The sequence below is a fragment of the Streptomyces sp. Y7 genome (assembly GCF_043195415.1).
GTDB lineage: Bacteria > Actinomycetota > Actinomycetes > Streptomycetales > Streptomycetaceae > Streptomyces.
Map to the genome: position 1 here is coordinate 1 of NZ_JBIDDQ010000034.1, position 88,046 is coordinate 88,046.

At 71.1% G+C, this 88,046-nt stretch carries 77 protein-coding genes, 1 tRNA gene, 1 pseudogene and 1 riboswitch; of the genes and pseudogenes, 25 read left to right on the top strand and 54 right to left on the bottom strand.

The annotated features are described in order from the left end of the window. Positions 1-191: 191 nt before the first annotated feature. From ACGFW6_RS40735 to ACGFW6_RS40745, 3 genes are all read right to left on the bottom strand, one after another. Positions 192-563 (bottom strand): YybH family protein, encoded by a 372-nt coding sequence (locus ACGFW6_RS40735; RefSeq protein ID WP_393521664.1) that lies wholly within the window; start codon positions 561-563, stop codon positions 192-194. A 65-nt stretch (positions 564-628) separates the two neighbouring features. Next, on the bottom strand, positions 629-1,345 hold the full coding sequence (locus tag ACGFW6_RS40740) for an SDR family NAD(P)-dependent oxidoreductase (RefSeq protein WP_393521666.1): 717 nt from the start codon (positions 1,343-1,345) through the stop codon (positions 629-631). 150 nt (positions 1,346-1,495) lie between these two features. Further along, complete coding sequence (locus ACGFW6_RS40745; protein WP_393521668.1) at positions 1,496-2,425, bottom strand: LysR family transcriptional regulator; 930 nt, start codon at positions 2,423-2,425, stop codon at positions 1,496-1,498. Positions 2,426-2,557: 132 nt separating this feature from the next. Here ACGFW6_RS40745 and ACGFW6_RS40750 point away from each other — a divergent pair, with 132 nt between their 5' ends. The 3 genes from ACGFW6_RS40750 (at position 2,558) to ACGFW6_RS40760 (ending at position 3,757) form a co-directional block, all read left to right on the top strand. Continuing rightward, positions 2,558-2,860: a muconolactone Delta-isomerase family protein gene (locus tag ACGFW6_RS40750; protein ID WP_393521670.1), complete on the top strand. Its 303-nt coding sequence runs from the start codon at positions 2,558-2,560 to the stop codon at positions 2,858-2,860. After that, a complete protein-coding gene (locus ACGFW6_RS40755; RefSeq protein WP_393521672.1) occupies positions 2,857-3,084 on the top strand; it encodes a hypothetical protein in 228 nt (75 codons plus the stop codon). The genes ACGFW6_RS40750 and ACGFW6_RS40755 overlap by 4 nt, the downstream gene beginning before the upstream one ends. 67 nt (positions 3,085-3,151) lie before the next feature. Next, the gene (locus tag ACGFW6_RS40760; RefSeq protein ID WP_393521674.1) at positions 3,152-3,757 is read left to right on the top strand and encodes a GPP34 family phosphoprotein; all 606 of its coding nucleotides are present in this window, start codon (positions 3,152-3,154) and stop codon (positions 3,755-3,757) included. A 20-nt stretch (positions 3,758-3,777) separates the two neighbouring features. Here ACGFW6_RS40760 and ACGFW6_RS40765 read toward each other — a convergent pair whose 3' ends face one another. The 7 genes from ACGFW6_RS40765 to ACGFW6_RS40795 all read right to left on the bottom strand — a co-directional run bounded on the left by ACGFW6_RS40765 (position 3,778) and on the right by ACGFW6_RS40795 (position 10,833). Beyond that, positions 3,778-4,371 carry a TetR/AcrR family transcriptional regulator gene (locus ACGFW6_RS40765; protein WP_393521676.1) on the bottom strand — a complete coding sequence of 198 codons (594 nt, stop codon included), beginning with the start codon at positions 4,369-4,371 and terminating at the stop codon, positions 3,778-3,780. Positions 4,372-4,489: 118 nt separating this feature from the next. Then, positions 4,490-5,068: a GAF domain-containing protein gene (locus ACGFW6_RS40770; RefSeq protein ID WP_393521678.1), complete on the bottom strand. Its 579-nt coding sequence runs from the start codon at positions 5,066-5,068 to the stop codon at positions 4,490-4,492. A gap of 61 nt (positions 5,069-5,129) precedes the next feature. Continuing rightward, on the bottom strand, positions 5,130-5,729 hold the full coding sequence (locus ACGFW6_RS40775; RefSeq protein ID WP_030956515.1) for an ATP/GTP-binding protein: 600 nt from the start codon (positions 5,727-5,729) through the stop codon (positions 5,130-5,132). Continuing rightward, positions 5,707-6,078 (bottom strand): DUF742 domain-containing protein, encoded by a 372-nt coding sequence (locus tag ACGFW6_RS40780; RefSeq protein ID WP_194049910.1) that lies wholly within the window; start codon positions 6,076-6,078, stop codon positions 5,707-5,709. The genes ACGFW6_RS40775 and ACGFW6_RS40780 overlap by 23 nt, the downstream gene beginning before the upstream one ends. 2 nt (positions 6,079-6,080) lie before the next feature. Then, positions 6,081-6,515 (bottom strand): roadblock/LC7 domain-containing protein, encoded by a 435-nt coding sequence (locus tag ACGFW6_RS40785; RefSeq protein WP_393521680.1) that lies wholly within the window; start codon positions 6,513-6,515, stop codon positions 6,081-6,083. Positions 6,516-6,607: 92 nt separating this feature from the next. After that, positions 6,608-9,106: an ATP-binding protein gene (locus ACGFW6_RS40790; protein WP_393521682.1), complete on the bottom strand. Its 2,499-nt coding sequence runs from the start codon at positions 9,104-9,106 to the stop codon at positions 6,608-6,610. 551 nt (positions 9,107-9,657) lie between these two features. Next, complete coding sequence (locus ACGFW6_RS40795; RefSeq protein WP_393521684.1) at positions 9,658-10,833, bottom strand: MBL fold metallo-hydrolase; 1,176 nt, start codon at positions 10,831-10,833, stop codon at positions 9,658-9,660. 282 nt (positions 10,834-11,115) lie between these two features. Here ACGFW6_RS40795 and ACGFW6_RS40800 point away from each other — a divergent pair, with 282 nt between their 5' ends. Together ACGFW6_RS40800 and ACGFW6_RS40805 are read left to right on the top strand one after the other, a co-directional pair. Next, positions 11,116-12,312 carry a Glu/Leu/Phe/Val dehydrogenase dimerization domain-containing protein gene (locus ACGFW6_RS40800; protein ID WP_393521686.1) on the top strand — a complete coding sequence of 399 codons (1,197 nt, stop codon included), beginning with the start codon at positions 11,116-11,118 and terminating at the stop codon, positions 12,310-12,312. Positions 12,313-12,382: 70 nt separating this feature from the next. After that, positions 12,383-13,003 (top strand): TetR/AcrR family transcriptional regulator, encoded by a 621-nt coding sequence (locus ACGFW6_RS40805; RefSeq protein WP_393521687.1) that lies wholly within the window; start codon positions 12,383-12,385, stop codon positions 13,001-13,003. A 291-nt stretch (positions 13,004-13,294) separates the two neighbouring features. Here ACGFW6_RS40805 and ACGFW6_RS40810 read toward each other — a convergent pair whose 3' ends face one another. From ACGFW6_RS40810 to ACGFW6_RS40820, 3 genes are all read right to left on the bottom strand, one after another. Beyond that, a complete protein-coding gene (locus tag ACGFW6_RS40810; RefSeq protein WP_393521799.1) occupies positions 13,295-14,080 on the bottom strand; it encodes an SGNH/GDSL hydrolase family protein in 786 nt (261 codons plus the stop codon). Between the two features lie 245 nt (positions 14,081-14,325). Continuing rightward, positions 14,326-15,264 carry a LysM peptidoglycan-binding domain-containing M23 family metallopeptidase gene (locus ACGFW6_RS40815; RefSeq protein ID WP_393521689.1) on the bottom strand — a complete coding sequence of 313 codons (939 nt, stop codon included), beginning with the start codon at positions 15,262-15,264 and terminating at the stop codon, positions 14,326-14,328. Between the two features lie 4 nt (positions 15,265-15,268). After that, positions 15,269-15,434, bottom strand: a riboswitch (cyclic di-AMP (ydaO/yuaA leader). Between the two features lie 299 nt (positions 15,435-15,733). Continuing rightward, positions 15,734-17,803 (bottom strand): alpha-galactosidase, encoded by a 2,070-nt coding sequence (locus tag ACGFW6_RS40820; RefSeq protein WP_393521691.1) that lies wholly within the window; start codon positions 17,801-17,803, stop codon positions 15,734-15,736. Positions 17,804-17,983: 180 nt separating this feature from the next. On the opposite strand from ACGFW6_RS40820, the gene ACGFW6_RS40825 reads away from it, so the two are divergent. Further along, positions 17,984-18,781, top strand: a complete 798-nt coding sequence (locus tag ACGFW6_RS40825; protein WP_393521693.1) for a tyrosine-protein phosphatase — start codon at positions 17,984-17,986, stop codon at positions 18,779-18,781. A gap of 114 nt (positions 18,782-18,895) precedes the next feature. On the opposite strand, the gene ACGFW6_RS40830 is transcribed toward ACGFW6_RS40825, so the two are convergent. The 20 genes from ACGFW6_RS40830 to ACGFW6_RS40925 all read right to left on the bottom strand — a co-directional run bounded on the left by ACGFW6_RS40830 (position 18,896) and on the right by ACGFW6_RS40925 (position 40,189). Continuing rightward, entirely contained in the window at positions 18,896-19,015 is a 120-nt protein-coding gene (locus ACGFW6_RS40830; RefSeq protein WP_393521695.1) for a DUF6126 family protein, read from the bottom strand. Continuing rightward, positions 19,008-19,634 (bottom strand): helix-turn-helix domain-containing protein, encoded by a 627-nt coding sequence (locus ACGFW6_RS40835; RefSeq protein WP_393521697.1) that lies wholly within the window; start codon positions 19,632-19,634, stop codon positions 19,008-19,010. The genes ACGFW6_RS40830 and ACGFW6_RS40835 overlap by 8 nt, the downstream gene beginning before the upstream one ends. Positions 19,635-19,802: 168 nt before the next feature. Next, complete coding sequence (locus ACGFW6_RS40840; protein ID WP_393521699.1) at positions 19,803-21,188, bottom strand: aspartate aminotransferase family protein; 1,386 nt, start codon at positions 21,186-21,188, stop codon at positions 19,803-19,805. Next, positions 21,185-23,128 (bottom strand): 1-deoxy-D-xylulose-5-phosphate synthase, encoded by a 1,944-nt coding sequence (gene dxs, locus ACGFW6_RS40845; RefSeq protein WP_393521701.1) that lies wholly within the window; start codon positions 23,126-23,128, stop codon positions 21,185-21,187. Before dxs ends, ACGFW6_RS40840 begins: the two co-directional genes overlap by 4 nt. A 31-nt stretch (positions 23,129-23,159) precedes the next feature. Next, complete coding sequence (gene ispG, locus ACGFW6_RS40850; protein ID WP_393521703.1) at positions 23,160-24,335, bottom strand: flavodoxin-dependent (E)-4-hydroxy-3-methylbut-2-enyl-diphosphate synthase; 1,176 nt, start codon at positions 24,333-24,335, stop codon at positions 23,160-23,162. A 4-nt stretch (positions 24,336-24,339) separates the two neighbouring features. Continuing rightward, positions 24,340-25,362 carry an adenosyl-hopene transferase HpnH gene (gene hpnH / locus ACGFW6_RS40855; RefSeq protein ID WP_393521705.1) on the bottom strand — a complete coding sequence of 341 codons (1,023 nt, stop codon included), beginning with the start codon at positions 25,360-25,362 and terminating at the stop codon, positions 24,340-24,342. Positions 25,363-25,367: 5 nt separating this feature from the next. Then, a complete protein-coding gene (locus tag ACGFW6_RS40860) occupies positions 25,368-26,009 on the bottom strand; it encodes a 1-hydroxy-2-methyl-2-butenyl 4-diphosphate reductase (RefSeq protein WP_393521707.1) in 642 nt (213 codons plus the stop codon). Continuing rightward, positions 26,009-28,033 (bottom strand): squalene--hopene cyclase, encoded by a 2,025-nt coding sequence (gene shc / locus ACGFW6_RS40865; RefSeq protein ID WP_393521709.1) that lies wholly within the window; start codon positions 28,031-28,033, stop codon positions 26,009-26,011. Before shc ends, ACGFW6_RS40860 begins: the two co-directional genes overlap by 1 nt. Positions 28,034-28,176: 143 nt before the next feature. Then, positions 28,177-29,313, bottom strand: coding sequence for a polyprenyl synthetase family protein (locus ACGFW6_RS40870; protein ID WP_393521711.1), 1,137 nt, complete (start codon positions 29,311-29,313; stop codon positions 28,177-28,179). Then, a complete protein-coding gene (gene hpnE / locus ACGFW6_RS40875) occupies positions 29,313-30,740 on the bottom strand; it encodes a hydroxysqualene dehydroxylase HpnE (RefSeq protein ID WP_393521713.1) in 1,428 nt (475 codons plus the stop codon). The genes ACGFW6_RS40870 and hpnE overlap by 1 nt, the downstream gene beginning before the upstream one ends. Beyond that, a complete protein-coding gene (locus tag ACGFW6_RS40880) occupies positions 30,737-30,880 on the bottom strand; it encodes a DUF6380 family protein (protein WP_393521715.1) in 144 nt (47 codons plus the stop codon). The genes hpnE and ACGFW6_RS40880 overlap by 4 nt, the downstream gene beginning before the upstream one ends. After that, positions 30,880-31,827, bottom strand: coding sequence for a presqualene diphosphate synthase HpnD (gene hpnD, locus ACGFW6_RS40885; protein ID WP_393521717.1), 948 nt, complete (start codon positions 31,825-31,827; stop codon positions 30,880-30,882). Before hpnD ends, ACGFW6_RS40880 begins: the two co-directional genes overlap by 1 nt. Continuing rightward, positions 31,824-32,723 (bottom strand): squalene synthase HpnC, encoded by a 900-nt coding sequence (gene hpnC / locus ACGFW6_RS40890; RefSeq protein WP_393521719.1) that lies wholly within the window; start codon positions 32,721-32,723, stop codon positions 31,824-31,826. Before hpnC ends, hpnD begins: the two co-directional genes overlap by 4 nt. Positions 32,724-33,113: 390 nt before the next feature. Then, positions 33,114-33,893 carry an ABC transporter ATP-binding protein gene (locus tag ACGFW6_RS40895; RefSeq protein ID WP_393521721.1) on the bottom strand — a complete coding sequence of 260 codons (780 nt, stop codon included), beginning with the start codon at positions 33,891-33,893 and terminating at the stop codon, positions 33,114-33,116. Continuing rightward, positions 33,886-34,815 carry an ABC transporter permease gene (locus ACGFW6_RS40900; RefSeq protein ID WP_393521723.1) on the bottom strand — a complete coding sequence of 310 codons (930 nt, stop codon included), beginning with the start codon at positions 34,813-34,815 and terminating at the stop codon, positions 33,886-33,888. Before ACGFW6_RS40900 ends, ACGFW6_RS40895 begins: the two co-directional genes overlap by 8 nt. A gap of 93 nt (positions 34,816-34,908) precedes the next feature. After that, on the bottom strand, positions 34,909-35,781 hold the full coding sequence (locus ACGFW6_RS40905) for a glycosyltransferase family 2 protein (protein ID WP_393521801.1): 873 nt from the start codon (positions 35,779-35,781) through the stop codon (positions 34,909-34,911). A gap of 8 nt (positions 35,782-35,789) precedes the next feature. Next, a complete protein-coding gene (locus tag ACGFW6_RS40910) occupies positions 35,790-36,569 on the bottom strand; it encodes a CDP-alcohol phosphatidyltransferase family protein (protein WP_393521725.1) in 780 nt (259 codons plus the stop codon). After that, a complete protein-coding gene (locus tag ACGFW6_RS40915) occupies positions 36,547-37,608 on the bottom strand; it encodes an iron-containing alcohol dehydrogenase family protein (protein WP_393521727.1) in 1,062 nt (353 codons plus the stop codon). The genes ACGFW6_RS40910 and ACGFW6_RS40915 overlap by 23 nt, the downstream gene beginning before the upstream one ends. Then, positions 37,596-38,348 (bottom strand): sugar phosphate nucleotidyltransferase, encoded by a 753-nt coding sequence (locus tag ACGFW6_RS40920; RefSeq protein WP_393521729.1) that lies wholly within the window; start codon positions 38,346-38,348, stop codon positions 37,596-37,598. The genes ACGFW6_RS40915 and ACGFW6_RS40920 overlap by 13 nt, the downstream gene beginning before the upstream one ends. Beyond that, the gene (locus ACGFW6_RS40925; protein ID WP_393521731.1) at positions 38,345-40,189 is read right to left on the bottom strand and encodes a DUF5941 domain-containing protein; all 1,845 of its coding nucleotides are present in this window, start codon (positions 40,187-40,189) and stop codon (positions 38,345-38,347) included. The genes ACGFW6_RS40920 and ACGFW6_RS40925 overlap by 4 nt, the downstream gene beginning before the upstream one ends. Positions 40,190-40,469: 280 nt before the next feature. Here ACGFW6_RS40925 and galE point away from each other — a divergent pair, with 280 nt between their 5' ends. From galE to idi, 3 genes are all read left to right on the top strand, one after another. Continuing rightward, the gene (gene galE / locus ACGFW6_RS40930; protein ID WP_393521733.1) at positions 40,470-41,441 is read left to right on the top strand and encodes a UDP-glucose 4-epimerase GalE; all 972 of its coding nucleotides are present in this window, start codon (positions 40,470-40,472) and stop codon (positions 41,439-41,441) included. 157 nt (positions 41,442-41,598) lie between these two features. Then, on the top strand, positions 41,599-42,534 hold the full coding sequence (locus tag ACGFW6_RS40935; protein ID WP_393521735.1) for a cation diffusion facilitator family transporter: 936 nt from the start codon (positions 41,599-41,601) through the stop codon (positions 42,532-42,534). A 213-nt stretch (positions 42,535-42,747) separates the two neighbouring features. After that, positions 42,748-43,341 (top strand): isopentenyl-diphosphate Delta-isomerase, encoded by a 594-nt coding sequence (gene idi / locus ACGFW6_RS40940; protein WP_393521737.1) that lies wholly within the window; start codon positions 42,748-42,750, stop codon positions 43,339-43,341. A gap of 48 nt (positions 43,342-43,389) precedes the next feature. Here the strand turns inward: idi and ACGFW6_RS40945 are convergent, their stop codons facing one another. Together ACGFW6_RS40945 and ACGFW6_RS40950 are read right to left on the bottom strand one after the other, a co-directional pair. Then, complete coding sequence (locus tag ACGFW6_RS40945) at positions 43,390-43,899, bottom strand: ATP-binding protein (protein ID WP_393521803.1); 510 nt, start codon at positions 43,897-43,899, stop codon at positions 43,390-43,392. Between the two features lie 174 nt (positions 43,900-44,073). Then, positions 44,074-44,709: an HdeD family acid-resistance protein gene (locus ACGFW6_RS40950; RefSeq protein WP_393521739.1), complete on the bottom strand. Its 636-nt coding sequence runs from the start codon at positions 44,707-44,709 to the stop codon at positions 44,074-44,076. Positions 44,710-44,821: 112 nt separating this feature from the next. Between ACGFW6_RS40950 and ACGFW6_RS40955 the strand changes: the two genes are divergently transcribed. Next, positions 44,822-45,577, top strand: coding sequence for an enoyl-CoA hydratase/isomerase family protein (locus ACGFW6_RS40955; RefSeq protein WP_393521741.1), 756 nt, complete (start codon positions 44,822-44,824; stop codon positions 45,575-45,577). On the opposite strand, the gene ACGFW6_RS40960 is transcribed toward ACGFW6_RS40955, so the two are convergent. Both ACGFW6_RS40960 and ACGFW6_RS40965 read right to left on the bottom strand, forming a co-directional pair. Further along, positions 45,564-46,199, bottom strand: coding sequence for a DJ-1/PfpI family protein (locus ACGFW6_RS40960; protein ID WP_393521743.1), 636 nt, complete (start codon positions 46,197-46,199; stop codon positions 45,564-45,566). The genes ACGFW6_RS40955 and ACGFW6_RS40960 overlap by 14 nt on opposite strands. Positions 46,200-46,238: 39 nt before the next feature. Beyond that, positions 46,239-47,198: a GlxA family transcriptional regulator gene (locus ACGFW6_RS40965; protein ID WP_393521745.1), complete on the bottom strand. Its 960-nt coding sequence runs from the start codon at positions 47,196-47,198 to the stop codon at positions 46,239-46,241. A gap of 113 nt (positions 47,199-47,311) precedes the next feature. Between ACGFW6_RS40965 and ACGFW6_RS40970 the strand changes: the two genes are divergently transcribed. The 3 genes from ACGFW6_RS40970 to ACGFW6_RS40980 all read left to right on the top strand — a co-directional run bounded on the left by ACGFW6_RS40970 (position 47,312) and on the right by ACGFW6_RS40980 (position 50,916). Further along, entirely contained in the window at positions 47,312-48,181 is an 870-nt protein-coding gene (locus ACGFW6_RS40970) for a hypothetical protein (protein ID WP_393521747.1), read from the top strand. A gap of 107 nt (positions 48,182-48,288) precedes the next feature. Further along, positions 48,289-48,420 (top strand): LPFR motif small protein, encoded by a 132-nt coding sequence (locus tag ACGFW6_RS40975; protein ID WP_010042827.1) that lies wholly within the window; start codon positions 48,289-48,291, stop codon positions 48,418-48,420. 105 nt (positions 48,421-48,525) lie between these two features. Then, entirely contained in the window at positions 48,526-50,916 is a 2,391-nt protein-coding gene (locus ACGFW6_RS40980; protein WP_393521749.1) for a Tex family protein, read from the top strand. Between the two features lie 195 nt (positions 50,917-51,111). On the opposite strand, the gene ACGFW6_RS40985 is transcribed toward ACGFW6_RS40980, so the two are convergent. The 5 genes from ACGFW6_RS40985 to ACGFW6_RS41005 all read right to left on the bottom strand — a co-directional run bounded on the left by ACGFW6_RS40985 (position 51,112) and on the right by ACGFW6_RS41005 (position 59,776). Further along, positions 51,112-52,752 carry an ABC-F family ATP-binding cassette domain-containing protein gene (locus ACGFW6_RS40985; RefSeq protein ID WP_393521751.1) on the bottom strand — a complete coding sequence of 547 codons (1,641 nt, stop codon included), beginning with the start codon at positions 52,750-52,752 and terminating at the stop codon, positions 51,112-51,114. Between the two features lie 812 nt (positions 52,753-53,564). Next, complete coding sequence (locus tag ACGFW6_RS40990; protein ID WP_393521753.1) at positions 53,565-54,587, bottom strand: oxidoreductase; 1,023 nt, start codon at positions 54,585-54,587, stop codon at positions 53,565-53,567. A gap of 167 nt (positions 54,588-54,754) precedes the next feature. Then, positions 54,755-56,458, bottom strand: coding sequence for a BCCT family transporter (locus ACGFW6_RS40995; protein ID WP_346181244.1), 1,704 nt, complete (start codon positions 56,456-56,458; stop codon positions 54,755-54,757). Positions 56,459-56,546: 88 nt separating this feature from the next. Continuing rightward, on the bottom strand, positions 56,547-57,806 hold the full coding sequence (locus ACGFW6_RS41000) for a M14 family metallocarboxypeptidase (RefSeq protein ID WP_393521756.1): 1,260 nt from the start codon (positions 57,804-57,806) through the stop codon (positions 56,547-56,549). Continuing rightward, positions 57,803-59,776 (bottom strand): Xaa-Pro dipeptidyl-peptidase, encoded by a 1,974-nt coding sequence (locus tag ACGFW6_RS41005; protein ID WP_393521758.1) that lies wholly within the window; start codon positions 59,774-59,776, stop codon positions 57,803-57,805. The genes ACGFW6_RS41000 and ACGFW6_RS41005 overlap by 4 nt, the downstream gene beginning before the upstream one ends. Before the next feature lie 207 nt (positions 59,777-59,983). Between ACGFW6_RS41005 and ACGFW6_RS41010 the strand changes: the two genes are divergently transcribed. Further along, positions 59,984-61,471 carry a M1 family metallopeptidase gene (locus ACGFW6_RS41010; protein WP_393521759.1) on the top strand — a complete coding sequence of 496 codons (1,488 nt, stop codon included), beginning with the start codon at positions 59,984-59,986 and terminating at the stop codon, positions 61,469-61,471. 79 nt (positions 61,472-61,550) lie between these two features. On the opposite strand, the gene ACGFW6_RS41015 is transcribed toward ACGFW6_RS41010, so the two are convergent. Beyond that, on the bottom strand, positions 61,551-62,453 hold the full coding sequence (locus tag ACGFW6_RS41015) for a PfkB family carbohydrate kinase (protein ID WP_393521761.1): 903 nt from the start codon (positions 62,451-62,453) through the stop codon (positions 61,551-61,553). A 288-nt stretch (positions 62,454-62,741) separates the two neighbouring features. Beyond that, on the bottom strand, positions 62,742-64,208 hold the full coding sequence (locus ACGFW6_RS41020) for an amino acid permease (RefSeq protein WP_393521763.1): 1,467 nt from the start codon (positions 64,206-64,208) through the stop codon (positions 62,742-62,744). A 221-nt stretch (positions 64,209-64,429) separates the two neighbouring features. Here ACGFW6_RS41020 and ACGFW6_RS41025 point away from each other — a divergent pair, with 221 nt between their 5' ends. After that, positions 64,430-65,161 (top strand): MerR family transcriptional regulator, encoded by a 732-nt coding sequence (locus ACGFW6_RS41025; RefSeq protein WP_393521765.1) that lies wholly within the window; start codon positions 64,430-64,432, stop codon positions 65,159-65,161. Between the two features lie 316 nt (positions 65,162-65,477). Here the strand turns inward: ACGFW6_RS41025 and ACGFW6_RS41030 are convergent, their stop codons facing one another. The 5 genes from ACGFW6_RS41030 to ACGFW6_RS41050 form a co-directional block, all read right to left on the bottom strand. Beyond that, entirely contained in the window at positions 65,478-67,652 is a 2,175-nt protein-coding gene (locus ACGFW6_RS41030) for a 3-hydroxyacyl-CoA dehydrogenase NAD-binding domain-containing protein (protein ID WP_393521767.1), read from the bottom strand. Between the two features lie 34 nt (positions 67,653-67,686). Continuing rightward, entirely contained in the window at positions 67,687-68,901 is a 1,215-nt protein-coding gene (locus ACGFW6_RS41035; RefSeq protein ID WP_393521769.1) for an acetyl-CoA C-acetyltransferase, read from the bottom strand. A gap of 21 nt (positions 68,902-68,922) precedes the next feature. Then, entirely contained in the window at positions 68,923-70,065 is a 1,143-nt protein-coding gene (locus ACGFW6_RS41040) for an acyl-CoA dehydrogenase family protein (protein ID WP_393521771.1), read from the bottom strand. Next, positions 70,062-71,210, bottom strand: coding sequence for a CaiB/BaiF CoA transferase family protein (locus ACGFW6_RS41045; RefSeq protein WP_393521773.1), 1,149 nt, complete (start codon positions 71,208-71,210; stop codon positions 70,062-70,064). The genes ACGFW6_RS41040 and ACGFW6_RS41045 overlap by 4 nt, the downstream gene beginning before the upstream one ends. Positions 71,211-71,338: 128 nt before the next feature. Continuing rightward, positions 71,339-71,719 (bottom strand): MmcQ/YjbR family DNA-binding protein, encoded by a 381-nt coding sequence (locus ACGFW6_RS41050; protein WP_393521775.1) that lies wholly within the window; start codon positions 71,717-71,719, stop codon positions 71,339-71,341. 91 nt (positions 71,720-71,810) lie between these two features. Here ACGFW6_RS41050 and ACGFW6_RS41055 point away from each other — a divergent pair, with 91 nt between their 5' ends. Beyond that, a complete protein-coding gene (locus ACGFW6_RS41055) occupies positions 71,811-72,989 on the top strand; it encodes a saccharopine dehydrogenase family protein (protein ID WP_393521777.1) in 1,179 nt (392 codons plus the stop codon). Positions 72,990-72,995: 6 nt separating this feature from the next. Here ACGFW6_RS41055 and mmpA read toward each other — a convergent pair whose 3' ends face one another. Both mmpA and ACGFW6_RS41065 read right to left on the bottom strand, forming a co-directional pair. Continuing rightward, positions 72,996-73,142, bottom strand: coding sequence for a morphogenic membrane protein MmpA (mmpA, locus tag ACGFW6_RS41060; protein WP_164905106.1), 147 nt, complete (start codon positions 73,140-73,142; stop codon positions 72,996-72,998). A gap of 545 nt (positions 73,143-73,687) precedes the next feature. Continuing rightward, a pseudogene (locus ACGFW6_RS41065) lies at positions 73,688-74,371 on the bottom strand (endonuclease V); the annotation flags it as partial. A 132-nt stretch (positions 74,372-74,503) separates the two neighbouring features. Between ACGFW6_RS41065 and ACGFW6_RS41070 the strand changes: the two are divergent. Next, positions 74,504-74,800, top strand: a complete 297-nt coding sequence (locus ACGFW6_RS41070; RefSeq protein WP_393521779.1) for a YciI family protein — start codon at positions 74,504-74,506, stop codon at positions 74,798-74,800. A gap of 3 nt (positions 74,801-74,803) precedes the next feature. Here ACGFW6_RS41070 and ACGFW6_RS41075 read toward each other — a convergent pair whose 3' ends face one another. Beyond that, entirely contained in the window at positions 74,804-75,127 is a 324-nt protein-coding gene (locus ACGFW6_RS41075; protein WP_393521781.1) for a plasmid stabilization protein, read from the bottom strand. A 45-nt stretch (positions 75,128-75,172) separates the two neighbouring features. Beyond that, positions 75,173-76,228 carry a WD40/YVTN/BNR-like repeat-containing protein gene (locus tag ACGFW6_RS41080; RefSeq protein WP_393521783.1) on the bottom strand — a complete coding sequence of 352 codons (1,056 nt, stop codon included), beginning with the start codon at positions 76,226-76,228 and terminating at the stop codon, positions 75,173-75,175. 271 nt (positions 76,229-76,499) lie between these two features. Between ACGFW6_RS41080 and ACGFW6_RS41085 the strand changes: the two genes are divergently transcribed. The 6 genes from ACGFW6_RS41085 to ACGFW6_RS41110 all read left to right on the top strand — a co-directional run bounded on the left by ACGFW6_RS41085 (position 76,500) and on the right by ACGFW6_RS41110 (position 84,195). Then, a complete protein-coding gene (locus tag ACGFW6_RS41085) occupies positions 76,500-76,916 on the top strand; it encodes an SsgA family sporulation/cell division regulator (protein ID WP_393521785.1) in 417 nt (138 codons plus the stop codon). A 314-nt stretch (positions 76,917-77,230) separates the two neighbouring features. Continuing rightward, positions 77,231-78,856, top strand: a complete 1,626-nt coding sequence (locus ACGFW6_RS41090; protein ID WP_393521787.1) for an ABC-F family ATP-binding cassette domain-containing protein — start codon at positions 77,231-77,233, stop codon at positions 78,854-78,856. 10 nt (positions 78,857-78,866) lie between these two features. Continuing rightward, entirely contained in the window at positions 78,867-81,185 is a 2,319-nt protein-coding gene (locus ACGFW6_RS41095; protein ID WP_393521789.1) for an ATP-binding cassette domain-containing protein, read from the top strand. Positions 81,186-81,286: 101 nt separating this feature from the next. Continuing rightward, on the top strand, positions 81,287-82,063 hold the full coding sequence (gene ddaH, locus ACGFW6_RS41100) for a dimethylargininase (protein ID WP_393521791.1): 777 nt from the start codon (positions 81,287-81,289) through the stop codon (positions 82,061-82,063). 217 nt (positions 82,064-82,280) lie between these two features. Continuing rightward, on the top strand, positions 82,281-83,255 hold the full coding sequence (locus tag ACGFW6_RS41105; RefSeq protein ID WP_393521793.1) for an acyl-ACP desaturase: 975 nt from the start codon (positions 82,281-82,283) through the stop codon (positions 83,253-83,255). 100 nt (positions 83,256-83,355) lie between these two features. Continuing rightward, a complete protein-coding gene (locus ACGFW6_RS41110; protein ID WP_393521795.1) occupies positions 83,356-84,195 on the top strand; it encodes a hypothetical protein in 840 nt (279 codons plus the stop codon). 85 nt (positions 84,196-84,280) lie between these two features. Here ACGFW6_RS41110 and ACGFW6_RS41115 read toward each other — a convergent pair. Continuing rightward, positions 84,281-84,356, bottom strand: a tRNA-Trp gene (locus ACGFW6_RS41115). Positions 84,357-84,446: 90 nt separating this feature from the next. Here ACGFW6_RS41115 and ACGFW6_RS41120 point away from each other — a divergent pair. Together ACGFW6_RS41120 and ACGFW6_RS41125 are read left to right on the top strand one after the other, a co-directional pair. Then, positions 84,447-85,850 carry a hypothetical protein gene (locus ACGFW6_RS41120; RefSeq protein WP_393521797.1) on the top strand — a complete coding sequence of 468 codons (1,404 nt, stop codon included), beginning with the start codon at positions 84,447-84,449 and terminating at the stop codon, positions 85,848-85,850. Between the two features lie 102 nt (positions 85,851-85,952). Continuing rightward, positions 85,953-87,689 carry an AAA family ATPase gene (locus tag ACGFW6_RS41125; RefSeq protein ID WP_393521805.1) on the top strand — a complete coding sequence of 579 codons (1,737 nt, stop codon included), beginning with the start codon at positions 85,953-85,955 and terminating at the stop codon, positions 87,687-87,689. The last annotated feature ends 357 nt before the right edge of the window (positions 87,690-88,046 follow it).

The following is an 88,046-nucleotide window of genomic DNA, read 5'->3' on the forward strand; positions in this document are numbered from 1 at the left end:
CCGGCGTTGGTGCCCCGGCAGACGGAGCCGGGGGCCCCCCCCCCCCGGGGAGGGGGGTGGAATCGCGTAGCAATCTGCCGTACGGCGGCGCCCTGGGTCCATCGAGGATTTCTTAAGCGCCGCCACAGCTTTCCTTCACGCCCTGCCCGGGTGTCCGCCGGCGGCCTCCGAGGTGCGCGATCGGCGCGGGCCTAGTCGAGGCGGGAGACCTGGTAGTGGCTGATGTACCAGTCGTCGCCGACGCGGGTCACGAGAACCGCGAGCTTGACGTCCAGCGCGGGCCGGTCCGTGAAGGAGAACCGGACGTCCAGGTACCCGAGGACCAGACCGTCGGCAGGCTGCCTGGTCTCCAGGACGGTGTAGTCGGCCCGCAGGCCGAGCGGCTGCGAGGCGTAGTACTCGGCCACACCCGCTCGGCCGACCGTGTAGGGGTGCAGCCCCTGGAAGACGGCGTCCTCGGTGAACAGGGCCGCGACACTGTCGGGCCGGTGCCCGTCGACACCGTCCTTCCACTGGTCGAGGACACCGCTCAGGATCGCCTTCGCGTCCTTGGTGGTGGTCATGTCCGCTCCTTGGCTCTTTCCTCGGTCGATCTCACGGCGTTCGATGTCGTTGTTCTGACGGGTTGTCAGTGTCCGGCGCTCATGCCGCCGTCGACGTGCAGGATCTCGCCGGTGACGAAGGGGGCCGTCTCCAGGTAGAGCACGGCGTCGACGATGTCGGAGACCTCTCCCATCCGCCCGACCGGGTGCAGGGCGGCGAGGAAGTCGTGGGTCTCCTCCGCGTGCATCGGTGTCTTGATGGTGCCGGGCGACACCGCGTTGACGCGGATGCCACGCGTGGCGTACTCGACGGCGAGGGACTTGGTGGCGGCCTGCACACCGCCCTTCGTCAACGACGCGAGGACGGACGGCACCCTGGCGTCCGCGTTGTCGACCAGGCTGGTGGTGACCGACACCATGTGGCCGCCGCCCTGGGCGAGGAGGTGCGGCACGGCCTGCCGGGTGAGGTGGAAGACGCCGGTCAGGTTGATCCCGGTCACGGCGGCGTAGTCCTCGTCCGTGTACTCGGTGAACGGCTTGGCCACGAAGATGCCCGCGTTGTTGACCACCGTGTCGATCCGGCCGAACCGCTCGACGGCGGCGGCCACCACCCGCTCGGCGGTGGCGGGATCGGCGATGTCGCCCCGCACGGTCAGGACGTCGGTGTCGTCGACGGGGTCGATGGTGCGCGAAGTGGCGACGACGGCGTACCCGAGCTTGCGGTACCCCTCGACGAGGGCGGCGCCGATGCCCTGCGAGGCGCCGGTGACGATCGCGACCTTCTGCTGCCCAGTGCTGCTCATGATGACCTTCTCCGAAGCTGATGACCGGTCACTAGCCGACCGGTCGACTATGTGGAAGGTAGGTCGGCCGCACGGCAACGTCAAAGGTCAGAGGCGGTTCGCGCGGGACCCGTTTCCTCCCGGGTGGGAGGCACAGGCTCCCAGCACAGGTCAGCGCCGAAGTGCGTGCGGATCGCCCGCCGGCAGCCAAGAGTCGGGGGTGTGGATGCCGAGGTCACCGACGCCGTCGCACAGGGCGTCGGCGACGGCCAGGACGCCGGCACGCGACTCGCTCGCACGCCACACCAGGGACCAGGTCCACCACACCTGTGGCCCGACGACCTCCCGACGGACCAGGTCGGACGGCAGCGCGGCGGTCTGCCCCTTGGGCGAGTTGAGGACGGGCCGGGTGCAGCGGCGGACGTGATCGAAGAAGGCGGGCCCGGTGACGGCCCCGTCGGAGATACGCACGGCCCGGGAGCCGGTGTCCCGCGTCAGCTCTTCGGCGTACGCGTTCCAGGACGCCCAGGAGGTGACGTCGTCGTCGATCAGGACGTCGGTGTCGCCGGCCGCCACGTCGCGGGTCTCCGTGCCCTTGGCCACGGCGTAGAGCCGGTCGGCGCCGATGAGCCGGGCCCGCAGACCGAGCCGCTCCAGGTCCTCGGTCCGCACCCAGCACACGGCGAGGTCCAGGCTGCCGTCCGCGACCCGGGCGGCCTGGGTGTGGGAGGGCGCGACCCACGCGTCCACGTGCACCCGGGCCACCGAGGCGGTCCGCGAAGTCAGGTCCGCGGGAAGCCAGTTGACGTATCCCAGCCGCACGGACTCCGAGCCCGCCAGCCGGCCGGCGCGCCGCTTGAGGTCGTCGGCGCGCTCCAGCAGGGACCGGGTGTGCGGGAGCAGCGCGGCGCCGGCCGGGGTGAGGGAGACCGAGCGGCGGTCGCGGTCGAACAGCCGCACGCCCAGGTCACGTTCGAGCGCCTTGATCTGCTGGGAGAGCGAGGGTCCCGCGATGAGCAACCGCTCGGCGGCCCGGCCGAAGTTCAGTTCCTCGGCGACGGCGACGAAGTACCGCAACTGACGCAGCTCCACGGCGGTCATGCTACGCGCGCCGGGAGGCTGCGCCTCTCAGCACGGAGAAAGCGGATCGTGGCATCCGCGCAGGTGACGTGCGCACCATGGGACCAGTCCGGCCGCCGTCGGCGCACCGCGGCCCGCCCCGGAGGAGAGATCATGCGCGAGTTCCTGGTCGAGATCACCACCACCGTCCCCGAAGGCACCGATCCGAAGGAGGTCGACCGACGGCGGGCCGCCGAGGCGGTCCGCGCCGCGGACCTGGCCGCCACCGGGAATCTCGCCCGGCTGTGGCGCCCCGTGGGCGAACTGCGCAGCATCGGCGTGTGGCGGGCCACCGACGAGGCGGAACTCCACGAGAAGGTCCTCGGCTCACTGCCGCTGCGGCCCTGGATGACCATGAAGGTCACACCGCTGGAGTCCCACCCCAACGACCCGGCCCGGGTCGACGGCTCCCGGTGACCGCCCCCGGCGTCGTCCGCCCCGTCCCGCCCTGGCCCCATGTGGCACGGCCCGCCGCCGGGCTCGCGGCGGGCATGGACGTCGGCCGCTTCGCCCACCCGCCGATCCTGCCCCTGATGCACGCCCTCGTGGTCCGCACCGCCGCCGTGCTGAGAATCGGGTTCCCGCACCACATGGTGGTAGTACGGCACACGGCGCCCGAAGGACAGCGAGAATCGGCGTAGGACGTCCGGATCGCCGAGGAACAGCGTCGTTGCGCGCCACGCTCGGCCGACTGACCAGGAGCCGCTCATGAACACCGCAAGGGATCTCGCCATAGTCACTCTGGACATGGCGCCGGACCACACAGTGGAACAAGGCGATCTGTCCCTCGCGCTCGCGGCGGCGGAGGTGTTCGACCTCCTCGACGCCCGCGCCCTCGTCCTGGACGGTGACCTGATCACCCCCAGCGCGCAGGCGCCGACGGGCGACCGTCTGCTGGACGAGGCCGCATCGGCACTCGTACGACTGGAGCCGTACGAGTCGGTCGAGGACTGGCTGTGGCGCCGTGGCCGGGGCCTTTCCACGGCCTACCTCGACGATCTGGAGCGCGTGGGACTGACGACCCGGGCACGGGGTCCCCGGTTCGCGCTGCGGGCCGCTCCGACGGTGCCGGTCGACTCGGCGGCCCGGCGTCAGGCCGAGGAACGCTGGACCTCGGGCGAACCGGTGCTCGCCGCCCTCGGTACCGCTGCCGGAATCCGTGAGGAGTCGGACGACGTCGACGACAAGCTCACCGACGAGACGGTCACGACCGTCCTGGCCGCCCTCGGCAACGCCGTGATGGAACTGGAGGCCGTACGGCAGCGGCGGGCCATCGAGGACGCCGCGTTCGACAACGTGTGGCGGGGCTACTGACGGCCGGGCGGGGCCGGCGGTCAGCGGGCTCCCAGCAACGCCCGGCAGTTGTTCCACAGTGGGGTCAGGCGTTCCGTGCTGTTGTACAGCTTCGCGAACATCACCTGGCCCTCCAGCTGTGCCACCACCGCCCGCGCCGCCTCGCGCGTGTCCGCCACGGTGACGTCGCCGCGCTCCCGGGCCTCCTCCACGACCCTCTCGACCATGTCGGCCTGCGCGTCGAAGATCTCCTGCAGCCGTGCGCGGACCGCCTCCGTCTGGTTGCTCAACTCCAGCGTCAGATTCCCGAACAGGCAGCCCGACACGGTCCCGCAGCCCTCCTGGACGGCACGCTGGCCGGCCTGGGTCTCCTCGAACAGTCGCCGAAGCCGCTGCAGCGGCTCCCCGTCGCCGTCCAGGACCCGCGCCCAGTCACGCCGCTGCGCAGCCCAGTGCTCGTCGACGACCGCGAGCGCGAGGGACTCCTTGGACTCGAAGAAGTAGTAGAAGCTGCCCTTCGGCACCCCTGCCGCCTTGCAGATCTCGGCCACTCCCAGCGCGGAGTAACCACGTCCCTCGATCAGCGAGCGCGCGGCGGCGAGGATCTTCTGCTTGGCATCACTGGTGCGTCCCACGCGGCAAGTGTACGTAGTACTGGACCGGTCGACTAGAAGTCGGGGCCACGCCAAGCCGGAGCGTCGGCGTCACCGCCGGTCGACGCCACGGACGCCACGGACGCCGAGGGTGCCCACGTCAGAGCAGCGGCAGCCCGTCGGCCTCCCGTCGCTCCAGCCGGGCCATCAGGTCCACCGCGGACGCCTTGATGGTGTCCAGGCCCGCCCTCCCCCACGGCCGCGGCTCCACGTCCACGACGCACACGGTGCCCAGAGCCATCCCGGTGCTGTCGATGAGCGGCGCGCCCATGTAGGAGCGGATCCCGAACTCGTCGACGACCGGATTCCCGGCGAACCGCGGATAGTCGCAGACGTCCTCCAGGACCAGCGCCTTGCGTCGCACGACCACATGGGGGCAGAACCCATGGTCGCGCTCCATATGGCGCCCGAGCTCCGGCTTGGCGTCGTCGGCCCGCGTGAGGGTCACCCGGTGCCGTGCGTGCAGGCCCGCGAAGAACTGCCGGTTCTCGTCGATGAAGTTGACCATGGCGTACGGCGCCCCGGTGAGCTCGGCGAGATGGTCCGCGAAGACATCGAGGGCCGGGTCGGCATGGTCCCCCAGTCCCAGCCGGAGCAACCGCTGGGCGCGGGCGGGGGCCTCCTTGTCCTCAGGGGTCAGCAGCAGTCGAGCAACCGGGTGGGGTGGGCCGTAGCTCATGGGCGGATTCCGTCCCTGTGGGCGTACGTCATATGCGGCTCCGTGCGGGTGTGTGCGGCTGTCACATGTGGGCGCCATGGCTTGGCGCGGGTGCCGGCGTGTGGGCGATGAGGTGCCGCACCAGGGTCAGCAGGGTCTGCACGCCGGAGCTGGAGATCCGGGCGTCGCAGCGGACGATCGGGATCTCCGGGTCGAGGTCGATGGCGGCGCGGACCTCCTCCGGGTCGTACCGGTAGCCGCCGTCGAACTCGTTGATCGCGACGATGAAGCCGAGGCCCCGCTGCTCGAAGAAGTCGACGGCGGCGAAGCAGTCCTCCAGGCGCCGGGTGTCGGCGAGGATCACCGCGCCGAGCGCGCCCTCGGAGAGTTCGTCCCACATGAACCAGAACCGTTCCTGGCCGGGGGTGCCGAACAGGTACAGGACGTGTTCCGGATCGAGTGTGATGCGGCCGAAGTCCATGGCCACCGTCGTCTCGACCTTGTTCTCGACCCCTTCGAGGCTGTCGGTCGCCGCGCTGACCGTGGTGAGCAGTTCCTCCGTGCTGAGCGGCGCGATCTCGCTGACCGCGCCCACGAAGGTCGTCTTGCCTACCCCGAACCCTCCCGCCACCAAGATCTTCAGTGCGGTGGGGAAGGGATCAGAGCTGTCGTCGTAGTCCATCGAGCACTGCCTCCAGAAGGGCCCGGTCTGTCGGGTTGTGGTGGAACTCGGGGGGCTTGGTGGTGAGCGCCCCGCAGTCGACGAGGTCCGACAGCAGCACCTTGGTGACCGCCGCCGGCAGCTTCAGGTGCGCGGCCACCTCGGCGACCGAGACGGGGGCGCGGCACAGGTCGAGCGCCAGCTCGTGCTCGGGGCCGAGATAGCCGAGGGGGGTCGCCCCGGTGGCCATCACCTGCGACATGAGGTCGAGCGCGACGGTGGGCCTGGTCCGGCCGTTGCTGACCGTGAAAGGGCGCACCAGCCGACCGGCCGCGTCGTCGAGCCAGGGCCCGTCGCCGGCCGCCGTCATGTTCAAGGCCTCAACGCCGAGGGGTCGACCGAGTGCTGCCGGGGTGCGGTGACCAGGTACGGGCGGACGCTCTTGACCAGCATCGCCATCTCGTAGCCCAGCACCGCCGCGTCGGCCTCGCGGCCCGCGAGCACGGCGAGACACGTGCCGGACCCGGCCGTGGTCACGAAGAGCAGGGTCGAGTCGAGTTCCACGACGACCTGGCGCACCTCTCCCCCCTCGCCGAACCGGACGCCGGCGCTGCGGCCGAGGGAGTACAGGCCGGACGCCAGGGCGGCCATGTGGTCGGCGCTGTCCGGGTCGAGGCCGTGGACCGACTTCACGAGCCCGTCGCAGGAGAGGAGCACCGCGCTGGTCGTGTGCGGTACGCGCTGGACGAGGCCGCTCATCAGCCAGTCGAGATCGGAGACATGGGCGGTCGGCGCTTCGCTCGCCATGGTGGATCGACTCCTTGAGGTACGAAGGTCTGCGGGAGCGCCGGGGTTGGGGGTGGTCAACCAGGCGGACTTCGAACTGGTCACGGTCGTGGTCATCCGGCTGGTGCGCTCCCGTCAGGCCAAGTGGTGTGGTCGGTACCGGGCATGGGCCCGGGGTGCGGCTCGGTCATATGGGCCGGGTCCATGGGCGAGGCGTCCATGGAGGGCCGGGTCGTCATAGGGGTCACGTCCATATGGAGTGCATCCAGGGACGTCGGGCCCAGGCGTGTGGGCTGCGAGCCAGCCCTGTCCGGGCTCGTCGGCTCCGGACGGCCGGGCGCCGGGCGTACGGACTCCAGACGGGTGGGCTGGGAGACCAGGGGGCCGGGGTGGGTCGACTCCGGCGTGGGTGACGTGGTCTCGGACGTCATGTGGAGTGAAGAGGTGTGGGCGGGAGTGATCCCGTGCGTGGTGGAGGTGTGCGCCGAGTCCATGTAGCCGACGCCCATGTGGCCCGTACTCATGTGCCTCGTGCCCGTTTGACCCGTGGCTGTCTGACCCGTGGCTGTCTGACTCGTGGCTGTAGGGCTCGCGCCGGTGTGGCTGGTGCCGGTGCTGGTGTGGCCCGAGGTGGTGTGGCCCGTACTCGTGTGATGCGTGCCCGAGCCCGAATCCGTGTGGTCAAGGCTCGTGTGGTCGGAGACCACACGGTCGGTCTCCATGTAGGCGCTGCCCCTGTATTCCGCATCCACATGCTCGGCGTCCTCTTGCGCCGACTCCATGTGCTGCTGCGTCTCGGCCAGTCCGATCCCCCGCTGGAAGGCAGCCATCAACCCCGGGTCGTGCCCGGCCAGTTGGTCGGACTCCTGCCGTGGTGCGGGACCACCACGGAGCTGGGGTGCGATGTGCTCCTGGGCGCGGCGACGCGGGAGCTGCGGTTTGCCCATGGTGCCGCGGACGGTGCTGACGCGCGGGGTGGGCGGTGTGCCGGCGTTCTCCTCGACGCGTCGGCGTTCGTCGGGCCTGATGCCGGGCACGGCTTCGGCCGGGTTGGCGCGTTCCCCCTGGGCGCCGCGCACGGGCAGCGGCGCCGGCCCCGTGCCGTTCGCCCTCGGCGCCGCGCCGCGGGCCCCGGCCTGCGGCTCTGGCCGGCGCGGTGTGCCGTGTGACGCCGCCGGCGGTTGGGACGCCCCTGCCGCGCCCCGCTGCGGACCATTCTCCGCCTCGAGCGACGCGGCCGCGGCGTTCGACCCGGCCGAGGAGGCGTGCCGACGCTGCTGAGGCGGCACCGGCGCCTGCTGCTGACGTGTCTGCGGCGGGGACGGCGCCGGAGTCTGCGGCGGCAGGGCCGTACCGGCCACGCCCTGCGGCTCCTGTCCCCGGCCCGCCCCTGCCCGGCCTCCCGGTTCGTTCCCCAACAGCCCCTGCGGCACGACCAGTACGGCCTGCACACCGCCGTAGATGTTGGTCTGGAGGCGGACGTGGATGCCATGGCGCTTCGCGAGCTGCGACACGACGAACAGGCCGATGCGCCCGTCCGCCAGCAGGCTGGCGACGTTGACCTGGTCGGGGTCGGTGAGCAGGGCGTTCATGCGGTTCTGCTCTCCGACGGGCATGCCGAGTCCGCGGTCCTCGACCTCCACGGCGAGCCCCGAGGTCACGAGGTTGGCCCGGAGGAGCACCTGGGTGTGCGGCGCGGAGAACACCGTGGCGTTCTCGACCAGTTCGGCCAGCAGGTGGATGACGTCGGCGACGGCGTGCCCGCGCAGGGTGCCGTCGATGGGCGGTACGAGCTTCACCCGCGAGTACTGCTCGACCTCGGCGATGGCCGAGCGCAGCACCTCGGTCATGGAGACCGGGTTGCTCCATTGCCGGCGGGAGACAGCACCGCCGAGGACGGCGAGGTTCTCCGAGTGGCGGCGGATGCGGGTGGAGAGGTGGTCGACGTGGAAGAGGCCCTTGAGCAGGTCGGGGTCCTCGATCTCGTTCTCCAGCTCGTCGAGGATGGAGATCTCCCGGTGCACCAGCGACTGCAGGCGCCGGGCGAGATTGACGAAGACCTCCAGCTTCTGTTCGCTGCCGGCCTGGGTGGAGAGCTGGGCTGCCTGGACGACGGCGGTGACGGCGCCGTCGTGGGCGCGGGCCAGGTCGGCTGCGAGCAGTTCGAAGTCGTCGGCGCCGTCGGGTGGGCCGCTGCGGGACCTGCGCTTGGGCGGTGCTTCGCCGCGTCGCATGGTGTCGACCAGGGTTCGCAGTTCGGCCTCGCCGCGTGCGCTGCTGCGGCGCAGTGCGCGGATGCGGTCGCTCACGGATCTGGCGGTGCGGTTGGCGGCCACGGCGGCGATCAGGATGCCCGCGAGGATGACCGAGACCGCGCCGGCGAGCACGGCCCACAGGGCGAGGCTCGGCCGGGTGCCCGTGGAGCGGACCATGAACAGCACGGCCGCACTGGCGCTGAGGGTCACCGCGATGGGTGGCAGCAGGGCCAGCCGCAGCAGTTGGGGCCGTATATGGGTCTCGGGCAGCGCGGTTGCGGTGCGGGCGGCCGGGCGCCCGTGCCGCCCGCCCTCACGGCGGTCTGCGCGTGCGGCCGGGGCGCGTAGATGAGACATCGGGGTCCTCGTACTGGTCCGTCGGTCGGGGGCCTGGGGATGCGCGCGGTCTGCGCGGCCCGGGCGTGCGCCATCGCGATGTCGGTCGACAGAGCCGACGAATTCGGCTCCGCGTCGCCCGACGGACACTGACAGTAGTCGCCTTCGCATCAAGTGCGGTGGGCAGTTGACAAACTCCCGCAGGCGGCGTCCCGCTCTGGTATGAGGCCTCGTACGGCCGAGCGATAACCCGTCACACCGTTCGCCCACAAGGAGCAATCGAACGATCGGACCTGGTCAGAATTGGTCACGAGGAAAGGTCGAGGGGCGGGGCACTTTCCGTGCCCCGCCCCTCGATCACGTCCCGTTTCCCGGCCCCCGACCGCCCCGGTGGGGACGTTTCAGCACCTGGACGGCCGGACACCGCCACCCCCAGAACATCACGGACAGTAGCGGCGCGCGGTGCCGGGCAGGCACCCGTACGCACTCCCACGCGCCCCGCGTGAAACACCGCTCGGGGGCGCCAAAGGCGAACCTCGCGCCCCTTCGGGCCGTCCCCGACGGTGGTCGCGTCAGGAGACGGTCGTGCCGTCCGGCGCCGGCGCCACCGGCGGCCACGCCGGCCAGCCCTCGGCGGGCGCCTGGGCGACCTCTCGCCACCACGGCGTCACGGGCGTCAGGGAAGCCGGTTCGAAGGGCTCGCCGCAGCGCGGCGCCGCCATGGTGACCCCGGCCTTGTGGGTGGCGCGCATCATCCACTCGCCCGGCTCCGCCCACGGGTGCGGCGCCAGGTTGAAGGTCCCCCAGTGGATCGGCAGCATGGCGCCCGCCGTCGGATCGCCGCCCTGAAGGTCGAGATGGGCACGGACGCCCTCGTCCGGCGTCATGTGGATGTCGGGCCAGAAGTCCGAGTAGGCGCCGACCTGGATCATCGTGGCGTCGAACGGGCCGTACTCGGCGCCGATGTCCTTGAAGCCCTCGAAGTAGCCGGTGTCCCCGCTGTGGTAGATCCGGTGCTCGTCGGAGGCGACGGTCCAGGACGCCCAGAGGGTGTGCTGGGTGTTGCGCAGGCCGCGACCGCAGAAGTGGCGGGCCGGGGTGGCCGTCAGGGTGAGCCCGCCGACCTTGGTCGCCTCGTGCCAGTCCAGCTCGCGCAGCCGGTCGGCGGACACGCCCCAGTGTTCGAGGTGGCCGCCGACGCCGAGCGGTACGGCGAAGAGCGTGTCGGTGCCGGCCAGCGCCTTGATCGTGGGCATGTCGAGGTGGTCGTAGTGGTCGTGCGAGATGACGACGACGTCGACAGGGCCGAGCGCGGCGAGCGGCAGCGGCGCCGGGTGCAGCCGTTTCGGCCCGGCGAAGGGGAACGGGGAGCAGCGCTCGCCCCACACGGGATCGAACAGGACCCGGTGGCCGTCGATCTCCGCGAGGATGCTGGAGTGCCCCATCCAGGTAAGGCGCAGCCCTGTGGCGGGCGGCTTGGCCAGTTCCGCGTAGGTGGTGGGGTGCACCGGCACGGTGCCGTTCGGGGTTCGGCGGGGCCGGGAGTCCTTGTCGAAGAAGACCTTGGCGAACTCCAGCATCGACCCGGACGGCCTGGTCCGGGCCTCACCCCCGGGATTCTGGAAGACCCCGTCCTTGAAGTGCGGTGATCTGCGGATACGCGCCATGCGCTCACCGCTCGGATCCACGCCGAAGGCCTCGGGCCGCAGGGCACGCAGCCCAGCGCTCGGAAGACGGAAACCGGCCACGGTACCTCCAGCGGGATTCGGTGAGGAGTTCCATTATGAGCGGCCCCACCGACACCCTCGGATCACCCCTGGTCGAGAAGGGCCTCATGCCCGATCCACCTTGCCCCGCACCCTCGGGTCCACAAAGATCCATCCACCACATTGACATGTCCCCACCCCCCTTCGATACTGACTCATCGTTCAGTAGCCATCGGCCCGCGACCTCGCGCCAGGCCCCGTCCCAGGGCCCCCACCTCAGGCCCCTCGCCCCGGGAGGCCGGCCTCCCCTACCCCGGAGATCCCATGACCGCCCCTCCCCGCCCGGCCACCCCGCTGCTGTCCCTCACCTGGACCGACCACATCACCGGCCGTCAGGGTTTCCTGGTCGTCGACCGGCTGGTGCGCGGGGTTGCCAGCGGCGGGCTGCGGATGCGGCCGGGGTGCACGTTGGAGGAGGTCACCGGACTCGCTCAGGGCATGAGCATGAAGGAGGCCCTGCACTACGACCCGGAGGCACGGTACGTCCCTCTGGGCGGGGCCAAGGGCGGCATCGACTGTGACCCCCGGGACCCGGAGGCGTACCCGATCCTGGTGCGGTACCTGCGGAGCATGCGGCCGTACATCGAGAGCTTCTGGGCCACGGGCGAGGACCTCGGCCTCGCCCAGGACGTGGTCGACCGGGCGGCGGCCGAGGCGGGGCTGGTCTCGTCCGTCCAGGCCGTGTACCCGCTGCTCGACGACGAGGTGGGTGCCCGCCGGCGGCTCGCGGAGGCGTTCGCGGTCGAGGTCGACGGCATCGGGCTCGACGAGCTGGCCGGCGGCTGCGGGGTCGCGGAGTCGGTGCTGACCGCGCTGGACCGGGCCGAGGTGCCGTACTGGCGGACGCGAGTCGCGGTGCAGGGCCTGGGAACGATGGGAGGAGCGACGGCTCGCTTCCTCACGCGCGCGGGGCTGACGGTCGTGGCCGTCGCCGACATCAAGGGCACGATCGCGAACCCGGCCGGGCTCGACATCGAGAGCCTGCTGGCCGCCCGCGACGCGTACGGCACCGTCGACCGGTCCGCGCTGCGCCCCGGGGACCGCGAACTGCCGGGCGACGCCTGGCTGTCGACCGAGGCGGAGGTACTGGTGCCGGCCGCCGTGTCGTACGTGATCGACGGAGCGAACCAGGGCCGTGTCACCGCGCGTTGGATCGCCGAGGCGGCCAACATGCCCGTACGACCCGACGCGGAGGAACTGCTGGCCGCGCGGGGCGTCACCGTGCTGCCGGACGTCGTCGTCAACTCGGGCACGAACGCCTGGTGGTGGTGGACGCTGTTCGGGGACATCGGCCCGGACGCGGACGAGGCGTTCGCCCACACGCGTCGCTCGATGCGCGCCCTGACCGACCTCACGCTGGCCCGCGCCGAGGCCGACGGAACGGCGCCGCGGGCCGCCGCGCACGCCATCGCGGCGGACCGGCTGCCGTTGATCACCGAACGGTTCGGCTGGCACCGGTGACGGCCGCCGCCGGGACCAGGCCGGACCGGGCGCCCGGGACCGGACGGTGACGAGGCTTTAGGGTGACGACGTGGCAAGAGTGCGGTTGAGCGTGGCGGAGCGGCGTGAGGAGTTGCTGCGTGCCGCCGTCGAGCAGATAGAGGCGCGGGGCGTGGCGGCGGTCAGGATCGCCGACGTGGCCTCGGTGCTCGGCGTGAGCAACGCTCTGGTGCTGTATCACTTCGACACCAAGGAAAAGCTCGTCGCGGCCGCGTTCACCCATGCGGCCGAAGGCGACCTGGCCCATCTGCGCCGCCTCCTCGGGCGCCGCACGACGGCACTGCGGCGGCTGCGGGCCGCCGTGCGCTGGTACGCGCCGACCGGCCAGGCCAAGGGCTGGCGGCTGTGGATCGAGGGCTGGGCGGCGGCGCTGCGCGAACCCGCGCTGCAGGAGGTCACCCGGGACCTCGACCGGCAGTGGAAGGGGGCCATCACCGAGGTGATCGCCGAGGGCGTCGCCGCCGGGGAGTTCCAGTGCCCCGACCCCAACGGCACGGCCCTGCGCCTGACGGCCCTCCTCGACGGGCTCGCCGTACAGCTCACGTCGTACCCGGGCGCGATCTCACGCGTGCGGGCCCAGGAGTGGGTGGACGAGGCGCTCGCCCGGGAACTCGGCTTGGAGCGGAAGGCGTTGACGGCTTCTCACCGGTGAGGGTGTGTGCCGTGGGGACATGTGCCGTCACGACATGTGCCGGGACGCCATGTGTTGGCGCGCCATGTGCCGGGACGCAGTGTGCGGCGACGCCATGTACGGCTTCGCGGTGTGTGGCGACGCCATGTACGGCTTCGCGATGTGCGGTGACGCCATAGGGCGCCACTCGACACACCCCTCCACCCGTCCGTGGGTCCGCACTGTGCGCGACGACCGCATGCGTCCGGGCCGCACCGATCAGCCATCGGTACGGCCCGGACGCATCGGCCACTCGCAGTCCGCGATCCGCTCTCAAGCCACCGATCGGATCCGCATCTTGATGTCGTCCGGGGACAGCGCGCCCTTGGCGGTCACATGGTCCCCCGACGATTCACCGCGCAGTCGCCGGCCGATCCACGGCACCAGGTACTCCCGCGCCCAGTGGACGTCGTCCCGGCGCACCTCGAGGGTGCCGCGGGGCGGGAGCGGCGGCCACGGCTGGTCCGGGTCGGCGGGGATCTCCAGACCGAGGACCTGGCCCGCGCGGAGCGCCACACGTGTGTGGCCCTCGGGAGACAGGTGGAGCCGGTCGCCATCCCAGGCGCGGCGATCCTGAACGGTCTTCAGGGACCACAGGTCGAGCACCGGGCAGCCGTACCGGTCGGCGATGGCCCGCACATGCCCGTTGTACGTGGCGATCTTGCCGCGCAGGTGCCTCAGCACGGGCACGCCACGGGTGTCGAAGCCGGTCGTCACCATGACGGTGCCGACGGCCGAGGTGAGCCGGACGATCGCCCGTTCGAAGCGCTCGGCCACCTCATCGGGGTCGGTTCCGGGTCGGATGATGTCGTTGCCGCCCGCACAGAACGAGACCAGGTCCGGGGCCAGTTCGGCGGCCCTGGGAAGCTGGTGCTCGACGATCTGGTCGAGCAGTTTGCCGCGCACGGCGAGGTTCGTGTAGTTGAAGTCGCCCTCGGGGCGCCGGTCCGCGAGGAGAACCGCGAAACGGTCGGCCCAGCCGACGAAGGCCCCGTCGGGGCCAGGGTCGCCGACGCCCTCGGTGAAGCTGTCCCCCACCGCAACGTACGACCCGATCACTGCACTGCTGTCACTCTTCGAATCGTCTGCCACATCGGCACATGATTCACCTTTGAATGTGACCTACGCGACCGTAGGAAAGGGTTGACGAGCGGTGAGATAAGCCACTCCTAAAGTGTTCGCCAAACGTGGAATAACCCTTTCAACAGGGGTGTTGTGGGCGCAACATGCCGAAGGCCGGACCCGGGGATCGGGGTCCGGCCTTCGGCCGCGTGTCAGGCAGGTGGTTCTCGCGTGGACGCGCGTCAGCCGATGGCGACGCCCTTGCCACGCAGGTAGGCGACCGGGTCCACGTCCGAGCCGTAGTCCGGCGTGGTGCGGATCTCGAAGTGCAGGTGCGGGCCGGTGACGTTGCCGGTCGCGCCGGAGAGGCCGATCTGCTGGCCCGCGGTCACCGTCTGGCCGCTGGAGACCGAGAGCGAGGACAGGTGGGCGTACTGGGCGTAGTAGCCGTCGGCGAGCTGGATGACGACCTGGTTGCCGTACGCGCCGCCCCAGCCGGCCGAGACGACGGTGCCCGCGCCGACCGCCTTGAGCGGGGTGCCGGTCGCGGCGGCGAAGTCGACGCCGGTGTGGTAGCCGCTGGACCACATGCTGCCCGCGACCTTGTAGCCGGTGCCGAGGGAGGCGCCGGACAGCGGAGCGGAGAAGCCGTTGACCGTGCTGGTGGTCTCGGCGGCCGTGGTCGCCTTCTGGGCCTTCTTCGGCGTGGAGGACTTCGTGGTGGGCGCGTCCTTCTTGGACGACTCGGACGCCGAAGAGGGCTTGGAGGGCGACGACTTGGGGGCGGTCGTCGCGGCCTTCTTGCCGCCGAGGGCGAGCTTGAGACCCGGGTGAATCAGCGACGGGTCGGAGCCGACGGCGTCACGGTTGTCGGCGTAGAGCTTCTTCCAGCCACCGCTGACGTTCTGCTCGTCGGCGATCTTCGAAAGGTAATCGCCGACCTTCACCGAATAAGTCCGTACGCCCGACTTCTTCTGGGCGGCCTTCTTCTCGACGGCCTTCTGGCCGGCGACCGGAAGGGACTGAACGGCCTTTTCCGAAACGGACTGCGACGGAGCGGCGTGGGCGCCGGCGGCTCCCATCAGGGGCAGAGCGAGGGCGGCGCCACCGGTTCCGGCGACGGCGATGGAGCGCGTGAAGCGCAGGGACTTCGGACGGCGATGCTTACCCTTCGCGGGCATGACGAATTCCTCTCCGGCGCCTGCGAGGTGAGCTGTCGGGTGCGGGCTGGAGATGCCCGGCCGCGCCATGGCGCGACTTGACCCCTAGCCGTTCCGGAGACCGGAACAGGCGGTTCTACCTGTGGGTCCCCCGCTCCTGCCGTGCACGGGTGAGTTTGCGCGGAATCCGAGCGGCGGCAGGATTGGGCGTCCGTCCGGATTGGTCGTGAACGTAAGCGAGGAAGACGCATGGGAACAAGTGAGGGGTTCCGTCCGAATGCGTTCCTCTTGATCCCTTGTGGGAATTAGCCGTCACCGTGCGTGAAATACGGGAGTACCGCCCGACTCAAAGCCCCTTGAAAAGTGCATGAATTACGTGAACATGACGGGCGACGCACCGTCACGGATATGACGCTCCTCACGTGACGCCGCTCCAGCTTTCTTTATTGCAGGCCGAGTTGGAAGGAAGGCGCCAATTCGGACAGAACACCTAGATGCGACGGAGTCGAATAACTGCCGCATCAAGGTCACCGTGCAGACCGGTCCGCAGTCCGTGATGTACCAGTACGGCACCTCGGTGAATTTCGCCCGTTTCAAGGCATTCGTAGGTCGATGCCGGATCCAGACCTTGCAGTCGCAGCGCCGGAAGAGGCTCCCCGAAACGCTGCGCCTGAAGCCAGGCGAGGACCACCGTCTCGCCCCCGAGCACGTACTGCACCGCACTGAGCCCACCCCGCGGAGGCCGCAGCCGATAGAGGTCACCGCGCTGGACCAAGGACCGGATCTTCTTGTAGAGGGCCACCCACTCCCCGGCCTCGGCGAGCTCCTCCTCGGTCCATTGCGTGAGGTCACCGCCGACCCCGAGCACCCCCGCCATCGCGCTCACGAACCGGAAGCGCAACGAGCTCGCGCGGTGGTTGAGCATGGCGTTCGGACTGTCGGTGACCCAGGCGGCCATGGCGCGGGCGGGATGGATCTGACTGAAGCCGTGCTGGATGGCGAGCCGGTCGAGGGGGTCGGTGTTGTCCGAGGTCCACACCTGGTCCGTGCGGCCGAGCACGCCGAGATCGACCCGTCCGCCGCCGCCCGAGCAGGACTCGAAGGCGACGCCGGGGTGAGCGGCGCGCAGCCGGTCCAGCAGGCCGTACAAGGCTCGCACATGGTCGACCCACAGACGCTGCGGATACGCCTCACCGGGCCAGCCGGCGTCGCTGAAGCAGCGGTTGAAGTCCCACTTCACATAGTCGATCGGGGCACTGGAGAGGAGCCCGTCGAGCTGCGCCCACAGGTACTCCTGAACGTCGTCGCGGGCGAGGTTCAGCACCAGTTGATTACGGAATTCCGTCCGCTTTCGTCCTGATTGATACTGAACCCACTCGGGATGTCCCCGATACAGGTCGCTGTCCGGATTGACCATTTCCGGCTCGACCCAGATGCCGAACTGCATGCCGAGCGTGTGCACGTACTCGGCGAGCGGCCGGAGGCCGGAGGGGAAGCGGTCGGGGTTCGGCGTCCAGTCGCCGAGCCCGGCGCGATCGCTGGTGCGCGTCCCGAACCAGCCGTCGTCCACGACGAACAGCTCGACGCCGATGGCCGCGGCCCGGCGCGCGAGGAGACTCTGCTGCTCCTCGGAGATGTCGAACTCCGTCGCCTCCCAGGAGTTGAACAGCACCGGCCGGTCCCGGTCGGCGTCCGGGATCACATACGCGCGCTGGTACGCGTGCCAGGCCCGGCTCGCCCCGCCGAAGCCGCCGTCGCTCCACAGACCCGCGAACACGGGAGAGGTGAAGGACTCCCCCGCCGCCAGCCGCAGCAGGCCCGAGTCGTCGTACCCGGCGCCTCCGGAGATCTGCACGCGCGCGTCCGGGAGCTGGGCCACGGCGATACGCCAGGACCCGGACCAGCCGAGCGCGCAGCCGTAGACCTCGCCGCGCTCCTCGGTGGCGTCCGTGTCGAGCGCGACCCAGGGCAGGTGCTGGTGGCCGGTGTGTCCCCGGCGGCTGCCGATGACCTTCTCGCCATGGGTGAGCGGGGCCTGCGCGAGCCGTGACTCGGCGCCCCAGCGGCCGTGCAGCTGGGAGAGCCGCCAGCCCTCCCGGTCGGGCAGCGTCCACGTGGCGGAGTCGGCGCGCAGCAGCTCCAGGCCGTCCCCCTCGTTGTCCAGGGTCACCCAGCGCTCGACGACGTCCTCGCGCATCCGGTAGTGCAGCGTCACGTTCAGCCCGCCGTCACGAAAGCGCAACCGCAGTTCGTCACCCTCGGACTCGTACCGCTCGAAGCTCCACTCGGTGCCGCGCCGCTCGTCGGTGCGCACGGACAGGGCGGGCCGTACGAAGCGGGGGCCGCCCTCGACCGGGTACTCCTCACGTCCGTCGAGCGGGGACTCGAAGGGCCAGTACTGCGGCAGCGGGCGGACGGCGAGGGCCTCGGCGTCGGCGAGTGCGATCCGCGGGCCCCAGTGGAGGTGCAGCAGTTCGTCGCCGTCGGTCAGGTGGACGGCGTAGCTGCTGCTCGGCCCTGAGAGGAGCCAAGTGCGGCCGTGGTTGGAGATCTCCAGCATCAAGCCCCCACAGAGACGAACAGGTGCGATCAAGTACCAACATCATCAAGGGCCGTGCGGCCCCGGGGCAACGCCTGTGGACAACTCATTGCCCCAGGAATCCATGTCGTATGGTCGAGAGCGCACCCCGACGGCCGCATCGCCGAGCCGCGCCGCCGGGGACGACTGGGAGGAGCCCCCGTGACGCAGCAGATCCCGTCGACCGAGCCCGAACTGGCCGGGGTTCGCAACTTCCGTGATGTGGGCGGCCTGCCCACCGTGGACGGACGACGGGTGCGGCACGGCGTGCTGTTCCGCAGCGGCCACCTCGCCCACGCGACCGCCGAGGACGCCGACTTCCTCGGTTCGCTGGGGCTGCACACGATCTTCGACTTCCGCAACGCGGCCGACCAGAAACTCGAAGGACCCGACATCGAGCTGCCGGGCGTGCGCAACGTCAACCTGCCACTGTCCGACCCCGCGGACGGCGCGGAGTTCTGGAAGATGGTCCGGGACGGCGATCTCGACCAGCTGCGCGGCATACTGGCCGACGGCAAGGGCGCGAACCGGATGATCGTCTCCTACCGCTCGATCATCAAGGAACGCACCGGCGAACACTCCCAGGTGCTGCACTCGCTCGCCGAGGACAGCGTTCCGGCGCTGATGCACTGCGCGGCCGGCAAGGACCGCGCGGGCCTGTCCATCGCCGTGACACTGCTGGCTCTCGGCGTCGAGCGCGACGCGATCGTCGCCGACTACCTGGAGTCCAACGCCAAGCACCGCCGCTACAAGGTGCGCCGCAGCGGCAGCGACGCCTCCGCGTACTCGCCGGAGGTCATGGAGCTGCTCAGCCCGCTGTTCGACGCGCGGCCCGAGTATCTGACCGCGGCGTTCGAGACGATCGAGGAGACGTGGGGCGGCGTCGACACCTACCTGGAGCAGGGCCTGCGGCTGACCCCCGAGGCCCGGGAGCTCCTGCGGGATCGGCTGCTCGACTGACGGTCCGCCCACGCGGGCAGGGACCCGACTACTCGGCCGGTGCCGGTGCCGGCACCGGTACCGATGCAGACGCCGACACCGGTACTGACGCCGAACGCCGCCGCGTGCCGCCTGCTACTGCGCGCCCGCCTCGAACAGGAGGTAGATGAAGGCGGCGAAGACGTGCCCCACCGCGATGTAGATGATGAGCCGCACCCACAGGGCACGCGGGAACTTCTCCTCCATGTCAGCCATGACTCTCTCCAGGGGTGGGGCCCAGGCACAGGGTGGCCGTGGGGCTCTGCAACAGGGTGTGGACGAACAAGAGCTCGACCCCGCCCGGGTCCAGGGCGGCGATGCGGTGCGGGGTGAGCGAGTCGAAGTGCGCGCTGTCTCCGGGCGCGAGCCGGTGCGTGGTGTCCCCGAGGCGCAGCCGCAGCCGCCCTTCGAGGACGTAGAGCCACTCCTCGCCGGGATGGACCCGCACGATGTCGCCCTGCGAACCGTGCGGCACGTGGACCCGCAGGGCCTGCATCCCGCGCCCGGGCGCGCCCGCCTGCCAGTACGTCCAGCCGCCCGCGGCGGTGGGTTCCATGTCGGCGGCCCGTACGACGGCGTCCCGGTCCGCGACCGACTCGCCGAGCAGGTCGGAGACCGTCGTACCGTAGGTACGTGCGAGCGCGAGCAGCATCGGCAGCGAGGGCTGGCGCTGCCCGGTCTCCAGCCGGGAGAGGTGGGCCGGCGACAGCCCGGCGGAACGGGCCGCGGCCTCCAGGGTGAGGGAGGCACGGCGGCGCAGCGCGCGAAGCTGGGGGGCGACGGCGGGCAGGATGTCGTCCGGCCCGTCCGGCGGCTCGGTCTCGGGAGAGCTCATGACTCCCATTGAGCCCTCGTCTTGCCTGGCAGGCAAATTCTTTGCCTCACAGGCAAAACAGCTGGCCGGCGCTTCGCCCTGTGGCCGGGGCTCGCGGCGGATCTCTGGCCGGCCCGGCGTCCCAGCGGTTGGCAACCTCCCGCTGGATCAACCTCCCGGCCCGATGTCCTACCGGTTGGCGACCGCCTGCTTGATCAGCGTCTTGCCGAAGTCCCACATCAGCCCGCCCCCGCTGTGTGCGTCGTCCATCACATCGGTGAAGGCCTCGACGAACCGGTCCACCTCCCGCTCGCCGATGATCAGCGGCGGGATGAGCTTGATCACCTCCAGGTGGTCGCCGGAGACCTGGGTGAGGATCCGGTGCCGCCGCAGCAGTGGGACGACGACCATCTGCGCGAACAGTCCCTTGCGCGCGGCCTGGAGCATGGTCCACCGGCCACGCAGCTTCAGCGAGTCGGGCCGGCCGAACTCGATGCCGATCATCAGGCCCCGGCCGCGGACGTCGGCGAGCAGTTCGTATTTGTCGATCAGCGCGGCGAGCCGGGACCTGAGCTGTTCCCCGGTGGCCCGGGCGTTGGCGACGATCTGCTCGTTCTCCATGACGGACAGCACGGCGAGCCCGGCCGCCATGGCCTGCGCGTTGGAGCCGAAGCTCGCCGAGTGGACCAGTACGCGGTCCATGGACGAGTAGACCTTCTTGAAGATCCAGTCCTTGCCGAGCGTGGCCCCCACCGGCACATAGCCGCCGGAGAGTGCCTTGGCCACGCACACCAGGTCCGGCTCGACGCCCTCCTCGTGCTGGTAGGCGTAGAAGTCGCCGGTCCGGCCGAGCCCTGTCTGCACCTCGTCGGCGATGAGCAGCGCCTTGTGCCGGTGCAGCAGTTCCTGGGCGGCCCGCAGATAGCCGGGCGGCGCCTCGTGCACGCCCTTGCCCTGGATCGGTTCGACGATCAGGGCGGCGACGTCGCCCTTCTTCAGCTCCCGGGCCAGGGCGTCGAGATCGCCGAGGGGCACCGCCGTGTCCGGCAGCAGCGGGGCGAAGCCGTCCCGGAAGCCGGACTCGCCGTTGACGGACAGGGAGCCCGTGGTCAGCCCGTGGAAGGCGTGGTCGCAGTAGAGCACCCTCGGCTTCCCGGTGACGAACCGTGCGAACTTCAGCGCGGTCTCCACCGCCTCCGTCCCGCTGTTGCCGAAGAACACCCGGTCCAGGTGCGGGCTGTGCGTCAGGAGCCGTTCCGCGAGCAGCCCGGGCAGCGGCTGGCAGTCGAAGCGGGTGAGGTCGGCGAGCTGGGCGTCGAGGACGTCGTGCAGCGCCTTGCGGACGACGGGGTGGTGGCGCCCGAGCCCCATCACCCCGAACCCGGCGAGCATGTCCAGGTAGTCGTCGCCGTCCGCGTCCCAGAAGTAGGCGCCCTCGGCCCGCTCGTAGACCTTGTCGAAGCCGATGGTGTGCAGCATGCGCGGGAGCTGGTGGTTCAGGTGCTTCGTGTGCAGCTCGTAGCGCTCGGCTCCGCGCTCGGCGATGAGTCTGCCGAGGTCGAACTCCGTGGTCATTCGGCCTTCTCCTTGACTGACACGACGGTACGACCGTCCTGGACACCGTCGGCCGGGCCGCCCTCGGCCTCCTTGAGAGCCAGGCTGGCGCTGATCCGTCCGGCGACCTCGACGGGCGTGAGCCCGATGTCCGCCAGCACCTCGCCCCGCTTGGCGTGCGCGAGGAACTGCTCCGGGATGCCGAACCGCCGCACCGGCACGTCGACATCGGCGTCGCCCAGCGCGAGAGCCACCGCGGAGCCGACCCCGGACGAGCGGCTGTTGTCCTCGACGACGGCCACCAGCCGGTGCTGCGCGGCGAGCGGTGCGAGCGCGGGGTCGACGGGTTTCACCCACCGCGGGTCGACGACGGTGCAGTTGACGCCGCGGGCCCGCAGTAGCTCGGCCGCCTGGAGGCAGACCGGGGCCATCACGCCGACGGCGACGAGCAGGACGTCCGGCTCACCGGCGTCCCGGTGCAGCACGTCCAGTCCGCCCACCCGGTCGAGCGCCGGAATCGACGGCCCGACGGACTCCTTCGGGAACCGTACGAGTGTCGGCGCGTCGTCGCAGGCCACGGCCTCGCGCAGCTGCGCCCGCAGCTGGTCGGCGTCGCGTGGCGCGGCGATCCGCAGGCCGGGGACGACCTGGAGGATCGACATGTCCCACATGCCGTTGTGGGAGGCACCGTCGGCGCCCGTGACGCCGGCCCGGTCCAGCACGAACGTCACTCCGCAGCGGTGCAGCGCGACGTCCATGAGGAGCTGGTCGAAGGCGCGGTTGAGGAAGGTGGCGTAGATGGCGACGACCGGGTGCAGTCCGCCCGTGGCGAGGCCCGCCGCCGACACGGCCGCGTGCTGTTCGGCGATCCCGACGTCCCAGACCCGGTCGGGGAACCGTTCGGCGAACTTGCCCAGCCCGACGGGGTGCAGCATGGCCGCCGTGATCGCCACGACGTCCTCCCGTTCCTCGCCGATCCGCACGATCTCCTCGCCGAACACCGACGTCCAGGACGGCCCGCCCGACGGCGCGAGCGGCTCGCAGGTCAGTGGGTCCATCACGCCGACGGTGTGGAAGTGGTCCTCCTCGTGGGCGAGGGCGGGTTCGTAGCCGCGTCCCTTCTCCGTGAGGCAGTGGATCAGTACCGGCCCGTGGAAGCGTTTCGCCCGCCGCAGCGCGGACTCGACGGCGCCGATGTCGTGCCCGTCGATCGGGCCGACGTACTTCAGTCCCAGGTCCTCGAAGAGCCCCTGCGGCGCGAACGCGTCCTTGAAGCCCTTCTTCGCGCCGTGCAGGGCCTCGTAGACGGTGGTGCCGACGACGGGCGTGCGCTGGAGCACGTCCTTGCCCCAGGCCAGGACCCGCTCGTAGCTGTCGGTGGTGCGCAGGGTGGCCAGGTGGTTGGCGAGGCCCCCGATGGTCGGCGCGTACGACCGTTCGTTGTCGTTGACGACGATGATCAGCGGACGGTCCTTGGCCGCCGCGATGTTGTTCAGCGCCTCCCAGGCCATGCCGCCGGTCAGCGCCCCGTCGCCGATCACCGCGACGACGTGGCCCTTCTCCCCCTGCACCCGGTGGGCCTTGGCGAGCCCGTCGGCCCAGCCGAGGGCGGTGGAGGCGTGACTGTTCTCGACGATGTCATGCTCGGACTCCTCGCGCGAGGGGTAGCCGGACAGGCCGCCCTTGCCGCGCAGCTTGGAGAAGTCCTGGCGCCCCGTCAGCAGCTTGTGCACATAGCTCTGGTGGCCGGTGTCCCAGACGATGCGGTCGACCGGTGACTCGAAGACCCGGTGGAGCGCGATGGACAGTTCCACCACTCCCAGGTTGGGCCCGAGATGTCCGCCGGTCCTGGCGACCGCGTGCACCAGGAACTCCCTGATCTCGTCGGACAGTTCGCCGAGTTCCGCCTCGGACAGCGCCTTCAGGTCACGTGGTCCCCGGATGCTCTCCAGAATCGTCACGCTCGGGCCCCCTCTCGGTCCGTGCCTCGCTTCAACTCACGGTCACTGCCGGTTTCCCCGTGACCGTGGGGGCGCCCGATGCGGCCCCGTCCTGTTCCATCTGCTCGGCGATCTTCATCGCCTCTTCGATCAGCGTCTCGACGATCTTGGACTCGGGGACGGTCTTGATGACCTCGCCCTTGACGAAGATCTGCCCCTTGCCGTTGCCGGAGGCGACCCCCAGGTCCGCCTCCCGTGCCTCGCCGGGGCCGTTGACGACACAGCCCATCACGGCTACCCGCAACGGCACTTCCATGCCTTCCAGGCCGGCGGTGACCTCGTCCGCGAGCTTGTAGACGTCGACCTGCGCACGCCCGCACGAGGGACAGGAGACGATCTCCAGCCGCCGCTGCCTGAGGTTCAGGGACTCCAGGATCTGGATGCCGACCTTGACCTCCTCGGCGGGCGGGGCGCTCAGCGAGACCCGGATGGTGTCGCCGATGCCCCGCGACAGCAGCGCGCCGAAGGCGACCGCCGACTTGATGGTGCCCTGGAACGCGGGCCCGGCCTCGGTGACCCCGAGGTGCAGCGGGTAGTCGCACTGCGCCGCGAGCTGCGCGTACGCCTCGATCATCACGACCGGGTCGTTGTGCTTCACCGAGATCTTGATGTCCCGGAAGCCGTGCTCCTCGAACAGCGAGGCTTCCCACAGCGCGCTCTCCACGAGCGCCTCCGGAGTGGCCTTGCCGTACTTCTGGAGCAGCCGCCGGTCCAGCGATCCGGCGTTGACGCCGATGCGGATCGGGGTGCCGTGGTCCTTGGCGGCCCGCGCGATCTCCTTGACCTTGTCGTCGAACTGCTTGATGTTGCCGGGATTGACCCGGACGGCCGCACAGCCGGCCTCGATCGCGGCGAACACGTACTTGGGCTGGAAGTGGATGTCCGCGATCACCGGGATCTGCGACTTGCGGGCGATGGTCGCCAGCGCGTCCGCGTCGTCCTGTGTCGGACAGGCGACGCGCACGATCTGGCACCCGGAAGCCGTCAGCTCGGCGATCTGCTGCAAGGTGGCGCCGATGTCCGACGTACGCGTCGTCGTCATCGACTGCACCGACACCGGGGCACCGCCCCCGACCGCCACCGGACCGACCTGGATCTGCCGCGACACGCGTCGCTCGGCGACCGGCCGGACCGGTACCTCGGGGACGCCCAAGGAGATGGCGGTCATGGCGTCACTCCCGGTTTCCGGAGACCGTCTCGCGCATGGCGCGCAGCGACTCCTTCAGCGAGCCCATGGTGGCGAGGACGGCGGTGGGCTCGTAGCCGCAGTGCGCCATGCAGTTGGCGCAGCGCGGGTCCTTGCCTCGGCCGTACTTGTCCCAGTCGGTCTCCTCGATCAGCTCCCGGTACGTCGGGACGTAGCCGTCGCTCATCAGGTAGCAGGGGCGCTGCCAGCCGAACAGGGAGTAGTTCGGGATCGCCCAGGCGGTGCACGGGAAGTCGACCTTGCCCTCGAGGAAGTCGAGGAACAGCGGCGAGTGGTTCAGCCGCCACTTCCTGCGGTTGCCGCCCGCGAAAGCCTTCTTGAACAGCTCGCGGGTCTGCTCGACGCCGAGGAAGTGCTCCTGGTCGGGGGCCTTCTCGTAGGCGTACGCGGGCGAGATCATCATCTCGTCGACCTTGAGGTCGTCGTTGAGGAAGTTGAGCACCTCGATGATGGTCTGCGGGGTGTCGGTGTTGAAGAAGGTCGAGTTGGTGGTGACCCGGAAGCCGCGCCGCTTGGCCTCCTTGATCGCCTCCACCGCCTCGTCGAACACGCCCTCCTTGGCCACCGACTCGTCGTGCCGCTCGCGCAGGCCGTCGATGTGCACGGCGAAGGCGAAGTAGGGCGAGGGCGTGAACTTGTCCATCTTCTTGCGCATCAGCAGGGCGTTGGTGCACAGGAAGACGTACTTCCGCTTGGCCACCAGCTGACGCACGATCTCGTCGATCTGCGGGTGCATCAGCGGCTCGCCGCCGGCGATGGACACCATGGGGGCGCCGGATTCGAGCACCGCTCCCACGGCCTGGGCCACCGGCATGCGCTGCTTGAGGACGCCGGCCGGATGCTGGATCTTGCCGCAGCCCTCGCACTTGAGGTTGCAGGCGAACAGCGGCTCGAGCTCGACGATCAGCGGGAACTTGTCACGCCTGCGGAGCTTCTGTTCGGCCAAGTAAGTAGCGACCTTGATGGACTGACGCAGCGGCATGGCCATCTGGCTCACCTCCTGGGGAGCAGCAAAGAACGGTGCCATTCATAGAATGCGGGTAGAACGGTACGAAGGACGCGGAAAGCTGATATTCCACCGCGCAACGTGCCGATCCGGACGAGTTCATGTTCTGGAGCGTCCACGACCACCCGGACGGCCGCAACCGGGCGCTCGCCCGTGCGGACGGCGCTCAGGAGCGTGGCCGCCGACTCCATGTCGACCGCGATTGCGCCGGTCGTGCGCAGATCCGACCGTTCCTGACCTCGGACGACATGATCCGAGCCGGTGAGCGGCCCGGTGTGGACGGTGCGGCCCGGGACGGTCCGCACGAGTTCCTTGACGAGTAGGTCGGTCCCCACGCACGGAACGGTTCCCGCCGGATCCCGGGTCTCCTCGGCGACCACCAGATCGCCGGGGTGCATCCCGGGGGCGAGCCCCGCGCAGAAGCCGGTGGCGAGGACGGCTGCCCCGGTGAGGGCCGGGTCGGCCAGCATCCGGGTGACGGAGCGTTCGGCCGACCGGGGGCCCATGCCCGTGCGCAGCACGGTGACCGGCCCGCCGGCCCCGCCGCGCTCGCCCGCGCGCAGGGCGAACTGCTCGATGCCGAGCGCGCAGGCGATCAGCAGCGGGACCGGGGCGGGCTGTGGGCTCATCAGCTCCCCTTGGCCTCGGCGAGCGACCTGCTGGGCCTCTCGCTCCGCTCGGCGAAGGGCTCCCCGTGCACGTACCGGCCGAGCGCGGTCAGCGGGAAGACCTGCCGGTAGAGGTGATAGTTGATCGAGAAGTCCCAGGGGAACCCGGTGCCGGTGAAGTACGGCTCGTCCCAGGAGCCGTCCGCCAGCTGGGTGGCCGCGAGCCACTCGATGCCGCGCTCGACCGCCTTGGAGTCCCTCTCCCCCGCGGCCAGCAGGGCCATCAGTGCCCACGCGGTCTGCGAGGCCGTCGAGGCACCTCTGCCGCTCCACTCCTTGACGTATTTGTAGGAGCGCAGGTCCTCGCCCCAGCCGCCGTCGTCGTTCTGGACGGACTCCAGCCAGGTGACGGCGCGCCGGATCGCGGGGTGCGAGCCCGGCATGCCGGCGGCCACCAGGGCCGGTACGACGGATCCGGTGCCGTAGACGTAGTTCACGCCCCAGCGGCCGAACCACGAGCCGTCCGGCTCCTGCTCGGCGAGCAGCCACCGGATGCCGCGCCGGGTGCGCGGGTCGTGGGCGAGGCCCTCGACCGCGAGCATCTCCACGACATGCGCGGTGACGTCCGCCGACGGCGGGTCGATGACCTCGCCGAAGTCGCAGAACGGCAGCCGGTTCGGGAACGGGCTCGTGTTGTCGACGTCGAAGGCGCCCCACGCCCCGTTGCGCGACTGCATCCCGAGGTTCCAGCGCACCCCGCGGCCGATCGCCCGCTCCAGCCGCTCCGGGTCGTGGTGCCGGACCCGGCGCAGCGCGAGGACCACCTCGGCGGTGTCGTCGATGTCGGGGTAGTTGTCGTTGTGGAACTCGAACGCCCAGCCGCCCGGCGGCAGTTCGGGGCGCTTGACGGCCCAGTCGCCGGGCCGGACGATCTCCTCGCCCAGCATCCAGTCGGCGGCCCTGACCAGTTGCGGGTGATCGGCGGGCACGCCGGCGTCCACCAGGGCGATGGTGGCGAGGCAGGTGTCCCAGACCGGTGACTGGCAGGCCTCGATCATGCGGGCCCCGTCCTCGCGCCAGATGGCGAAACGGTCCAGCGAGGCGAGGCCCTCGCGCATCACGGGATGCTCGAGGTCGTAGCCGAGCAGGTGCAGCGCGATGATCGAGTACACCGCCGGGGGCTGGATGCCGCCCCAGCAGCCGTCGTTCTCCTGGCGCTCGATGATCCAGCGTGCGGCGCTGTTCATGGCGGCTCGGCGCAGCTTGCGCGGGGCGACCTTGCGCAGCTGGTGCAGGGCCTTGTCGAGCCGCTGGAAGGCGCCGTCCCAACTCGCGACCGGAGCAAGGGGCTTGGGCGGGTTGGGGTTCGCCGGGTCGGCGTGCAGTTCGTCGAGGGGGAAGGGCGCGGGCCGCACCGGGCGCTTCGCGGAGACGATCGTCAGCGGGACGATGGTCTGCCGGGCCCAGCAGCCGAAGTCGTAGATGTTGAGCGGGACCCACTTGGGGAAGTAGATGAGCTCCGGCGGGAGTTCGGGCAGGTCCTCCCACTTCCACCAGCCGAACAGGGCCAGCCAGATCCGCGTGAAGACCCGGGCCGCGGCGATGCCGCCCTGCTCACGGATCCAGGCAGAGGCCCGCGCCATGTGCGGTGCGTCCGGCGCGTCGCCCGCCAGGCGCAGGGCGACGTACGCCTCGATGGTGGCGGAGAGCTCGCCGGGCGCGCCGTAGAAGGTGCCCCAGGTGCCGTCCTCGCGCTGCTCTCCGCGGATGAAGAGCGCGGCGGCCTGGGTGGTCTTCTCGTCCCGGATACCCAGGAACTGACGGAGCAGAAGGTCCTCGGCGTCCATGGTGACGTTCGTCTCGAGGTCGCCCTTCCACCAGCCCTGGGCGTCCTGCTTCGCCAGCAGGAACTCGGTGGCGCGCCGGACCGCACCCACGGCGGCTTCGTGCACCCCGGCCGCCACGGGGTTCTCGCTGTCGGTGTCGCTGGCCGCGGCTGCCCGGGGCGGCCGCGCCCCGGTGCTTCCGTCGGTCGTCGCTGTCATGGCTTCCCCTTCGTGCAGTGCTACAGGTAGTGCGTCTGCTGTGGGTCCGCCGTCGGCCGGTGCGCTTCATCCAGCGACACCGGCCGGCGACTACGCGAGGGCTATTCGACCGATACTGATCATCTCTTTTCGCCCGGTGGTGATCATCTCTTTCGTACGACGACGAAGTCGGCGAGCGCCGTGAACTGCGCCCGCACCCGATCGGGCATGTCGACGGCGTCCAGGGCCTCGACGGCGATCGCGTGCTGGCGGCGCGCTTCCCCGGCCGTCCACTCGCGGCCGCCCGCCTCCTCGATCAGGGCGGCGCGGGCGGCGAACTCCTCCTCGGAGAAGTTCTCGAAGTCGCTGCTCTTGGCGTCGGCGGCGAGGATCTCGCCGAGCCGCTCGGAGGCCGGGCCGCCCGCCGCGAGCGCGGCCACGACCGGCAGGGACTTCTTGCGCTGGCGCAGGTCGCTCCAGGTCTGCTTGCCGGTGGAGACCGGGTCGCCCCAGATGCCGAGGAGGTCGTCGACGGCCTGGAAGGCGAGGCCCAGGTGGTAGCCGTACTTCTCCAGGGCGTCGGCGGTGCGGTCGTCCGCGCCGGCGAGCACCGCGCCGATGGAGCTGGCGGCGGCGATCAGGGCGCCGGTCTTGTTGCCCTCCATCTCCAGGCACTCCTCGACGCTGACGCGGTCGCGGTGCTCGTAGGAGATGTCCTGGGCCTGGCCGTCGATCAGGGCGCGGGTGGCGGTGGCCAGGCGGCGGGTGGCACGGCCGGCCTCGACGGTGCCGAGCTCCAGCAGCACCTCGTTGGCCAGCGCGAACATGGCGTCGCCGACGAGGATGGCCTGGGCGGGACCGTGCACCTTCCAGACCGTGTCGCGGTGGCGGCGCTGCTCGTCGCCGTCCATCAGGTCGTCGTGCAGCAGCGAGAAGTTGTGGACCAGTTCGACGGCGACGGCTCCGGGGACGCCGGTCTCGGGCGCGGCGCCGGTGACCTCGGCGGAGAGTAGCGCGAGGGCGGGGCGTACGGCCTTGCCGCCGTCGCCGGCCGTGGGCCTGCCGTCGGCGTCGATCCAGCCGAAGTGGTAGGCGGAAACGGTGTCCATCGGAGGAGCCAGGCGGTCGACGGCCGCCCGCAGGACCGGTGTGGTCAGGGTCCTACCGCGCTCCAGGAGCGCGGTCACGTCCACCGCTGTCTCTCGATCGGCCTTCTCGGCCGGGGGCACAGTGGGCACGTTCTCTCCTCTTGTTGCGCTACGGGGGGTGCGGGGGCCTGCCGCCGGCTGCTCGTTCAGCATCACGCCGCCTCCTCGACGTCGAAGAGGTGGCTGGGGCGAGGCCGGCCCAGAGCGCTCAGCGCGGCTTCGGCCGCACTCACGCCACTGCGGACCGCACTCTCCATGGTCGCGGGCCACCCTGTGGCGGTCCACGCTCCGGCCAGGTACAGGCCGGTTGCCTTGGTGCGGGCGCCGGGCCGCAGCCGCCCGACGCCGGGGGTGGGCGCGAACGTCGCCGTACGCTCCCTGGTCACGAAGAAGTCCAGCACCCGGGCGCCGCGTGCCCTGGGCAACAGCCGCTCCAGCTCCGGCAGATACCGCTCGCGCAGGCTGGCCACGGGTGCGTCGATCTCGTCCTGCGCGGCCGACTGGGAGACGGCGAGGTACTGGCCGTCCTTGAGCCCGGAGGCGTCGGTGCGGTCGAACACCCACTGGACCGGGGTGCCCAGAGCCGTCAGGAACGGCGTGCTCAGCACCTTGCGGTCGTAGACGACGTGGACGTTGAGGATCGGGGCGGTGCCGATCTCCAGGAGCTGTTCGGGGGCGTCGAGGGCACCGCCGGGCAGCAGGTCGTACGCCTCGCGCTGGGCCACGGCGAGCACGACCGCGTCCGCGTGGAGCGTCTCGCCGGGAACCTCGACGCTCCAACGTCCGTTCTCCTCAGTGGAGATGGAGGTGACGCGTGTACGGACCTCGGTACGCACGCCCGCGGAGTCGAGCGCCTTGCGGGCCAGCCGGTCATGCAGTTCGCCCAGCGGGACGCGCGCCCATCCGATGTCGGCCGCGCCCGGGTCGGACAGCAGACCGGTCTTGAACACCATCGCGGCGAGCCCCAGCGAGGCGTCGCCCGCGACCGCGTTGAGAGTGGCGACCCCGACCAGGTCCCACAGGGCCTCGACGGCACGCGCCGACTGACCGTGCGCGGTCAGCCAGCTGCCGAAGTCCTGGGTGTCCAGGGTCGGATCGGCCAGGTCGAGCCCCTTGAGCGCGAGCGCGGCACGACCGACCCTGGCGCGTTCGGCGAGGGAGAGATGCGGATACGTCGCAAGGCTCCGGCCCAGGTGCAGGGGCACGGGCAGCGCGTCGCGCCGCAGCCTGCCGAGCCGTCGGCCCTCGGGCTTGTGGAGGTCGATGACGGGCACGTCGAGACGATCCTGCAGCGGTGCCAGCGCCGTCCCCTCGATCCGGTCGAGGAACCAGCGGTAGGCGGTGCAGCAGCGCAGGTAGACGTGCTGTCCGTTGTCGACGGTCAGGTCGCCGCGCTGGAAGGAGAAGGCCAGGCCGCCCAGCCTCGGCCTGCCCTCGATCAGGGTGACGCGGACGCCCGCGTCGGCGAGCGCGAGCGCGGCGGTGATGCCGGCGAGCCCGCCGCCGATCACGACGGCGTCCCTCCCGGCGCCCCCCGGGATGTCCGCGAGCGACCCGTCCGGCCGCGTGCCGTCGGTCATCGTGCACCCTCCCCTGCGCGGCCGCCGTGCCGATGGTTCAACGGTGCACGGCCGGTCGTCTCAGTCAGGGACGCCGCATGACGGCGGAGGGTTGCCTGCCGCTTTTCCCCGGTGGCATCACCTTGGGCCGAAATGTCCATCAGGCGCGCCTCCTGACGGTTCGGGTGACATGCCGGGCGTCCAGACCGGACAGACCGCGCACGGCGACGTACGCCTTCTCGCGCCCGGGCAGGGAGACCCGGCCGCGCAGCACGGCCTCCGGGTCGCGCTCGATGCGGTCCAGCAGCCGGCGGTAGATGCCGGCCATGGCGGCGACACAGGCGCCGCTGCGCCGGTCGAGCATGGGGAGCAGCCGGTAGCCCTCGGCGAAAAGGGCGCGGGCCCGTCGCACTTCGAAGTGGACGAGGCCCGCGAAGTCGGAGCCCTCCGGTGGTGTCGGCCCGCTGAAGCCGGCCGAGCAGCCGAATTTGGCGAGGTCGTCGGAGGGCAGATAGGTGCGCCCGCCCTCGGCGTCCTCACGGACGTCACGCAGGATGTTGGTCAGTTGCAGCGCCAGGCCGAGCGTGTCCGCGTACTCGGACGCGCGTTCGGCGCCGCGGGCCCCTCGTTCGGTGCCGAACACGCCGAGCGACAGACGCCCGATGGCGCCCGCCACACAGCGGCAGTAGACCTTCAGGTCGTCCCAGGTCTCGTAGGTCTCGCCGCGCACGTCCATCAGGACGCCGTCGATCAGCTCGTCCAGTCCGCCGAGCGGGATCGGGAAGGCGTCGGCGGCGTGCGCGAGGGCGACGGCCACCGGATCGGTGTCGTCCTCGTCGACGGCGTGGTCGCGGATCCGGGCCAGCAGCTTCCCGGTGTCCTCGAGCCTGGCGATCTTGACGTCGCCGCTCAGGGCGCCGTCGCCGATGTCGTCGACGCGGCGCGAGAACGCGTACAACGCCGACATCGCCCGGCGCTTGGGCGTGGGCAGCAGTCTGATGCCGTAGGCGAAGTTCCGTGCCTGCTGTCCGGTGACGGCCTCGCAGTAGCTGTAGGCGGCGAGTACCGGTGCGGACGCGTGTGGTGCAGACTCCACGGTCCGGATCACCCCTCTCCTCGCAGAGTCACGCCCACCTCGCGCAGCAGCCGAAGCCTGCTGGCCTTGGGCGGGCCGGGCAGTACGTCGTATTCGGCGGCGGCGATCGCGTCGACCGCCGCCCTTCCCCCCGCCACGAAACCCGCGAGCAGCAGCTTGAGCCTGCCGTGGACGCTACCCACCAGGGGGGTGCCTTCATTCAGGAGGTTCCGGGCACGTTCGGCTTCGTATGCAACCAGTGCGCGCACCGATGCGCCCGCCGTTTTCGCCCCGAGATCGGTTTCGTCGACGTGAAAGCGTTTCATGTCCGCCGCGGGCAGATAGATCCGGTCACGGCGGAGGTCCTCAGCGACGTCCTGGAGATGCTCGACGATCTGGAGCGCCGTGCACACCGCGTCGGAGCGGCGGATCCGCTCGGGCGTCGCCGTGCCGGTGACGGCGAGGACGAGACGGCCGACGGGGTTGGCGGACAGTTCGCAGTAGGCAAGGAGATCGTCGAAGGTCTCGTAGCGCCCGACGAGCTGGTCCTGGCGGTTGGCGGCGATCAGACCGAGGAACGGCTCGGGCGTCAGCGCACGGCGGCGGACCGTCGGCTGGAGGCGGCGCAGCAGGGGGTGGCCGGGGGTGCCGTCGAAGACACGGTGCAGGTCGGCCTCGAAGGCGTCGAGCAGCACCAGGCGGTCCTCGGCCCACTCGGGTGACACGCCGAGCAGACGGGCGTCGGCGCCACCGGGGGCGAGGTCGCCGTCGCCGATGTCGTCGACGAGGCGGGCGAAGCCGTAGACGGCCATCAGATCGGTGCGCCAGGCCCTGGGCAGGAAGAACGGCGCCACGGGGAAGTTCTCCGCGGCGGCCTTGTCGAGCGTGCCGCGCGCCGGATCGACCGGGCGCGCGCCGGTTCCCGTCACCGTGGACTGCCCGGGGCGGGGACGGCACAGGCGGATGCGTTGAGCTGGGGAGTTTCCGTAGCCATTGCCGTCACATCTCCCGTTCTACACCGCCGACCCAATGCACACTATTTCGGACACGCCGCCCGGCTGTCCGCGCCGCAGCCCGGAGAGAGGGGTGTCGCGCCTTATCGCCCCACTTGCCGTGTTTCGGTACCGGTACAGCTTACGTTGTACAACGCAGCGTGGCCCGTGGGGGTGTCCTGCACATCACAACAACACACCGATTGACGTCAAGATTCCTCAAACCAGCCGGAGTTGACGTTTCCTTTGCAGACGCGGGCCCCGCCGGTGCAGTTCCGGCGGGGCCCCGGGAAGCTTGCTGGGCCGCACGGCCCATGTCCGGGTGGACTACTTGCCCGTGAACTTCTCGTACTCCTTGAGGACCTCGTCCGTCGGTCCGTCCATACGCAGCTCGCCGCGTTCCAGCCACAGCACGCGGTTGCAGGTGTCGCGGATGGACTTGTTGTTGTGGCTGACCAGGAACACCGTGCCGGCTTCCTTGCGCAGCTCACGGATACGGTCCTCGGAGCGCTTCTGGAACTTCCGGTCGCCGGTGGCCAGCGCCTCGTCGATCATGAGGACGTCGTGGTCCTTGGCCGCGGCGATGGAGAAGCGCAGGCGGGCCGCCATACCGGACGAGTAGGTGCGCATGGGCAGGGTAATGAAGTCGCCCTTCTCGTTGATGCCGGAGAAGTCGACGATGTCCTGGTAGCGCTCCTTGATCTGCTCGCGGGACATGCCCATCGCAAGCCCGCCCAATATGACGTTGCGCTCGCCCGTGAGGTCGTTCATCAGGGCCGCGTTCACACCGAGCAGGGAGGGCTGGCCGTCGGTGTAGACCTTGCCCGTCTCCGGCGGGAGCAGGCCGGCGATGGCACGCAGCAGGGTGGACTTGCCGGAGCCGTTGGAGCCGATCAGGCCGATGGCCTCGCCGCGGTAGGCGACGAAGGAGACACCGCGTACGGCGTGCACCTTGCGCACGCCTCGCTCCTCGCCGCGCTTCAGTATGCGGCTGAGGGCGGCCGTGGCGCTGCCCTTGCCGGACTTGGCGCCGTTGACGCGGTAGACGATGTGCAGCTCGTCCGCGATGACGGTGGGAATGTGGGCGTCCGCCCTCTGCTCAGCCACGGCCGTACCTCTCCTCCGCCTTCCAGAAGTACACGAAGCCGCCGACCGCGAACAGCGCCGCCCAGCCGGCCGCCGCCGCCCAGACGTGGTCGGGCAGGTTCGAGGAGCCGTAGCCGTCGATCATGGCGAAGCGCATCAGGTCCATGTAGACCGCGGCCGGGTTCCACTGCAGGACGGTGGCGATCCACTCCGGCTTGTCCTTCAGCATGACCGGGATGGAGAACATCACGCCGGACGCGTACATCCAGGTACGCATCACGAACGGCATCAGCTGGGCCAGGTCCGGGGTCCTCGAGCCGGCCCGGGCCATGATCAGGGCGAGGCCGGTGTTGAACAGGAACTGGAGGACCAGCACGGGCAGGATCAGCACCCAGCTGAGCTTCGGGTAGCTGCCGAAGCCGATCGCCACGACGAACAGCACGATCATCGAGTACAGCAGCTGCTGGAGCTGCTGCAGCGCGAAGGAGATGGGGAGCGAGGCGCGCGGGAAGTGCAGGGCGCGCACCAGGCCAAGGTTGCCCGAGATCGCGCGGACGCCCGCCATCACCGAGCTCTGGGTGAAGGTGAACACGAAGACGCCCGTGACCAGGAACGGGATGTACACCTCGCGGGGCATGCCCCGGTCGGCCTCGAGGATCACGCCGAAGATGAAGAAGTACACGGCGGCGTTCAGCAGCGGGGTGGCCACCTGCCAGAGCTGTCCGAGCTTCGCCTGGCTGTACTGGGCGGTCAGCTTCGCCCGCGAGAACGCGAGGATGAAGTGCCGCCGGTCCCAGAGCTGCCGGACGTACTCGAACAGCGAGGGGCGGGCGCCGCTGACAGCGAGCCCGTACTTGGCGGCCAGCTCGGACGCCGTGAGTCCCTCGTCGGGCGACGGCGGCGCGCTCACCGCGACCGAGCCGTCGTGCGTTGTCTCACTCACCAGTTGAAACTTTCGTCTTCGAGATGCGCAGACTGTGCGGGCCTGGCATGAACCTGGGGCCGTCGGGCCCGGTCGCTCTCAGGGTCGAGCCTGTCAGATGACAGGAGGTCGGCCCAGTCGAGTCAGCCGCCACACCGTACGCCACTTCATGGGCCGGCGGGGACCGCACGGAGTGGTCCAGCCTTCCCGGAATCCGCCGAACCATGCACGCAGCGCCGGGCGGGAGGGGCGCCGGGCCAGGGTGAGGAGCATCCAGACGCCCAGATAGACCGGGACAAGGGGGGCGGGGAGGTTGCGGCGGGCGAGCCAGACGCGGTTGCGGGCGACCATGCGGTGGTAGACCGCGTGCCGCGAGGGCGCGGTCGTGGGGTGGTACAGCACCATGTCGGACCGGTAGTCGATCATCCAGCCCGCGTCGAGGGCCCGCCATGCCAGGTCGGTTTCCTCGTGGGCGTAGAAGAACTCGTCCGGAAGTCCACCGACTTCCGCGAAGACCTGGGTGCGTACGGCGTTGGCGCCGCCGAGGAAGGTGGTGACCCGGGAGGAGCGCATCGGGTCGGAGGCGCGCAGCCGGGGGACGTGGCGGCGCTGGGTGACCCCGGTCCCGGGGTCGGCGATGCGGAAGCTGACGATGCCGAGCTTCGGGTCGGCCGAGAAGGCATCGCGGCACAGCTCGGCGGTGTCGTGGTGGGCGAGGAGGCCGTCGTCGTCGAGGAAGAGCAATATGTCGACGTCGCGGCCGCTCGGGCCGAAGGCCTCGATACCGACGTTGCGGCCGCCGGGGATGCCGAGGTTCTCGGACAGCTCGATGGTGCGCACGCCCTCGGGGACGTCCGGCACCGGGGAGCCGTTGCCGACCACGACGACCTCGACACGGTCGCCGTCCTGCTTGGCGACCGAGTCGAGGAGGGCGCGCAGCTCGTCGGGGCGGTTGCCCATGGTGATGATGACCGCGCCGACCTTCATGGGCGCGCTCACTTCAGCCTGCTCGACGCGAGGATCGACACCAAGTGCAGCAGGGTCTGGAGCAGGGCGATGCCGGCGAGCACGGCGACGCCGAGCCGGGTGAAGAACAGGTCGCCGCGGATCTGGTCGGCGATCGCCAGCACCAGGATCAGCAGCGAGGCCTCGATGCCGAGGATGAGGCGGTGGAACTTGAGCAGGGCGGCGGCCCTGCGGGCCATGGCCATGCCGGAGGAGCGCATCTCGGACGCGGCCTCCTGCACCGGAGGCTTGCCGGCCTGGTGGCGGGCGACGCCGACGAGGTCGGTCTCGGCCTTGATCAGGATGGCGCCGAGCGCGGCCAGCGTGCCGAGGAAGGCCCACAGCCAGTCGATACGGCCGCTGCCCCACAGGTCGGCGGCGCGCAGGCCGAAGCCGACGAGCACGGCGGCGTCGGTGAGGTAGGCGCCGACGCGGTCGAGGTAGACGCCGTTGAGGGAGTACTGCTTCTTCCAGCGCGCGATCTCGCCGTCGACGCAGTCGAGGAGCAGATACATCTGGACGCACACCACGCCCAGCACGGCACCCGGGATCCCCGGCACGAGAAGCGCCGGGGCCGCGAGCACACCGAAGACGGTCATCAGGTACGTGAGCTGGTTGGGCGTGACCCTGGTGTTCACCAGGTAGCGGTCGACCCGCAGGGACACCTCTCGCATGTAGAGGCGTCCCATCCAGTGCTCACCGCTGCGCCGGTCCTTCACCCCCGCGGGGTGAACGACGGGGCGGAGTTCAGCTACCGATGGCCTTGACATAGTCGGCGTAGATGTCCTTGATCTGGTCGGTGGTCAGGTCGAGGTGTTCGAGGATCGTGTAACGGCCGGGCCGGGTCTGCGGAGCGAACTCCACCGCGCGGACGAACTCGTCGTCCGTGAAGCCGATCTCCTCCGGCAGTACCGGCAGACCGTGCCGGCGCAGCACCTCGGCCATGTAGGCCGACTCCTCATGGGCTCCGCGCAGGTACATCGCGAAGGCCGCGCCGAGCCCGCACTGCTCGCCGTGGGCGGCGGCGCGCCTCGGGAACAGCAGGTCGAAGGCGTGGTTGATCTCGTGGCAGGCGCCGGAGGACGGACGGGAGTCGCCCGACACCGACATGGCGATGCCGCTGAGCACCAGCGCCTCGGCCAGCACCTGAAGGAAGTCGGTGTCCCCGATGCCGCCGGGGTGGCGCAGCACCGCCTCACCGGCCTGCCGGGCGATGGCGGCGGCGAGACCGTCGATCTTCTCGCCCTTGACCCGGTTGGCGAGCTCCCAGTCCGCGATGGCGGAGATGTTGGAGACGGCGTCACCGATGCCGGCCCGGACGAAGCGCACGGGGGCCTCGCGGATGACATCGAGGTCGATGACGACGGCGATCGGGTTCGGCACACCGTAGGAGCCGCGCCCGGCGTCGTTGTCGAGGGTGGCGACGGGCGAGCACAGGCCGTCGTGCGCGAGGTTCGTCGGTACGGCGACCAGCGGCAGGCCGACGCGCGCCGCGGCGAACTTGGCGCAGTCGATGATCTTGCCGCCGCCGAGCCCGACGACGGCGTCGAAGTGGCCGGCCCTTATGTCACCGGCCAGCCGGACCGCGTCGTCGAGGGTGCCGCCGCCGACCTCGTACCAGGTGGCGCCGGGCAGCGCGGGAGCGAGCCGCTCCTTGAGCCGGGCGCCGGATCCGCCGCTGACGGCGACGGCGAGCTTGCCGGAGTGCGAGATGCGCTCGTCGGCGAGCACACAGGCCAGGTCGTCGAGGGCGCCGGGGCGGATGTCGACGACGACCGGCGAGGGGATCAGCCGGGTCAGTACTGGCATGCGATCTCCCGTCCACGGGCGAGATCGTCGTGGTTGTCGATCTCCACCCACTTGACGTCGCCGATGGGCGCCACGTCGATGCGGAAGCCGCGGTTCACGAGCTCCTGGTAGCCGTGCTCGTAGAACTGCTGCGGGTCGGTCTCCCACACGGCCTTGAGGGCGTCGGCCAGCTCGGGGGCCGCGTCGCCCTCGATCAGGGTGACGCCGATGTACTCACCGGTGGCCTCGGTGGGGTCCATGAGCTTGGTGATCTTCGTCATGCCCTTGGCGGGGTCGACGACGACCTTCATCTCCTCGTCGGCGAGGCTCTTCACCGTGTCCAGGGCGAGGATGATCTTCTTGCCGTCGCCGCGGGCGGCGAGCAGCGTCTTCTCGACGGAGACCGGGTGGACGGTGTCGCCGTTGGCGAGGATCACGCCGTCCTTGAGGGCGTCACGACCGCACCACAGGGAGTAGGCGTTGTTCCACTCCTCGGCCTTGTCGTTGTCGATGAGGGTGAGCTTGAGGCCGTACTTCGCCTCCAGCGCGGCCTTGCGCTCGTACACCGCTTCCTTGCGGTAGCCGACGATGATCGCGACCTCGGTGAGACCGATCTCGGCGAAGTTCGCCAGAGTCAGGTCGAGAACCGTGGGTTCGCCCTCTATGCCCGCGGGCCCCACCGGCACCAGAGCCTTGGGAAGGCTGTCGGTGTAGGGGCGCAGACGCCGTCCGGCGCCGGCCGCCAGCACGAGGCCGATCATGCGGGTTCTCCTTCATCGTGTACGGCGGGCGCCCCTGCGGACACCCAGAAGCGGATGCTCTCGACGAGCACCACCAGGGCCACGGCCACGGCGAGGACCGTGAGCGCGACCGTGAACTGCGAGGCGGAGAGCACCGCGGCGAGGACGGTGACGAGCAGCGTCCGTCCTTCGTGCCCCCCGATGGCGCGCACCAGCCAGGCCGGGGGCGCTCCGGCGTTGCCGCGGATGCGGTACACCGTGTCGTAGTGATGGTAGGCGACGGCGGCCACCAGGCCGAAAGCTGCCGGAAGGGCTCCGTTCACCTCCGCTTTGACCGCGAGCGCGAGGACGGTGGCGTATTCGGCGGCCCGGAAGAAGGGCGGCACCAGCCAGTCGAGGGCGCCCTTGAGCGGCCGGGCGACGGCGACGGCCGAGGTCACGGCGTACACCAGCGCGGCCACCGACGGCCACGGTCCGCCGACGTCGGTGAGCGCGGCCGTGGCGACCACCGCGGCGCCGCCGAGCAGGGCCACGGCGGGGGCGGCGAAGCCGGGCAGGTGCCGCGCCCGGTTCCGCAGTGCCTGTGCGATGCCCTGGGCGAGCGGGCCGCAGTCCGCGAGGTCGGCGAGCGCCTGGGCGGCCCGGTCGGTACGGCGGGCCTTGCGGGTCAGCGAGCGCAGCACCCGGCCGGCCGTGGTGTACGTCGCCGCGAAGGCGCAGCCGATGAGCAGCGCGTAGAAGGTGATGCGCGGTGTCGTGGCCGCCGTCAGGATCGCGATCATCGCCCAGCGCTCGCCGATCGGCAGGACGATCATCCGGCGCACCCAGACCGTCCAGCCGACGCTGTCGAGCTTGTCGGAGAGGGCGGCGGTGGGGCTGGTGTTGGCGGTGGCGTCGTGGTTGGCCTCGTTGAAGGAGAAGTCCACGACGTGCCGGCAGGTCTGCAGGACCATCGCGCCGAGGGCGAGGGCCCACACGTCGTCGCCGCCCCGGGCCGCGCCGAGGGCGAGGCCGGCGTAGTAGGCGTACTCCTTGGCCCGGTCGAAGGTGGCGTCGAGCCAGGCGCCGAGCGTGGAGTACTGCAGGGAGTAGCGGGCGAGCTGGCCGTCGGTGCAGTCCAGCACGAAGGAGAAGATCAGCAGCAGGCCCGCCGCGATGAACCCGGGCCGGGTGCCGGTGGCCGCGCAGCCCGCCGCGATCAGCGCGGTGATCAGGGAGGCGGTGGTGACCTGGTTGGGGGTCAGGCCCCGGCGGGCGCACCAGCGCGCGAGGTAGCGGGAGTAGGGGCTGATGCAGTAGGTGGTGAAGAAGCCGTCTCGGGCCTTCACGGCGGACTTCAGACGTATGGCCTCGTCGTCGACGGCCGCCACCGCCTGGCGTGCCTCGTTGCGGCCCTGCGGGTCGGCCGGGACGGCGGCGACCAGGCTGCCGAGCTCGGGGCGGTGCACGTCGGCGCCGTCGTCGTCGAGGGCGACGACGATGCGGTCGGCGAGGCTGTCCACGGCCACGGTGGCGGCGCCCGCCTGCTCGGGCGAGGCCGAGAACTCCGACGAGCCGCCCGAGGAGTTCTCGCGGGCCATCGCGCGGGTCAGGGCCTGCCGGCCGGCGGCCTGCGCGGTCATGGCGCCCGGGATCGCGGCGAGCGGGAAGCGCGGGTCGGTCAGGCCGAGGCGCAGCGCGTGCTGATGGCCGACGAAGCGGGCGTCGACGAGGGCGACGCGTTGGTCACCGGGTACCTGGGCGAGGAGCGTCTCGGTCTCGGCCGCGTCGGCGGCGACCCGCACGTCGTAGCCGAGTGACCGCAGATCGCCCTCGATCGACGATCCGGGGACCGGCTGACCGGTGAGGATGGCGGTCGACAACCGAACTCACTCCCTGGGTGCCGGCATGTCCGCGCCGGTCGTGTACGTGGGTGGCAGCGCCTGTCGGCGGTGCGGCCGGGCGGTGTGTCGGCAGAGGCTATCGGATGATTGGAAGCCAACGTTCACCGGCCGTTTGACGAAGCGATCAACGTGGTTTGCCCGGACCTCCGCCGCGATCATCATCACGGATCCCCGGGCTCACCCACAAACCCGAGCGCACAGAACGGGGCATCAGCGACATTGCGTAGCGCGCGAAAGGCTGCGCATAGGGTGGGCGACCATGACATGGCTGATCACAGGCGGAGCCGGCTACATCGGGGCACATGTGGCGCGGGCCATGACCGGTGCCGGGGAACGCGTGCTCGTACTGGACGACCTCTCGGCCGGGCACCCCGTGCGGCTTCCGCAGGACGTGCCGCTGGTCGAGGGCTCGTCTCTCGACGGTGACCTGCTGAAAAGGGTGTTCGCCGAGCACTCCGTGACGGGTGTGGTGCATCTCGCGGCCCGTAAGCAGGTCGGTGAGTCCGTGGCGCAGCCCACGCGCTACTACCGCGAGAACGTGGGCGGTCTCACCACGCTCCTGGAGGCGGTCGCGGAGGCGGGCATCAAGCGCTTCGTGTTCTCGTCGTCCGCCGCGGTCTACGGCAACCCGGATGTGGATCTCATCACGGAGGACACCCCCTGCGCGCCCGTGAACCCCTACGGCGAGACCAAGCTCGCCGGTGAGTGGCTGGTGCGCGCGGCCGGCCGGGCACACGGGATCTCCACCGTATGTCTCCGCTATTTCAACGTCGCGGGCTCCGCCGCGCCCGAGCTGGCCGACACGGGCGTGTTCAACATCGTCCCCATGGTCTTCGACCGGCTCACCCGCGGCGAGGCCCCGCGGATCTTCGGCGACGACTATCCGACGCCGGACGGCACCTGTGTCCGTGACTACATTCACGTCGCCGATCTCGCCGAGGCGCACCTGGCGGCGGCCCGGTGGCTCGGCGAACCGGACGCGAGCGGCGACCTGACGGTCAACATCGGCAGCGGCGAGGGCGTCTCCGTGCGCGAGCTGATCACCGTCATCGGCGAGGTGAGCGGCGACCGGCGTCCCGCCGTCGTCGAGCCCCGGCGCCCCGGGGACGCCCCGCGCGCGGTCGCCTCGGCCGCGCTCGCCGCCGAGCAGCTCGGCTGGACCGCCCGGCGCGGGGTACGCGAGATGGTCGAGTCGGCGTGGGCGGGCTGGCGGTTGCACCACGGCCGCTGATCAGGCGCACCACCCTGACCTGCGGATCGTTTCCGCAGGTCAGGGCACATGACAACGGTGTTCAGTGCCGCGTTGCCCGATACCCCCCACCCGTAGTTCACTGTGATCCCGGGACGGGAATTCCGCTCGTCCGACGGACGCTGAAGGGCGGCTTTTCATGGGGGCTGGGCACGACCACGGGCATACGCACGGGCCCACGACCGGCACCGCGGCGGCCGCGTACCGCGGGAGGCTGCGCGTCGCGCTGGCGATCACGCTCGGCGTCATGGTGGTCCAGATCGTCGGCGGTGTGCTCGCGGACTCCCTCGCCCTGATCGCGGACGCGGCGCACATGGCGACGGACGCGCTGGGACTGGGCATGGCCCTGCTCGCGATCCACTTCGCGAACCTCCCGGCCAGCACCAACCGCACCTTCGGCTACGCCCGCGCGGAGATCCTCGCCGCTCTCGCCAACTGTCTACTGCTGCTGGGCGTCGGCGGTTACGTCCTGTTCGAGGCGATCCAGCGGTTCTTCACGCCCGCCGAGACCGAGGGCGGCCTGATGATCGTGTTCGGCGCGATCGGCCTGGTCGCGAACATGATCTCGCTCACGCTGCTGATGCGGGGCCAGAAGGAGAGCCTGAACGTGCGCGGCGCGTTCCTGGAGGTCGCCGCCGACACCCTGGGCTCGCTCACGGTGCTGATCTCCGCCACGGTGATCCTGACCACCGGCTGGCAGGCCGCCGACCCGATCGCCTCACTGGTCATCGGCCTGATGATCGTGCCCCGCACCCTGAAGCTGCTGCGCGAGACCCTCGACGTGCTGCTGGAGTCGGCACCCAAGGACGTCGACATGGCCCAGGTGCGGTCGCACATACTCGCTCTGGACGGTGTCGAGGACGTGCACGACCTGCACGCCTGGACGATCACGTCCGGCATGCCGGTGCTGTCGGCCCATGTGGTGGTGCGCTCCGACGTCCTGAACGCGATCGGCCACGAGAAGATGCTGCACGAACTCCAGGGCTGCCTCGGGGACCACTTCGACGTGGAGCACTGCACCTTCCAGCTGGAGCCGGTCGGGCACGCCGAGCACGAGGCCCGGCTCTGCCACTGACGCACCGGCATCACCGTCACCACTAAAACAACCGTACGGGCCTATAAGACGTCAGTACGGGCGGAATGCAGCGATCCGGCGGTCCGTCGCGTCCTCATGCTCACAGCCCCTCCACGGACGGTTCCGCGCCCGCCGCGCCGGGCACGATCAACTGCCGGGAGTGCCGTGCTCGTACGGCACACTTGGGGCGCAAGACCGATGTGAAGGATGGGTATGCCGATCACACCTGCCACCACGACGCACAGTCCGTCGAACGGGGCCGCTGACGCGATTTTGCTGGAACTCGTCGACGAGAACGGTGTGACGATCGGCACCGCGGAGAAGCTCGCCGCGCATCAGCCACCGGGACAGCTGCACCGCGCCTTCTCGGTGTTCCTCTTCGACGAGCAGGGCCGGCTGCTGCTCCAGCGGCGCGCGCTCGGCAAGTACCACTCCCCCGGCGTGTGGTCCAACACCTGCTGCGGCCACCCCTACCCCGGCGAGGCACCGTTCGCGGCGGCGGCCCGGCGGACGTTCGAGGAACTCGGCGTCTCCCCGTCGCTGCTCGCCGAGGCGGGCACGGTCCGCTACAACCACCCGGACCCGGCCTCGGGCCTGGTGGAGCAGGAGTACAACCACCTCTTCGTCGGGATGGTGCAGTCCGCGCTGCGCCCGGACCCGGAGGAGGTCGAGGAGACGGCGTTCGTGACCCCGGCCGAACTGGCCGAGCGTCATGCGAAGGACACCTTCTCGGCGTGGTTCATGACCGTGCTGGACACGGCCCGCCCCGCGATGCGCGAGCTGACGGGCCCGTCGGCCGGCTGGTGACCGTCCCCGGGGTGTCCTGCGGCCGCGGGACGAGCCGGAGGGCACCCCTCAGGGCACGTGCACGGGCTTGAGCGGCACGGCGGCCCAGATCACCTTGCCGCCGCTCGCCGTGTGCTCGACGTCGCACACACCGCCCGCCTCCCGGGTCACCTCGCGCACCAGGAGCAGCCCCCGGCCGCCCGTCTGGCCGTGATCGGCCTCCAGGGCGGTCGGACGGTAGGGGTGGTTGTCCTCCACGGACACCCGCAGCCACTCCGCGCCGACGGCGACCTCCACGGCGAGCGTCGGGGACAGCAGCGCCGCGTGCCGGACGGCGTTCGTGACCAGCTCCGAGACGATCAGCAGCAGGCCCTGGACGAGGTCGTCCGAGACCGGCACGCCCTGGCGGTACAGCAGGTCCCGGACGGCGTGCCGGGCCTGCGGCACCGAGGCGTCCACGGCGGGGGCGGTGAACCGCCATACGCCCTCGTAAGGCAGGGAATTCGGCGGCCGCGGATCGACGGGCTCGTTCGCGCCGCCTGCTGGGCGTGGGCCGGACCCGCGCCCGTGGTTCTCCATCGTCCGGTCGCCACCCTCGCGCTCGATTGTCACCACGACTCGAGTGTTGGTAACGCGCAGGTCCGGGCCATTGAACTGAACAGAAGTCAGCAGGTATCGAGCGTTTCTGACCGGCTGCGTATGACACGGTCAGTTGTGGGACCGCTCCTGTGCCGCTCCTGCCGACTTGGGGAACTATTCGGGTTGTACGGGTTTGCCGTCGCCCTTGCCCCGGCCGTGCCCGGTGCCTCCTTCGCCCGCGACGCGTTCGGAGACCATACCGACGATCCGCCGGCCGCCGAAGCCGGTCGCGAGCAGGCCGAGCCCGTCGAAGAGCAGGGCGAGCGAGAAGAGCGTGCCCATCACATATCTGCTGCTGGGCCAGGCGCTCAGCACCAGGATGCCGAGGAACAGGTCGAAGGCGCCCTGGAGCAGGGTCCAGCCCATCTGCGGGCCGCGCACCACCAGGCTGCCGACCAGCCGGAACAGCCCGCCCGTCAGGAACAGCAGAGCGGCGAACATGGCCAGCGCCTCGGCCGCCGCCTCCGGTCTGCGGATCACCACCACGCCGGCGGCGATGTTCAGCGCCGCGACCACCACGCCGAGCCAGAAGAAGTTGGTGCCGCGCGCCTGGACCGCGTGCAGCAGGCCGACGCACCCGCCGATCAGCAGCAGCCAGCCGAACAGCAGCATCGTCGTCAGGGTCGCGAAGGCGGTGTAGAGCAGCCCGATCAGGCCGCCGATGACGAGCAGCACACCGAGGGCCGCGAGCCAGCCGAAGCCGCGCTGCATTTTCGCGGCCTCGCCCTTCGGCTTGGTGGACCTGGCCATCGGCGCCTCCCGGACCGTTCTTCTCCTTCTGCCCTCTCAGAACCCTGGCCGGTGATCGGGCGAGGGGCCCTTCGTGATCGGCCGTTCGGCGCAAGCGGATAGCATCCGCCGCATGGAGCCCCAGCTGCTGCACGACGTCACCGACTCGGTCGCCACGGTCGTCGTCCACCATCCGGCCAAGCGCAACGCGATGACGGCCGCGATGTGGCGCGCGCTGCCGCCGCTGCTGGAGACGCTGGCCGCCGACCCGGCCGTACGGGTGCTGGTGCTGACCGGTGAGGGCGGCACGTTCTGCGCGGGCGCCGACATCTCCACCCTGAAGGGGTCGCCGCAGGAGGCGCAGGAACTGGCGGTGGCCGCCGAGGAGGCGCTGGCCGCGTTCCCGAAGCCGACGCTGGCCGCGGTCCGGGGGCACTGTGTGGGCGGCGGGTCGCAGCTGGCGGCCGCCTGTGATCTGCGCTTCGCCGAGGAGGGGTCGCTGTTCGGGGTGACGCCGGCGAAGCTCGGGATCGTGTACCCGGCGTCCTCCACCCGTCGGCTGGTGTCCCTGGTGGGGCCGGCCGCCGCCAAGTACCTGCTGTTCTCGGGCGAGTTGATCGATGCGGCCCGGGCGCTGCGCACGGGCCTGGTGGACGAGGTGCTGCCGGAGGGGGAACTCGGCAAGCGGGTGGCCGACTTCACCCGGATCCTGGCGTCGCGCTCGCAGCTGACGCAGGCCGCGGCGAAGGAGTTCGCGAACGGGCGCACCGACCGTGACGCCCACTGGGCGGGCCAGGCGCGCGGAAGCGGCGACACCGCGGAGGGGGTCGCCGCGTTCCTGGAGCGCAGGCAGCCTCACTTCACCTGGAACGTTCCTACGCCAGGATGAACCTGCTGTTCGTGCGGAACTCCTCGACGAGGTGCGCGGGCGCCTTCTGCGGCGAGCCGGCGTCGTAGGGCGGCTGCGGGTCGTACTCGGTCAGCAGCTGTACGGCCTGGGCGTGCTCGTCGCCGGCGATCCTCCCGACCAGGGTCAGGGCCATGTCGATGCCTGAGGAGACGCCGGCGGCGGTGACGTACTTGCCGTCGGACACGACCCGCTCGCCCGTGGGTTCGGCACCGTACTGCGGCAGGAAGTCGAGCGTGAGCCAGTGGGTGGTGGCACGGCGGCCCTCCAGCAGGCCCGCCGCGGCGAGGAGCAGCGAGCCGGTGCAGACGGACGTCGTCCAGGTGCTGGTGCTGTCGGCGGTCCTCAGCCAGTCCAGGAGGGCCTCGTTCTCGATCTGGTCCAGGGTGCCGGGGCCGCCCGGCACCACGACGATGTCGGGATCCGGTACGTCGGTGAGTGCCCGGTCGGCCGTGATGGCGAGGAATCCGGTGTCGGCGCGCACCGGTCCCGCGGTCTCGGCGACGAAGACCACCTGCGCGTCCGGGAGCCGGCTCAGTGCCTCGTAGGGCCCGACGATGTCGAGGGCGGTGAAGCGGTCGTAGAGGACCATCGCGATCTGCATGGGTCTGCCTTTCGGTGGGGTTCCGGTCGGTCGGCGGGTTCAGCGGGCCGGTGCCGGGCGGAAGCGGCGGCGGTACTCGGCCGGGGCCGCGCCCAGGGCCTTGACGAAGGCGCGTCGCATGGCTTCCGGGGTGCCGTAGCCGCTGGCCCGGGAGATCTCCTCGATGCCGTCGGCGGTGTCCTCCAGGAGCCGGCGGGCGTGTTCGAGGCGGACCCGGTCGACGTACCGGCCGGGGGTCGTACCGGTCTCGGTCTGGAAGGCGCGGGCGAAGTGACGCGGCGAGAGGCTCGCGCGGGCGGCGAGCGACTCGACGGTGAGGTCGGCGTCGGGGTGTTCGGTGATCCAGCGCTGGACCTCCCGCAGCGGCTCGCGCCGGGCGGTCTGGGCGGCGAGCTGGGCGCTGAACTGGGCCTGGTTCCCGGGCCGGCGCAGGAAGACGACCAGGTGGCGGGCGATGCCGAGGGCGACCTCCCGCCCCAGGTCCTCCTCGACCAGGGCGAGGGCGAGGTCGATGCCCGACGTCACACCGGCGGAGGTGGCGACATGTCCGTCGCGCACATAGATGGGGTCCGGGTCCACCTCGACGCCCGGGTGATCGCGCGCGAGCTTGTCGCAGTACGCCCAGTGGGTCGTGGCGCGACGGCCCTCCAGGAGGCCGGCCGCGGCGAGCAGGATCGCGCCGGTGCAGACGGAGACCAGCCGCTCGGCGCTGGGGCCGTGCTCGCGCAGCCAGCCGACCAGGGCGGGTTCCGGGCTGCGGGTGCCCTGGCCGCCGGGGACGACGAGGGTGTGCGCGTCGAGCCGGTCGTCGAGGGCCCGGTCCGGTACGAGGGTCAGGCCGCTGGAGGTGCGGACGGCGGCGCCGTCCAGGGAGGCCGTGCGGATGCGGTACGTGCCCGGGCGGTGCTGCTCGGCCCCCATGAAGACCTCCAGCGGCCCGGTGACGTCGAGGCTCTGCACCGCGTCGAAGAGGACGAAGAGAACGGTTCGCTGCGCCATGCCTTCGATTCTTCGGAGTCGGCCCGGTGTCCGCAATGACGGGCTCCCCACCTTTCCTGCCATCGTGCCCTCGGGCCGGAACTACGTACCAAGCGGTTGGTAACCTGCCGGGCATGACTACTGCCGCCCTTGAGCCCCGTGCCGGCCGCCGCTGCCACACCATGCTCAACTCCCTGCACGCGACGTCGTACTTCGCACCCGAGCTGGGCGGCGAACTGGCCGCTCTCGGCATCACCCACCCGAGGGCCGTCAACTTCGCGGTACGGGCCGCGGCGCTGGGCCCGGTCGGGGCGGGCGCGGTGACGGCGACGTTCTACAACTACAAGCACGAGCTGGTGGCCCGGCACGTCCCCGCCGTCTGGGCGATCGCCTCCCCCGAGGACGTGCTCGCGGCACGCGTGCGTGCGGTCGACACCGCGCTGCGGCGGCTGCTCGGCGAGGAGGTTCTGGCGTCCGCGGAGATGGCGGAGGCCGCGCGGCTCGCGCTGCGGGCGACCGAGGCGTGTTCACGCAGCGCCCGGCCGCTGTACTCGGCGCACGCCGACCTGCCGGTGCCCGAGGAGCCGCATCTGGCCTACTTCCACGCCACGACGCTGCTGCGTGAGCACCGCGGCGACGGACATCTCGGCGTGCTGATGTCGGCCGGGCTCGACGGCCTGGAGGCCGTGGTGACGCACACGGCGACCGGCAAGGGCATGACGCCGAAGTGGGTGTTCTCCACGCGCGGCTGGACCCAGGAGGACTGGGACGCGGCGTCGGAGCGGCTGCGCGGGCGCGGTCTGCTGGAGGCCGACGGGGAGCTGACCGCTCAGGGCGTCGCCCTGCGCAAGGAGATCGAGTCCGAGACGGACCGCCTGGACCGTGCGCCCTACGAGCACCTCGGGGCGCAGGGGGTCGCGCGACTGACCGAGCTGGGTGCCGGGTTCGCGGGGGCCGCGGTGACGGCGGGGGCGTTCCCGGCGGACCTGCTCGGCAAGGCGTGAGCCGAGCGGCCACCGGCATATGTGGGGCCCGTGCTGCATGAGGTGCGCCGGTTGCGGTACCCGGTCCTCCGCCGGCCGACGTGGCCGGGAGAGGAAAGGAGCGCCACGTGTTTCGCGCCATCGCAGACGTACTGCGCCAGATCGGCGGGGCCATAGCCACCGTCGTGACGCTGCCGTTCCGGGCTCTGGCCCGGTTGTTCGGCGGTGCCTCGAGCAGCACCCGCAGTCGCCGGGTCTGATTCCGCCCCGGCCGCGACGGGCCGGGGTTGCCGCCCTGATCCCCGGTTGTCGGTGTCACCTGCCACAATTGCCGCGCAACCTCAGTGAGAAGGCGGGACGGGATCGTGACGACACCCCTCGTAGGGTCCATCGAAGGCAGGATCGCCGCGGAGCTCGGCGTACGGGAGCGGCAGGTGAAGGCTGCCGTGGAGCTGCTCGACGGCGGTTCGACGGTGCCTTTCATCGCCCGCTACCGCAAGGAAGCGACCGAGATGCTCGACGACGCGCAACTGCGTACGCTCGAGGAGCGGCTGCGCTATCTGCGTGAGCTGGAGGAGCGGCGAACGGCGATCCTCGACTCGGTGCGCGAGCAGGGCAAGCTGACCGAGGAACTGGAGGCCCGGATCCTCGCCGCCGAGACCAAGGCGCGGCTCGAGGACATCTATCTGCCGTACAAGCCCAAGCGGCGGACCAAGGCGCAGATCGCCCGTGAGGCCGGCCTTGAGCCGCTGGCGGACGGGCTGCTCGGGGACGCGACGGTCGAGCCGCTGGCCGCCGCCGCCGCGTTCGTGGACGCCGACAAGGGCGTCGCCGACGCACAGGCCGCGCTGGACGGTGCCCGGGCCATCCTCACGGAGCGGTTCTCGGAGGACGCCGACCTGATCGGCGAACTGCGTGAGCGCATGTGGGTGCGGGGGCGGCTGGCCGCCAAGGTGCGTGAGGGCAAGGAGGAGGCCGGCGCGAAGTTCGCCGACTACTTCGACTTCGCCGAGCCCTTCACCGAGCTGCCCTCGCACCGCATCCTGGCGATGCTGCGCGGCGAGAAGGAGGAGGTCCTCGACCTCGTCCTGGAGCCCGAGGAGCCGACCGACGGCCCGTCGTCGTACGAAGGGATCGTCGCGCACAAGTTCCAGATCGCCGACCGTGGGCGTCCGGCCGACAAGTGGCTGACGGACACGGTCCGCTGGGCCTGGCGGACCCGGATCCTGGTGCACCTCGGCATCGACCTCAGGCTGCGGCTGCGCACCGCCGCCGAGGACGAGGCGGTCGACGTGTTCGCGAAGAACCTCCGCGACCTGCTGCTCGCCGCCCCGGCCGGCACGCGCGCGACGCTCGGTCTGGACCCCGGCTTCCGCACGGGCGTCAAGGTCGCCGTCGTCGACGCCACCGGCAAGGTCGTCGCGACGGACGTCATCTACCCGCACGTCCCGGCGAACAAGTGGGACGAGGCGATCGCCAAGCTGGCGCGCCTGGCGAAGGAGCACGCGGTCGAGCTGGTCGCGATCGGCAACGGCACGGCGTCCCGCGAGACCGACAAGCTCGCCGGTGAACTGATCACCAAGCACCCCGAGTTGAAGCTCACCAAGGTCATGGTGTCCGAGGCCGGCGCCTCGGTGTACTCGGCGTCCGCCTTCGCCTCCCAGGAACTGCCCGACATGGACGTGTCGCTGCGCGGCGCCGTGTCGATCGCCCGCCGGCTCCAGGACCCGCTGGCCGAGCTGGTGAAGATCGACCCGAAGTCGATCGGCGTCGGCCAGTACCAGCACGACCTGTCCGAGGTGAAGCTGTCGCGCTCGCTGGACGCGGTGGTGGAGGACTGTGTGAACGGCGTCGGTGTCGACGTCAACACCGCTTCCGCGCCGCTGCTCTCCCGCGTCTCCGGCATCACCTCCGGGCTCGCCGAGAACATCGTGTCCCACCGGGACTCCAACGGCCCGTTCACGTCCCGCTCGCAGTTGAAGGGCGTGGCGCGGCTCGGCCCGAAGGCGTACGAGCAGTGCGCGGGCTTCCTGCGTATCCGCGGCGGCGACGACCCGCTGGACGCCTCCAGCGTGCACCCGGAGGCCTATCCGGTCGTGCGGCGCATGGTGAAGACGTCGGGCCAGGAAGTGGCCGCGCTCATCGGCAACACGGGCGTGCTGCGGTCGCTGAAGCCGACCGAGTTCGTGGACGAGACGTTCGGTCTGCCGACCGTCACGGACATCCTCAAGGAGCTGGAGAAGCCCGGGCGCGACCCGCGTCCCGCCTTCAAGACGGCCACCTTCAAGGAGGGCGTGGAGAAGATCTCCGACCTGGTGTCCGGGATGGTCCTGGAGGGCGTCGTGACGAACGTGGCGGCGTTCGGGGCGTTCATCGACGTCGGTGTCCACCAGGACGGTCTCGCGCACGTCTCCGCGCTCTCGAAGACGTACGTCAAGGACCCGCGGGACGTGGTGAAGCCCGGTGACATCGTCAAGGTGAAGGTCCTCGACGTCGACATCCCGCGCAAGCGGATCTCCCTGACGCTGCGGCTCGACGACGAGGCGGCGGCGCAGGGCCAGCAGGGCGGGGGCGGCGGCGAGCGCCGGCAGCGCGGCGGGCGACCGCCGCAGCAGCGGCAGGGCCGCGGCTCGGGCGGCGGCGGTTCCCGTCAGGGCGGTGGCGGTTCGCGCCAGGCGCCGCCGCCGGCCAACAGCGCCATGGCGGACGCACTGCGCCGCGCGGGTCTGCTCGACCCGAAGAAGGGCAAGCGCTGACCGACCCCCGAAAGGGGCCGACGCCGATGCGACACAGGGGCCCGGGCCCTCCGGTACGACTCGGAGGGCCCGGGCCCTTTCGCGTCGGTCGCCGTCCTGCCCGCTCCCCACGGCATCGGCCCGGGGCGTCCTGGGGGCGGGCGTCGCCGACGGCCAGGGTGTCGGTGCCGAGCGCCCCGGGCCGAGGGGGGCGTCCTAGCGTTCCGTCACCTTGCCGTCGGCGACCTCCAGGCGGCGGGTGACGTGGACCGCGTCGAGCATGCGCCGGTCGTGGGTGACCAGGAGCAGCGTGCCCTCGTAGGCGTCCAGGGCCGACTCCAGCTGTTCGATGGCCGGCAGGTCGAGATGGTTGGTCGGCTCGTCCAGGACCAGGAGGTTGACGCCCCTGCCCTGGAGAAGCGCGAGGGCGGCCCGGGTCCGCTCGCCCGGGGAGAGGGTGGCGGCGGAACGCAGGACGTGGTCCCTCTTCAGGCCGAACTTGGCCAGGAGGGTGCGGACTTCGACCGGTTCGGTGTCGGGGACGGCCGCGCAGAAGGCGTCCAGCAGGGACTCCTCGCCGTGGAACAGTTTGCGGGCCTGGTCGACCTCGCCGATCAGCACACCGGAGCCGAGCGACGCCTGGCCCGCGGTCAGCGGGACGCGGCCCAGCAGGGCGCCCAGCAGCGTGGACTTGCCAGCGCCGTTGGCGCCGGTGACGGCCACGCGGTCCGCCCAGTCGATCTGCAGGGACACCGGGCCGAGGGTGAAGCCGTCGCGTCGTACCTCGGCGTCCCGCAGGGTCGCGACCACGGCGCCCGAGCGGGGTGCCGAGGCGATCTCCATGCGCAGTTCCCACTCCTTGCGCGGTTCCTCGACGACCTCCAGGCGCTCGATCATGCGCTGGGTCTGGCGGGCCTTGGCGGCCTGCTTCTCGCTGGCCTCGCTGCGGAACTTGCGGCCGATCTTGTCGTTGTCGTTGCCGGCCTTGCGCCGGGCGTTCTTGACGCCCTTGTCCATCCAGGAACGCTGTGTCTGCGCCCGGTCCTGGAGGGCGGCCTTCTTGTCGGCGTACTCCTCGTAGTCGTCGCGGGCGTGCCGGCGGGCCACGTCGCGCTCTTCGAGGTACGCCTCGTAGCCGCCGCCGTAGAGGTTGATCTGCTGCTGGGCCAGGTCGAGTTCGAGGACCTTGGTGACCGTGCGGGTGAGGAACTCGCGGTCGTGGCTGACGACGACCGTGCCGGCGCGCAGGCCGGAGACGAACGCCTCCAGGCGTTCCAGGCCGTCGAGGTCGAGGTCGTTGGTCGGCTCGTCCAGCAGGAAGACGTCGTAGCGGGACAGGAGCAGCGAGGCCAGTCCGGCGCGGGCCGCCTGGCCGCCGGACAGGGAGGTCATCGGCTGGTCCAGGTCCACGGCCAGGCCCAGCGAGTCGGCGGTCTCCTCCGCCCGTTCGTCGAGGTCGGCGCCGCCGAGGTCCAGCCAGCGCTCCAGGCTCTCCGCGTACGCGTCGTCCGCGCCGGGCGCCCCGTCGACGAGCGCCTGGGTCGCCTCGTCCATGGTCCGCTGGGCGTCGGCGACTCCGGTGCGGCGGGCCAGGAACTGCCGTACGGTCTCGCCGGGGCGCCGCTCCGGCTCCTGCGGGAGGTGACCGACGGTCGCGGTCGGCGGGGACAGGCGCAGCTCGCCCTCCTCCGGCGCGGTCAGCCCGGCGAGCAGACGCAGCAGCGTGGACTTGCCCGCGCCGTTGGCCCCGACCAGGCCGATCACGTCTCCGGGCGCGACGACGAGGTCGAGCCCGCTGAACAGGGAGCGGTCACCGTGGCCGGCGGCGAGGTTCTTGGCGACGAGGGTGGCGGTCACAGAGGGCGATCCTAGTGGGAGCCGGGGGGTGTGCGTCTGACGGGTGGGTGGGGGGTGCTGCACGGCGGGGCGAGGGCTGTGCGTCTGAGGGGTGGGGGGCGTGGCGCGGCACGGCGGGTGCGGGGTCGTGGGGGCTGGTCGCGCCGTTCCCCGCGCCCCTGGGTTGGCCGGTGCTCAGGCTGTCCCAACGGGACCGTGAGTGGGCTATGCGCCTGCCGGTGAGTGGCGCTGCACTGCGGGTGCGGGCTCGTGGGGGCTGGTCGCGCCGTTCCCCGCGCCCCTGGGTTGGCTGGTGCTCGGGTAGTCCCAGCAGGGCCGCGAGGGGGCTGTGCGCCTGAGGGGTGGGTGGCATGGTGCTGCACTGCGGGCGCGGGCTCGTGGGGGCCGGTCGCGCCGTTCCCCGCGCCCCTGGGTCGGCTGGTGCTCGGGTAGTCCCAGCAGGGCCGTGACGGGGCTGTGCGCCTGAGGGGTGGGGGGCGTGGCGCTGCACTGCGGGCGCGGGCTCGTGGGGGCCGGTCGCGCCGTTCCCCGCGCCCCCCGGTTGGCTGGTGCTCAGGCTGTCCCAACGGGACCGTGAGTGGGCTATGCGCCTGCCGGTGAGTGGCGCTGCACTGCGGGCGCGGGCTCGTGGGGGCTGGTCGCGCCGTTCCCCGCGCCCCTGGGTTGGCTGGTGCTCGGGCTGTTCCAGCGGGGCCGTGGCCTTTGGCCGGCCGGCACCGTGACGTGCTCAGGGGCGCGGGGAACTGCGCGATCGGCCCCCACCGACCCGCGGACGACCGACGGCGTCCAGCGGCAGCCGCCTTCGCGGAAGGTCAGCGGGCCATCGCCTCCACCAGCACGCTGCCCGACGTCCGCGCCACCACGAACGACTCCCCCTTCACCGCCTTCGCCTCCAGCGCGATGCGGTGCCGGCCCGCCTCCAGGATGCCGTCGAAGACCTCGTGGGTGTGGGTGCGGTAGAGGCGGTCGAGACGGTACGCGGTCAGGCGCACCCGGCAGGGCGAGGTGACCTCGACACCCGCCTCACCGTCGGCCGCCACGAGCCGGGTCAGGCGGCGCTGCTCGACCGGGCTGCGGTCCAGGGCGTGTTCGATCTGCGCGACCAGCAGCGGCACGATCGGCGCGAGGCCGTCGACGTACGCCACCTCCACCCCGGCGCCGGTGAAGGCGCGGCGCACGGCGGCGCGCTGTTCCGCGCCGATCCCGCGGCCGAAGGCGACGGCACCGTAGGCGCGCAGTTCGTCGGCGGGCACGCCGCCGAGGTCGTGGGTGATGTCGGCGCCGATGCCGATGGTGCGCAGGGCGGCGGCGAGCTTGGCGAGGAGGGCGACGCGGGCGCCGATGAGGAGTACACGGCGGCGGGGTGCCTCCGCGCTCTGGTCGAGCAGGGCGCCCAGGGCGGCGCGGTACTCGGCGCCCTGGAAGCGGAAGGGGCCGATGCCGTGGTAGCCGTTGAGCTCCAGGTCGGCGTGTGCGTCGGTCTGCCAGGCGAAATCCTGCCAGATGTAGTCGTCGTCCTCCTTGTCGATCACCGCGGTGACGGCGCCGCAGGCGAGGTCCGCGCATTCGGGGCAGCCGTAGATGACGTACCGCCCGCCCGGGAGCGGGGGTTCCGCCTCCAGCAGCAGGCTGCGGACCTGTGCGGTGAAGATGGCGGGCGGGACGTCGGAGGCGAGCGGGGAGACGGCGTCGAGGTCGGAGAGCTGGAACAGCAGCGGGCGTCCGTCGACGATGAAGTCCACGAAGTCCCGGTGCACCTGGTAGTCACCGTTGGCGAGGACGCCACCGGCACGCATCGCCGGTGCCAGGCCGAAGGTCGCGTACTCGGCAGACATGCTGTGAGTATCCCCAGAGCGAGACCGATATGAGCGCGGCATGACATATTCCGCTACGTCCGGCATGAGAAAGAACAGGTGGCCGAGGTTGTTCCCGGTCAACAGGGGGCGTGCGGGCGCACGGGGCGGAGGCGTTCCGGCTCGCCTCCGCCCCGTGTGCGCGTCCTTCACACGTGGTCGTGCCCCAGCGGATCGCCCTCCGCCTCGGTACCCGCGCCCGGGCCGATCTTGATCTCGAACTCGCCGTCGTACTCCTTGTGCCCCGCGATCACGGCGAGTTCGACGGCCTCGGAGCCCATCTCGCCGCGCACGATGATCGGGTCCCGGCGCAGATCGCGCATGAGGGCGAAGCACATGCCGATCATCACGAGGACGAACGGCGCGGCAGCCAGGATGGTGAGGTTCTGCAGGCCCGTGAGCGCGTCGCCCTGACCGCTGCCGACGAGCAGCATGATGGCGGCGACGGCTCCGGTCACCACACCCCAGAACACCACGACGAACCGGCCGGGTTCGAGGGCGCCCTTCTGGGAGAGCGTGCCCATCACGATGGAGGCCGCGTCGGCTCCGGAGACGAAGAAGATGCCGACAAGGATCATCACGAGCAGGCTGGTGACCGTGGCGATGGGGAACTCCTGGAGAAGGCCGAAGAGTTGGCCTTCGGGCGTGTCCTCGCCCCCGAGTCCGCCACCCTCCTTCACCTTCATCGCCGTACCGCCGAAGATCGCGAACCAGATCAGGCTGACGGTGCTGGGCACGAGGATGACGCCGCCCACGAACTGCCGGATGGTGCGGCCACGACTGATGCGCGCGATGAACATCCCGACGAAGGGCGTCCAGGAGATCCACCAGGCCCAGTAGAAGACCGTCCAGCTGCCCAGCCAGTCCGCGACGCCCTCGCCGCCGCTGGCCTCGGTGCGCCCGGCGAGCTGGGGCAGATCGCCGAGGTAGGCGAAGATCGACGTGGGCACCAGGTCGAGCACGATGATCGTGGGGCCCGCGATGAACACGAAGACCGCGAGGATCAGCGCCAGCACCATGTTGATGTTGGACAGCCACTGGATGCCCCGCTCGATGCCGGAGATTGCCGAGGCGACGAAGGCCAGGGTGAGCACGGCGATGATCGCGACGAGCAGGCCGGTGCTCACGTCGTCCATCCAGTCCAGCTCCTGGAAGCCGGAGCCGATCTGGAGCGCGCCGAGGCCGAGCGAGGCGGCGGAGCCGAAGACGGTGGCGATGATCGCGAGGATGTCGATCACCCGCCCGCCGGTGCCGTTGGCGTGCTTCTCGCCGATCAGCGGGGTGAACACCGCGCTGATGGTCTGACGGCGGCGTTTGCGGAAGGTGCTGTAGGCGATGGCCAGTCCCACCACCGCGTAGATCGCCCACGGATGCAGCGTCCAGTGGAAGAGGGTCGTGGCCATCGCCGTCTCCATGCGTTCACCGGAGTTGGCGGGGTCGGTGCCCGGCGGCGGGGTCGTGTAGTGCGCGAGCGGCTCGCTGACGCCGTAGAACATCAGGCCGATGCCCATGCCGGCGCTGAACATCATCGCGACCCACGACACGGTGCGGAACTCGGGTTCCTCACCCTCGGCACCCAGGTGGATACGGCCGTAGCGGCTGATGGCGAGCCACAGCGCGAAGACCACGAATCCGGAGGCGGCCAGCATGAAGGCCCAGCCGCCGTTGTGGATCAGGCCGTTGAGCATCTTCGTGGACACGCTCTCCAGCGAGTCCGTGCCCGCCCAGCCCCAGATCACGAAGGCCAGCGTGATGGCGGCCGTGACCCCGAACACCACTTGATCGGTGTGGCGGCCGGAAGCGTCGGCATGACCTTCCGGGCCGCCACCTCTTTTCTTCAGATCGTCAGTCATCAGCGGCACCTTCCCCTGGGAACAGTGGATACGCCGGTTTCCACGTCGTTTCCCAGGACCTACCACAGATCCCGCCGATCACAGCCGCTCAGCAGTCGGTGTCGGGCTCCCCGGCCGTGAGGTGGTACGGGGCGCGTTCGTCGAGGAGCAGCGGGACGAGTGCGCGCAGTGACTGGCGGAGCGGGACGTAGGTGCCGTGGGTCCGCACTCCGTGCAGGGCCAGTTCGTCCTTCACCTGGGCGTACTGGTCGTCGGTGAGCCGGTAGCCGCAGGGCGGGTCCTGGATCACCTCGGTGGGCTCGGGCGGGTCGTTGTCGGCTCCGCCCACGTACACGGGTCCGGTGTCGGCGTAGCCGGTCAGACGGGCCAGGCCGGTCGCCGCCTCGATCCGGCCGCGCCGCTCGTCGGTGAAGTCGAACAGGCCGCCGAGCGCGGCGAGTTGGGAGTGCACCCGGCGCCGGTTGTTCAGGGCCTCGTCGGCCTTCTCCGCCTCGGTGAGCGGGTCGACACGGCTCTCGATGAGCAGGCCGACGGAGTGCTTGACGCCGGACATGTTCCGCAGGATGCGTTCCTGGCCGTCACCGGCGACCTGCCGAATCGGATCGCCCGTCTCGGGGTCGGTCCAGATGCCGTACGTGCCGGTCGAGTAGCCGCCCTCCCCCGCGGCCGGGCGCACGTACGACTCGGACAGGGCCCGCGCCGCGTCGTGGACGTCGCCGTCCGTGTTGAGGTTGCGGGGCCACAGGTCGAACAGGTCCTTGTCGTAGTACGGGGGTGTGGCGCCGTACTCGTGCAGGTCGTAGATGACGTCGGGGCGCCGGTCACGGACGACCGCGGCCATGGCCCGTCCCTCGGCGGTCGCCAGTGCCAGGTGATCGCGGTTGATGTCGACGCCGTCGCTGTTGCCGCGGGTGTAGGCGGCCCGGCCGTCGGGGTTGGCGGTGGGTACGACCAGCAGGGTGGTGCGCTCCAGGAAGCGCCGGGTCTGCCGGTCCTTGGCGTAGGCCAGGTCGCGGACGGTGGACAGGCACGCCTCGCGGCCGGAGGGTTCGTCGCCGTGCTGGCTGCACACGAGGAGCACCTTGTTCGCCGCGGGACGTTCACCGATGCGTACCAGCTGGAGCGGCCTGCCCTGCTTGGTCGTGCCGATGCGGTCGACGGAGACCCGGTCGCTCGCCCGGTCGACGGCTGCCAGGAAGTCCTGCTCCTCGGGCTGGCTGGTCCAGCGGGCCCCGTTCGACTGCTCGAAGCCGGTGCGGGGCGGGGAGTCGGCGGCCTGGGCGGGCACGGTCACCAGGGACGCGGCGAGGGCCGCCGCGGTCAGGGTGAGGGCTCGGACGCGGTTCACCGGGCTCCCTCCGGGATGCGGTGGGCGGGGCGGGGCGCGCTCGTCACTCCGTCGAGGAGCTTGTCCACGGGAGCGGCCGAGGGCGCGCCGGCGGTGGCGCGGGCGAAGGCGCCGGTGCCGCCGACGAGCGGGACGCGGGCCTGCGTGCGGGAGAGGTCGAGGGTGAGGGTCGGCCTGGTCGACGGAGGGTCGATCAGGTCCTTGTCCGTGCCCGCGACGATCAGGGCCAGGCGATGGCCGGCCGGGACGACGTGGTCGGTGGCCGCCAGGTCGAGGGTGATCGTGTACGCCTTGCCCGGGGTGAGCGGTGCGCCCTTGCGGTCCGAGGCGTGATGGCCGAGGTCGGCCCAGCCCCGGCTGACGACCGTGTGGTCGACGTCGGCGGTCTTGGCCTTCGTCTCCTTGAAGCAGGCGCTGTCGCCCGTCGTGCTCGCGCCCCAGCAGGTGCGGTCGGTGAGCGTGGTGATGCCCTCGCCGCTCGCCGCGTAGTCGCGGATGGTGTCGGGGCCGAGGTCGACGAGGACGGCGGAGAGGTGGGCCGTGGAGGTGCTCGGGGTGGCGGTGACGGTGACCTCGGAGGAGCCGGACAGGCGCAGGTCTCGGGTGAGCGGCCCGGTCACGAAGCCCGCCTTGTCGGGAGTGGGCTGATCGATGTGCGTGGCCCAGTCCGTCTCGCTGTGCTGGGGGTCGTCGGTGAAGGTCTCGGTGCCCTTGCCCTTGCGCAGGCCGAGGGTGCCGACGCCGGCCTCGGTGCCCTGGGCGGGCCGCAGGGTGGCGCTGCCGGTGCCCCGCGGCGGCCAGAGGGCGGAGGTGACCCACTGGTCGGGGTGGCGTTCGATGTCGGCCATCGGTTCGCGGTCGATGCCGTTGTCGTAGCCGAGGAGTTCGTGGTCGAACCAGCGGTGCAGGGTCTCCACCCAGTCGGCGCGGCGGAAGTCGAAGGGATCGACGTGGCCGGTCTGGGAGAGCCAGATCTTGCGCTCGACGCCGTTCTTCGCGAGGGCGTCCCACCACTGGCCGAGGTGCTTCATACGGACGTTGAGGTCCTGCATGCCGTGGATCGCGAAGACGCTGGCGCGGACCTTGTGGGCGTCCTTGACGTAGTCGCGCTCGGTCCACAGCGGCGTCCAGTCGCCGGTGCGGGGGGCGCCGTCGACGAGCGCCTGCTGGACGGCGGCGCACTTGGCGCGGGCGTCGGGGCTGTCGACGTAGTCGGAGAGCCAGTCGGGGCCGGAGTCGTAGAGCGGGGCGCCCTGCTGGAAGTAGTAGTCGTACCAGGAGGAGATGGCGCTGATCGGGACGACCGTCCTCAGGCCCTTGACGCCGGTGGCGGCGACGCCGTTGGCGATGGTGCCGTCCCAGCTCTTGCCGATCATGCCGGTTCTGCCGTTGGTCCAGGTCGCCTTGGCGGTGGTGGTGCCGGTGCGGGTCGTGTACGCCTTCGCGCGGCCGTTCAGCCAGTCGACCACGGCCTTCGCGGAGAGGATGTCGGAGCGGCCGCCGACGTCCACGCAGCCGTCGGAGCGGTTGGTGCCGGCGAGGTCGACGCCGACGAACGCGTAGCCGCGGGGCACGAAGTAGTTGTCGTAGAACAGCGGCGCCTGGACCAGGTTGCCGCTCGCGTCGTACGTCTTCTTCTGGCTCTCGTTGCCGCGCCCGCAGCAGGAGTAGTAGGGGCTGGCGTCCATGATGACGGGCACCTTGCGGCCCTCGGCGGCAGCTTCGCGGGGCCGGACGATGTCGACGGCGACGCGGTCGTGGCCGCCGTCGCGGTCGAGGTCGAGTCCGGTGTCCACCCAGACGGCCTCGCGGACGGCGTTGTCGTAGGAGTAGACGGGTGTGCTCTCCCGCGGGCCACTCGCCCCGGGGCCGGCTTGTGCCGTCGTGGGCACGAGGAATGTGGCCATCAGGGCGGCCGCGGCCGCCGTCGCGAGCGGTCTCCAGATCGTGAAGCGCGTGCGTTTCGGCATGCGCGGACGGTACATCGGTCAACTCCTGCGCAGAAGAGGGCGACTGACGCCGTATGAGGCCACGGATGGCCGATAAACACCCTTGTGACGGATCCGACCATGTCGGCCGAATGGCGATCGTGTGACACGGGTGGTCATGGACACGCAGGAGGCACAGGTACTCAATAGGCTCCGGACCGACTCCACCCCCTACGACTTGGAGCTTTCGTGCACCGCAGAATCATGGCGCCGGGCGCACTGGCTGCTGCCTCGCTGATGCTGGCGATCCCGGCGTCGGCGGCGAGCCTCTCCCCTGGAGCCCCGGGCATCGGCGACCCCTACTACCCGGCCTACGGCAACGGCGGCTACGACGTCTCCCACTACGACCTCCGGCTGAAGTACCAGCCGGCCACGGACGAGCTGGAGGGCACGGCGACCCTGCTGGCGAAGACCACGCAGGAGCTGTCCCGGTTCAATCTGGACTTCCTGCTGGACGTCAGCGAGGTGCGGGTGAACGGCGCGAAGGCGTCCTTCGCGACCTCGGGCGAGCACGAGCTGGAGATCACACCGAAGAAGGCGCTGGCCAAGGGCGCTTCCCTCACCGTCGTCGTGCGCTACCGCGGGGTGCCGTCGACGAAGGAGGCGTACGGCTTCAACGCATGGCTGCGCACGTCGGACGGCGGTGTCGCCGCGGGTGAGCCCGAGGGGGCCTGGTGGTGGTTCCCGAGCAACGACCACCCGCTCGACAAGGCGACCTACGACGTGTCGGTGCAGGTGCCGGACGGTACGCAGTTCATCTCCAACGGCACGCTCCAGTCGACGAGTTCGCGCGCGGGCTGGACCCGCTACAACTGGCGTTCCAACAAGCCGCAGGCCACCTATCTGGCCACGTTCGCGGCGGGCCGCTTCGACGTCACCACGGGGACGTCCGAGAGTGGAATTCCGGTCATCAACGCCTACAGCAAGGATCTCGGCGACCGGGCGGGGGCGGCGCGGGCGAGCATCGAGCGGACCGGTGAGATCGCCGACTGGCTGAGCGAGTACTTCGGGCCGTATCCGTACAACGCGCTCGGCGGGTATGTGCCGAACACGAACACCGGGTACGCGCTGGAGACGCAGACCCGGCCGTTCTACAGCCCCTCCAACTTCGCGAACGGGTCCAACACCTCCGTCGTCGTGCATGAGCTGGCCCACCAGTGGTGGGGCGACCTGGTGTCCGTGAAGAAGTGGAAGGACATCTGGATCAACGAGGGCTTCGCGCGGTACGCGCAGTGGCTGTGGTCCGAGCACGAGGGCGAGGGGACGGCGCAGGAGATCGCCGACTACGTGTACGCCTCGCGGGCGGCCGACGACGCGTTCTGGTCGGTGGAACCCGGGGATCCGGGGCCGGAGAACCAGTTCCACATCGCCGTGTACGACCGGGGGGCGCTGGCGCTCCAGGCGTTGCGGAACGAGATCGGGGACGACGCGTTCTTCGCGATTCTGAAGGGGTGGCCGCAGAAGTACGCCTATGGCAACGCTTCGGTGGCGGACTTCGTGCGGTACGCGGAGGAGGTGTCGGGCAAGCCGCTGGCCGCGCTGTTCGACACGTGGTTGTTCCAGCCGGCCAAGCCGGGGGCGCCTGCGGCTCGTGGGGCGTCGATCGCCAAGTCGGCACCGGTGCAGCCGAAGTCGTGGAAGAAGATCGCTGCGACGAATGAGGTGCACGAGCATTAAGTCGCCGTTGGGGGTGCCCCTTCGTGTCGTCGGGCGGCTGCAGGTGCAGGGTGGCTCGTCGCGCAGTTCCCCGCGCCCCTCAGGGGGTTGCAGTGAGCCGGAGTAGTTCCGTCAGGTCTATCGCCGTCGCCTCCGTCGACGGGATCGTGCAGGCGTGGGCACCTGCGATCGTGCCGTACAGGGCGCTGCGCCTCGGTGTCTCGCGGTTCAGCCAGGCGTAGAGGAACGCGGCGGCGAAGGCGTCGCCCGCGCCGTTGGAGTCCACCACCGGTGCGGGCGGTGCCGCGGCGGGAAGATGGGTGAGTTCGTCGTCGGCCAGGACGTACGCGCCCTTCGCGCCCGCCGTGGCCACGACCACCTCGGCCCGGCCCCGGTCGGCGATCCGGCGCATGGTGCGCTCGGGGTCGGCCAGGGCGGTGGCGGACAGGAAGACGACGTCCGCCGCCCGCGCGAACGGCTCGTGGTACGGGTTCTCGCCGTCCCAGTCGTGCAGGTCGGTGGAGAGCGTCGCGCCCGACTCGCGCAGCAGGGGCAGGGCATGGGCGCAGGGCTGGGTGATGGCGACGTGGACGTGGCGGCTCGCCCCGGCCAGGGCACGCACCGTGGCCTCGGGGAGGCGGTCGTCGGCGTGGCCGCGGCTGGTGTCGTACAGCGACAGCCGTCTGCCGTCGGGGCTCACGAGGTTGACGGCCCGTTTCGTCCCCGCGGGCTGCGGGACCGCGGTGAGCGCGATGCCCTTCTCGCGGTGCAGGGCCCGGACCAGGTCGCCCTCCGGGTCGTCCCCGAGCATGTCTAGGTGGTGGACCCGCAGGCCCAGGGCGGCGAGGCCGAGGGCCACGAAGTCTCCGGTCTGCCCGGCGCGGGTACGGATACCCGAGTCGATCATGTAGCTGTCGGCGTACGGCAGCGGCAGTTCCGGCACGTACACGATGGTGTCGACGCCCGCCCCGCCCAGCACGAGCACGTCGATGTCACGACTCAACTCCCGGCCTCCCCGTGGTCGTGGATGGTGACGGCGACGGGACGCTCCGCTGCCGGGCCGGGCCATCTCGCCGCGGTACCCGATGACGGCGGGTGCGTGACGCTCGTGTGTGGCTGGCCGCGCAGTTCCCCGCGCCCCTTCCGGTCGCATGCGCGGCCGTACGCCGAAGGGCCCCGAACGATACCTGGCTTGACGCCTTTCACCGACGGCGCGGTGGCGTCACCCCGGATGTAAGTGATCTCCGACATGACGCCACCGTAGAGGCCGGCACTGACAGCGGCCCTCGAATTACTTCGTGAGCTCGGTCAGTTCCTGGTCCTCCGTGCGGTTCACCCGGCGGCGGACGGCGTACCAGCCGGCGACCAGCATCACGGCGATGACCGGGATGAGGAGGAGGGTCTTGCGGCCGACCTCGGGGTCGTTCCACATCATGCCGAGGCAGGCCAGCAGGAAGACGACCGTGGCGATCTCGGTGACCGGGCTGCCGGGGAGGCGGAAGGAGGGGCGCTGAAGCAGGCCGGCCTTCGCGCGGCGGACGAAGATCAGGTGGCAGACCATGATGATCACCCAGGTGGAGATGATGCCGAGGGACGCCACGTTCAGGACGATCTCGAAGGCCTGGCTGGGCATGAGGTAGTTGAGGCCGACGCCGAGCACGCACACCGCGCAGGTGAGCAGGATGCCGCCGTAGGGCACCTGGCTGCGGTTCATGCGGGCGGTGAACTTCGGGGCCGAGCCCGCCATCGCCATGGAGCGCAGGATGCGGCCGGTCGAGTAGAGGCCGGAGTTGAGGGACGACATGGCGGCCGTGAGGACCACCAGGTTCATCACGTCGCCCGCCGCCGGAATGCCGATCTTCGACAGGACCGTGACGAAGGGGCTCTCGTCGGCCGAGTAGACCGAGCCGGGGAGGAGAAGCGCGAGCAGGACGACCGAGCCGACGTAGAACAGACCGACGCGCCACATGATCGAGTTCACCGCGCGCGGGACGACCTTCTCCGGCTCCGCGGTCTCACCCGCGGCGACACCGACCAGCTCCAGCGCGGCGTACGCGAAGATCACGCCCTGCATGACCAGGACGACGGGCATCAGACCGTGCGGGAAGACGCCGCCGTTGTCGGTGATCACGCTCATGCCGGGCGTCGTGCCGCCCACCTCGTGCTGCGTGGCGAGCAGGAAGATGCCGACGAACATGAAGCCGACGAGCGTGGCGACCTTGATGATCGCGAACCAGAACTCCATCTCGCCGAAGATCTTCACCGAGATCAGGTTCACGGCCAGCACGACCGCCAGCGCGATCAGCGCCAGCACCCACTGCGGGATGTCGGTGAACATGCTCCAGTAGTGCGTGTAGAGCGCGATCGCGGTGATGTCGGCGATACCGGTCGTCGACCAGTTCAGGAAGTACATCCAGCCGGCGACGTAGGCGCCCTTCTCACCGAGGAACTCGCGCGCGTACGACACGAAGGAGCCGGACGAGGGGCGGTAGAGGACCAGCTCGCCCAGGGCGCGCACCACGAAGAAGGCGAAGACGCCGCAGACGAGGTACGCGAGGGCGAGGGCCGGGCCCGCGTTGTGGAGGCGACCGCCGGCGCCGAGGAAGAGGCCGGTGCCGATGGCCCCGCCGATGGCGATCATGTTGACGTGGCGGGCCTTGAGGTCCTTGCTGTAACCGGCGTCGCCCGCATCCGCGGGCACCTGGGCCGCGTCGGTGCGGGATGCGGCCACTGCCGTGTTCACGGCGTCCTTGCTCACGGGTGGTACCAATCTCTGGTGCGCCCGAGCGGGTCGCGCTCGGGTGTCCGGACGAACGTATGGCCTGCGCCCTCCGTAAAAGGCACAGACCAAGGGGCCACCTTCCCCCACGGAACGCACCTCACGCGGTGGCATACGTCACAGAGCGTTACTTCTCACACGGCCGTCCCACCGGTCCCGGCGGGTGTCACAGCACTGGTGAGACAGCGATACTGCTGCACATGACGACCGGCACCGAGGAACCGACCCAGCCCACCCTCACGATCGACGAACTGGCCGCGCGCGCCGGGATGACGGTCCGCACGGTCCGGTTCTACGGCACCAAGGGGCTGCTGCCGCCGCCGGTGATCGGTCCGCGCAGGGTCGGGCACTACGGCCGGGAGCACCTGGCACGGCTGGCGCTCATCGAGGAACTGCAGCAGCAGGGCATGACGCTGGCGGCCATCGAGCGCTATCTCCAGCAGCTGCCGCCGGATCTGGACGCCCACGACCTGGCCCTGCACCGGTCCGTGGTGGCCTCCTGGGCGCCGGAGACCGTGGAGACGGTGTCGCGGGAGGAGCTGGAGCGGCGGGCGGGGCGCGCCCTGGACGACGACGACCTGGAGCGGCTGGCCGCGATGGGCGTGGTCGAGACCGGCCGGGGCGACGGCGAGTACCGCGTCGACCTGGGGCTGCTGCGGCTCGGCGTGGGACTGCTGGACGTACCGCTCTCCCAGGACGCGATCCTCGCGTCGCGCACGGTCCTCATCGAGCACTCGCGTGCCGCGGCGCACGAGCTGTCGCGGCTCTTTCGCGCCGAGGTCTCCGAACGCACCGCGCAGGACGTGAAGTCACTGTCCGCCCATATGCAGCCCATCATCGTGCAGGCGTTGTTGACGACCTTTCAGCGGTCCCTGCGCGAGGAGCTGCGGCAGTGGCTGGGCGGCGGCTCGCAGGAACGCGGATCCGCCTGACACGTCGAGCGTCCGCCCGGTGAGGAAGCCGCTGCCCCCGTCGACGACGTGGAGCGGCGGGGACACCGGGTCGGACGGCCGAGGACGCGGGCCGCGCCCTCGCCGCGCAGGATGTCCGGCGGGGCGAGGGCGGGGCGGGATCGCGTGGGGGCTCCCCGGGACGGCGACCGGTGGGGGGATGGTTCGTCCCCCGGCTTCGGACACCCGGTTCCGGGGATCCGGCTTCGGACACCCGGTTCCGGGGATCCGGCTTCGAGCGCCCGGTTCCGGGGAGCGAGGTCGGCGTACCGCTGAACGGTGTGCCGACCTCGCGGCGTCAGTCGCCGAAGGTCTCCCCCTTCTGCGCCTTCTCCACCAGCAGCGCGGGCGGCGTGAACCGCTCCCCGTACGTCTGCGCCAGCTCACGCGCGCGTGCCACGAAACCGGCGACCCCGCCCTCGTAGCCGTTGATGTACTGCAGGACACCGCCGGTCCAGCCGGGGAAGCCGATGCCGAAGATGGAGCCGATGTTGGCGTCGGCGACGGAGGTGAGCACTCCCTCCTCGATCAGCCGGACCGTGTCAAGGGCCTCGGAGAAGAGCATGCGTTCCTGCATGTCCCGGAACGGGATCTGGGCGCCCTCGCGGGTGAAGTGCTCCCGCAGGCCCGGCCACAGGGCGGCGCGCTTGCCGGCCTCGTCGTAGTCGTAGAAGCCCGCTCCCCCGCTGCGGCCCTCGCGGCCGAACTCGTCGACCATGCGGTCGATGACGGCCTCGGCGGGGTGGGACGCCCAGACGCCGCCCGACTCCTCCACGGCCCGCTTGGACTCGTTGCGGATCTTGCGGGGCAGCGTGAGGGTCAGTTCGTCCATCAGGGACAGGACCTTGGCGGGGTAGCCCGCCTGGGCCGCCGCCTGCTCCACCGACGCGGGCTCGATGCCCTCGCCGACCATCGCCACGCCCTCGTTGATGAAGTGGCCGATGACGCGGGAGGTGAAGAAGCCGCGGGAGTCGTTGACGACGATCGGCGTCTTGTTGATCTGCCGGACCAGGTCGAACGCGCGGGCCAGCGCCTCGTCACCGGTCCGCTCCCCCTTGATGATCTCGACGAGCGGCATCTTGTCGACGGGCGAGAAGAAGTGCAGCCCGATGAAGTCGGCCTGGCGCTCCACGCCTTCGGCGAGGACGGTGATCGGCAGCGTCGAGGTGTTGGAGCACAGCAGCGCGTCCGGCTCGACGATCCCCTGGATCTCCTGGAAGACCTTGTGCTTGAGCTCCGGGTTCTCGAAGACGGCCTCGATGACCGCGTCGCAGCCGGCCACGTCCTGCGGGTCGCCCGTGGGCGTGATGCGGGCGAGGAGCGCGTCGGCCTTCTCCTGCGTCGTACGGCCCCGGGAGACCGCCTTGGCGCACAGCTTCTCCGAGTACGCCTTGCCCTTGGCCGCGGCCTCCGCCGAGACGTCCTTCAGGACGACGTCGATGCCCGCGCGGGCGCACGAGTAGGCGATGCCGGCGCCCATCATGCCGGCGCCCAGGACGGCGACCTTGCGGACCTTGCGCGGCTCGATGCCCTTGGGGCGGTTCGCGCCGGAGTTGACGGCCTGGAGGTCGAAGAAGAACGCCTGGATCATGTTCTTCGAGGTCTGGCCGGCCGCCAGCTCCACGAAGTAGCGCGCCTCGATGACCTGCGCGGTCTCGAAGTCGACCTGGGAGCCCTCGACGGCGGCCGCGAGGATGTTGCGCGGGGCCGGGTAGGGCGCGCCGTTGGTCTGCTTGCGCAGGTTGGCCGGGAAGGCGGGCAGGTTGGCCGCGAACTTGGGGTTGGCGGGCGTGCCGCCGGGGATGCGATAGCCCGGCTTGTCCCAGGGCTGCTGCGACTCGGGGTGGGTCTCGATGAACGCGCGGGCCTTGGCGAGCAGTTCGTCCTGCGTGGTGGCCACGTCGTCGATCAGGCCGTTCTGCAGGGCGCGCTGCGGGTTGTACTGGGTGCCCTGGAGGAGGACCTTCAGCAGGGCGTCGGCGATGCCGAGCAGACGGACGGTGCGGACCACGCCGCCGCCGCCCGGCAGCAGGCCGAGGGTGACCTCGGGGCAGCCGATCTTGGAGCCGGGCGCGTCGAGGGCGATGCGGTGGTGGCAGGCGAGAGCGATCTCGTAGCCGCCGCCGAGGGCCGCGCCGTTCAGCGCGGCGACGACCGGCTTGCCGAGGGTCTCGATGCGGCGCAGCTGGCGCTTGATGGCCATGCCGCCCTCGAACAGGTCCTGCGCGGTCTCCGGGGTGACCCGGATGAGGTCGCGCAGGTCGCCGCCGGCGAAGAAGGTCTTCTTGGCGGAGGTGATGATGACACCGCGGATGGTGTCCTTCTCCGCCTCCAGGCGGTCGACGATCACGGCGAGGGAGTCGCGGAACGCCTGGTTCATGGTGTTCGCGGACTGGTTCGGGTCGTCCAGGACGAGGGTGACGACCCCGTCGCGGTCCTGCTCCCAGCGGATGGTGGTGGATTCAGTGCTCATGTGGAGGTGCTCCGTGTGATCCGTCGGGAGGGGGTCAGATGCGCTCGACGATGGTGGCGATGCCCATGCCGCCGCCGACGCAGAGCGTGGCGAGGCCGTACCGCTTGTCCTGGCGCTCCAGTTCGTCGACGAGTGAACCGAGGATCATGGCGCCGGTCGCGCCGAGCGGGTGACCGAGGGCGATGGCGCCGCCGTTGACGTTGACCTTGTCGAGGGACAGTCCCATGTCCTTGACGAAGCGCAGGACGACCGCCGCGAACGCCTCGTTGATCTCGACGAGGTCGATGTCGTCGATGGTCAGGCCGGCCTTCTTCAGGGCCTTGCGGGTGGCGGGCGCGGGGCCGGTGAGCATGATGGTGGGCTCGGAGCCGGAGACGGCGGCGGAGACGATCCGGGCGCGCGGGGTGAGGCCGTTGCGCTCGCCGACCTCCTTGTTGCCGATGGCGACGAGCGAGGCGCCGTCGACGATGCCGGAGGAGTTGCCCGCGTGGTGGACGTGGTCGATCTTCTCGACCCAGTGGTACTTCTGCAGCGCGACGGCGTCGAAGCCGCCGAGGTCGCCGATGTCGGCGAAGGACGCCTTCAGCTTGGCGAGGGAGTCGGCGGTGGTGCCGGGGCGCATGTGCTCGTCGTGGTCGAGGACGACCAGGCCGCTGCGGTCCGTGACCGGGACGACGGACCGGTCGAAGCGGCCCTCCTTCCAGGCCGTGGCCGCCCGCTCCTGGGAGAGCGCCGCGTACTCGTCGACGTCACGGCGGGAGAAGCCCTCGATGGTGGCGATGAGGTCGGCGCCGATGCCCTGCGGCACGAAGTTGACGGAGAGGTTCGTCATCGGGTCGTTGAACCAGGCACCGCCGTCGGAGGCCATCGGCACCCGGGACATGGACTCCACGCCACCCGCGAGGACGAGGTCCTCGAAGCCCGAACGGACCTTGGCGGCGGCCATGTTGACGGCCTCAAGACCGGAGGCACAGAAGCGGTTCTCCTGGACGCCCGCGACCGTGTCCGGCAGTCCGGCGGCGACGGCGGCGATACGGGCGATGTCGGAGCCCTGGTCGCCGACCGGGCCGACGACGCCGAGCACGATGTCGTCGATGTCCGCCGGGTCGAGCCCGGGGAAGCGGTCGCGGATCTCGTGGATGAGTCCTACGACCAGGTCGATGGGCTTGGTGCCGTGCAAGGAGCCGTTCGCCTTGCCGCGGCCGCGCGGGGTGCGGATCGCGTCGTACACATACGCTTCGGTGCTCACTGGAAAGCCTTTCAACGAGGGTTAGCCGAGCAGGGAACGACCGATGATCTCCTTCATGATCTCGGTCGTCCCGCCGTAGATGGTCTGGATGCGGCCGTCGGTGAAGGCCCTGGCGACGGGGTACTCGCTCATGTAGCCGTAGCCGCCGTGCAGTTGCAGGCAGCGGTCGGCGACGCGCTTCTGGAGTTCGGTAGCCCACCACTTGGCCATGGAGGCGTGGACGGCGTCGAGCTCCCCGTTCGCGTGGTCCTCGATGCAGCGGTCGAGGAAGGTGCGGGTGACCGCGCACTCGGTGGCCATCTCCGCCACCTCGAAGCGGATGTGCTGCTTGGTCGCCAGCGGCCGGCCGAACGCCTCGCGCTCCTTGACGTACGCGGTGGTGATCTCCAGCAGGTGTTCGGCGGCGGCGATCGCGGCGACGGCGATGCTCAGGCGTTCCTGCGCGAGGTTCGTCATGAGGTGGACGAAGGCGCCGTCGAGGTCGCCGAGGAGGTTGTCCTTGGGCACCTTGACGTCGTGGAAGAACAGCTCGGCCGTGTCCTGCGACTTCTGGCCGATCTTGTCGAGGTTGCGGCCGCGTTCGAAGCCTTCCATGCCCCGCTCGACGACGAGCAGCGAAAGGCCGCGCGCGCCGCCCTCGGGGGTGGTCTTCGCGACGACGATCACCAGGTCCGCGAGGATGCCGTTGGAGATGAAGGTCTTGGAGCCGTTGAGCACCCAGTGGTCCCCGCGGTCCTCGGCGTGGGTGCGGATGCCCTGGAGGTCGGAGCCGGCGCCGGGTTCGGTCATGGCGATGGCGGTGATGATCGAGCCGTCGCAGAAGCCGGGCAGCCAGCGGCGCTTCTGCTCGTCGGTGGCGAGGCTCGTCAGATAGGGGCCGATGATGTCGTTGTGCAGTCCGAGGGCGAGTCCGGGGGCGCCCGCGCGGGTGAACTCCTCGGCGAGGACGGCGCTGTAGCGGAAGTCGTCGGTACCGCCGCCTCCGTACTCCTCGGGCACGGCGAAACCGAGGAGGCCCTGCTTGCCGGCCGCGCGCCAGGCGTCGCGGGAGACGATGCCGTCCTTCTCCCACTGCTCGTAGTGCGGCAGCACCTCCCGGTCCAGGAAGCTGCGCACGGTCGCGCGGAACGCGTCGTGCTCGGGGGCGAAGATCTGCCGCTTCATTCGGGGCCCTTCGTGGGTTCCTGGTGCTTGAGAAGGTCGAGTACGTCCCAGTCGCGCGCCACGTCGGCGGTGTCCGCGCCGGGCTGGGCCGGGCCGGTACGGACGGCCGTCGGGGTCGCGGAGAAGCGGGGCGCCGGGGCGGGCTGGGTGATGCCGCCGTGGTCGGTGAAGGTGCCGCGGGCGGCGAGGTGGGGGTGCTGCGGGGCCTCGCGCAGGGACAGCACGGGGGCCACACAGGCGTCGGAGCCCTCGAAGACGGCCGTCCACTCGTCCCACGTACGGGACTTGAAGCGGGCGGCGACCGCGTCGCGCAGCTCGCCCCAGCGGGAGAAGTCCTTGCGGGCGGAGGCGAAGTCCTCGACGCCGAGCAGGCGGAGGAACTCGTCGTAGAACTGGGGTTCCAGGGCGCCGACCGCCATGTACCGGCCGTCGGCGGTCTCGTAGGTGCCGTAGTACGGGCAGCCGCCGTCCAGGAGGTTGGCGCCGCGCCGGTCCTGCCAGCCGCCGGCCGCGAGCATGCCGTGGATCATCGCGGAGAGGTGGGAGGTGCCGTCGACGATCGCGGCGTCCACGACCTGGCCGGCGCCGGTGGCGCGGGCGTGGTGCAGGGCGGCGAGGACGCCGACGACGAGGTAGAGCGAGCCGCCGGCGTAGTCACCGACCAGGTTGGCGGGGACGGCGGGTGGTTCGTCGGGGTTGCCGATCATGCCGAGGGTGCCGGTCACCGCGATGTACCCGATGTCGTGGCCGGCGCGCTCGGCGAGGGGGCCGTCCTGGCCCCAGCCGGTCATCCGGCCGTAGACCAGCGCGGGGTTGCGGGCGTGGCACGCCTCGGGGCCGACGCCGAGGCGTTCGGCGACGCCGGGGCGGTAGCCCTCGATGAGGATGTCGGCGCGCTCGGCGAGGTCGAGGACGCGCGCGGGGCCGTCGGCGGACTTCAGGTCGACGATCACCGAGCGCTTGTTGCGGTTGGTGATGTCGTACGCGGTGTCGATGGCCAGCCCGGTGCCGCCGGGCCGGTCGACGCGGACGACATCGGCGCCGAGGTCGGCGAGGAGCATGGCGGCGAACGGGCCGGGCCCGATGCCGGCCAGCTCGACCACGCGCACGCCGGTGAGCGGGCCCTGTCCTGGCGTCGTCGCCATCCTGCCCCCAGGGGTTTGACACTACTGCTGTAACACCAGCGATGCTAAGAAAGTGTCCTGGCGGATACAAGAGCAAGCGCTTAGGAAGTTACCCGCCGGAAGCCTCGCCGCGAACCCACCTCGCGCCATCAGCGCGCGTCGAGCTCCGCTATCAGCCGCTTCGGCGCGATCGTGCGGTAGCTCTCCTCGACCCAGTCGCAGAGCAGCTCCGCCGCCGGGGCGCCCTTGTGCTCCAGCGGGATGCTGACCCAGCCGGCCTTGCCCAGGCCGTATCCGGCGGGTTCGGCGCCGGGGCAGGTCAGGGCGTGCGCGTGGGCCGCCTCGTCCTTGAGCTTCACGGTGACGCCCATCGGATAGCTGCCGTCGGAGACGCCGAGGAAGACGAACACCTTCTTGTTGACCTTCGCGACCGTCTCGCCCCAGGGGAACTCCTCGACGGCACCGGGCATGCCGAGCGCGAACTCGCGCACTTTTTCCCACTTCTTCAGGGCAGACCTGGGCACGGCCACCGCATACCTCCGGGCTCGTCGTCGGGCTCCGCACACCTCACGCTAGCCTCGGCCACCGACAACGGCGCGTGGTGCGGGACCGAGGGGTGTCATGAGCAGGCTGAGCAGGACGGATCGTCCGTACGACATCGTGCTCTTCGGAGCGACGGGCTTCGTCGGGGTACTCACGGCCGAGTACCTCGCCGAGAACGCGCCCGAGGGCTTGCGCTGGGCGATCGCCGGGCGCAGCGCCGAGAAGCTCCAGCGGCTGCGCGAATCACTGCCGGGCGGCGAGGGGGTCGGGGTGCTGGAGGCGGACGTCGCCGATCCGGCCTCGATGCGCCGGCTCGCCGAGCAGGCGCGCGTGGTGGCCACGACGGTGGGCCCCTACGTGAAGTACGGCGAGGACCTCGTCGCCGCCTGCGCGGACACCGGCGCCGACTATCTCGACCTTTCCGGTGAGCCGGAGTTCGTGGACCTGACGTACGTCCGGCACGACGCACGCGCGCGTGAGACCGGTGCGCGGCTGGTGCACGCCTGCGGCTTCGACTCCATCCCGCACGACCTCGGCGCGTACTTCACCGTGCAGCAACTGCCGCAGGACGTGCCCCTGACGGTGGACGGGTTCGTGACGGCCGACGCCACCTTCTCGGGCGGTACGTTCGCCTCGGCGCTCAACCAGTTCGCGCGCGGACGCCAGATGATCGCCGCCGCGCGCGACCGGGCGCGGCACGAGCCGCGTCTGATGGGGCGCCGGGCGCAGGCGCCCACGGGAGCGCCCCGGTTCGCGGGTGAGGTCGGCGCCTGGGCGCTGCCGCTCCCCACGATCGACCCGCAGATCGTCAAGCGCTCCGCGCGCGCCCTCGACCGCTACGGCCCCGACTTCCGCTACCGCCACTACGCCGCCGTACGGACCCTTCCCGTCGCGGCCGGCGGGGTCGCGGCCATGGGCGTGCTCTTCTCGGCGGCCCAGCTGCCGCCGACCCGGCGCTGGCTGTCGGACCGCCTCAAGCCCGGCGAGGGGCCGGGTCCGGAGAAGCGCGCGAAGAGCTGGTTCTCGGTCCGCTTCGTCGGCGAGGGCGGCGGCCGGCGGGTCTACACCGAGGTCTCCGGCGGCGACCCCGGCTACGGCGAGACGGCGAAGATGTTCGCCGAGTCGGCCCTCTGCCTCGCGTTCGACGAACTGCCCCCGACAGCGGGCCAGGTCACCACGGCGGTGGCGATGGGCAACACCCTGATCGAACGCCTGCGCACGGCAGGCATCACCTTCAGAGTGGCCGCCACCCGCTGAAGCACCCTAGAGCGGCCACCCGGCAATGGTGTAGATCATGCCCACGATCCACCCCAGCCCGGCCAGGGTGGCCAGCACCAGCGCGGCCGTCACGGCACGCTCGACGGGACGATCGGGGTCGGCCAGGGGCTTCGGGGAACGGTGCGTCGTCATGGACCCAGCCTGCCGAGCCGGGCGACGCGCCCACATCCGTACGGGTACTCAGTCGAGGTACTCAGCCCGCCCGGTCAGGATGTGCCGTCGGCTTCGGCCGGCGGCCACTCCCCCAGCGCCTCGGCGATACGGGTCCGTACGGCGGGATCGTGCGCCGCGGTCGCGAGGCGCACGGCGAGGGGGCCGATTCGCCAGCCCGCGTGGTGGTCGAAGAACGGCGGCGGGCCGGCCGCGTTGTGCGCCAACTTGCCCACCAGCTCGGCGAGTCGGAACACCACCGACTGCTCCTCGCCGAGCTGGTCCAGGTCCGCCGCGGAACGCGCGCGGACCCGGTCGAACACCTCGCGGCCGCTGCTCCATCGGTCGCGGTGGGCCGCCAGTTCAAGCGCATCGTCGATCTCCGGTGCCCGCTCGGCGCCCTCCACCGCCGCGGCGAGCACCCGGCCTGCCCAGGCCACGGGATTCGGCTGCCGCTCGTACAGCGAACGCCCCCACGTCCGGGTGGGATCCGCCGCCGCGCTGGCGGCGAGTTCCGGCCTCGGGCGGGTCGCCTCCTTCAGCGCCCTGCGGCACAGCGAGTCCGCCCTGCGTGTCGTCTCCGGCAGGCGGTAGCGCGGAGTCAGCGCGAGGGTGTGGGCGCACGCGTTCGGGAGGCTCACGCGGTGGCCCACCGAGACGAAGAGCGGCTTGACGGAGTCGCTGGTGCGCAGGGCCCGGCCGACTTCCTCGTCGGCCGACATCAGGGGGGTGAAGGAGCCGCGGGGGGCGGCGGGGGCGTCGTAGGTGAAGGTGAACGGGTTCTTGGCGACGCCGATCGTGGGCAGGCCGGTGAGGACGCCGAGGTGGCTGGCGAGGCCGAAGCGGCGGGGGTGGGCGCGGCCGTAGCCGTCGCAGACGACCAGGCCGGGCGGGCAGGGCAGGGCGTCGAGGGCGGCGAGCACCGTGGGGATCTCGCGGAAGGCGAGCAGGCCCGGGACGTAGGGGAACGAGATCCGGCCGACGGCCGTGGCCTCGGCGACCACGTCGAGAGTCGCCGCGTCGAGGACGACCGCGGCGGCCGCGACCACGTCGTGCTCGTCGTCGTAGGCCACGTCCACGCCGGTCACGTGCCCGGATCCGGGCGGCGGCCCCGGTTCGTCGAGCACCACCCGCGCCCGCAGCTCGTCCTGGACGGCGCGGGCCTCCTCCTCGGTCGCGGGCCAGCCCGCGGGAATGCGTACGGTCGTCATGGTGGGCACGAGCGTACGGCGCCCGGTCCGGCCCGCGCGGGGCCAGGGGTGGGCTCGCGCGGTCGGCCCGCGCGGGGCCAGGGGTAGGCTCGCGCGGTCGGCCCGCGCGGGGCCAGGGGTAGGCTCGCGATCATGTTCGTGCTGGAGCTGACCTACACCGCACCGATCGAGGATGTCGACGCCGTGCTGGAGGCCCATGTGGCGTGGCTCGACGAGCAGTACGCGAAGGGGATCTTCCTCGCGTCCGGGCGCAAGGACCCCCGCGACGGCGGGGTGATCCTCGCCGTCGCGCAGGACCGCGCCGGGATCGAGCGGATCGCCGCGTCCGACCCGTTCGTGGGCGCGGGCGTCTGCGCCTACCGCGTCACCGAGTTCGTCGCCACCAAGACGGCTCCGGAACTGGAGCGGTACCGCGAGGCGCCCCGGTGAGCCTCACTTGCCCAGCGCCCGCTTGAGCTGCCCCTTGTCCATGTCCGAACGCCCGCGGATGTTGCGCTGCTTGGCCTCCTCGTACAGCTGGTCGTAGGTGGGCCCCTGAGAGCCCTTCCCGGACCGCTGCCCGCCCCGCCTGCCGGAGGACATGTCCTGGGTCGAGGTACGGCTCGCGGTCTTCGACTCGCCGGACCGCGCGCGCTCCTTGTTCACCGTGCGCGCGGCGATCTCCTCGGCGCGCGAGGTGCTCTCGCCACGGTCCTGGGCGCTCTTCTTGATGTGCTCGTACTGGCGTTCTCGCTTCGCGTTCGAACCGGCCGGCATGGGTCGCTCCTTTCGCCGTCGGCGTCCGGGTACCCACATTCCGGATCAGTTCTCCAGCCGCGCGACCCGCCCCTTCTCGCCCGCTGCCCAGCAGCCCAGGTCGGGCGTGCAGTCCACGGTGTCGTACGAGCCGGTGTCCACGGTCCGCCAGGTCCGGCCGCCGTCGGTCGTCAGGTCGGTGCCGGTGGGGCCGACCGCCAGCGCGGCGCCGCGGCTGCGCGGGAGCCAGGCCACGCCGGAACGGTAGGCGGGCACCGGTGTCGCGGCGGGCCGCCAGCCGGCGCCCCCGTCGCCGGTGCGGGCGGCGGCCTGCGGGGATGCCTGGTCGGGGCGGTAGTCGCCGCCGACCGCGAGGCCGTGGCCACGGTCGCGGAAGGCGAGCCCGAAGACACCGCGGGCGGGGTCGCCCGCCGGGATCGGTGTGTCGGCGGCCGTCCAGGTCAGCCCCCGGTCGGCGGAGTGCAGCACCCGCGCGCGTGCCGCCCCTCCGGTCGCGAGCCAGACGTCCTTCGGTCCGGAGGCGACCAGGCACTGCCCGCTCGCCGCGAACCCGGCCTCGCCCTCCAGGGCCTCGGGCATGCCGTCGTCCGGGAGCACCTTCCAGGTACGGCCGCCGTCGCCGGTGGACAGGATGCGGAACCTGCCGTCGACCGGGTCGCTCATCGCCAGGCCGTTGCGGCGGTCGAAGAAGGTGAGGCAGTCGTAGAAGGCCCGCGGATCGGAGTTGCGGAAGGACTCGGTCCAGGTCGCGCCGCCGTCGTCGGTGCGGTACACCCGGGACGCCTCGCCCTCCCCGATGGCCAGCACCACGGCCCGCCGCGCGTCGAACGCCTCGATGTCCCGGAACTGGAGCTCGGCCGCGCCGGGCGGCGAGACGTTCCGCCAGCTCTCGCCTCCGTCGGTGGTGCGCAGCACGGTGCCCGCGGTCCCGGCCAGCCATGCCGTGTGCCGGCTGACCGCGGCCAGACCGCGGAAGCGCACCTCGGGCGTTCCGGTGTCCTTGAGCTCCCAGTGCGGCGTGTGCCGCTCCGGCTCGTGCGCCTGCGCCGGTCCGGCGGTCAGCGCGGCCAGCGCCGCCCCGCACGCCACCCCCGCGGCCATTGTCCGAAACGTACGCCCCACCCGTCGCGTGCTCCCCGAACGCCTCATGGCGGGCGAAGCTAGTCGACCACCCCGTCGCCGTCCAGATGGCGACACCGGCCACACCCGACCTTCCGGTCACACGAGGACGAACGCGCCACCCCCGTGCATGAAGGCGGTGACCGAGGTCACTCGGCCCCGGGGTGCACGGATTCGCCGATTCCGTCGTCTCTATCAGTGCCCGGTCTCGTCCACCCGGATGTTCGTCCAGCCGTCACAAGGGAGCAAGGCGTTGTCCACCGTCATCGAGCAGCCCGTTGAGGCCCGTCTCGTCGCCGCCGCGCCGCGGATGCCGAGCATTCCAGCCACTCTGCACTACGACCGGCGCGACCCGTTCGCCGTCCGGATGACCTTCCCCGCCCCGGCCACCCTGGAGGGTGTCGAGGTCTGCTGGACCTTCAGCCGGGAGCTGCTGCTGGCGGGCCTCGAAGGCCCCGAGGGACACGGCGACGTGCGTGTGCGGCCGTACGGCTACGACCGGACCGTCCTCGAGTTCCACGCCCCCGAGGGCACCGCGGTCGTGCACATCCGCAGCGGCGAGGTGCGCCGCTTCCTGCAGTCGACGAGCGATCTGGTGCCGCTCGGCCTGGAGCACCTGCAGCTCGACCTGGACCGCGACCTGGCGGAACTGATGGGGGACGCCTGCTGAGGCGCCCCACCGGGCTCCCCCGCCGGCAAGGGCCTCGCACCGGGCCCGCTCCATCACGTTGACACCGTCGACGCCCGCTCGTACGGTGTATATCGGTCCTGTTGCCGTCGATTGGAGAAGGACGTTGCTCGTCTGAGGTCTGAGACACCGCGTCACACCTGAAGTGTGTGTACGCCGCGTGCGACCTCGGCGTTCGAGCCGTCCTCACGGAACAGGGCTTTTCTCATGCCCAGGGCCCCTCACCGCCCGTTGGTCGCCGGTGTCTCGATACGCGTTTGCCCCTGATCGTTTCGAGCAACCGCGGAGGCGCCCCTATGCCTACTTCCATCAGCTGTACCTCCCTCTCCTATGCCTGGCCCGACGGCACCGCCGTCTTCGAGGGCCTCGATGTCGCGTTCGGTCCCGGCAGGACGGGGCTCGTCGGCGTCAACGGGTCCGGAAAGTCGACCCTGTTGAAGCTCGTCGCCGGTGAGCTCACCCCGGCCGACGGCACCGTGCGCGTGGCGGGCGAGGTCGGCTACCTGCCGCAGAACGTCACCCTCGACACCGCGTCGAAGGTCGACGAGGCACTCGGTATCGCCGCCAAGCGGACCGCGCTGCACGCCATCGAGGCGGGCGACGTCGCCGAGGAGCACTTCGAGACCGTCGGCGACGACTGGGACGTGGAGGAGCGCGCCCTCGCCACCCTCGGCGAACTCGGGCTCGGACACATCGAGTTGGACCGCACGATCGGCGAAGTGTCGGGCGGCGAGTCGGTGCTGCTGCGCCTGGCCGCGCTCCTGCTGCGCCGCCCGGACGTCCTGCTGCTGGACGAGCCCACCAACAACCTCGACCTGTACGCCCGCAGACGGCTGTACGCCGCCGTCGAGTCCTGGCCGGGAGTGATGGTGGTGGTCAGCCACGACCGTGAACTCCTCGACCTGGTCGACCAGATCGCCGATCTGCGCTCCGGGGAGATCAGCTGGTACGGCGGCAACTACTCGGCGTACGAGGAGGCGCTCGCCACCGAGCAGGAGGCGGCCGAGCGCATGGTGCGGGTCGCCGAGGCCGACCTGAAGAAGCAGAAGCGTGAACTGGTCGACGCCCAGGTCAAGTTGGCCCGCCGTAAGCGGTACGGCCAGAAGATGTGGGATCAGAAGCGTGAGCCGAAGATCGTCATGGGTGCGCGCAAGCGCGCGGCGCAGGAGTCCGCGGGCAAGCACCGGATCATGCACGAGGAGAAGCTCGCCGAGGCCAGGGACCGGCTCGACGAGGCGGTGGACGCCGTGCGGGACGACGACGAGATCCGCGTCGACCTGCCCTACACGGCCGTGCCGCCGGGCCGGAGCGTGCTGACGCTGCGTGACCTGGAGCTGGTGTACGGCGCGCGGGTCGCCGGTGGTCTCGATCTGCACGGTCCGGAGCGGATCGCGCTGATCGGGCGCAACGGCTCGGGCAAGACGACGCTGCTGCGGACTATCGCCGGTGAGCTGGCGCCGGTGGCGGGCGAGGCGACGGCGCACGTGCCGCTGCGTTTCCTGCCGCAGCGGCTGGACGTCCTCGACGGCGAGCTGACGGTCGCCGAGAACGTGGCCCGGTTCGCGCCGGGCGCCACCAACAACCGGATCCGGGCGCGGCTGGCCCGCTTCCTGTTCCGGGGCGCCCGCGCCGACCAGCCGGCGGCGACCCTCTCGGGCGGCGAACGCTTCCGTGCGGCCCTGGCCGCGCTGATGCTGGCGGAGCCCGCGCCGCAGCTGCTGATGCTGGACGAGCCGACGAACAACCTGGACATGGCGAGCGTGCGGCAGCTCACCACGGCCCTGGAGTCGTACGAGGGGGCGCTGATCGTGGCCAGCCACGACCTGCCCTTCCTGGAGTCGATCGGCATCACGCGCTGGCTGATGGTGGAGGAGGGAGAACTGAAGGAAATCACGCCAGAAGCTGTCGGGTATTCCGCCTAGCTTCGGAGGCATGCCCGATTTCACGCCCCAGTTCATCACCCTCACCGGAGCCAGGGAGAACAACCTCAAGGACGTCTGTCTCCGTATCCCGAAAGGCCGGCTGACCGTGTTCACCGGCGTTTCGGGATCGGGGAAGTCGTCCGTCGTCTTCGACACGATCGCGGTGGAGTCGCAGCGTCAGCTGAACGAGACCTTCACCTGGTTCGTCCGCAACCGGCTGCCCAAGTACGAGCGCCCGCACGCGGAGGAACTGGAGGACCTCTCCCCCGCGATCGTCGTCGACCAGCGGCCGATCGGGGGCCACTCCCGGTCCACGGTCGGCACGATGACCGACATCTACTCGGTGATGCGGGTGCTGTTCTCCCGGCACGGCACCCCGAGCGCGGGACCCGCGACCGCGTACTCGTTCAACGACCCCGCCGGCATGTGCCCCGAGTGCGACGGCCTGGGCCGGACGGTACGGCCCGACTGGGACCGCATCCTCGACGCGGACCGCTCGCTCGCCGACGGCGCGGTCCGCTTCCCGCCGTTCACCGCGGGCACCTGGCAGGGGCAGGCGTACACCAACAGCGCCGACCTGGACCCGCACAAACCCGTCGGCCGGTTCACCGCGGCCGAGCGGGCGTTCCTGATGCGCGGCCGCCCCGGCAGCAAGGTCACCGTCAACGGCAGCGGCGGCACCTGGACCACCGACTACGAGGGCCTCGCCACCCGCTTCGAGCGGCTGTACCTGAAGCGGGACCTGTCGGCGATGAGCCAGAAGACCCGTGACCTGGTGGGCGCGTACCTGGTGGACGGCGCCTGCCCGGTCTGTGCCGGGGCCCGGCTGAACGCGGCGGCGCTGGCGACGCGGATCAACGGCCTCGGGATCGCGGACTGCACGCGCATGCAGATCACCGACCTGATCACCGCGCTGGGGGACATCGACGACCCGGTCGCGGGTCCCCTCGCGCGGGCGGCCGTCACCGCCCTCGAACGCGTCGACGCCATCGGCCTCGGCTATCTCAGCCTCGACCGTGAGACGGCCACTCTCTCCGGCGGTGAGGGACAGCGCCTGAAGACCGTGCGGCACCTGGGTTCCAGCCTCACCGGCATGACGTACATCTTCGACGAGCCCAGCGTCGGGCTGCACCCGCGCGACGTCGGCCGGCTCGGCGACCTGCTGCTGCGGCTGCGCGACAAGGGCAACACCGTGCTGGTGGTCGAGCACGACCCGGACGTCATCGCGCTCGCCGATCACGTCGTCGACATGGGGCCGGGGGCCGGCGCGGCCGGCGGACGGGTCGTGTTCGAGGGCACGCCGGACGAACTCGCCGGGTCCGGCACGGTGACCGGGCGGTGCCTGCGGCGCCGTACGACGCTCAAGGAGGCGGTGCGGCCGGCGCGCGGCGGGCTGTGGGTCAAGGGCGCCGACCGGCACAACCTGCGGGACGTGACGGTCGAGTTCCCGACCGGGGTGCTCACCGTGGTGACCGGCGTCGCCGGGTCCGGTAAGACCACCCTGGTCAGGGAGTTCAGCGCCGCCCACGCCGACGTGGTGGTCGTGGACCAGTCGTCGATCGGGATCTCCGGGCGGTCGACCCCGGCGACGTACCTGGGGATCATGGACACGGTTCGGAAGATCTTCGCGCGCGGGACGGGTGCCGAGGCGGGCCTGTTCAGTTTCAACTCCTCCGGCGCCTGCGGGACCTGTGAGGGGCGCGGGATCATCCACACCGACCTCGCGTTCATGGACCCGGTGACCGCGACCTGCCACGACTGCGAGGGCCGGCGCTTCAAGGACGAGGTGCTGCGGCTGACCGTGGACGGCAACTCCATCGCGGACGTCCTGGCGATGACCGCCGATCAGGCACTGGAGACCTTCCAGGACAAGGGCGTACGGCGGCGGCTGCGGGCGCTGCGGGACGCGGGGCTGACGTACCTCACGCTCGGGCAGCCGCTGTCCACCCTGTCCGGCGGCGAGCGCCAGCGCATCAAGCTGGCGACGCGGCTGCACAGGGAGCCGGAGGGGCCGGCCGGAGCGCCCGGGAGGCCGCGCGACACGACCGGAGCCGGAGCGGTGTACGTCCTCGACGAGCCGACGACCGGGCTGCACATGTCGGACGTCGACGGACTGCTCGGCCTGCTGGACCGGCTGGTCGACGCGGGCAGCACGGTCGTGGTCGTGGAGCACAACCTGGACGTGGTGGCGCACGCCGACCGGATCATCGACCTGGGTCCGGACGGCGGCCGCGACGGTGGGCGGGTGATCTTCGAGGGAACGCCACGAGAGCTCCTCGAAGTGCGCGACTCCTTCACGTCGGCGCATCTCAGGAGGGCCACAGCCTGACCCGGAGGGTTTTGTACGGGCGGGTAGGCCCTGCATCATGGCGGTTCGGTGCCCCGTGCAACATGGGCGCCGGACCCTGCCACCGATCCGGAGATCCCGTCGTGCCCAGCAAGAAGGCCCTCGTCCGCCGCCCCAGCCCGCGCCTCGCCGAAGGGCTGGTCACGCACATCGAGCGGGAGAAGGTCGACCTCGATCTCGCGGTCGAGCAGTGGGAGGCGTACACCGAGGCGCTGCGCACGCACGGCTGGGAGACGATCGAGGTGGACCCGGCCGACGACTGCCCCGACTCGGTGTTCGTCGAGGACACGGTCGTCATGTACCGCAACGTCGCACTGATCGCCCGCTCCGGCGCCGAGTCCCGGCGCGAGGAGACCGCCGGCGTCGAGGAGGCCGTCGCCTCGCTCGGCTGCTCCGTGAACTGGATCTGGGAGCCGGGCACGCTGGACGGCGGCGACGTCCTGAAGGTCGGCGACACCCTCTACGTCGGCCGGGGCGGACGCACCAACGCGGCCGGCGTCCAGCAGCTGCGGGCCGCGTTCGAACCACTGGGCGCGCGGGTCGTCGCGGTGCCCGTGAGCAAGGTGCTGCATCTGAAGTCGGCGATCACGGCACTGCCCGACGGAACGATTCTGGGCCGCATCCCGCAGCTGGACGCCCCGTCGCTGTTCCCGCGCTTCCTGCCGGTACCGGAGGAGTCCGGGGCGCATGTGGTGCTGCTCGGCGGAGACAAGCTGCTGATCGCCGCGAGTGCGCCGAAGACCGCGGAGCTGCTCGCCGACCTCGGCCACGAGACCGTGCCGGTCGACATCAGCGAGTTCGAGAAACTCGAAGGCTGTGTGACTTGCCTCTCGGTCCGCATGCGGGGACTGTACGTCTGACCGGCTGAGCGTGTCGCCTTTTCGGCCCTGGGACCTGCGGGTCCTGGGGCTGTGCGCGTCCAGTGAACTTCCGGTGGCAGGGCAGCTGATCAGCAGTCTTTACAGCGTTCTTAACCTACGGCTTCGTAACCTACGGGTTCGTAGCCTACGATCCCGTAGGTTCCGGCAACCGCTCGCCGGTCACCTTTCCTGTGTTGCGCGTCCCCCTGGAGTTCCCGTGACGATCACTTCCCCTCACCTCGGCAGCTCTGCCGGCTGGACCGATGCCCGTCTGCTGTACGCGCTCGAGGAAGTGGTCGAGAAGGAACTCAACCGGCACCTGAAGGTCGCCAAGGACTGGATGCCGCACGAGTACGTCCCGTGGTCGGACGCCCGCAACTTCCCCGGCTTCTTCGAGGACGGCGAGGCCTGGGACAAGGAGCAGTCCAAGGTCACGGAGATCGGCCGGATCGCCCTGGTGGTGAACCTCCTCACCGAGGACAACCTGCCGAGCTACCACCACGAGATCGCCTCGCTCTTCGGCCGTGACGGCGCCTGGGGCACCTGGGTGCACCGCTGGACGGCCGAGGAGGGCCGCCACGGCATCGTGATGCGCGACTACCTGCTCGCCTCGCGCGCGGTGGACCCGGACCAGCTGGAGCAGTTCCGCATGGCCCACATGAGCGAGGGCTTCGAGTCGGACAACAGCCACTCGATGCTGCACTCGGTCGCCTACGTCTCCTTCCAGGAGCTCGCGACCCGCATCTCGCACCGCAACACCGGCCACCAGTCCGGCGACCCGGTCTGCGACCGCATGCTGGCGCGCATCGCGACCGACGAGAACCTCCACATGATCTTCTACCGGAACCTGCTGAAGGCCGCGTTCGAGATCGCCCCCGACCTCACCATGCAGGCCGTGCGCGACGTCGTGGTCAACTTCCGCATGCCCGGCCACGGCATCCCCGGCTTCGAGCGCGCCGCCGCCCAGATGGCCATCGGCGAGGTCTACAACATGCGCATCCACCACGACGACGTGCTGGAGCCGGTGCTGCGCTTCCTGAAGATCATGGAGATCGACGGCCTCGGCCCCGAGGGCCAGAAGGCCCAGGAGGAACTGGGGCTGTTCATGGGCGGACTGAACGCCGAGGCCCTGAAGTTCGACGAGAAGCTCGCCGCGCGCAAGGCCCGCATGGCGGCCCGCGCGGCCGGCTGACCTCCGCCTCCCACGGTCACCGACGGCCGGCCCGCCACGTGCGGGCCGGCCGTCGCTTTTTCCTGTGCGCGCCGCCGTGGCCTGCGGCATCATGCACGCCATGCGTGAGAACAGCAGGGCGGAGCAAGCCGTCGGCTTCCTGCTCCACCTGGTCGAAGCGGCCACCGCCGAGCGGGTCCGGGGGCGCACGGGACTCCCCGGCCCCGAGGACGCCGCCGCGACCCGGCGCCGCCTGGCGCGCGCCGGGACGTGGGCGCGGCGTATGCCGTCCTCCGTGGCGCTGTGGATCCTGGAGAACGACGATCCGGGACTGAACGGCGTGGTGTGGCCCCACCTCGCCGGCGACCCGGGACTGCGCCGGGCCGTCGCCCGCGGCGTGCCCTTCGGGGCGGGCCGCACCGGCCCGCTGCCCGTCGACGAGGTCCTGCGGGAGCAGGAGCCCGAGGTGCCCGACAGCTACGTCCGGCACGGCCTCGTGGGCGCGCTGCGCTCCGTCACGTCGATGGGTCAGGGGCGTGCCGCCGCCTCCATGGTGCTGACGGCCGACGACTGGTGGACGGTCGCGGAGGCGCACCTCGACCGTCCGCTGCCCGGATACGCCCGCTGGGCGCTCTCCGTGCGCCCCGACTGCCCGCCCCTGGTGCGCGAAGGGTTCGGCTCCCACGCCAAGTTCACGCACCGCCTGCGGGAGGCGGGCGTCATCGACTCTCCGGCCGAGTACGCGACGGCCCACGGACCCGCCGTCGACGTCCTGGAGGTCCTGGCGATGGGGCACCTGCTGTTCCCCTCGCGCGTCCACGAGGCCCAGGACGCCCTGCGCCCGCTGGTGCGGGACCACTTGGGGGAGCGTGAGGAGGCGTGGGCGGTGCTCGCGCAGCTCATGGAGACGTTCCACGGGCGGACGCCGGAGCTGGTGATGACGGCGGGAGCGATCGCCTGACGGCACCGGCGACGCGGCGGAGGCAAGGGGACGCGGCGGCTGCAGGAGGGCGGGGCGGCTGGAGGAGGGCGGGGCGGCCGGAGGGGGCGGGGCGGCTGGATTCGAACCAGCGTGCTCTGGTTTTGGAGACCGGTGCGCCTGCCTCTGCGCTACGGCCCCGCCCTTGGTCCCGAAGCGTAATGCGTTGGCCCGTTGTCAGTGGGCGCTGCTACCAATGAGGTCCGGGGGAGATTCGGTACGGGGGGCTCGGCATGGCGTACGGAGAGCGGGGGCGGCGTGCCCCGGTGGTCGACCTGGCCGACCGCCGGGCGCTGGAGCGGTACCGGCCGGCGGACCCGGCCGTCGTCGAGGAGGCACGCCGGCTCAAGGAGGCCGCACTGCTGGACTTCGGTCTGACGGAGTCGGCGGTGGCGTCCTGGCTGTACGCGAAGTGCCACCACCAGATCCCGACGACGGCGGTGGACACCGCGGCCGTGGTCGCCTCCGGCGACGGCACCTGCCTGCTGCTCTACAACCCCGGCTTCTTCGTCCGACTCGGCCTGGACGGCGTGAAGTTCGTCCTGTTCCACGAGGCCCGCCATCTGGTGCACCGGCATCTGTTCACCGACCCGGAGCTGCGCGCGGACCCGGTGTTCGAGCTGGCCTGTGAGGTCTCCATCAACCACGTGGCACTGATCCGGCTCGGCAGGGCGCAGTTGCCGCTGCTGGACGGCCGGCCGACGGGCGTCGATCCGCGCGAGGTCCACGACGCCTACCGTGCGGACCTGACGGCGCACGGCCTGGAACCGGTGTCGTACGAGGCGTTCACGGAGACGGACATGCGGGTGTACGGCGAGCTGAAGCGCATGCACCGCCCGCCGGTGCCGGCCCGGCGGCTGTGCGTGCACATGCTGGACGGCGCCGTCCCCGCCGACCAGGAGACCGTGGACGGGGCGGCTTCGTCGGCTCTGCTCAACGCCCTGCTCGCGGCGCGGCGCGGACACGCGGGCGCGGAGCGGGAGTTGCTGGAACTGATGGGCCGCAGCGAGGAGGGCAACCCCCGGGCCGCCAAACTCTGGGGGAACCTGGGCGCGGGCGCCCTGCGCGGCGAGACCACGCGCACCCGCACGGTCGACTGGTGGCAGCGCTGGCTGGTCGACGTCCTCGGCTCGAAACTGCGCGACGGCGAGCGGCTGGTGTACCCGAAGAAGCGCGGCGCGCTGCTCGCGGCGCTCGGCCAGGACCCGATGCTCGCCCGGCGCGGCCCGGTGCGGGACAAGGTGCTCGTCATCGCGTACGACACCTCGGGCTCGATGCCGGCCCACGTCATCACCTGGCTCACCGAACTCGTGGGCCGCATCGAGGGCGTGGAGGCGCACTGGCTGTCCTTCGACGCCGTCGTGATGCCCTTCGTGCCGGGCGAGCGCGTCTACGGCGGAGGCGGCACCAGCTTCCAGGTGGTCGCCGACTACGTGGAGGGGCGCACGGAGGTGAACGGGCGGCGCTCGGACGTCGCTCCGGACGCGGTCGTCGTCCTCACCGACGGGTACGCGCCGCCGATCACGCCCGCCGAGCCGGAGAAGTGGATCTGGCTGATCACCGAGGGCGGCAGCGAGTGGCCCGAGACGCACCACCCGGCGATGGACTGCCATCGCGTCACGACAGGATCACGGTAGATGACCACGCAAGCACGGCGGACGGACGTGTCCGGGGAGGACTCCCTCAAGGACGGGGGCCGTTCGGCCGGCCTCTCCCGCCTGGAGTCCTTCATCGACGCGATGATCGACCTGGGGCAGACCGGGCAGATCTTCGGTGAGCACGGCATCGGCAAGACGGCGACGTTCTTCACGCACATCGCCCGCGCCCACGAGGACACCGAGCTGGTGTACGTCCCGGCGGCGAACCTGACGCCGGACGACCTGCTCGTCAACGCGCCGGTGCGCGATGCGCACACCGGTGAACTCGTGCTGCGCCAGCTGGTGATGAGCCGGCTCAAGCCGGGCCGGCCGTTCGTGCTGCTGATCGACGACTCGCTCCAGGCGGGCGACACCATCCAGTCGCAGCTGATGCAGGTCGCCTGCAACTGGACGCTCGGCGAGCACGATCTGCGGGCCCTGGGCTGCGTGGGCGTCTTCCTCACCGACAACGAGTCGCAGGCCGAGACGTCGGCACGGCGCAGCGACCTCGCGCTGCTGGACCGCATGGTCACGATGCGGATCACGGCGAACGACACGTCCTGGCGGCGGCACCTGGCAGCCAAGTACCGCCCGTGGGACCTGCGTCCGGTGTTCTCGCTGTGGGCGTCGCTGTCGCCGGCCCTGCGTGAACTGCTGTCCCCGCGCACCCTGGACCACGTCCTGGCCAACGCCAAGGAGGGCTTCCCGCTCCGCTGGGGCCTGCCCCTGGTCGACGGCGAGCGGCTGCGGCTGACCGAGCCGGGCGCGGACGGCAGGCCGGGGCAGAACCGCACGGCGGAGATCCTGGACCGCATCGCCGGGTCCCTGGGCGTGGCCAACCCGGCGACCGTCCCGGATCCGGTACGGCAGGTGGTCCGTGCGGCGCTGCGCAACCGCTGGACCGTGCTGCTGCAGGGCCCTCCCGGCTGCGGCAAGACGGAGCTGGTGCGGGAGACGGTGCGCGAGGGCCTGGGCCGGGACGCGCTGTACTTCTCGCTGCCGGTGACGAACGTCGAGGACCTGTGCGCGCCGATCCCGTCGGCCGACGGGACGCTGGACAACCTGCTGGCGGCGAAGTTCACCGGGCCGGAGCCCAAGGCGATCGTGTGGGACGAGTACAACCGCCCCAAGGACAAGGCGGCCTTCGCCAAGCTCATGGAGATCACCCAGGAGTGGTCGCTGGCGGGCCGGCGCATAGCGAACCTGCGGGCCCAGATCGCCGTGCAGAACCCGCCGTACCATCTGGGCCGCAAGCTGCTGGTGTCGCGGAACAACATCGCCCAGGCGACCCGGTTCACCGCGTCCCTGGAGGTGCGGCCCGAGGACATCCCGGCGAACGAGTGGCTGCTCGCGCGGTACGGCCGGGACGCCGAGACGGTGCTGGAGTGGTGGAAGCACGACATCGACGACGACGGCCGCGCCTGGATCACCAAGCGCACCCTGGAGCGGCTCATCAAGCTGCACCGACACGGCCTTCCCCTGGAGATGGCCACGGTCTACCTCGGCGACGGCGAGTACGCCCCGGTACCGCTGACCGCTCTCATGGACCGTCTCAAGGGCCGCCCGGTCACGGGCCTGCGCGAGCTGGCCCGCGACGCGGACGCCTGGGAGTCCCGGCTGCGCCGCGCCGCCGAGACCTCGGACGAGGGCGCCGACGACACGGACGTCGTCCACCAGATCCTGGCCAACGCGGAGCTGTCCCAGCTCAAGAAGCACCGCACGGTGGTGACCCGCCTGGTGGCTCTGCTCCCGCCGAAGCTGCGGGCCACATATCTGGTGGGGGCGTCGGAGCGACAGCAGCGGTTCTGGACGGAGGTGTTCGTGGGATTGCGGCGGTGAGACGATCCGGGTCGGACGAACACGTGTTCCCAGCCGGTCCGCACCCTTTCCGGCCCGACGGCACCCCTTTCCAGCCGGTCCTGCCCCTTTTTTCGGCCAGCCTGCACGCCTTTTCAGCCGGTCCGCACCCCATTTCAGTGGGTCCGCACGCCTCCTCAGCCGGTCCGCACCCCCTATCCAGCCCGTCAGGCGTTTGAGGACGAGGCCGTTCAGGCCGATGCGGGGGTCCGGGGGCGGCAGCCCCCGGGGACGGGCCGGGTCGGGGCGGCGGGGGCGCCACCCCTCGTCAGTCGCCCGGCGACGGCGGAGCCGTCCGATGCACTCTGCGCACCGCGGCCGCGTCGGCCGCAACCACGG

Bases quoted from the DNA above. Each gene is read 5' to 3' on its own strand.
- ACGFW6_RS40990 (WP_393521753.1), bottom strand. From the start codon at position 54,587: ATGTCTGCCGAGTACGCGACCTTCGGCCTGGCACCGGCGATGCGTGCC.
- ACGFW6_RS40935 (WP_393521735.1), top strand. From the start codon at position 41,599: ATGGGGGCTGGGCACGACCACGGGCATACGCACGGGCCCACGACCGGC.
- ACGFW6_RS41095 (WP_393521789.1), top strand. From the start codon at position 78,867: ATGCCCGATTTCACGCCCCAGTTCATCACCCTCACCGGAGCCAGGGAG.
- ACGFW6_RS40945 (WP_393521803.1), bottom strand. From the start codon at position 43,899: ATGGAGAACCACGGGCGCGGGTCCGGCCCACGCCCAGCAGGCGGCGCG.
- ACGFW6_RS40830 (WP_393521695.1), bottom strand. From the start codon at position 19,015: ATGGCTGACATGGAGGAGAAGTTCCCGCGTGCCCTGTGGGTGCGGCTC.
- ACGFW6_RS40740 (WP_393521666.1), bottom strand. From the start codon at position 1,345: ATGAGCAGCACTGGGCAGCAGAAGGTCGCGATCGTCACCGGCGCCTCG.
- ACGFW6_RS40970 (WP_393521747.1), top strand. From the start codon at position 47,312: ATGACTACTGCCGCCCTTGAGCCCCGTGCCGGCCGCCGCTGCCACACC.
- ACGFW6_RS40880 (WP_393521715.1), bottom strand. From the start codon at position 30,880: ATGGACATTTCGGCCCAAGGTGATGCCACCGGGGAAAAGCGGCAGGCA.
- ACGFW6_RS40860 (WP_393521707.1), bottom strand. From the start codon at position 26,009: ATGAGCCCACAGCCCGCCCCGGTCCCGCTGCTGATCGCCTGCGCGCTC.
- ACGFW6_RS40800 (WP_393521686.1), top strand. From the start codon at position 11,116: ATGACCGCCCCTCCCCGCCCGGCCACCCCGCTGCTGTCCCTCACCTGG.
- ACGFW6_RS40905 (WP_393521801.1), bottom strand. From the start codon at position 35,781: ATGAAGGTCGGCGCGGTCATCATCACCATGGGCAACCGCCCCGACGAG.
- ACGFW6_RS40785 (WP_393521680.1), bottom strand. From the start codon at position 6,515: ATGGCGAGCGAAGCGCCGACCGCCCATGTCTCCGATCTCGACTGGCTG.
- ACGFW6_RS40750 (WP_393521670.1), top strand. From the start codon at position 2,558: ATGCGCGAGTTCCTGGTCGAGATCACCACCACCGTCCCCGAAGGCACC.
- ACGFW6_RS40840 (WP_393521699.1), bottom strand. From the start codon at position 21,188: ATGACCACGGAGTTCGACCTCGGCAGACTCATCGCCGAGCGCGGAGCC.
- ACGFW6_RS41025 (WP_393521765.1), top strand. From the start codon at position 64,430: ATGACGACCGGCACCGAGGAACCGACCCAGCCCACCCTCACGATCGAC.
- ACGFW6_RS40780 (WP_194049910.1), bottom strand. From the start codon at position 6,078: ATGACGGCGGCCGGCGACGGGCCCTGGCTCGACGACGCGGCCGGTCGG.
- ACGFW6_RS40790 (WP_393521682.1), bottom strand. From the start codon at position 9,106: ATGTCTCATCTACGCGCCCCGGCCGCACGCGCAGACCGCCGTGAGGGC.
- ACGFW6_RS41125 (WP_393521805.1), top strand. From the start codon at position 85,953: ATGATCGACCTGGGGCAGACCGGGCAGATCTTCGGTGAGCACGGCATC.
- mmpA (WP_164905106.1), bottom strand. From the start codon at position 73,142: ATGACGACGCACCGTTCCCCGAAGCCCCTGGCCGACCCCGATCGTCCC.
- ACGFW6_RS40910 (WP_393521725.1), bottom strand. From the start codon at position 36,569: ATGTCAAGGCCATCGGTAGCTGAACTCCGCCCCGTCGTTCACCCCGCG.
- galE (WP_393521733.1), top strand. From the start codon at position 40,470: ATGACATGGCTGATCACAGGCGGAGCCGGCTACATCGGGGCACATGTG.
- ACGFW6_RS40965 (WP_393521745.1), bottom strand. From the start codon at position 47,198: ATGGCGCAGCGAACCGTTCTCTTCGTCCTCTTCGACGCGGTGCAGAGC.
- ACGFW6_RS40995 (WP_346181244.1), bottom strand. From the start codon at position 56,458: ATGACTGACGATCTGAAGAAAAGAGGTGGCGGCCCGGAAGGTCATGCC.
- ACGFW6_RS41070 (WP_393521779.1), top strand. From the start codon at position 74,504: ATGTTCGTGCTGGAGCTGACCTACACCGCACCGATCGAGGATGTCGAC.
- ACGFW6_RS40815 (WP_393521689.1), bottom strand. From the start codon at position 15,264: ATGCCCGCGAAGGGTAAGCATCGCCGTCCGAAGTCCCTGCGCTTCACG.
- ACGFW6_RS41005 (WP_393521758.1), bottom strand. From the start codon at position 59,776: ATGCCGAAACGCACGCGCTTCACGATCTGGAGACCGCTCGCGACGGCG.
- idi (WP_393521737.1), top strand. From the start codon at position 42,748: ATGCCGATCACACCTGCCACCACGACGCACAGTCCGTCGAACGGGGCC.
- ACGFW6_RS41090 (WP_393521787.1), top strand. From the start codon at position 77,231: ATGCCTACTTCCATCAGCTGTACCTCCCTCTCCTATGCCTGGCCCGAC.
- ACGFW6_RS41045 (WP_393521773.1), bottom strand. From the start codon at position 71,210: ATGGCGACGACGCCAGGACAGGGCCCGCTCACCGGCGTGCGCGTGGTC.
- ACGFW6_RS40760 (WP_393521674.1), top strand. From the start codon at position 3,152: ATGAACACCGCAAGGGATCTCGCCATAGTCACTCTGGACATGGCGCCG.
- ACGFW6_RS40770 (WP_393521678.1), bottom strand. From the start codon at position 5,068: ATGAGCTACGGCCCACCCCACCCGGTTGCTCGACTGCTGCTGACCCCT.
- ACGFW6_RS40960 (WP_393521743.1), bottom strand. From the start codon at position 46,199: ATGCAGATCGCGATGGTCCTCTACGACCGCTTCACCGCCCTCGACATC.
- ACGFW6_RS41030 (WP_393521767.1), bottom strand. From the start codon at position 67,652: ATGAGCACTGAATCCACCACCATCCGCTGGGAGCAGGACCGCGACGGG.
- ispG (WP_393521703.1), bottom strand. From the start codon at position 24,335: ATGACCGCCATCTCCTTGGGCGTCCCCGAGGTACCGGTCCGGCCGGTC.
- shc (WP_393521709.1), bottom strand. From the start codon at position 28,033: ATGACAGCGACGACCGACGGAAGCACCGGGGCGCGGCCGCCCCGGGCA.
- ACGFW6_RS41075 (WP_393521781.1), bottom strand. From the start codon at position 75,127: ATGCCGGCCGGTTCGAACGCGAAGCGAGAACGCCAGTACGAGCACATC.
- ACGFW6_RS40735 (WP_393521664.1), bottom strand. From the start codon at position 563: ATGACCACCACCAAGGACGCGAAGGCGATCCTGAGCGGTGTCCTCGAC.
- ACGFW6_RS40820 (WP_393521691.1), bottom strand. From the start codon at position 17,803: ATGCTGGAGATCTCCAACCACGGCCGCACTTGGCTCCTCTCAGGGCCG.
- ACGFW6_RS40915 (WP_393521727.1), bottom strand. From the start codon at position 37,608: ATGCCAGTACTGACCCGGCTGATCCCCTCGCCGGTCGTCGTCGACATC.
- ACGFW6_RS40955 (WP_393521741.1), top strand. From the start codon at position 44,822: ATGGAGCCCCAGCTGCTGCACGACGTCACCGACTCGGTCGCCACGGTC.
- ACGFW6_RS41055 (WP_393521777.1), top strand. From the start codon at position 71,811: ATGAGCAGGCTGAGCAGGACGGATCGTCCGTACGACATCGTGCTCTTC.
- ACGFW6_RS40870 (WP_393521711.1), bottom strand. From the start codon at position 29,313: ATGCTGAACGAGCAGCCGGCGGCAGGCCCCCGCACCCCCCGTAGCGCA.
- ACGFW6_RS40745 (WP_393521668.1), bottom strand. From the start codon at position 2,425: ATGACCGCCGTGGAGCTGCGTCAGTTGCGGTACTTCGTCGCCGTCGCC.
- hpnE (WP_393521713.1), bottom strand. From the start codon at position 30,740: ATGACCGACGGCACGCGGCCGGACGGGTCGCTCGCGGACATCCCGGGG.
- ACGFW6_RS40950 (WP_393521739.1), bottom strand. From the start codon at position 44,709: ATGGCCAGGTCCACCAAGCCGAAGGGCGAGGCCGCGAAAATGCAGCGC.
- ACGFW6_RS41120 (WP_393521797.1), top strand. From the start codon at position 84,447: ATGGCGTACGGAGAGCGGGGGCGGCGTGCCCCGGTGGTCGACCTGGCC.
- ACGFW6_RS40920 (WP_393521729.1), bottom strand. From the start codon at position 38,348: ATGATCGGCCTCGTGCTGGCGGCCGGCGCCGGACGGCGTCTGCGCCCC.
- ACGFW6_RS41110 (WP_393521795.1), top strand. From the start codon at position 83,356: ATGCGTGAGAACAGCAGGGCGGAGCAAGCCGTCGGCTTCCTGCTCCAC.
- ACGFW6_RS40775 (WP_030956515.1), bottom strand. From the start codon at position 5,729: ATGGACTACGACGACAGCTCTGATCCCTTCCCCACCGCACTGAAGATC.
- ACGFW6_RS41080 (WP_393521783.1), bottom strand. From the start codon at position 76,228: ATGGCCGCGGGGGTGGCGTGCGGGGCGGCGCTGGCCGCGCTGACCGCC.
- ACGFW6_RS41040 (WP_393521771.1), bottom strand. From the start codon at position 70,065: ATGAAGCGGCAGATCTTCGCCCCCGAGCACGACGCGTTCCGCGCGACC.
- ACGFW6_RS40835 (WP_393521697.1), bottom strand. From the start codon at position 19,634: ATGAGCTCTCCCGAGACCGAGCCGCCGGACGGGCCGGACGACATCCTG.
- hpnH (WP_393521705.1), bottom strand. From the start codon at position 25,362: ATGGCCATGCCGCTGCGTCAGTCCATCAAGGTCGCTACTTACTTGGCC.